Below are 115,343 nucleotides of genomic sequence, written 5' to 3'. Positions count from 1 at the left end.
AATTTTAATTGCACTTCAAATTAATAATTGGAATGAATCACGTAAGAACTCTATTTTTGAAAAAAAAGTAATTTCAGAATTGTCGGTTGATCTAAACCAAGATATTCAAGAAATGAATAATGCTTTTGATTCTATTAATCAAAGCCAAAAGTCATCTTATCTTATAATAGAGTACATGGAAAATAAAACTAAATATCATGACTCTTTAAATAAACATTTTTCACAATCATTAGATCTTTGGTCTTTATCACCTAATAAAATAGCCTTCGAAATGGCTAAGGAAGAAGGAATGTATTTTATATCAAATGATTCGATACGATTTTATGCCTCAAAAGTAAACGGTTATGCATACGATTATATACAAGTTCTAGAAAATAGATTTCAGGATTATAAATCAAATGTAATTTTACCACATATTCAACCCCTTTTTAATTCTTATAATTTTATTTCAATGAAACCTAATAACTATGAAGAATTAAGAAAAGATAAAACTTACTTGAGTATTATAAAATCCATTGTTTCAATGAGAGCTCAATATAAAAGCATGTTAGAATATAGATATAATGAGGTTAGTAAGTTGAATAATATAATTCAAGAAGAAATTGAACAATAAAAATAACGAAAGCACAACAAAGAACTGAGTTAAAAAACAAGTTCTTTTAAGTTAATCTGGACACATAATTTTCATCATAGGGCATCCCTGATTTTGCAATGGCAAATGCTTGTTTTAAAAGTTTGTTGGACACTGCTATCACCTGCCCTACTAGCCATAGCCGAGACGTTAGGCACAATTTAAGATATCGTCTTTACTGAAATAGGTTGACTAAAAATTGATACTAATTAGAGTCACTTATGAAACAACAAAAATTACCATGACGAAAAAGTAGCTTTTATTTTCTTACTCAGAATTGAATTAATTCCTCTCTAAAAAAGAAATAACCACCGCTACGCTTTCACTCGGGCTTTCCTCCATCGGTACATGCCCCACATTTTTTAGAATCACGAGTGTGTCATTCGGCAAATCTTCATGAAAACGATGCGCATTTTCTATTGGAACTAAATAATCTTCAGCTCCCCAAAGTACTAAGGAGGGTTGTTTTATGGACTTGATTTTTCGATAAGCAATAGTATCGTTTTTAGACTTGATTCTGTCAATGAAGGCCTGTCGATTTCCTTCTCTAAGCGTGAGTTCGAAATAACGGGTTACCAGTTCTTCAGTTACTTTACTTTTGTCAGCATATACATTCTCAACACTAGTTTTTACAACCGAATGTGGTGTTATGTATTTAAACGCATGTTTAAGAACGGGCATTCTTGGTATTTTAAAAGCCAAAGGTTCGCTCGTTGGTTTTGTTGGATAACCAGAGGCATCAATCAAAATAAGCTTATGGACCATGGCAGGATGTTGAGTGGCAAAATTCCAAGCAATATTTCCACCTAATGAATTTCCACCGAGCACACATTTTTCAATTCCGAGAGCGGTCAAAAAGTTTTTGATGAAGCGTACATAGTTGTCGATGCTATAATCGCCATTAGGGAAAGGACCCGTTAAACCGTATGCAGGTAAATCCATTCGAATAACGCGATAGTCCTGTTTTAATTTATATGCCCAATCGTTAAAAGTATGGAGGCTTGCTCCAGTGCCATGAAGCAAAACTAAAGGTATGGTATCATTTATACTCCCCTCATCACGAAAGTGGACGTTCATTCCATCTACAGAAACAAATGAAGATGATGATTGTGCATATTTCTCTTTTAAATCTTCTAGTGGCATATCAGAATGCCCATAAAACGCTACAACGATTAAGGTCAATACTATAAGACTTACGAAAACTATTTTGAAGATTTTCTGAATTAACTTCATTTTAAATTGGTTGGTTTTTGGTTCTTTCAATGTATACGATTTATTTAAAACTTTTGACTAAACAACCAAAACTGCCAAATTGCTATTGTACATGCAATAAAAAAATAGCCCAAAAGAAAATAGATATACTTTATATTGAGAACTAGCTTCTTTTGACTTTCGATTACCTTGATTTCAGGATATCCCCAATATTTGGTAATTAAAAAAGAAACTAATATGGCTACTAACATGGCAATGTACTCCCAAATACATAGCTCTCCAAGTACATAACCTGGAAGGTCTGCCTTATAAATTGGGTTAACCACCAAAAGCGCAAACGCTGCCCATAATGTAAATAACAAAATGGAAATCAATACAAGATGAATAATTTTTACGGTCTTCATTTTAGGTTGCAAATACTTTAAGAATTCAAAGTTAAACCATGGAGTATAGTCCACGGTCAAGAAAAAATGCTATTTTTAATAAAAAAATATGCTAATAGGGGAAATTTCGGATAGAACAGGGTTGTCAAGAGATACTATTCGCTTTTATGAAAAGAAAGGACTAATTAAAGTTAGTAGAACCGATTCCGAATGGAATAACTACAAAAACTACAATCAGCAGAATCTTGATAGATTAATTTTAATAAAGAGGGCAAAAGGTTTTGGTTTTACCCTAAACGAAATTTGTGAAATTTTGGAATTGTATGAAATCAATTCAGCAAATTGCGCAACCTTGCTAACAAAAGTGAACAAAAAAATTGATGAAATCGATAATAAAATCAAGCAGTTAGAAGCTCTTAAAAAAACCATCATCGATAAGGTAAATGATGCGAACAATAATTGTCAATCCTCCTATAAAAATGAAAACTGCTCTAGTATTCAAAGGGAATAAAAACTTTGGCTAACAATGGCCCCTATGAAATCAAAGCACCCTTCGGCATGCTACGAATTCATATACCAACCCGATGCGTAGCATTACCCATATCTTTTCTATTGTTTTTTAAAGGTATTCATAGGTCCGCTTCGCTCGTGGCATTCACAACGACGAAAATCAGTACATGTTTTTACATGCAAAGAAAAGTTCTCTGGTACGCTGCTAATCAACTAATTTCAGAATCACTTAACATGCTACGTACGTTTTCTGGGTTATCTTTGAGCAATGCGATATGTACTATGCTTTTTCTGCTTCTTTTTTCTTGTTTCCATCAATGGGCAAGATGATTTTTTGGCAAAACAATATTTTGGCGATGGCGAATTTGAAAAAGCCGTTGTCTTTTACGAGAAACTTGTAAAGAAAAATCCTCGCCGAACCGACTATTCAGAAGGTCTTATTGCCTGTTACCAGCAATTGGAACGTTATGAGGAAGCCGAAAAATTCCTTTTGGGCAAACTACAAGAAGAATTTGTATTCCCCACCTTTTATATTGAATTAGGGTATAATTATACCCTTCAAAACCTCCCCGAAAAAGCTTCGGAATACTATGAAAAAGCGATAAATTCTTTAGAGGAAAACCCAAATTTCGGGTATAGTGTCGGGTATCGTTTTCAACAATATGCACTTTTAGATGAGGCCGTTTCCGCCTACACCAAGGCAATGCGTTTAAAACCAGAATTAAATTACGACTTTCAGTTGGCCAGGATCTATGGGGAAAAAGGTGACATTGAAAAAATGTTTCAATCGTATTTAAAGCTTATTTATGAAGGAAAATCTTCCCGCTCCAACGTACTTAGAAATATAGATGATTTTATTACGGAAGAACCCGACAACACCAACAATGCCCTGCTCAGAAAAACCCTATTGCAAAATGCACAAAAGAACCCCGATATTCTCTGGAACGAACTCTTAAGCTGGCTTTTTGTGCAACAAAAGCAGTACAAAAGCGCCTTTGCCCAAGAGAAAGCCATTTTTAAGCGTACCGATGAAGTTTCGTTCGACCGCCTTAAAAACCTTGGTGAGATTGCAAAAGAGGAAAATGATATTGAAATTGCAAAAACGGTATTCGAGTATATTAAAGAAAAAGCAACGGATCCAGGCGTAAAGCTTAATGCACAACTTAGCCTTATAGATATCGATCTGTTGAACGCTGATGAGAAAAAATTAAATGCTATAGAAAAAGAGTTTGAGTCTTTGATAGAAACCTATGGCTACCAGAGAAAAACACTGCAGCTACAGATAGCCTATGCTAATTTTTTAACATTTAAAAAAGAAAGACCAGAACCCGCCATAGCTATCTTAAAAAAAGGTTTGGAATTACCGCTGAGCCGTTTTGGCAAAGCCTATATAAAAATGGCCTTAGGAGACATTTTGGTTTATGACCAGCGTTTTAATGAAGCTTTAATCTACTTTTCGCAAATACAGAAGAGTCTAAAGAATGATGTTCTTGGGCAAGACGCCCGCTTTAAAGTAGCCCAGACGAGTTTTTATAAGGGTGATTTTGATTGGGCTTTGACCCAATTAAAAGTACTCAGAGGTTCGACCTCACAATTAATCGCAAATGATGCCATGCAGTTAAGCCTATTAATTTCTGATAATTCTTTAGAAGACTCTACGCAGACGGCACTAAAAAAATATGCGCGAGCTGATTTATTGGCCTATCAAAATAAAACACAACAGGCTATTGACAACCTAGAAGATATTCTGCAAAACCATAAGGGTGAAAAAATTGAAGATGAAGCACTTTTAAAACAAGCAGAACTATTAGAATCACAGAAAAAATATGATGCTGCAAGGTTCAATTACCAAAAGATCATAGAATTTTACACCTCGGGGATCCTAGCAGACGATGCCCATTTTCGTTTAGCGCAATTGTATGAAAACAAACTCAATGAACCTGATAAGGCGAAACCACATTACGAGAAAATCATCTACAATTACCAAGACAGCTACTATTTTCCGCAAGCGCGTAAAAATTTTCGAAAGTTAAGAGGAGATTTAATCAATTAATGGTTATTATTGAGCCTATCGGTTGTTGGAAAACAAACCAAGCTCGAAATTGTCATTAAAATCAAGAAAATTTGGAAGAAATCATATACAATGTAACCATTAACATTGAAGAAAGTGTGCATGATGATTGGCTCGTTTGGATAAAAACGAAGCATATTCCTGATATGTTGGCCACCAAAAAGTTTAGTAAGGCCAAAATGTGCAGAGTTCTTGTTGATGAAGATATGGGAGGCATAACCTATTCCGTACAGTATACCTGCAAGAATATGGAAACCTTGCAGGCATACTACAAAGAAGATGCCGATAACATGCGGAGTGAAGGCATGAAACTTTTCCCTAACAAATTTGTGGCCTTTAGAACAGAAATGGAGATTATTACAGAATTGCATTCTTAACGTTCACTACGATTCGGTTGAATTACTATCGTACACTAAAATATACCCATGGCTAAATCGCACAATAAAAAAGGTTCGTTCAAAAAAAATAAGCGTGCTGCCAACGACCATGACAGTAGTGCCGTTAAAGCCAAAAAACATTTAGGGCAACATTTTTTAAAAGACGACAAAATAGCGCAACAGATAGCAGAAACCCTTTCTTTAGACGGTTATTCAAATGTAATCGAGGTAGGCCCAGGTACTGGGGTATTGACCAAGTTCTTATTGATGCGAGGTATTAATTTGGTTGCGATGGACCTAGATTCCGAGTCCATCGTCTATCTTAACCATAGCTTTCCGTTAGAGCATCCTAAAGTAGTACAAAAAAATAGCAGCTTTAAAGTGCTTGAAGCGGACTTTCTCAAATACAATTTAAAAGAACTCTATGGCGATGAGCAATTTGCCATAACAGGAAATTTCCCCTATAATATATCTACCCAAATTGTTTTTAAAATGCTTGAAATGCGGCAACAAGTGCCTGAATTTTCAGGTATGTTCCAAAAAGAAGTCGCACAACGCATCTGTGAAAAAGAGGGTAATAAAACCTATGGTATTCTTTCCGTTTTGGTGCAGGCGTTCTATGATGCAGAATATTTATTTACCGTTCACCCACAAGTCTTTGATCCTCCACCAAAAGTGCAATCAGGCGTTTTAAAACTTACTCGAAAAAAAGATTTTCAACTCGATTGCGATGAAAAACTTTTTTATCAGGTAGTAAAAACTGCTTTTAACCAACGTAGAAAGACCTTACGGAATAGCCTTAAGTCTTTTAATCTCTCTGATAATCTCAAAGAAGATACTATATTTGACCGACGCCCAGAACAGATGGCCGTTAATGATTTTATTTCATTGACCAAGCGAATTGCAAATGACACCGTTTAAACTCACAGATGAACTTTTAGAAGAAATTCAATTACTGATAGAACATCAGAACGATGTCGATCTGCGGGCAAAAATGAAAGAGTTTCATTATGCCGATGTTGCCGAAATTGCCAATGAATTAGAAGTAGAAGAAGCTACTTATCTTATCAAACTTCTCGATAGCGAAAAAACTTCCGACATTCTTACGGAGCTTGATGAAGACGTACGGGAAGCCATATTAAACAATTTATCCCCTAAAGAAATTGCCGGGGAGATTGAGGAACTGGACACAGATGATGCGGCGGATATTGTTGGTGAACTGCCAAAAGAAATCGTTCAAGAGGTAATTTCTGAAATTGAAGATCGTGAGCACGCCAAAGATATTGTTGATCTTCTTAGATACGATGACAATACCGCTGGAGGATTAATGGCAAAAGAATTGGTTAAGGTTAAAGAGAATTGGACCGTTACCACCTGCGTAAAAGAGATGCGGGCCCAAGCAGAAAACGTTACAAGAGTACATTCCATTTATGTGGTTGATGATGATGACAAGCTAAAGGGCAGACTTTCCCTTAAAGATTTGCTCACAACTTCTCCAAAAGCACATATTAAAACGGTTTACATTCCGAAAGTAGATTCTGTTAATGTGAATGAAAAGCCTGAAGAAGTTGCTAAGATTATGTCTAAGTATGATCTAGAGGCAATTCCGGTAATCGATGAGATTGGAAGATTGGTAGGTAGAATTACTATTGACGATATTGTTGATGTCATTAGAGAAGAGGCAGACAAAGACTATCAAATGGCCGCGGGTATCTCACAAGATGTTGAGGCTGATGATAGTATTTGGGAGTTGACCAGAGCGCGACTACCATGGTTGGTATTAGGTCTCTTTGGTGGTGCTGCAGCAGCTGTAATTATGGGAGGTTTTGAAGAAATGTTTAGACAATACACGGTTTTATTTCTGTTTACACCGTTAATCGCGGCTATGGCCGGAAATGTAGGGGTACAATCCAGTGCCATAATTGTGCAAGGTTTGGCCAATGATGATATTAAAGGAAGTATTGGAAGTAGACTCATAAAAGAAATGCTTTTAGCCCTGTTAAACGGTGTTATTTTATCCGCTCTTTTGTTAATTTTTACCTGGTTTTGGAAAGGTGATTTTTACACCGCACTTGCCATATCCGTATCATTGATAGCTGTTATAGTGGTTGCCGGTTTCATTGGTACTTTTACACCCTTATTTTTGCATAAAAGAGGCATAGACCCGGCCATTGCTACTGGGCCTTTTATTACTACAAGCAATGATATTTTTGGAATTCTAATTTATTTTATGATTGCCAAACTAATCTTAGGAATTTAACATATATCGTCATGAAACCTATAAACCTAAAAGAAAAGCATGCATTGTTTTCTAAACAATGGCATCCACATCAAATTGCAACCGTAGACGACATGCAAGTGATACTGGCAAAAATACAGGGCGAATTTGTTTGGCATGCCCATGAAAACGAAGATGAGCTCTTTCAGGTTTTAAAAGGCACACTTTATATGAAATTTCGAGATAGAACCGAAGAAGTTAAAGAAGGTGAAATCATTGTTGTACCAAAAGGTGTTGAACACTGCCCCTCAACCAAAGATGGTGAAGAAGTACAACTGCTATTGTTCGAAAAACAAAATACGGCCCATACCGGCGACATTGCACATGAACTAACGCAAAATCATTATCCTAAAATTTAGAGGTTTGAGCTGCTTATTTAAATAATGCAATGGGTCAACTCAAAAAGTTCAAGGTTCAACTGACAACTGACAACGGATTACTGATTACTGATTACTGATTACTGATTACTGATTACTGATTACTGATTACTGATTACTGAAAATATGAAAATATGAAAATCCTTCACGTAGATACAAATCATCCTTTACTCATTGAGCAATTTGCAGAACTGGGTTTTGAAAATCATGAAGATTACACTTCGAGCAAGGAAGAAGTAGCATCTAAAATCCACCTTTACGATGGCTTGGTCATAAGAAGTAGGTTTACCATTGATGAGGAGTTTTTGAACAAAGCGATAAATCTAAAATTCATAGGGCGAGTTGGTGCAGGGTTAGAAAATATTGCCATCCGTCACGCAAAAGAGAAAGGCGTATTTTTAGCCAACGCGCCAGAAGGTAATCGAAACGCAGTCGGCGAACATGCTTTGGGCATGCTATTATCTTTAATGAACAACCTTATCAAGGCACACAGAGAAGTTAGAAAGGGTAAATGGGATCGCGAAGGAAATCGTGGAGTAGAGCTCGATGGTAAAACCATCGGTATTATTGGTTATGGCAATATGGGAAAAGCCTTCGCCCAAAAATTAAAAGGTTTCGATGTCGAAATACTGTGTTACGACATTAAAGGTGGGGTAGGCGATGAAAATGCAAGACAAGTAGGTATTTTAGAATTACAACAAAAATCAGATGTTATCAGCTTACATGTACCTCAAAACGACTTATCTATCGGTATGGTAAACACCGAATTCATAAATGCGTTTAGCAAATCTTTTTGGCTCATAAATACCGCTAGAGGCAAATGTGTTGTTACCAAAGACCTGGTAGAAGGACTAAAATCAGGAAAAGTTCTCGGGGCAGGTCTTGATGTGCTAGAGTATGAAAAAAAGTCTTTTGAAAACATGTTTACAAAAAGACCCAAGCCCTTTAAATATCTAAGAAAAGCCGCTAATGTTATTTTAACCCCGCATGTTGGCGGATGGACAGTTGAAAGCAAAGTAAAACTGGCACAAACCATTGTCGATAAAATCAAAGCTGAATTTTGCTAAATTTAGCTGTGAAGAAAACCATTCTTTCATTTTCTGGTATTATAATAGCTTTATTGATTCTATTTCAGTTAAGCAAGTATTCTTATGCTACAGGAGACATCTCGATAGAAATCATCATTGCCATCGTGGCATTGGTGTTTTTAGGTATTGGCATCTACCTCAATAAGAAAAGCCTGCATAATACCTATATTCCCACCTTAAAAATAAACACTGACAAATTGGAAGAACTAGGTATTAGTAAAAGAGAGTATGAAGTTTTAGTTGAAATATCCAAGGGGCTTTCCAATAAAGAAATTGGCAATAAACTTTTCGTTAGTGAGAGTACCGTTAAAACACATGTCTCTAGTTTGTTGGTAAAACTAGATGCTAAAAGACGTACTCAAGCCATACAAAAAGCGAAAAAACTACACATTTTACCTTCATAAATGGTAATTTATACTTAAGTACCAGCTATTTAGTACTTTAGTATGACTGCGTGTCTGCGGCCTAATTCTAATTTTGAGCTCGTATTTAAAACTTAGAAATTATGAAAAAAACTGTTTTACGTTTCGGAATTTATGGCGCTATCACCATTTGTCTCTTATTTCTTTTAGGATGGTATATCGGTAAAAATCTTGACTACGGTGGCCAAGAAATTATAGGATATGCCTCAATGGTAATTTCATTAGGCTTTGTCTATTTTGGAATAAAACACTACAGAGACAAAGAAAATGAGGGCACCATTAGTTTTAAAAAAGCATTGATTATTGGTTTGTTAATAAGCCTAATCACCGCCTTGGCATTTGGTGTATTAGATGTTATCTATATTGAATTTTTAAACCCCGATTTTACGACGGATTATTATGCGACGGCTGTAGAAGAAATGCGCAATACCATGTCAGCTGAAGAATTTGAGGTTAAACTGGCTGAGCTTGAATCACAAAAAGAACTATTTTCAAATCCGCTTTTTTCTTTTCTGCTCATGGCTTTTACCGTTTTTATAATAGGGTTTATTATTTCATTGATATCTTCATTAATACTACAACGAAAATAAACAAGAACTATGACTATTGAAGCCAAAACAGTAGATGAGTACATCTCAAAACTACCTGAAGACCGAATAGCGGCAGTTTCTAAATTGCGAGAAACGGTTAAAAGTAATCTCCCAGAAGGGTTTGAAGAATGCATCAACTATAAAATGATCGGGTTTGTTGTACCACATTCTATCTACCCGTCCGGCTATCATTGCGACCCAAAGCTTCCACTCCCCTTTATTAATATTGCTTCACAGAAGAATTTTGTGGCACTTTATCACTCCGGCATTTACGCTGATAGTAAGTTATTGGATTGGTTCGTAGCTGAATATTCAAAACATGTAAAGACAAAATTGGATATGGGCAAAAGCTGCATCAGATTTAAAAAAATGGAACATATTCCTTATGATTTGATAGCTGAACTTTGCCAAAAAATGACAGTTAAAGATTGGATTACACTGTACGAAAAGAATATAAAAGGATAAAAACTTCCATAAAAAGAGTAGCGAAATTAAAATAATAGCATTGTCCCCTTGAGAGGACTTTAGGGGGTGTAATTTAATAACGGAAAAAAATCCTGAAAACACAGAAATAATGAAAAATAGGGTAACTGGTTTAGGTGGGTTTTTCTTTAAAACAAAAGACCCCGATAAAATTAAAGAGTGGTATAAAAATCATCTCGGTTTAAATACCGACCGATATGGTTGCACCTTTTGGTGGAAAGATAAGGAAGGCAACGATTGCTCGACCCAGTGGAGCCCCATGAATGAAGATACCAAGTATTTTAAGCCGAGTGAAAAGCAGTTTATGATGAATTTTAGGGTCGAAAATTTAAAAGAACTTTTGATCGAACTAAAAAAGGAAGGGGTTACCATTGTTGGTGAGGTAGAGGAATATGAGTATGGCAAGTTTGGTTGGATTTTAGATCCTGACGGCAATAAGTTAGAGCTATGGGAACCTGTTGATAAAGCATTTTTATAGGTATTAAATTATTTGCTACTTTTAAACACGTTTAACCAACAAATTAAAATTATGTCAGAAGAAAACAAAGATTTAGGAGATAAGGCCGAAGAAGCTGCAAATGATTTTGCCGAAGGGGCGAAAAAGACTGCAAATGAATTTTCAGAAGGATTAAATAACGCTGTAGGCGGTGGGGAAAACAAAAAAATTCTAGTTGGAATTTTAGCTATAATTGTAGGGTCTCTAGGTGTACATAAGTTCTTATTAGGATACCAAAAAGAAGGATTTATTTTATTAGGAGTTACAATTGCAGCTTATGTTCTTTCTTGTGTAGGTGTTGGCCTATTATTTGTATGGATTCCGGGACTTGTAGGTTTAATAGAAGGAATCATTTATCTGACCAAATCAGACGAAGAATTTTACAATACCTACCAAGTCGGTAAAAAGCCTTGGTTCTAAAAATATAGCCAGAGAATTGTACTCTGGCTTTTTTATTTCAATTTATCATCGTAATATTGCAATATATAAATATATAATGGGTATTACCAAAACGCAAATTTTCAATCAGAACCAGAATCAAATGGCCACTATTTTTAAGGTTTTGGCCAACCCTGCTCGAATTGCCATACTGCAATACATAAGCAAACAAGAGTCTTGTATCTGTAATGATATCGTTGATGAAATAGGTCTGGCACAGCCAACCATCTCACAACATTTAAAAGAATTAAAGAGCATCGATTTAATTAAGGGTGAGATAGAGGGAAAAAAAGTATGCTATTGCATCAACTTAGATACATGGAGTAAAATACAAAGCACCTTAAACACTTTTTTCAATACAACTAAAAGCAATTGCTGTTAAAACAATTTAGTATGAAAACAAACGTATTTTTAGAACTATTAAACAATCATAAAGAGAAATCGCTCCTTTTTGAATACCGGCCTGGTACTTTTGTCGGGGCCAACTACCATATCACCGAAATTAAGAATACCACTATTGACAGTGTAGATTGTGGTGCTGGAGTTGATTTTTGGAAGGAGACCATTGTTCAGCTTTATGAAAGCCCTGAAGAGTTGGATAAAACAGTATTTATGACTGCTGAAAAAGCACTCGCTATTCTTGACAAAGTCGAAAGTATTAAACCAATGGTGAAAGATGCAGAACTCAAAATAGAGTACAGCAATAACAACTTTCATACCGCGCAACTTTTCATAAAAGAGGCTATTTGGAACAACGAAAAGCTTGTTTTTAAACTTGCAGTAGAAAAAACCGATTGCAAGGCCAAAGCAACCTGCGGAATACCTACAGAAAAAGAAGTAGCTACGGAACCTTGTTGTTCGCCAAGTAATGGATGTTGTTGAGACATTTTTTTAAATAGACAACTCCATGGTAATCAGAAGTATGACAATTAGAGATTGGCGAGAAGTGGCCAAGATTTATTTGGAAGGAATTTCGACAGGTTATGCAACCTTTGAAACTAAAGTTCCAGATTTTGATAGTTGGGATAACGGGCATCTTAATGAATGCCGATTAGTAGCTGAAAAAGATCATAAAATTTTAGGCTGGGCAGCCCTGTCACCAGTATCAAGTAGATGTGTGTATGGGGGCGTTGCAGAAGTCAGTGTTTATGTATCAAGTAAATGTAGAGGGCTTGGAGTTGGCAAAACACTCTTGCTAAAACTAATCGAAGAAAGTGAAGCTGCAGGTTATTGGACCATACAGTCCGGTATTTTTCCAGAAAATACGGCCAGTATTAAATTACATGAAACTGTTGGTTTTCGATATATTGGAAAACGTGAGAAAGTTGGAAAAACAAAAGAGGATATATGGAAAGACAATTTGTTATTCGAAAAACGAAGCAAAACCATTGGTATTTGATTAAAAATGAGAGATAAAATGCAAAAGCTGTTCCCTAAAATTGAATCAACGCTACAATCACTGCTTCCAGAAACCATTTCTAATCAAAGAAAAGAGAGTCTTGACCCTTTGGCCAGTTACATAAGGGAGAAAATTAAAACCAAAGCTTCAATTCAGCTTAATTTTATTTGTACCCATAATTCCCGTAGAAGCCACCTTTCGCAAGTTTGGGCACAGGCAATAGCCTATCATTTCGGGATAAAGAACATACATTGTTATTCTGGAGGAACAGAAGCTACTGCACTATACCCTATGGCTGCTGAGGCTTTAAAAAAGTCAGGATTCCATATCCATAAAATTTCTGAAGGTGACAATCCCATATACCGCATAAAGTACACGGAAAATGCCCACCCTGTAATCGGGTTTTCAAAAACCTATGATGATGGTTTTAATCCTAAATCAAATTTCGGAGCTATCTTAACCTGTGATTCCGCCAATGAAGCTTGCCCTATCGTTCAAGGCGCGGATGCACGATTTCCAATAACTTTTGAAGACCCAAAAAAATTTGATAATACACCGCAACAGGAGGAAAAATATTTAGAACGAAGCCTTCAGATTGCGAATGAACTGTATTATGTTTTTAAAAATGTTTTAAGCTAAACATCATAAACCTAATCAATAGCATAATCTAAAGGCAACAGATCACCCGCCCTGTTCTCCCCTATTTTACCACCAAAAAATAGATTTCTGCTTGGGGTATAATTTCCGTATCCATCAATAAAAAAAGGATTTTCTGAAACACGCAAGAAAGATTGATCCGCACCATTAAATGTGATAGCAAGTCTTTCGGCCCTTTGTATAACCTGTGTAAGCCCAGCTATGGGTTTAACACCATACACTTCTTTCGGGTTTACTTGAAATCTCTTTTTAAATATGGCAAAACCTTCTTCAGTTAAAGTTTGACTGGCCAACGACCGCATAAAATGCATACTCGAACCTAAATAGGTGTCCTCTCGATTTTTAAGATGACGTTTTTTTGGTTTTTCCTTATCCAAATCCGTAAAAAACAAAGTACCCGCCATATAGGTAGATTTTGTAATTACGGTATCATTGGTCTGTTCGAAAAAGTCGGCTTCAAAATCTACAAGATTGTACTTAACCTCATAACCTAGGTATCTATTTTTTATTATTATAGGCTTTTTGGCAAATGCATAAAGTCTATTCTCTTCGGCATTATAATATAATCTTATGTCGTCTTCATTTAAAATTTTACATCTAATCCCCGCGCTAGTAATGCCTAGAAATTCTTTTCTAAAAATACGGAGTTTCTTAATCCTACTCCAAGTATCAGGCTGCAGAACTACCTCATCAAGTTCTAAGGGTTTGTCCTTAAGAAAAATAGTGCCGAGTGAGCCTTCTTTTACTTCAGATAAAATAACGGTTTCGTACCCTAAAAAATCAAAAATCAAATTCCCGGTCATCCTTCGTGAAGTACTTAGTTGAAAGTATCCCTGGGCATTGGTAACAGTGCCTATGGTAGATCCATCATAGAAAATTGAAACGCCGAGCAAAGGCTCTTTGGTTTCATTATCGCGTACATAACCAGAAACAGAGAACTGAGAAAACACTGTGCTTAAGCTTAAGAGTAAGTATATCTGAAATACATTTTTCATAAAACTAACCGGCGCTATTGTTCTCTGCATGTTTACGCTCCAATTCAGCCTGAAACTCCTCCATAACCGGTTTTACAGTACTCTCGGGCAAATCGGCAATTTTGATGTACATCAACCCATCAACGGAATTATTGAACAGCGGGTCAACATTAAAAGCGACTACTTTGGCATTTTGCTTTATATACTTTTTAATCAGCACCGGGAGACGCAGACTGCCCGGTTCAACTTCTTCGATCAAACGGTCAAACTTATTAAGGTCGGCCTGAGTTTCGTCAAACACAAATTCTTTATCGGCATCTTTGAGCTTTACCTTAAACTCTTTTTTAGGGTGAATGTATTGGGCTACATAGGGATCCCAATAGTTCGATTTCATAAACTCGATCATCAAAGACTTTGAGAAATTTGAAAACTGATTGCTAATACTTACCCCGCCTATCAAATATTTATGTTCTGGGTAGCGCAAGGTGGTATGTACAATACCCTTCCATAACAAAAACAAGGGCATTGGCTTTTGCTGGTACTCTTTTACGATATAGGCCCTACCCATCTCAATGGATTTTGACATCATTCTAAAGAGTTCTGGCTCAAACCGAAACAGGTCTTGCAAATAAAAACCGTCGATACCATGTGCCTTGAAAATTTGTGCCCCAAGCCCCATACGATAGGCCCCTACAATGGCCTTGTCTTGATCATCCCAAAGAAAAAGGTGATGGTAATATGAATCGAACTTATCTAAATCTATAGCATTGTTGGTACCCTCCCCTATCGCTCTAAAAGTAACTTCACGCTGCCTACCTATTTCTTTTAAAATAAAAGGCATGTCTTGTTCTTGAGCCAAGAAAACCTCGTAATTCTTACTTTGTAGCAAACGGCATTCTTTTTCGCGAAGCTTTTCAATTTCACCTTGAATCACCTCCGTACGAACTGCGGAAGCTATCTTTTTGGGCGCTTTCGGAATTTTTAATGTTGTCGGTACTTTATCCAACAAGCGTTCCTTTTCAAATGCATTGGCCAACAAATAGGTTTTTTTACGTAGCAATTCTGTGAAGTCTTCCAAGGTTTCTTCCTCTTTCTGCATTTTTACAGAAATAGGCTGCCCTATTCTCACTTTTATAGGTCTTCTGCGCTGGGTGGTAACTTCAGATGGCAGCTTAGCTGTTCTAAACACATCACTTATCTTAGAAAGGCGGTAAAACAAACGACTATTTTTCGCATGAAAATAAATAGGCACCACAGGTACCTCAGCTTTTCGAATTAATTTAAGCGCTGCTTCTTCCCAGGGTTTATCAACTACCAATTTACCATCGCGATAGGTAGACACCTCGCCCGCCGGAAAAATACCTAGAGGCTTACCTTCACGAAGATGCATCAGGGCATTTTTGAACCCCGCGATACTACTCTTTGCATCTTTATGGTTTTCAAAAGGGTTTACGGGCAGAATAAACTGTTTCATAGGTTCAATCCTATTCAGCAAAAAGTTGGCGATAATCTTAAAATCTGCCCTCTGTTTAAGCATTAATTGCAATAATAGCACTCCATCGATACCGCCTAGCGGATGGTTGGATATGGTAATGAATGAACCATCTTTAGGCAACCTTTTGAAATCTTCTTCAGGTATTTCAAAATCGATTTCGTAGTGATCAAGAATGGCATCTAAAAAAGCTGAACCCTCAATATGTTTATTGTTATCGTAAAATCGGTTTATCGAGGTAATCTTAGTTGCCGCCATAAGTAACCAGCCCACAAAAGTTCCAAAAACACCATACTTGTCTAGGTTTATGACTTTTGCAACTTCTTTAGCAGATACCAACCCCATGAATACAAAATTTAGGTAATGGTAAATATAGGAAAATACAGGGATCGCGAGCGAATTGCCTTGTTATTTTACAACCAACTGAATGGTTTCTTTGCCGCGTTGCTCTACCAAAACCGTATACCCATTTAAGATTTTTTCGACCGAGTTCTCGTCAAAATGACGAATGGTGTATAGCGATACGCCTTCTTGACAGCTTACCTTAAATTTTTCTTGTAATACCAAAAGTATCTCTTTTAAACCACCAAACTTATTATCAAGACATACCGAAAAACTAATGGCAGAATTTTGAATAAGATCTACTTTTAGTCTGTAATCATGAAATAATTTGAATATTTCGCTCATGTTTTCTTCAACGATAAAAGAAAAATCCAACGAAGATAGTTTGAGCAACACTTGGTTCTTCTTTACAATAAAGCAGGGTACTTCGGGTGAGATTTTCGTTCCCTTCCCAACAGTGGTTCCAGGCTCTTTAGGGTTCACAAACGATTTGACGTGCAGCGGAATTTCTCTACCCTGAAGTGGCTGCAATGTTTTTGGGTGTATTACCGATGCTCCGTAAAAAGCAAGTTCAATAGCCTCTCGATATGATATTTCATTAAGTAATTGTGTTTCATCAAAGTGTCGAGGGTCGGCATTTAGAACACCGGGTACATCTTTCCAAATGGTAACAGATTCGGCCTTTAAACAATAGGCCAAAATAGCAGCGGTATAATCGGAGCCTTCACGGCCCAGGGTAGTTGTGAAATTGTTTTCATCACTCCCTAAAAAACCTTGCGTAATATTTAATTTATTCTTGTTTACCGCAGAGGTCACTTCTTTTTGGGTTCGCTCCCAATTTACTTGTGCATCACGATAGCTATTGTCGGTTTTTATCAAGTCACGCACATCTAACCATTGATTAGCGAGGCCAACTTCATTCAAATAGGCACTTACAATTGTGGTAGAAAGCAATTCGCCGTAGCCTACAACTTGATCATACACAAAAGCATATTTCGGCGATTTGTTCCACATTAAAAAGCCCCTGAATTCTTCAATAAGAGCGTTTACCGTATTATGGATTTGATGATTCTTTATTTCAAAAAGGTAATTGATTATTTTCTTGTGACCATCCCTGACCTCATCTATGGCTTCTTCTAAGCCATTTTTACCATCAAAGTAAGCGTTTACCACTTTTTCCATGGCATTAGTAGTCTTGCCCATAGCTGAAATCACCACAAGCGTATCTTTATGGCCAACTTCTTTTAAGACCTTTACAACATTCTTAACGCTGTCGGCATCTTTTACAGAAGCCCCCCCAAACTTAAAAATCCTCATATATTCTCTATAAATCTTTGCATTCCTGCTTCGTCTAACTGCACCACATCCCAATCACGCATAACATTTGCGCCTTTACTTTCATAAAACTTTATGGCAGGTTCGTTCCAATCTAAAACTTCCCAGCTAATTCTTTTAACGCCAAGCTTGCGGCCATATTTCACCACGGCCTCTAGCAACGCTGTACCCAAACCGCTCCCTCTCATTTTTTCGGTAACTATTAAATCTTCTAAATGTATCACCGGGCCTTTCCAAGTCGAATACCTCGGGTAGACCAAAGCAATTCCCACCAGCTCGTTATCGGTCTCTGCAACAAAACAATGAAACAAGGGCTTGTCTCCAAAACCATCGCGTTGTAAATCGTCACTGGTCACATCAACTGCATGTGCTTCATGCTCAAATTTGGCCAATTCATTAATCAGCCCCATCACCTGTGGCATGTCTTCTTTTACCGAATCTCTGATCGTAAATTTCATAGTTGTTACAAATAAAACAATTAGTTATAATACAAAACAACAATAGTGCGACGAAATCGTTGTAGTATCACAAAATGAGCGATATTTGTTGCCGATAAAAACACAAATCTGTTGATGGAGAAAAAAAATAAAACCCTTGGCGAATTTATCATTGAAAACCAATCAGAATTTCAATACTCTACCGGAGAACTCTCTAAGTTAATCAATGCGATTCGATTAGCGGCCAAGGTTGTCAATCATGAAGTCAACAAGGCGGGTCTAATCGATATTTTAGGCGAGGCCGGAGATACTAATGTACAAGGCGAAGACCAACAAAAGCTTGATGTATTGGCCAATGAAAAGTTTATTCAGGCCCTAAGAAAAAGAGAAATTGTTTGCGGAATAGCCTCTGAAGAAGAAGACGATTTTATTACCATTAACAGTCAAGATGAAAATCATCAGAACAAATATGTTGTTCTAATCGACCCTTTAGATGGTTCTTCAAATATTGATGTCAATGTATCCGTTGGTACCATTTTTTCAATTTATAGAAGGGTTACACCTGTTGGCACCCCTGTAAAACTTGAAGACTTTCTTCAGCCTGGAAAAAACCAGGTTGCGGCGGGTTATGTGGTGTATGGCACCTCTACCATGTTGGTTTATAGCACCGGTCATGGTGTTAATGGGTTTACCTTAAACCCCGCTATTGGAACATTTTACCTTTCGCATCCTAATATGCAATTTCCTGAAACCGGAAAAATCTATTCCGTTAATGAAGGTAACTACGTGCATTTTCTACAGGGTGTGAAAGATTATATTAAATATTGCCAAGAAGAAGATGGTGACCGACCCTATACTTCGAGATACATAGGCTCTCTAGTTTCAGATTTTCATAGAAACATGATCAAAGGAGGTATTTATATGTACCCTAAAAGTAGTGTTACCCAAAACGGAAAGCTTCGACTTTTATATGAATGCAACCCCATGGCTTTTATCGCAGAACAAGCCAATGGCATGGCAATCGGTGGTAAAAATCGGATTTTGGATATTGTACCTACCGAGCTTCATCAGCGCGTTCCTTTCTTTTGTGGAAGCAAAAAGATGGTAGAAAAGCTTCAAGAATTTTTAGACAAGTATCACTAGAAGCTACTTATCCATCAGGTACTGATAATCTTCAAATGCAATTTTACCACAGAAGATATCAAATGATTTTTTTACGATTTCCACGGCTTTGTCTGGCGAATACCCCAAACCTATCGCATAACGCTCAATAAAACGCAATTGATCATCACCTACGGTCTGGTCTGAAAATGCCATTTGAAAGAATTCAAAAAGACGTTTTAGTCTTTTCTCACCACTATGCGGAGTTTCGATAGGATATTTATTATCCTTTTTCATAACCTCTTTATACTCTGCATCGGTGATATCCAATTTAAAGGCGAACTTATCTAAAATCGCTTTTTCTTTTTCGTTGATTTCACCATCAACTGCAGCTAAACTTGCCAGAGTGGCGAAGTGTGCAAGGTTTTTTCTTTTATCTCCGTGCTCGTAAAGATCAATAATGGGCATATGATAATTTTTGTAGCGCAAATATAATTTTAAACTAGAAAAAATACGGCATTTATCCCCAAAAGAAATTTGTAAATTCACTTCGCTATGAATACACCTCTTTTACAATTCACCAATCGCGGTATTTACTGCAAGGCTGCCGATGTTTATCTCGACCCTTGGAAACCGGTGGATAAAGCTATTATATCTCACGGCCATGCAGACCATAGTCGCTGGGGGCATAAATATTACATTACCCATCAGCGTAATGTACCCATTGTAAAACATCGCTTGGGGGAAGTACATATTACCGGAAAAGAATGGGGAGAAACCTTTAGTATTAATGGAGTCAAATTTAGTCTACACCCTGCTGGGCATATTATTGGCTCTTCACAAATACGAGTGGAATATAAAGGTGAAGTTTGGGTCTTTACGGGCGATTATAAATTGGAGGATGATGGCGTCGCGACACCGTATGAAAATATCAAATGCCATACCTTCATTACCGAATGCACTTTTGGCTTACCAGCTTTTCTCTGGACACCTCAAAAAGAAGTCTTTGATAATATCAATAACTGGTGGGCAGAAAATAAGGCCAACGGGCAAACTTCTGTGCTTTTTGGATATTCTTTAGGAAAAGCCCAACGTTTGCTAAAACACTTGGATCCCGACATAGGTAAAATTTATACCCACGGGGCTGTTGAAAATATGACCGAAGTTTTACGGTCTTTGGTAGATTTTCCAAAAACAGAATTAATCACAAGAGATACCAAAAAAGAGGACATAAAAGGAAGTATCGTCATCGCCCCGCCATCTGCACATGGCAGCACTTGGATCCGTAAAATGACCCCTTTTGTTACTGCTTCGGCCAGTGGCTGGATGGCTTTTAGAGGCGCAAGAAGAAGAAGGGCCATTGATAAAGGTTTTGTTTTAAGCGATCATTGTGACTGGCCAGATTTACTGACTGCCATAAAAGACACAGGTGCCGAAAAAATTATCTGTACTCATGGCTATACAGAAATCTTTTCTAAATATTTACAAGAACTAGGTTATGATGCAAGAACCGAGCAAACACAATACGAAGGTGAACTCTCAGAACTAAATACTTCGGAAACCCCAACCCCTAGTGCTTAATGAAAGACTTTGCGCTGCTTATTAAAAAACTTGATAGCACAAATAAGACGACAGTCAAAGTGCAAGCTTTGGCTGACTATTTTACAAAAGCTGAGGACCAAGACAAGGTATGGACCATTGCTATACTTTCACATCGTAGGCCTCCCAGGCCCGTAAAAACTACTTTACTTCGCGAATGGGCGGCAGAACTTGCCAATATTCCGTTGTGGTTATTTGAAGAAAGCTATCATATAGTTGGGGATTTGGCCGAGACCATTGCTTTAGTGGTTCCCGCGGGGGAAAAGTCCTCCAGCAAAAGTCTAACTACCTTTTTAAAGGAAATGATAGCACTAAAACCAAAGACCGAAGTAGAGAAAAAAGCCTACCTCTTTGAAAATTGGAGTCAACTAAATTACTATGAACGTTTTGTTTTTACCAAATTGATTACAGGGGGATTTCGAATTGGAGTTAGTCAAAAATTAATGACCAGAGCACTTTCAAAAGCCACAGAAATAGATGAGGATATACTTGCCTATAAACTTATGGGAAATTGGAATCCGGATAAAATTTCTTTTCAAGATTTGGTTTTAGAAGAAAAGGAAAGTGACTACTTGTCCAAACCCTATCCTTTTTATTTGGCTTATGCCGTTGAGGACGAAGTAACTTCTTTGGGTGATGTGAAAGATTGGTCTATAGAACACAAATGGGATGGTATACGCTGCCAAGTCATTATTAGAAAAGATGAGCTTTTTGTGTGGAGTCGGGGCGAAGAATTGGTTACGGATAAGTACCCGGAATTTCAAAAATTCGTGGGTGTTATTCCCAACGGAACAGTATTGGATGGGGAGTTACTTCCCTATCCAAACGGTGAAATCGGCACTTTTAATGATTTACAAACTCGAATTGGTCGAAAAACCGTTTCTAAAGCTTTATTGACAAAAACACCTGTAATCTTAAAAGCGTATGACCTTTTAGAATGGAAAGGGAAAGATATTCGTAGTCTATCATTTTTAGAAAGAAGAAAGATTCTCGAAAACTTATTTGAAAATACACCAGTAATTTCAGAACGTCATACTGAGCCTGTCGAAGGACAAGTAATTGATAATATACCATTGCTACTATCTCCAAGGCTTGACTTTAATTCTTGGGAGGAAGTTGTCGAAGAACGAACAAAATCTCGTGAAATGCGAAGTGAAGGTCTCATGCTTAAACGTAAAGATTCGCCTTATCAGGTTGGAAGAAAAAAAGGTGACTGGTGGAAATGGAAAGTAGACCCGCTGACCATAGATGCCGTGCTCACTTACGCTATGCGTGGTCATGGTCGTAGAAGCAATTTATTTACAGATTATACTTTTGCACTTTGGCAAGAAAACGAAGAAGGGGAGAAAGAACTGGTCACGTTTGCAAAGGCCTATTCTGGACTTACAGATAAAGAATTCAAAGAAGTTGATGCCTGGATTAAAAAAAATACCTTAGAACGTTTTGGCCCTGTACGCAGCGTGACACCATATCATGTTTTTGAAATTGCTTTTGAAGGTATCGCTTTATCCAAACGTCATAAAAGCGGAGTTGCTACTCGTTTTCCTCGTATTTTAAGATGGCGAAAAGATAAAAAAATAGGGGAAGCGAATAGTTTGGATGATTTAAAGGCACTGATTCCGACCCCGAGTATTCGGGGGAAGGAATCTACCAACAAACAAAGTCAAACACCAAAATAATAAGATAAATCGTAGCAAACAGAAACCTAACTTTAGGAGATTACTTCTCTACGCGCATAATTCATCTATGAAAGGATACTGTTATATATTGACCAATAAGAACAAAACTGTACTATATGTAGGAGCTACAAATGACATCGAACGCCGCGTTAGAGAACATAAAAACGGAAAGCATGCGAAGTCTTTCACCAAAAGATATAATTGCGACCATCTTGTCTATTTTGAAGAATTTGACACTGTAAGTAAGGCCTTCGAACGAGAAAAACAACTAAAAGCCGGAAATCGAAAACGTAAAGAAAGCCTAATCAATTCATCCAATCCTGAATGGAAGGATTTATCTTTAGAATGGGGCTAAATGAAACACAAGATTGGAAACTAAGAATACTTCAACGGATTACTTCACTATGTTCGTAATATGAACAGGCAAGAACTTTTCAATATCGCTCAAGACTGGTTTCAACAACAAGATTGGAAACCTTTTGCGTTTCAAAAAGAAAGTTGGACTGCTTTTTTACAAGGCAAACATGGTCTACTAAATGCCCCAACTGGTAGCGGTAAAACCTATGCACTTTGGTTTCCTATTGTTTTAAATTACATCAAAAACAACCCCGATTATAAAAGCAAACATAAGAAGGGTTTAAAAGCGATTTGGATCACCCCTTTACGGGCACTTTCTCAAGAGATTAAACAATCGGCGGAACGAATAACCCAAGATCTGGAAACCCAAATGACCGTAGGTATCAGAACTGGTGATACCTCAACAAAAGAACGTGCTCGGCAAAAAACCAAAATGCCCGATCTGTTGATTACTACTCCTGAAAGTCTACAACTTTTGCTTTCATCAAAAGGATACGACCAGGTTTTTAAGGATTGTTCAGCCATTGTGGTTGACGAGTGGCATGAACTGCTGGGTACTAAGCGAGGGGTGCAAATGGAACTGGCACTATCACGGCTAAAAACCATTTGTACCGACTTACGAATTTGGGGAATTTCAGCTACCATAGGAAATTTGGAACAGGCAAGACAAGTACTACTTGGGCCAGAAACAACTGCTTATCAAAATTCGGTTTTAATAAAAGCCAAACTGAACAAGAAAATTGCAGTAAAAAGTATCATTCCAAAAGAAATGGAAACCTTTCCCTGGCGCGGACATTTGGGATTACGCTTATTGGAAGATGTTGTTCCCATTATCAATAAAAGCAAAACCACCTTGCTTTTCACCAATACACGAAGCCAATGTGAAATTTGGTTTCAAAAGATATTGGAGAAACATCCAGAATACGCAGGTGAATTTGCCATGCACCACGGGAGTGTTAACAAAGAAACAAGACTTTGGGTAGAGCAAGCCATCCGAAATGAAAGTTTAAAAGCAGTTGTTTGTACCTCAAGTTTAGATTTAGGGGTGGATTTTGCCCCAGTAGAAACAGTAGTGCAAATTGGGGGACCTAAAGGAGTAGCGCGATTTCTGCAACGCGCAGGGCGCAGTGGGCACCAACCCGGCAAGGAAAGTGTCATCCACTTTTTACCTACCCATGCTATGGAACTGATTGAAGCTTCGGCCATGCAACAAGCGGTAAAAAATGCCGCTGTAGAAGATAGAATTCCGTATTTAAACAGTTTTGATGTTTTACTGCAGTATCTAACGACCTTGGCAGTTTCTGATGGGTTTTATCCTGAAGAAATTTTTAAAGAAATCAAACAAACATTTTGCTATCAAGCGGTAACGGAAGACCAATGGCAATGGCTTTTGAACTTCTTGGTCATGGGGAGTCAAAGCCTTAAAACCTATGATGAGTACCAAAAAGTTGAAGTAGAAGCTGACGGCAGATTCAAGGTAACTAATCGTGGTATTGCAATGCGCCATCGCTTTCAAATCGGAACAATTGTAGGTGATGCATCAATTTCAGTTCGCTATCAAAAAGGCGGGTATATTGGTGCTATCGAAGAGTACTTTATTTCTAAATTATCTCCGGGCGATGTATTTACCTTTGCGGGAAGAAATCTGGAATTTATTCGGATTAAAGGCATGCAGGCGCACGTTCGTAATTCTAGCAAGCGTACGAGCAAAGTTCCAAGCTGGATGGGTGGTCGACTAAGTTTCTCGGCCCAAATGTCGGAACTGTTACGACAAGAACTATACACCGCGGAGTTGGAGTTTTCAAAACAATCTAAAGAGATTCAATCGCTACTTCCCATGTTTACTAAACAGCGGGAAGAAAGCTTAGTTCCCAAACCAAATGAGTTTTTAATTGAAACCTTTAAAACCAGGGATGGACACCATCATATTTTTTATCCTTTTGAGGGTCGAGGAGTTCATGAAGCTATGAGCAGTCTGTTGGCTTATCGCATAAGCCTACTTACACCCATAACCTGCTCATTGGCTTACAATGATTATGGTTTTGAATTGTTATCCGATAAGCCGATTGACATTCAAGCTGTTTTAGATAACGATTTATTTACCACCGAATATATGCTTGCTGACCTTCAAAAGAGCCTGAACAGCAACGAGATGGCACGTCGAAAGTTCCGTGATATTGCTGTGATTAGCGGAATGGTTTTTACCGGCTATCCTGATAAAGGAATTAAAATGAAGCATTTGCAAAGTAGCTCGCAATTACTCTTTGATGTTTTTAAAGATTTTGAAGCAGACAACCTGCTCTATCAACAAGCATTTACTGAGACTTTCGAACACCAATTGGAAGAGGGACGTTTACGTTTAGCATTGGAGCGCATCGCTTCGCAAGAAATCGTATGGAAAGAGTGCACAAAACCTACACCCTTTTCTTTTCCTATCATTACGGATAGATTACGTGAAAAGCTATCTAATGAAAAACTGGCTGATAGAATTAAGCGAATGACCAAAATTTTAATGAAATGACCCAAGCCATTCTAATAAAAAACCAGGAGTTCGTACTTCACCCCAATGGAGGTATTTTTTGGGTAGAAAAGTCGATGCTTTTAATAAGTGATGTGCATTTGGGTAAAGTTGCACATTTTAGAAAGTTTGGCGCTGCAGTGCCCCAAAAAGCAATACACAAAAACTTTATTCTGCTGGATGAAATTGTTAACTATTTTAAACCGTTCCAAGTCTGTTTTTTAGGAGATTTATTTCATTCATCTCTAAACAAAGAATGGCGGTTTTTTGAGAATTGGGTCGAAAAAACACCTTCAGAAATTATACTAGTTGCAGGCAATCACGATATTATAGCTCCTGAAAAATTTGAAGACTTGGGCATTAAAATATTTCAGGAACTAGAAATAGAAGGTTTTATATTAACCCATCATCCTGAAGAACGGGATAGTTATTTTAATTTCTGCGGTCATATTCACCCCGCGGTACGTTTACAAGGTTTTGGCAGACAACGTCTAAAATTACCTTGTTTTTTTAAAAAGAAACAGCGGCTTATTTTACCCGCTTTTGGTGAATTTACTGGCACACATGTTTTAGAACCTACAAAAGAGGATGAGGTTTTTGCGATTGCGGAAGATGAGGTTATTAAAATCTAGAGGGTTTACTATAAATTCTCCATAATGCTTAGTTTCACCAAAAATAACAAAGATGAAAAAGACGCTAGCAGTAGCCAACTTGGCTTCGGTAGTATTTGTAATTGCAGTAAACTATATCTCGCAAGCACTTAGACTTAACGACACCACCATTGGGGAAATTAGCAATCGATATGACAATCTGTTCACTCCGGCGAGTTATGCTTTTGCCATTTGGGGTCTCATTTTTCTAGGTTTATTTGCCTATAGTATTTTTCAGGTCAAAAGAGCCTTTTTTGGAAACAAGCCAAGCAACTTCATTGAACAAACCGGTTATTGGTTTATAATAGCCAATGTTCTGAACAGTTGTTGGGTGTTGGCCTTTGTATATGATTATACTGGGCTTTCCGTACTCATAATGCTTGGTATTCTGTTTTCACTTGTAAAAATTATTTTGAACACCAATATGGAACGTTGGGATGCGCCAATTGCGATTATAGCTTTTGTATGGTGGCCTATTTGTATTTATAGTGGATGGATAGCTGTAGCTACCATAGCAAATATTTCCGCTTATTTAACCAAATTAAGTTGGAACGGAGGTTTTTTATCTGGAGAAGGTTGGACCATAACAATGGTCATAGTTGCCACTATTTTAAATCTACTTATGGTTTTGAAACGCAACATGCGAGAGTTTGCTTTAGTCGGAGTTTGGGCACTATTCGCAATTTATATTAGACATAAAACCAACTATGAAACCATAGCAATTACCGCTCTAGTTGCCAGCGCTATTTTATTAATTAGTATTGCAATCCATGGGTTTCTAAACAGAAAAACAAATCCGTTTCAGAAACTATTGGAAAGAAGGTTAGAAAATTAAAAAAAGACATTGTGCCCTCGCTATACTGACCTTATATTTGCAGCAAAGTTTAAAGATTGACCAAATCTTCAATTTTAGCTCTTTTTGAACAGTCTCCTCAACTACGGAAACTGCGGGAAGTCATATCCAAAACTGTCCCTTCGAGTGGAGTCGAGAAGTCTTCAAACCAAAAAATTTCTTTAAAAGGTCTAACTGGTTCTTCGCTTTCCTTCGTAATTTCTGACGCATTCAAAGCTAGCGAAAATCCGTTTTTAATTTTGCTGAATGATAAAGAAGAGGCTGCGTACTATCTTAATGATTTAGAGCAGCTTATTGGCGATACTGACGTGTTGTTTTATCCTGGCAGTTATCGCAGACCTTATCAAATAGAAGAAACTGATAATGCAAACGTTTTACTGCGCGCTGAAGTTTTAAATCGTATCAATTCCAGAAAAAAACCAGCTGTAATTGTCACCTACCCTGATGCGCTTTTTGAAAAAGTGGTCACACGAAAAGAGCTTGACAAAAACACCCTTAAAATAAAACTCGAGGATACGCTATCACTTGAGTTTTTGAATGAAGTACTTTTCGAATATCAATTTAAACGGGTAGATTTTGTTACCGAGCCAGGCGAATTTTCGGTGCGCGGCGGTATTGTAGATGTGTTTTCTTTTTCACATGATGAACCCTACCGCATCGAGTTTTTTGGTGATGAAGTAGAAAGTATTCGAACCTTTGATGTAGAAACCCAACTATCCACAGAAAAAGTAAAACGGATAAGTATCATACCCAATGTTGCCAACAAACTGGTACACGAAAGCCGCGAAAGTTTTCTAAAATACATTTCTCCGAAAACGGTTATTTTTTCTAAAAATCTGGATTTAGTTTACGACCGAATTGATTCCAATTTTGAAAAAGCTACAGATAGTTTTACAAAACTAAGTGAGGAGATCAGGCATGCTGAACCTGAGGAATTATTTTTAAACTCCAATGTTTTTAAAGAGCAGTTAAATGAGTTTAGCTTGGTTGAGTTAAATAGTGGCACAAGTCATGCTGAGCCTGTCGAAGCATCGATGAACAACAAAGGATTACACTTCGACAAGCTCAGTGTGACAAGTAGTATTGTCTTTAACACCAAACCACAACCCTCTTTCAATAAAAAGTTTGATTTACTTATTAAAAACCTAAACGATAATCACGACTCGGGTTATACCAATTATATTTTCTGTGCTACTGATCAGCAAGCCAAGCGTTTCCATGATATTTTCGATTCTGAAAATGAATTGTCATCTCGAGCTGAGTCGAGAGAGGTACATTATAAAACCATTGTATTTCCATTATATCAAGGGTTTGTAGACAACGATTTAAAAATCGTTTGTTATACAGATCATCAAATTTTTGAGCGTTACCATAAATTCCACTTGAAGAATGGGTATGCCAAAAAGCAGGCCATTACACTTAAAGAACTTAACAAACTAGAAATTGGGGACTATGTAACTCACATAGACCATGGTATTGGCAAGTTTGGTGGTTTACAAAAAATAGATGTAGAAGGTAAAAAGCAGGAGGCCATTAAATTGATGTATGGCGAGCGGGATATTCTATACGTTAGTATCCATTCTCTACACAAAATTTCTAAGTTTAATGGTAAAGATGGAGCGCCCCCAAAAATCTACAAACTAGGCTCTGGAGCTTGGAAAAAAGTAAAGGAAAAGACCAAAAGTCGTGTCAAAAAAATTGCTTTTGACCTTATTAAAATTTACGCTAAACGAAGACTAGAAAAAGGCTTTCAATATGCCCCTGATAGTTACTTGCAACATGAATTGGAAGCTTCCTTTATTTATGAGGACACTCCAGACCAGGAAAAATCCACAGCTGATGTAAAAAAGGATATGGAGAGCGAACGCCCCATGGACCGACTTATCTGTGGTGATGTTGGATTTGGAAAAACTGAAGTGGCTATTCGCGCTGCTTTTAAAGCCGTTGATAATGGTAAGCAGGTAGCTATTCTTGTTCCGACAACCATATTGGCTTTTCAGCATGCCCGTACTTTTAAAGAACGATTAAAAGAAATGCCTGTCGAAGTTGATTACCTCAACCGGTTTAGAACGGCTAAAGAAAAACGGGAAACTTTAGAGCGTCTTGCCGAAGGAAAAGTGGATATCATTATTGGCACGCATCAACTGGTCAATAAAAACGTAAAATTCAAAGATTTAGGATTGCTCATCGTGGATGAAGAGCAGAAGTTCGGGGTCGCTGTAAAAGACAAGCTAAAATCCATTAAAGAAAATGTTGATGTATTGACCTTAACCGCAACGCCCATTCCCAGAACCCTACAGTTTAGTTTAATGGCTGCGAGGGATTTATCCGTAATTACGACCCCTCCACCCAACCGCTACCCTATCGAGAGCCGTGTGATTCGATTTAATGAAGAAATCATTCGTGATGCGGTTTCTTACGAGATTCAACGTGGCGGACAGGTGTTTTTTATCCATAATCGCATAGAGAATATTAAAGAGGTAGCAGGTATGATCCAACGTCTCGTGCCAGATGCTAAAGTAGGTATTGGTCATGGTCAAATGGAAGGTAAAAAATTGGAAAACCTAATGCTCTCTTTTATGAACGGGGAGTTTGATGTTCTAGTTTCCACAACTATAGTTGAAAGCGGATTAGATGTCACCAATGCCAACACCATTTTTATACACAATGCCAATAATTTTGGCTTGAGTGATCTGCACCAAATGCGTGGTCGTGTAGGTCGAAGTAATAAAAAGGCCTTCTGTTATTTTATTACGCCCCCATACGAGGTAATGACCACCGATGCGCGCAAACGTATAGAGGCCTTAGAACAGTTTACCGAGCTGGGCAGTGGATTTAATATTGCTATGAAGGATTTGGAAATTCGTGGTGCTGGCGATTTATTAGGTGGTGAGCAAAGCGGATTTATCAACGAAATTGGATTTGAAACCTACCAGAAAATCTTGGCTGAAGCCATCGAAGAACTTAAAGAAAATGAGTTTAAGGAACTCTACGAAGAAGTAGAAGGTGATAAGCCAAAAGTTTTTGTAAAAGAAACGCAACTCGATACCGATTTTGAATTACTCTTCCCAGATGATTACATCAATAATATCACTGAGCGTCTTAATCTATATACGCAGCTGAACGCCATTGAAAATGAAGAAGGGCTTCAAAAATTTGAAGCTGAACTTGTAGACCGTTTTGGTGAACTGCCAACACAAGCGGTGGATTTATTTAACTCTGTTCGTATCAAATGGGCAGCCAATAGTATTGGATTAGAAAAGGTGATTTTAAAGAAGAATAAATTTATTGGTTACTTTTTATCTGACCAGCAATCGCCTTTTTACCAAACGGCTGCCTTTACCAAGGTGTTACAATATGTACAAAGCCACCCACAACAATGCCAGTTAAAAGAAAAACAAACCCGTAATGGGCTACGTTTACTATTGACTTTTGACGGAATTACAGGTATTGAGAAAGCCTTGAAAGTACTCGCTCCATTGAAATAGTTCAGAATTTTTCTAGTTAAAATAAGTGTTGAATATATTTTATGTCACTGACATAATGTAACGAAAAAACTGCCTATAAGGCAGTTTTTTTATTCTTAAGATTACAAGTAACCTTGGTACAATTTTTGCTTTACAAAAACGATTTTCTTTACTCGAAAAAAGTTTGGTTTTTTAAGGTTAGCTAAATTGCGTATTTAGACAGTGCAAATTTAGTTTTTCCTTAGAGCTCTCCAAATTTTTTAACAATTTTTATTAATTTTTTAAAAAACAAGGACATGGGAAAAAACATACATGTAACAAAGTCGAAAAACGGAGAAAAATGGTCCGTGAAGACTGAGAAAAGTAAGAAAGCGTATCGGAATTTTGAAACGCAAAAAGAGGCAATAAATATTGCCAGAAGAGTAGCAATTAATAACAAATCTGAGTTATTAATTCATGGTAGTGATGGGAAAATTAGAGAAAAAAATTCCTACGGTAACGATAAATACCCGCCAAAAGGATGAGAAGAGAAGGTATTTATAATATTTCGATAAATCAGCTTGCTGATTTCTCGAAAGGAAGCGAAGCTAAGAAGCGTAGTATCATTAAACAACAAAAAACACCTAATCCATTAAAAGTTTTTTGGTATCAACTAGCAAAGGCTAGGATAAAAAAAGCTATTGAGAAACAAGGTGATTTAGAACCTGTTTTAAGCGGGATTGAGGAGTTGAAATCTAGAAAGCTAATAAACAAAAGAAAACTTAATGATAGGAGTGTTTCGTTAGAAGCAATGCAAAGATTTATTTCAATGCAATTACCTAAGATTTTCGTAAATAATGAAGTTGAAATTCTTAAAAAGCCGAAGGAAAAATCAGTTTTACTAAATGATGTTGAAGTTATAGTTTCTCCTGATTTAATTTTTAAGGCAAAGATTGATGGTGAAGAAGTTTTAGGTGGTATAAAAATTCACATTTCTAAACATAATCTTTTTGATGGCAAACAGCAAAGCTATGTAGCTAGTGCTGTTCATGAGTATTTGAAATTAGTCGTTTCTAATAGCTCACAAAAAGTTATGCCTGAACTGTGTTTCTCAATAGATATTTTTAAAAGTTCAATAGTGTCTGCTCCATTAAACGTCCAAAATAAAATAAAGGATTTGGAAGTAATATGTGATGAGATTAAGAAAATGTGGACAGCCGCATAATTTATATTAAAGGGTAAAGAAAATAAGAAAACGGGCTATTACTTAGCCCGTTTTTTTATATACAAAACACAATAAGATTATTTTATCATATCTATATCTACTAAAGAATTTGTTCTAATATTAATTCCTATTACTTTTTTAGTTCATTTAATATCTGACTCTGCTTAGCTGTCCGTTGCGGAATGTTATAGGTAGACCAGAAATTAGCGTCATAATCTCCAGCTTGATTTTCTATACTGGCACCAATATCTAGATTTTTTTTAAAAGGATAGATAGCTACATTTTCGGTAATAATATTATTTATAAAAAGTTCTTTTTTAGGGTACTTGGTAAAGAGTACTTTTCCAGATTCTAATCCTTTAAAGATTCGCCAATGGTCTTCTTCCTTTTGGTATTTTAAGTACATTTTGCCTTGGTATTCTTGGTACTCAAAAACTACGTTGTAAAAAACCTGTAAAGCTCCGTTGGTAAATCGTCTGCGCCAAGACCTGTTTTTTATGGCCTGCCTGGTTAATTCCATTCGCACAAAAGCAAAGCTTTTAGCATCAATAAATAAGGTTGCTGTTTGAAAAGGAGCATCAACTCCGCTTATTTTATACACCAACCTATTGTCATAGCTCAAAACTCGCTCTATCTCATATTTCCAGCCTTTTTTACCTAATATTGGCCCGTAATCAAACCGTATAAAATCGTCTTCAACCAAATCTACAAGGGAGTTCTTCCGTTCTTGATTTTTGTTCCATGGATGTTTTTCAGCAATACTATTACTTCTCACGCCCAGCAATTCAATTTGTGGCCTACGTTTAACTTGAGAACCTTGGTATTTAAATTTGGCTGCGCACTCTAAATACTCTACATAATCATCTTCTTCTTTTTGTAAATCCCGAACAAAACCCTCCAAAATATAAGGTTCTGTTGGGTAGTTTGCTTCAATGTTCTTATAAGCACGCTTTACGATATCTTTTGCTGAGAGTACTTTGTCTTTAGAAGCACTTAGTTGCACTTCGTTAAGCTGGTTAATCTGAGGGATTAATCTAATCTGTTCATTATTTAAAAAGGAACTGGGCCGCTTTTCAACGCTACTGTATCCCATAGCCGAAATTACTACCATCTCCGATTTGTTTTTAACCGGAATGTGAAATACAAAATAACCTTCTGTATTGGAGGTTGTTCCTAAAGCAGTATTCTTAAGATATATGGAAGCAAAAGGAATAGGTTCTGAAGTATCATCATCTAATAATTGTCCCTTTACAGTTATTATTTCTTGACCAATAGCAAATACCGATATCAAAAGAAAAAGAAGGCAAAAGGAAACCCTAATAATTTTTATCATAAAATTGAGACGAAATAGGTTTTGTGTTGTTACAAAGAAAAGGATAAATCAAGGCTTCACATACCCATACTTCCCCAAATGTTCTGGCTTGTAGTAATTGTATAATCCCGCCACAGTAGCGGCATCCAATTCTTCTAAGGCTACATCGCCATCGTCTAAAATAGCAGTTTCTGGTAAAATCAAGTGTTCAATTTTACCAATCACCAATCTGGTATCATTACACTTAATGAGCTGTTCTTCTTGAAAAGAAAGTCCGATTTTAATATGGCTTTCTGCTACAAAAGGCGCATGGAAATCTCCATGATAAAACTCCGTTAAGCCAACAGCATTAAACTCCGAAATAGCACGGTCATATTTCGCAGAAGTTTGGTGGGCCTTTTCGTGAATTGCAGTCGTAATTTGATTGATGGTATAAAAACCAATTTCTCTTATGTTCTCATAGGTATGGCGTTCCACGGTGGTCGGTCTTAGAATAAATCCTAAATACGGGGGATTCGCCCCTATATGCATGACACTATTAAAAACTGCCAAGTTTGTTTGACCACTCTTCGATTTTGTACCAATAAGATTAGCCGGTTTAAAACCAGAAACCTTATTGATTAAGTTTGCTCGAAAACGACTGGGCAAGTCCATGATATCTTCAAAGGAAAAAGTCTTATCCATAATAGCAATTTGTACAAAGGTATTGAGAATTAACAATTCTTATCTAGACCCTCTATTCCAATTAGATAGACGAATTGTGTGGCAAATCAGATTCACTAAATCATTACACTTGCTCTTTTACAAGAGTTATCATCTTGTAAAGCAAAACAACCTCTAGAATTACCGCGGGGAAGAACAAAAACAGAGCAACTGGAGAAAGAAAAACAGTTAACAAACAAAAAGACATAAGCAATTCTAATCCACCAGCTGCAAAGGCAATTGTTCGTAATTGCTTGCCCGATTTTAACATTGATATCCCGAATAATATTCCCAAGGCTCCAAAGCCAATAGCTTCAGCCAAGACTACTACTTCAAAATTGAATGAATTATAAAATATAGAAATGATATCATAGGTGTAAAAGCCTAATAGCGCGATGATGATTAAGACCGATGCAATTTTCATTAAATAATTTTTCAAAAGCTTTCCAGAAATAAGAAAACCGTAAATAAAGGTGACATTAAAAACAAGCACTAGCACTTTTATTGCAAAATGCCCCCATCTACCATAAATGAGTTCATCATCATCAAAACGAACGTAATCAGCGATACCCTCAAATACCGCAGTTATTATCAGTAAAATACCGGAAACTAAAGCAACTATTAACAAGGTATGGATTGATTGTGCTTCTTTTGGTGGTATTGCACTTAGTTTTGAGTCTTGAGAGCGGTCTATCTCTAGTAGCGTTTCATAATCGTAATCCAATGCAGACAGAATAGTCTTTATGGTATAACTTCTTGGAGATACTTCTCCACTTTCAATGCGCTGCAGTGTTCTTACGTTGATGTTGCATTGCTCCACTAACTCTTCCTGAGTGAGCCCCTTTTGTTTTCGTAATTCAGAAATTTTTAATCCTAGTTGCGGTTGTTCCATGACATTTGAAATTTAAAACTTGAAGCAATGTTAAGTTCAAGATAAAACATGCCAAAGGAATTTACTTGGATTTGACCCGACATTTATACGGCATTTACTAGAAACACTGGATTAGTCGAGGTTTTTTATTTGACTTCGACTGCGCTTAGAACTACAGTTTAAAATCGCTTTTTATGAAGTAATTCTCCTTCTAGGTCATAATAACGCCAAGTGCCAACTTGTTCGTCTTTGCGAAAACGGCCCGTGATTTTCTTTTCACCGTTGGCGTAGTATTCTTGGTACCTTCCATTTTTGAGACCATCCTTTAAATCAACCTCAAAACGGATAGAACCGTTACTGTATTTCTTTGCAAAAGATTTCGCATTTAAATCGGTTGGATAAATTGGCGATAGGTTAAAAACAGCATCTGTGATTTCATTAATCTTTGAAGTTTGTTTTGTGTTTTTTGGCACTTCTTCAAACTGAGAATTTACTTTTACTTTCTCCACATCTTGATAGTTGACAATCAAGGTACTTTCAAACAAATTATCTTCTGGGGTTAGTTGAAACCCAACTTGCGGAAAGCAAATAATGAAATCTTTATTTTTTCGTAATTGCGTTTTCGTACTTCTATCCGCGATGGCATACATGTTATCATATAAAACAGGAATGTTACTATATACGAATAGACTAGATTCAGCCTCGAATTTTTTGTTGAAGGTTAAAAAATTATCGGAAGAAGCCAAGGTTTCCCTTTCTGCGTAATTGGTAATTATGGTCTTTAGCGTGTTGGGATTATTACTAAAAACTACATAATCTTCTATCTGCGTAAAATAAGGTTTGTCAAATTCTTTAAATCGATTACCCAACAAGATTTTAAAGAATCCTTTTATGGATAGAAAATTGATTTGATGATTTTTAAAAGGTATGGCCTTAAACTTTACCGGTGTTTTCTTTTTAATCTGATTGAGTACAAAGTCTAGGTTTGTTTTTGCTGCAGCACTGTCCGTAGCTTTTAATACCAATGCTAAATCGTTCTTGCCCTTTGAAATATCTGATTGTATTTGAAGTAGGGCAATCTCGTCCCCAATCCAATCCACAAAGTTTTCTTTAACATCAATCTTTAAAAACTTTTCTACTTTTTGAATTCCTGTTTTATAGCTTTCATACTCCTCAGAACTACTTGCTTCTTGTACTAACTCAAAGTTTTTATAGAATTCAGAAAAACTGTCAAAACCATAACTTATATATAAAGCAGTGCGTTTAGGCGCTATTTGGGCAATCGTTCTTTTAGCAGTGCCGGATTTCTGAAGTGCTTCTAAATAGTTTTCATTGGTGAAACTGATATTTGTAAATCCGTTTGCAGTAATCGTACTGTTTTTATCCAAATCAAAACTAAAACCTGAGAATTTAAAATTCTCGCTTACGCGGTTCATCCAATCGCTTTGCTCATTGGAAAACCTTCTATAATAGTCATCTACATAATTATACTGCAAATACAAACGAAACAAATCTTCGTAACCTACTTTTTGGTTTACCTCAATAAAACTTAAATCTCGACCTAACACAGGTTCTTGGTATTGATCAATAGAAGCTTCAACTAAAGTATGGGTGTAAGATGCAATAAGCTGATTTTTTATAAAAGCCATATGCATAGTTTCTTTAGTTTTTCGGTCGTAAATCTCTAGAATCTCATGGTCATGATAATTGCGTTTACTGAGCACATAACCTTCGTTTAAAAGTGTATTTAGATATGTTTTTAGGAGTTTAAGTTTTGCAATTCTTTTTAGATCTAGTACATAAAAAATTCCATAATCCTTTTTGGAAACCATATGGATAGAAATAAACAAAGAACGGCCATCAAAAAATTCAAAAAGCCTGCGCTTGTTATTAAAAATAGTATCTACTTTCTGAATATTTTCTGTAAGCTCTGCGAAATACCCATTTTTTTGAAGATGGTGCCAAGCATCACTTTCACTAATTTTTTTCCAGCTTTCTACAGGCTTTTCAGACTCAATCACAAAAACGGCATCCTTGGGAATAAGGTAAACAGACTGTAAATTGGTTTTGGGCGAGAGTACAAATATGTAAAGTAGATATACTACGTAGAGTGCGAATACACCTAAAAAACCAAAAAGGATTCTTTTTTTAATCATGATTCAGTACAAGTACAAAATCAAAACGTAAAAGACAGTGCTTTAGTTTATTACAAAGTCTTCAAATCTTTTATCGTTTTAAAGGCAACATCTACTTGCTCATCGTTCACTAAAATGGTAAACTCGTTAGTCGTTGAAATTACTTCATAGAGTACAATACCTTCCCAAGCCAAGCGCTGAAAAATAAAGTAGTAAATACCCGGTACGGAAACGTTTTCGGACGGCAGTTTTACCGTAACCGAAGAAAGGTTATCCGCTTTTTGGGTCAAACGCTCATGTTGAAACAAAGTATCTACAGTTTTGTCTAAACTATTGCTGATTACAATATTGATTTCGTTGACCCCACGAGAAGAGGTATAAAAAATATCCTGGTTTTTATGAACTTCCTCAAGCAGTTTCGCCTGTTTCGCCAAAATGGTTTCTGAAGAAAGAAAAGTATAATCACTAAGGTTCGACCTTACCGTTATCTCACCAATATTCTTTAGCACTTTTACGATTTTGTGCGTTGCACGAAACTCTAAATCATCAGAAAGCCGTTTTAAGGCCATCACGATGGCACCATTACGGACATCTTTGCCCAGCTCAGCTTCGATTTCCGGTTTAACAATGCGAGATAAAGAAGTAAGGTTAATAATACCTTGGCCTAAAGCACTTTGCAAGAAAGGCTTTTTCTTGATGTAATTTTCGACTACAGCTGATATCGTTTTCATTTCTAAAACTGATTTAGGAACAAAAATAACATATTGTTACAAATAAAACAAATGGTTAAAAATAATAGAATGCATCCTCCAAGTGTTCCAACTCAAATCGCTTTCCTTTTTTAAGAATGGTTATAATATCAAAACGTACATCAACATCAAGGTTGTTTTCATTAACATAAAAATCGGCGGCGGAAACCAATAATTTTATCTTTTTCTGATTGACTGTTTCCGCAATATTTTCTAAAAAATCCGAACTGCGGGATTTTACCTCAATAATGGCCAAAATACCTTCTTTTTGGGCGATAATATCGACCTCAGCTTTTAAGTATCTGTAGTTTCTATACTTAATTTTATAACCATTTTTGGTAAGAAAATCGACTGCCTTTTGCTCTCCAAGCTTTCCAAATTCGTTATGTTTCCCCATCTCTATTGAAAAATATGAAAATTTAAGTGCATTTCATCGAAAAATTTGGCAGTTAATCGCCAAATCTGCGTTATCGTTGTAAATTTAGTGCTCAATCGAACCACAACCTACCGTTAAGCACATAGTAACCCCATAAACTATGAACCTATTTAACGCCAAATTTTGCTATGGAATATTTCATTAATTGTAATACTTCTAGTTTAGCGCAATATAACACCCCTTTAGATAGAACAAGGGTTGAACATTTGTATCGTAGACTAGGATTTAGTGCGTCTGTACAAACCGTAAACGCTGCTATAGGACAATCGGCAGACGCTTTGGTAGACACACTTATAAATGAAGCTATTAATGTTGCGCCAATACCTGCGCCAGAATGGGCGGATTGGACAAATGCGAATTATCCTGAAGACGATGATTTAAGAAGACAGCTTCGCAGAGCTCAAAAAGAGGAATTTACCACTACCTACGGTAACGCCTTACTTAATAATAATTTAAGGGACAGATTGAGTTTCTTCTGGAGCAATCATTTTGTTACAGAATACGATATCTATGATTGTAATTCCTTCTTATACTACTACGTAAACTGTTTACAACGAAATGCCATTGGTAATTTCAGAACTTTTGTTAGTGAAATCGGTCTAACAAGTGCCATGCTGCGCTATTTAGACGGTGCTTTCAATAGAAGAAATAGACCTAATGAAAACTACGCTCGTGAGCTTTACGAACTATTTACTTTAGGTGAAGGCAATGGTTATACCGAAGACGATATCGTAGAAACTTCAAAAGCCCTTACAGGATACACAGAAAGAGGGGAAATTGGGTGCACACAGATTACCTTTGACCCAGAGGAGTTTAATACGGAAAACAAAACCATTTTTGGTCAAACTGGAAACTGGGGCTATGATGATGTTATAGATATCTTATTCGCCCAAAAAGAGGACTTAATAGCCAACTTCATCTGTATGAAGTTGTATGAATTCTTTGTTCATCCAGATTCGTCTGATGTAAGCAGTAATGCCCCTCAAATAATATCAGGTCTTGCTGCGACATTCATAGCCAATAATTTTGAGTTGGCACCAGTATTGACCCAATTGTTTAAAAGTGAACACTTTTTTGATGAAACCGCTATAGGTGTAATCATTAAGAGTCCTTTCGATCTGTATCTCAATTTTATCAAGGAAACAAATTTCACCTATAATGATGGCCTTGTCATAAATGCAATAGATGCATCTAGAATGATAGGTCAAGAACTTTTTGATCCTGTTGACGTAGCTGGCTGGCAACGCGATAGGCAGTGGATCAATACCAACTATATGATTGGTAGGTGGTTGAGTATGGAAACTTTCGTACAGCTTTTTTACCAAGCAGATACAGAGCAATTCAGAACATTGGGTATTCAAGCTACGGGACCAACCGGAGCTACAGAATCCGACCCGGACGTTGTCGCCAGAGCGATAATTGACAAGTTCTTACCAAAAGGGCTTTTAACAGAAGCTGATTACGCTGTTGCGATTGCAGCATTCAGGGAACCCTACGAAGACAACAATGTCTACGAGACCGGAACGTGGAATATGATGTTAGACGACGCCGATTCGCAAGTCTATCTATTGTTATTACACCTTGTTAAAGAACCTGAATTTCAACTTAAATAAACACCTACAGTTATGTGCGATACACACCACGATAACACCCCATATAAAGGTCTTGAACATGAAGGCCACGACACCGAACACAAAAATTGGAGTCGCCGTTCATTTTTACAAGCCTTAGGAATTGCCGGATCTGGCTCTATGTTCCTCGGCAGTAACATGCTTACAGCCTCTGCTCCTTCACCGCTAACAATGGCGATGGGCGATGCTGAAACAGATAATATTCTAATCTTAATACGTCTTTCTGGCGGTAATGATGGGCTTAGTACCGTTATTCCTATTCAGCAATACGATACTTATGCTAACGCAAGACCAAATATTTATATCCCAGAAAGTAAGGTCTTAAAACTAACGGATGATTTTGGCGTTCCTAGCTATATGAACTCTCTAGAGTCACTTTGGGGCGATGGTCAATTTAAAGCCGTTCACGGCGTTGGTTACCAAGGCCAAAGCCAATCTCATTTTACAGGATCAGATATTTTCGCAAATACTGATTTAACATCTACAGGTTTCTCTGGACTAAACACAGGATGGATGGGCAGACATTTTGAAGAATGCTTCCCCAATTACTTACTAAACCCACCTGCTGCACCGGCAGCTATTCAAATTGGTAATATAGCCAACCTTGTATTTCAAGGAGAAGAGACCAACTATGCCTTCGTAACCAATAATGTAGAACAGCTAGAAAGAATTGCGGACGATGGTGAATATTATAGCTTAGACGAAGCGCTTTTTGATGGCTGTATGTATGGTGATCAGGTGAAATTCTTAAGAGGTGTTTCAAATACCACAGAAAGATATGCGGCACAGATTTATGCAGCTGCGCAAGCAGGGCAAAACCAAGTCGAATACCAAGATAACGGCTTTGCGAGACAATTAGCTTTATTGGCAAGATTAATAAAAGGAAATTTAGGCACTAAGGTTTACATGATTTCAATGGGTGGTTTTGATACCCACGGTAATCAGCCTTTGGCGCATGAGCGTTTAATGACCAATCTTTCCGTTGCGGTAAATAATTTTTATGAAGATTTGGCATTTACCCAACAAGATGAAAAAGTATTAAGTATGACTTTTTCCGAGTTTGGACGAAGAATTTTTGAAAATGGTTCTAACGGAACCGACCATGGAAAGGCTGCCCCCACCCTTTTCTTTGGTTCTGGACTAAATGGTAGTGCTTTTGTAGGCGACCATCCAGACCTTGTTGAAGGTGATGGTAGAGGTAACCTTGACTACACGATGGACTTTAGAAATCTTTACGGAACCGTTCTCGCGGAATGGCTCTGTGTGCCTCGTGAAGCAGTGGAGCGACATTTAGATTTTCAATATACCGCCGTAAATCTAGGGTTTAACTGTAGTGGCGAAACTTTCGAAGACATTGCCATGAGCGATGACCCCCCGACATTACCGGATACACCACCAAGTGATGACCCAGTTGCGGAGGATCCAACCGACCCGGAAGTGGCAAACAGAATTGTACACAAACCCTATTACCCAACAGATAACGCGCCTCATATTTATTTAGAAATGCCTTTTGCAGCCCATGTAGATATTCAATTGTATAATATTATTGGGCAAAACGTTGGTACGGTCTTTAATGAAATGATGCTCGAAGGTTCAGCGGAAATCAACATAAGGGAACGTATGAGAGGTAGCCTTTCTACAGGAAAGTACATCTATCAAATACAAGTTGGTGATGAAAAAATGAGTAAATCTGTAATGATCGTATAAGTTATACTTGCATTTTCCAGAACCCTCGATAGTGTATCCCCACACCCCAATTAGGGCTACATGATTCGAGGGTTTCCTTTTTAATTTTAGTATAGATTACCCCAGTAAAATCAGTATTTTTGAGGCCTAAATTTAATTTAATGTCTCAAGAGTCACCTTCTAGATATACCATTACTGCCGCTTTGCCCTACACCAATGGCCCCATACATATTGGCCATTTAGCCGGTGTTTATGTTCCTGCCGACATTTATGCACGCTATCAAAGACTTCAGGGGAAAGATGTTGCTTTCATTTGTGGCAGTGACGAACATGGTTTTGCCATTCCGATGAAGGCAAAAAAAGAAGGAGTTTCACCACAAGATATCATTGATAAGTATCACGGAATTATCAAAAAGTCTTTTGAAGACTTTGGTATTTCTTTTAACAACTATTCGCGTACTTCCGCGAAGGTGCACCATGAAACTGCATCGGCGTTTTTTGAAAAACTGTACCATCAAGGTGATTTTATTGAAGAAGCAACCGAACAATTATACGATGCGGAAGCCAATCAATTTTTAGCTGATCGTTTTGTAACAGGCACTTGCCCAAAATGTAGTTTTGAAGCCGCTTATGGCGACCAATGCGAAAACTGTGGCTCTTCACTAAATGCCACGGATTTAATAAATCCAAAATCCACCATTTCTGGTGCTGTACCCACCTTAAAAAAGACAAAACACTGGTTTCTTCCCTTAGATAAATACGAAGACTTTTTAAAGAAGTGGATTTTAAAAGACCATAAAAGCGATTGGAAACCCAATGTATATGGGCAATGCAAATCGTGGATAGATGATGGACTAAAACCCCGAGCCGTAACGCGTGATTTAGACTGGGGCATTCCAGTACCTGTCGAGGGTGGTGAAGGAAAGGTCTTATATGTTTGGTTTGATGCACCTATTGGTTACATTTCTTCTACGAAAGAATGGGCAAAAAGAGAGGACAAAGATTGGGAACCGTATTGGAAGGATGAAAACACTAAAATGCTGCATTTTATCGGTAAAGATAATATCGTTTTTCACTGTATTATTTTCCCTAGCATGCTCAAGGCGCATGGTGATTATATTTTGCCGGAAAACGTGCCTGCCAATGAATTCTTGAACTTAGAAGGCAATAAACTATCCACCTCAAAGAATTGGGCGGTTTGGTTACATGAATATTTGGCGGACTTCCCAGATATGCAAGATGTACTTCGTTATACCTTGACCGCCAATGCCCCCGAGACCAAAGACAATGATTTTACTTGGAAAGATTTTCAAGCGAGAAATAACAACGAACTCGTAGCTATTTTTGGAAACTTTATTAATCGTGTTACGGTACTTACACATAAATACTATGATGGGCAAGTGCCGCAACCTTCTGCTTTTAGTGCCATTGACACTGAAACCTTGGAATCTGTGAAAGCCTTTCCAAAAACACTAACAGATTCGTTGGAACGCTATCGTTTTAGGGAGGCTAGCCAAGAACTCTTGAATCTCGCGCGACTTGGCAATAAGTATCTGGCGGATGAGGAGCCTTGGAAATTAATTAAGACCGATGAAGAACGTACTAAAACTGTAATGTATGTAGCGCTGCAAATAGCTGCTGCCCTAGCTGTTTTAAGTGAGCCTTTTTTGCCATTCACCTCAGGCAAATTAAGTTCTATACTCGCAGTCACATCGAGCGGAGTCGAGATGTCTTGGAATGATGTCGCTACAAAAGAAACGTTACTCCCTACTGGTCACATAATTCATAAAAGTGAATTGCTGTTCCGTAAAATAGAGGATAAAGAGATTGAGGCCCAACTAGAAAAATTAGAGGCCACTAAAAAGCAAAATGAACACATGAACAAGGAAGTAGCTCCACAAAAAGCCACAATTACTTTTGATGATTTCACCAAATTGGATATGCGTGTAGGCACTATTCTAGAGGCAGAAAAAATGCCCAAAGCAAATAAATTATTGGTATTAAAAGTAGATACAGGTATCGATACGCGAACCATTGTTTCTGGTATTGCAGAAAGTTTTACACCTGAAGATATTGTAGGGAAACAAGTTACTGTTTTGGTAAACCTAGCACCAAGAAAATTACGCGGTGTAGAAAGCCAGGGCATGATATTGATGACAGAAAATAAAGATGGTAAACTGGTTTTTGTAAATCCAGATGAGGCAGAGGTTGATAATGGCACAAATATTAGTTAAATTGCACACATATTGTCTAGAAATTTTCAAAACTAACCTAACTTTAGAATAGAACTTCGTCAAATGGGATATCCAGAATTGGCTACAACTCCAATTAGAGAGACAATATTCTCTGTTTCTTATAACGAAATAGTTGACGAAAACTGTTTTGATAATTTTTTGAAAATAAAAGAAATTGAAGATAGTTTTGAAGTTAAGCCTTCTATAAATCAAGAATTTAAAATTGACCAAAAAGGTGGTGTTGAAGTCACAAAGAAGAATGGCTTTCATTTAAAATCAAAGAATACTATCCTTCAGCTTAGAAAAGGTTCTTTTTCATTTCATTTTTTAAATGGGTATAAGAAATTTGATGATTTATTGGTAGAATTCCAAAACTATTGGTTTCTATTTGACAAAGTGACTAAAGACAGTCTAATAATTACAAATTATTCGGCTAGGTATATTAACGTGATTGAAACTGATAAGGAAAATCAGCCTACTCATTTAGTTCAACTTTATCCTAAACAAACTATGGATAGAGATATTAAAAATTTTCAAAATTCAATTCAATTTTCATATTCAAATCAACCTGAATATTTAATCAATGCCGTGTCAACCAAATTAGATAAAGGAGGAGTTTTATTAGACATCTCTGTAAGCGGAATCAATACTAAAAAAGAAAGTGTCGACTTAAAAAAAACTTTTGAACCTTTAAGGAATATCAAAAACAAAGTGTTTTTCGACTCTATTACTGCTAGAGCTTTACTAAAATATATGAACTTTAAAAAGGAGGATTAATATGGACTATCATTCATCTATAACTAACAATTTATTTTTAGAACAATCTGAGATTTTTCGTGAAGTTTATGAGAATGCCAAAAAGAACGACACAGAGACCTTTAATCCTGTTAGTATTAATACTATTGACGATTGGTATAACAGTATTTTGACAAAATATGATTTTATAAATCTATTACAGTTACGTGGACTGCATAAATTTTTTAATGAGCTAAAATCTGTTCTTACCCAAATAGACCCTAATAAGCTTGATATTAAAAATGAGGTTGTTGAAGATACAGATTTAATGCTATGGCGTGAGTCTTCATATGGTATTTCAAAATTAGTTTTCGATGAGTTCGGCCAAATCACCTACTTATTTAATGGAAATAATGGTCAAAAAATAAAAGGAGTTTTCGAAGGGGGGATAGATATGGAAAAACTTCTTTACCGATTTATTTCTAAATAAGATTTCTTATTGATTTGGAATGTTCCTTAGAATATATCCCTAAACGTTTACATACAGATAAAAAACCTATCAAAGAAGTTTTTTATTTAGGTGAAGAATTATACTATAGATGTAAATCTGGGGAATGTTCAAAACCTTACGATAAGATATCCCTTTACAATATATCCCATAATAGAAATTTTTGCTCCCCTGATGAATATAAAAGGGATGATGTTTTGTTCAACATATTAGAAGAAGATCAAAGACAAGTTTACGATTTAAATACCACTGTCCTTAAAATTAAAAGTTTAGAAAATAATAATACTTACATTAAGGAAATTATCAGTAAAGACAATGTAAATCTCAAGGCAACAATAACTTTAAAACATCAACCTATTCCATGTATGTATCCACATAGCATATTTGAAGTACGTGTCAATGGAGTTATTGTTAATAATGATAATTACAATAAAATTTTGAACAAAAGGAGTATACCTTATAAAAATTTAAGAAGCGACATTCGACAAGAATTAACTTCAATTATACAAACAGGTAATATTGATTCAAGTAAAAACACTGAGTATATTGATGAGCCTTAATAAATTTAGTACTTGACTCCCATCCCCTACATCCTAAAATACACTCAACTCCCTGAAAAGAGTATTGAAAACACCGTTGCGCTTTTAAATGAAGATTGTACCATCCCCTTTATATCTAGATATAGAAAAGAGCGCACAGGGAATTTGGACGAGGTGCAAATTAGTGAGATTGTAAAATACAAAACACAGTTTGAAGCATTAGAAAAACGAAAGCTTGCCATCATTAAAGCCGTTGAAGAACAAGGTTTATTAACTTCAGAATTAAAATTAAAATTTTCAAACGCCACAGACCTCACAAGTCTAGAAGACCTTTACCTACCCTTTAAAAAAAGCAAGAAAACAAAGGCGGAAACCGCACGTAAAAATGGACTGGAACCATTGGCAAAAATCATCATGAGCCAAAAGTCAGATGAGATAGAATTCATTGCTTCTAGCTATCTAAGTGATACTATTGAAAACGAAGACGATGCCCTGGAGGGTGCGCGACACATTATTGCAGAATGGATCAATGAACGTACCGATATTCGAAATCAACTTCGAAATCAATTGGAACGCCATGCGCTGCTCACTACCAAGGCCATCAAAACGAAAAAAGAAGATACTTCAACTGCGGAAAAAGCGCAAAAATTCCGTGATTATTTTGACTGGAGTGAAGCCTTGAACCGTTGCCCTTCGCATCGATTCTTGGCAATAATGAGAGCCGAAAAAGAAGGTTTTATACGAGTAAAAATTGAGCTTGATGATGAACGTGCACTAGAAAATATAGAACGGCGCATTATTAAATCTAATAATTCGTGTACAGCTCAAATAGAACTTGCAATTGCAGATGCTTACAAACGTTTGCTTTTCCCTTCCTTATCCAACGAACTGCTTAAAAATGCCAAAGAAAAAGCGGATACCGAGGCTATTCAGGTCTTTTCAAAGAACCTAAAACAGCTATTGCTTGGTGCGCCTTTAGGCGAAAAACGTATTCTGGCCATAGACCCGGGTTTTAGAACGGGTTGCAAGGTAGTTTGTTTAGATGCTCAGGGCGATTTAAAACATAACGAGACTATATATCCACACGCACCACAGAACAAAAGCACCGAAGCAATAAAAAAACTGAGCTCTTTGGTAGATGCCCATAAAATTGAAGCGATTGCCATCGGCAACGGAACAGCATCAAGAGAAACGGAACAATTGGTAAAAAGAATTCATTTTAAAAACCCTATCGAGGTTTTTGTGGTCAGTGAAGCGGGAGCCTCAATCTACTCTGCCTCTAAAATCGCACGTGAAGAATTCCCCAATTATGATGTTACCGTACGTGGAGCAGTCTCTATAGGGCGGCGTTTGGCAGACCCGCTGGCAGAATTGGTAAAAATAGATGCTAAATCAATCGGTGTTGGCCAGTATCAACATGATGTAGACCAAAATAAACTACAGACCTCTTTAGATACCGTGGTAGAAAGTTGCGTAAATGCTGTTGGCGTGAATATCAATACCGCAAGTGTTCCGCTTTTAAGTTATGTATCCGGTATTGGTCCAAAATTGGCTGAAAATATTGTTTCTTTTAGAAATGAACATGGCCCTTTTTCTGATAGAAACACCATAAAAAAAGTACCACGTTTGGGCGGTAAAGCTTTTGAGCAAGGAGCAGCTTTTTTACGTATTAAAAATGGAGCCAATCCTTTAGACAACTCTGCAGTCCACCCTGAAAGCTATGCTTTGGTAAAACAAATGGCAAAAGACCAAAAACTGCCTGTTTCAGATTTAATAGGTAACGGAAGCGTGTTAAAAAACATTCCGCTAGAGGAATATTGTACAGACACCGTCGGGCTGCCAACACTAGAGGATATTACCAAAGAATTGGAAAAACCAGGTTTGGATACGCGTGAAAAAGCCAAGGCCTTTACTTTTAATCAAAATATTAAGAACATTACGGACCTAAATGAAGGACAATTGCTTCCTGGAATTGTAAATAACATCACCAATTTTGGGTGTTTTGTTGATGTAGGCATTAAGGAAAGTGGACTAATACATGTTTCTAACCTTGCCGATACTTTTGTAAAAGATGTAAATGATTATGTGCATCTACATCAACAAATTATTGTAAAAGTATTATCGGTAGATATTCCCAGAAAACGCATACAATTGGCGCTGCATAAAAACTAGTGGACGGCACGCTCCAAACGGTCGTTGATGCTAATTCCAAGACCCTCTTCTGGGAAACGTTCTGCGATAATTACATCAAGATGCATTTGATCTAGCTCATGCAAAGCTGAAAACAGATGTTGTGCAGCTTCATCCAAACTTTTTTGTTCTGAAAGTACTTTTACCGTGCAGTTTTCATAATTGGTTTTAAAAAAACTGAGTACCCCAATTTTCAGATGTGCATGCTCCTCAATGGTTTCAGCAACAGTCTCACTAATCATCAATTTTGTACTTGGCGCATAATGCTTTAATAGCATTCCGGGTGCAACAGGGGCTTTTTCTTCTTTGGTCAATAGTTTAACCTGGCCTACACATTCCTTAATCGCTGCAATGGAAATTCCTCCTTTTCGATATACCGTAGGTACACCAGCCTCAAAGCCCACAATGGTTGATTCAAGGCCAACTTCGCATGGCCCACCTTCCAAAATCGCTGGTATTTTGGAGCCAAAATAAGAAGCTACGTGTTGGGAAGAAGTAGAGCTGATTTTAGTAAAGGGATTAGCACTAGGCGCTGCCAAAGGAAAATCAAGACCTTGTAGCAGAGCTCTAGTAACTCGGTGCTTTGGCATACGAATACCCACAGTAGGTTTTCCGGCAGTAATCAAATCGCTAACTCCTTCCTTTTTGGGTAAGATAAGCGTTAAAGGTCCGGGCCAAAAAGTTTTCATTAGGGCTCTTGCAGCTTCAGGCACTTCCTTGACCAAAGCATCCATTTGTGATATATCATGAATGTGAACAATAAGCGGGTTGAACAAAGGCCTCCCCTTCATTTCAAAAATCTTTTTTATAGCCTCTTCTTCATAAATATTTCCCGCCAAACCATAAACCGTTTCGGTCGGTATGGCAACAATCTCATTGTTTCTTAAGAGCTCTTGGCAATAGGCAATATCTTCTGTGATAACACTTTTCATTCCGCAGCAAAGATAATGCAGCCATATGGTTTCATTTGTATGGCATTAGAAAATAAGCCCCACTCTTTTGTTTTGAAGTTTTGAAGCTAGACCTTTGTCCTCAATATGCTCAAAATAGCCTTTCATCCTATTTACAAACACCCCTTACCTGAAGGGCATCGGTTTCCGATGATAAAATATGATCTGCTTCCGCAACAACTACTTTATGAAGGCACTTGTGATGAAGCTAATTTTTTTGAGCCAACTTTTCCTGAAGATGAGCATATTCTAGCAATCCATACAACATCTTATTACGAAAATCTACTAAGCTTAGCAATTAAACCAAGTGCCGCTAGAAAGATTGGGTTTCCGCTTTCTGAAGAACTCGTATCAAGAGAACGTATCATCGCCGATGGAACCCTAAAATGTTGTGAATTTGCCCTCGAAAATGGCATTGCCATGAATATTGCCGGTGGCACACACCACGCCTACACAAATCGTGGTGAAGCATTTTGCATGCTAAATGATCAAGCTATTGGAGCGCGATATCTTCAATCAAAAAAATTAGCTGAAAAAATCTTGATTGTAGATTTGGATGTGCATCAAGGTAACGGCACGGCAGAAATATTTCAAAATGATGCTTCGGTCTACACTTTTTCCATGCACGGGGCGTCGAACTATCCCTTTAAAAAAGAAGTTTCAGATCTAGATATTGCTTTAGAAAAAGGAACGGATGATAAAACCTACCTAACCATTTTAAAGGATACCTTGCCTAAGCTAATTGCTAAAGAACGACCCGATTTTATTTTTTACCTCTGCGGAGTAGATATTTTGGCTTCGGATAAACTAGGCACCTTAGGTATGACCTTAAAAGGTTGTTTTGAGCGTGATCGTTTTGTGCTTCAAACCTGTAAAGACCTCAAAATTCCTGTTCAATGCAGTATGGGCGGTGGGTATTCACCGGATATTAAAGTAATTGTCGATGCACATGCCAATACCTTTCGTTTGGCCCAAGAAATCTTCTTTTAAGACCCGATATTTAGGTTAGCTTAAATCCTTATCTTGTTGGTCAAATCAACCATCATGAAAAAACTAAATCTACTTCTATCACTACCCCTTTTTGCAATAAGCTTCATTGTTTCTGCCCAACCATCAGACAAAGCGAAAGAAATCGCTTCACAAATTGTTAAAGAGGCAAATGAAAATTCACAATTGGAAAATCTTGCCCATGAATTATTGGATGTTATCGGCCCCCGTTTGGTAGGCACACCACAAATGAAGAAAGCGAATGACTGGGCGGTAGCCAAATATAGCGATTGGGGCATTTCGGCCAAAAATGAAGAATGGGGAAAATGGAGAGGATGGGAACGTGGCATCACCCATGTAGATTTGGTGTCTCCAAGAGTGGTCAGTCTCAGTGGAATGCAATTGGCATGGAGCCCCAGTACCGATAAAAAAGGAATTACTTCAGAACTGGTTCTAATTCCTGATGTGGCCGATTCTTTGGCATTTTCAAAATGGCTGCCCAATGTCAAGGGCAAGATAGTTATGGTGTCTATGCATCAGTTGACTGGTAGACCAGACTATAACTGGGAAGAATTTGCTACCGAAGCTTCATTCGAAAAAATGAAAAACGAACGTGACGCCCATACTAAGGCTTGGCGCGAACGTATTCGAAAAACAGGTTATACTTCTAGGACAATAAATGCAGCTCTTGAAAAAGCTGGCGCCATCGGCATTGTGCAATCGAGATGGTCCAGAGCTTTTGGTGCTAATAAAATTTTTAGCGCAAACACCAAAAAAATACCGGTAGTCGACCTTTCTCTTGAGGATTATGGAATGCTCTATCGTATGGTGGAAAATGGTGACAAACCAATAATCAAAGTTGTTGCAGAATCAAAAGAATTGGGTACGGTACCTACTTTTAATACCATCGCAGAAATAAAGGGTAGCGAACTGCCCAATGAATATGTAATTCTATCCGCCCATTTTGATTCTTGGGACGGAGCAACCGGAGCAACCGATAATGGTACTGGCACCATCACCATGATGGAAGCCATGCGAATTCTTAAGAAAGTTTATCCCAACCCCAAACGCACCATTCTTGTTGGTCTTTGGGGAAGCGAAGAACAAGGCCTAAACGGGTCAAGGGCGTTTGTGGAAGACCACCCCGATATTGTCGAAGGTGTACAAGCCCTTTTTAATCAAGATAACGGTACTGGAAGAGTGGTGAGGCTTTCCGGACAAGGTTTCTTGAATGCTTATGATTATTTGGGCAAATGGTTGGAAGCCGTACCAAAAGAAATTACCGATGAAATTGAAACTACCTTTCCTGGAGTACCAGGTGGTGGCGGTTCTGATTACGCCTCTTTTGTAGCGGCCGGCGCTCCAGCATTTTCATTGAGCTCGTTAAGTTGGAGCTATTGGAACTATACCTGGCACACCAACTTGGACACTTATGATAAAATTGTCTTTGATGATGTTAGGAACAATGCTATTCTAACCGCAATTCTTGCTTATATGGCCAGCGAGGCCCCAGAGAAAACATCAAGAACAAAATCGGTACTGCCCTTAAACTCAAGAACTGGAGAACAGCGCACATGGCCTACTCCACGTTCTCCACAACGTGATGGCGGAAAACTGGATTAGCTTATTTAAACTCTTTTCAAATTTTGAATTCGATAAGGCCAAATGCCTTATCTAGCTAACTTGTTTTCGTAACTTTACGTAAAAATAGCACTCATGTTATCAAAGAAATTAGAAAAGGCACTTAACGAACAGATACGAATAGAAGCAGAATCTTCACAAACCTACCTTTCTATGGCATCTTGGGCAGAAGTAAAGGGTCTTGAGGGTGTTGCAGGCTTCATGTACGGGCATTCGGATGAAGAACGTATGCATATGCTAAAATTGGTAAAGTATGTTAACGAACGTGGTGGTCATGCTAAAATATCTGATTTAAAAGAGCCAGAAACAGAGTTTGTCAGCTTGACAAAAATGCTGCAAAAATTATACGAGCATGAAGTTTTTGTTTCGCAAAGTATTAATGAATTGGTTCATGTGACCCTTGAGGAAAAAGACTATGCCACCCATAATTTTCTACAATGGTATGTAGCCGAGCAATTAGAAGAAGAAGCTTTAGCAAGAACTGTACTTGACAAAATAAACTTGATTGGTGATGATAAGGGAGGCCTCTATCTTTTCGACCGAGACATACAACAATTGACAGTTGAAAGTGCTGCCTCGGAAACAATGGGGGAATAATTTTAACACTTAAGCTTATTTAGATTAATTTAAAATAGCATATTTTTGTACCATTCTGTTAGAGAAATGGGCAAAAAGAAAAAGAAATCCGCTAAGAAAAAAGCACAGCTCAAAGAGCTTGTACCCAGCAATTGCAAAACCAAATGCTGCAAAAAGTTCAAAAAGGGAGAAAACAAGCGCTGTAAGCGATGCCCTTGCTATGATTTACTCAAAAAAGTAGCTTAATTATTTATCCTTTACAAAGCTTAGCCCTTCAAGGTAGTCACCACTCGTATAGCGGTCAATGTAAGTAGTTGCATGTTTCAAGAAAAGTGTGCTATGCCCACATTTTAATGAACAGGCTGCCCGATGGTCTTTATAGAATTTTATTTTGTACTTTAAGTAAAACTGATAGGCCAATATATTTTTATCCGCCAAGGCGTTTTCAAAAGATTTTTGGTCTTTCCAAAAATCACGTTCATCCTCCGCGCTTAAAAAAGTATAGCTAAGTTCGTATTTGGCATCTTTTTCGGCCAGTGAAGCGTAAAACGATTCAGTACTCATAAGACGCTTTGTTTGACCTAATACTCCTAAAGGAAGTATCAACAAAGCAAATGCTATGAGTTGTAACTGTTTCACAAAATTGTTTTTTAATAAGACGAACTACATGCCATTAAGTTGCATTGATTTATTTAATTTATTGTTAAAAATTCACCCATAAAAAGAAAGAGGGCAAAATGCCCTCTTTTCTCGATAGTATGTTCTTGAGTTTATTTACCCAACATCAAAAGCTCATTGCATCGTACTTCGGTGATATATCGCTTTTCACCTTCTTTGGTTTCATAAGAACGGTGCGTTAGCTTTCCTTCTACGGCCACCTGTTTTCCTTTAGCCAAGTAGTTTTCCACAATTTCGGCCGTTTTACCCCAAGCAACTATATTGTGCCACTGCACATCTTCCACTTTTTCTCCTTGAGCATTTTTATAGCTTTCACTGGTTGCGATAGAGAATTTGGCCAATTTATTACCATTGTCCATGTTTACAATTTCTGGGTCTTGCCCCAGGTTACCAATCAACTGTACTTTGTTTTTTAATGCGTTCATCTTTCTAATTTTTATGGTTTAACAGTTAATACTATCAAGCCACCTTGACTTGACACTGCAAACCTAAAACAGGCAAGAAAGAAGATTCGGTTTGGAAGCATTTATTTTCGTTTGTAAACGTTTGTAGTCGTTTGTATCAGTGTATAATTCCCTCCACATAGGGAACTATATACAATTCAATCTTATTTAACGATGATTCAACCTAAAGTAATTCTATTTTTCGCTGAACAGGTACATATTTGAATCAGAATTCATCAACCTTAAAAACAAATATATGTCACCAACAGAAGTATTTTCCGTAACTAATCTCGCCGCCATGCCCATGTGGCTTCTTATGATTTTTCTACCCAAGTGGAAAGTCACCCGATTCTTAATCGATTATAAAATAATTCCACTGGCACTGGCCCTAGTCTATGCCATCTATATTTTTATAGCCATCAAAGCAGGGGGTGGAATGGACTTCGGTAGCTTAGCATCGGTCATGCAATTATTTACTGCCGAAAATGCTGTTCTAGCAGGTTGGGTACATTACCTCGCCTTTGACCTTTTGGTGGGCATGTGGATGTTGGACCAAAACAAATCATTAAAAATTCATCAACTCTTAATGGCTCCATGCCTACTGGGCACTTTTATGCTAGGCCCAATAGGATTTTTAGCCTTTATGATCATCAAAACCATTAAAACAAATCAGTCATGAAATATCTCAACCAAATACTCAATCCCGTAAAAAAAGCAAGTCCCATTCTTTATTGGGTGGTCATACTTCATGTCATATTTACGATAATATGTCTACTAGGATTGGCCACAGACGAAAGAACCCTTATGGGCATTAATGTATGGATAAAGCCATTAAAGTTTTCAATCTCTGGAGGCATCTATATTCTTACCCTGGGGTTTTTAACGACACTTTATCCCTATTCAAAAAGAAAGCGTAGTATTATAACAAATGTTGTTGCCATAACCTTATTGTTAGAAATCGGCATTATCATCTACCAAGCGGCAAGAGGTGTACAATCGCACTACAATGTCTCTTCCCCGTTTGACGGAATCTTATTTGCAGCTATGGGAATTTTAATCGCAATAAATGTCTTGATCATGGTATTGTTTATCTTCGATACGATACGATTAAAACTAAATACATCCAAATCAGTTCAATGGGCCATACTATTAGGTTGGATAATTGTAGTGTTCGGCAGTTGGGTTGGTGGTCAAATGATAAGCCAAATGGCACATAATGTAGGTGTTGCTGATGGTGGGGCCGGTCTACCATTGGTAAATTGGAGTACCATTGCCGGTGATTTAAGAGTAGCGCACTTTTTTGGCCTACACGCCATACAGGTAATTCCGTTATTTGCACTGTGGGTCGCTAAAAAATGGAACTTTACGGACAAAAACCAAATTCTAGCGGTTACCATTTTTGGATTACTCTATGCGGGTTGGATAGCGTATACTTTTTATCAAGCCAAAATGGGTATGGCCTTGATTCAATTATAATACAACGAAAATGCTTTTTAACAAAGAGAAAAGAATAAAATACTTAGGCTTCAATGACTTTTGGTTTGCTACTATTGGCATCCTATTTCTAAGTTTTATCACCGATTTTCTTTTTAATAATTCATTTGTTCGTTTTCCCTTTATTGAGGCAGCAATCAATTGGGGCGTATCTTTATTTTTTACCATTTGCGACTGGCTTATTATTAGAAGTGTTATTATTCTCCTCCGAAAAAAATACCCAAACCTTAGTGATGTAGGCAAACGGCTTGTACTATTATTTTTAACTATTGTTAGTACGGTTCTTATTGTAGACTTTATCGGAAATAGAGCCTTGTCGTTCATTTTTGAAGATTTCAACGGTAAAACTTCTTCAAAAGTTCTTGTACCAGTTATAATTATCAGTACTATGACCATGGCCATATATGAGGCCATCTACTATTATGTGCGATTTAAAAAATCTATCATAGAAAAAGAGCAAGCCAAACAGGCAATGGTCCAGGCCGAATTAGACACCTTAAGAAACCAGGCTCAACCACATTTTCTATTCAATACCCTTAATACCTTAAGAGATATTATAGATCAAAATTCTAAAGAAGATGCCAAAGAATTTGTAGACAAAATAGCTAATGTCTATCGGTTTATACTAGAATCAGGCAATGCCAATCTAACCTCTTTACAAGAAGAATTAAAGTTTGCAAAGTCGTACATTCACATACAGTCTGAACGGTTTGGTGAAAACCTTAAAGTAAATTGGAATGTACCGAATACAGCCCTAAAAAGTATGGTCGTACCTATGAGTTTGCAACTTTTACTTGAAAATGCAATAAAACACAATGTAATTTCAAAGGCCAGACCACTTTTAATTAGTGTATCGGCCAACAATGACCATCTCGTAGTTTCCAATAAAATTCAACCAAAATCTACTAAGCTACCCTCAACAAAAGTGGGTTTAAAAAATATTGAAAAACGCTATCATTTAATTTCGGGCAAATCGATTGAAATTAAAAATGATGAAGGTCAATTTCAAATTTCCATTCCGTTATTGCAAATAGCAGATCAAAAGAAATATAATGAAGGTACTCATAATTGAAGATGAAGCTAGAGCGGCAAATCAATTGCAGAACATGCTAAGAACCTGCGATTTTCAATACGAACTATTGAATATTATCGACACTGTAGAAGATTCGGTGCTTTGGTTTCAACAAAACAGCAATCCTGACCTTGTCTTTATGGACATTCAATTAGCTGATGGGTTAAGCTTTGAGATTTTTCAAAAAATTAGTGTTGAGGCGCCAATTATATTTACCACCGCTTTCGACCAGTATGCCATACAGGCATTTAAAGTCAATAGCGTTGACTATCTCTTAAAACCGATTCAAAAAGAAGAATTGGATGCAGCCCTACAAAAGTTTGATAAGACCAATAAACCATTAGCTCCTGAACCTGCTATTTTAAAACAATTACTTCAATCAATGCAGACAATGCATAAAAGAGATGGGCTTTTGGTAAAGGAAGGCAACAGTTTTTTTCAGGTAAAAGTTGCTGAATTTTTATACTTCTACTCTGAAGAAAGTATCACTTTTGGAGTAACCAAGACCAAACGTTTTATCATAAATGAAACTATTGACGAGCTATTCGGTACCCTCGAGACCAATGAATTCTTTAAAATAAACCGTGGTCAACTCGTCTCGAAAAGTGCAATTGAAAAAATAGATCCTTACTTTAATCACCGGGTAAAATTGGCCGTGGCCAACGCAAGAGATCAAGAGTTTATAGTTAGTAGACCAAAAACAAGCGATTTTAAAAATTGGTTGAATAGCTAAAAGCAGGTAAACACCGACCTAATTAAAAAACGGAACAATTCTTGCCGCTCTTTTGTTAAACTATCGTCTTTACTATAAATAACCACTATGTTCCGTAATATTCTATTCTTTGTACTCCTTGGTTTCTTCTTAACCAGCCCGCACGCTCACGCCACTAATAATATGATAAAAAAACCTGAGTCGATACACGTAGCAGACTACTTTGTATATCATGGCATCACTGATATCGTAACAGAAAAAATGAAATCTTTTACTAAAAAATATAACATTGGTTTCAGAAATAAAGGATGTAATATGCTGAATACCACTGCTACCAAAGAGCATAATATGAGGGTTGCAGAAAACCTGAGTAATTATCTGGGCAACACGCAATGGATAGACGAATTGCCCATGAAAATTTTAGGCGTAAATTAATCCATAGATTTATTTAGTAACTTTCCTTTTAAATTAAGGTCATGAAAAAAACTTTTACACTAATCGCATTATTTGCAATATCATCACTTATGTCACAGACAAAAAACTTTCTTGATGTTTCTTATCTAGAGACCTCGGCTAGGGTAGATACTTTGGTAGACCCTGATAAAATCTATTTGAATATTACGATTCAAGAAAAGGATTCAAAAGGAAAAAAATCTGTTGAAGAACAAGAAAATAAAATGGCGCAAAGCCTTAAAAATCTGGGCATAGATATCGATAAGCAATTAACGATTAAAGACCTTGCCAGCAACTATAAAAAATATTTTTTACGCTCTAAAGAAGTGCTGAAAAGCAAACAATATTCTTTATTGGTCTACGACGGATTAACGGCTGGTAAAGTCATGGCAGCCTTAGAAAATTTAGATATCGCCAACACCTATCTCGAAAAAACGGAATATTCTAAAATGGATGAATTGGAACTTACCCTTAAATCAAGAGCCGTAAAAAAGGCAAAACGAAAAGCCGAAGCCCTTACCGAACCTCTTGGTCAAAAAGTAGGTGTTGCCATTCATATCGTTGATAATTCACAGCCGTATTACCCAAGATACAACCAGCCCCAAATGCGAATGAAAGCTATGGTTATGGAAGATGCCTCAACACCGGAACCATTGGATATTGGTTTTGAAAAAATAAAGGTTGAAGCCACCGTAAATGTTAAATTCAGGCTTTTGCAATAGTATTTTTGGTGGATGGATATACATTTTGATTTAGTATCTTTCTAGGTACTAATTTCCAACCAAATGAAAGTACTTCAAATTCCGCTAGTTATATTATTTATAACCGCTCCCCTCTTGGCACAGCAAAAATTACCAACTGTGGTTCAAGATCGATTGGAGCAGCGCATCTTTGATCTAGCCAAATTCGGATTACAAGAAAATGGGGATACGGAACGAGTAGCTTTTAGCGATGCAGACATTGAAGCTCGAAAATGGATTATAGAAACTCTAGAAGCATTAAAACTCAATGTACATATCGATTATGCTGGTAATATCATCGGCAGACGTAAAGGGAAAGACCCTTCTAAAAAATTAATTTCTTTTGGTTCGCATATTGATAGAGTACCAAATGGGGGCAACTATGATGGCTGTGTTGGGTCAATGGCTTCAATAGAAGTCTTAACTGTTTTGCAAGAGCAGAATATTACAACCAATCACCCATTGGAGATTATAATATTTTCTAACGAAGAAGGCGGCGTTATGGGAAGTAGGGCTATTTCTGGGCACTTGACCAAAAGTGCATTTTCTGTTAAAAATTCTACAGGTTATTCAATGGGCGAAGGTATTATGCGTCTTGGTGGTGATACCACAAAATTAGCCCAAGTAATTCGCAAAAAAGAATCTATGGCCACCTTTTTAGAATTGCACATAGAGCAAGGAGGTATTCTAGAGCAAAAACAACTCAATATTGGCATTGTAGAGGGTATTGTAGGTCTAAAATGGTGGGATGTTACCTTTGAAGGTTTCGCAAACCATGCGGGAACAACTCCTATGAATGCAAGGCAAGATGCTTTATTGGCTGCTGCAAAATTTGTTGTTGCCGTAAATGAAGTAGCCAATAGTTTTAATGGTGCACAGGTTGCGACAGTTGGAAGAATAAAAGCTGAACCCGGAGCACCGAACGTAATCTCAGGTAAAGTTATCGCTAGTTTAGAGATAAGGGATCTTTCTTCAGATGTTATCGAAAAAGTATATCAAAGTATTAAAGAAAGAGCTAAAGCCATTGCTCAAGAGTCTAATGTTAAAATAGGTTTTGAACCACTTGATACTACTGCCAAGCCTGCTTTAACAGCTACTTCAATTCAAAAAGAAATAGAAAGTGCTTCAAAAAACCTTAAGCTTAGTTACCATTATATGCCAAGCGGCGCAGGACATGACGCTCAAGATATGGCTACTATAGTACCTACAGGAATGATATTCGTACCTAGCAAAGGTGGCATTAGTCATTCCCCAAAAGAATTTACATCAGCAAAAGATATGGCTAATGGTGCCAATGTGCTTTTACATACAATTTTAGCGCTTGACAAAAAATTAAAATAACCAACAACACGACGAATGAAACATATTTTGCTTCTCTTTTTAGCAGTAATCCTGATTCCAGAATCAACTAATTCACAACGAAGAAAAAAGAACAATGAATCTCCAAAAGTAACCCTAAACGATTCTATGTATTCAGGGCTTAAATGGCGTAATATAGGGCCTTTTCGTGGTGGTCGTAGTGTAACTTCTACAGGGGTCGTGAATCAACCCATGACCTATTATATGGGCACTGTAGGAGGTGGCATTTATAAAACTACTGATGATGGTATCACTTGGAAAAATATTTCCGATGGTCAATTAAATACCGGTACCGTGGGAGCTATTGCAGTTGCAGAAAGCAACCCTAATATTGTAGTTGCAGGTATGGGTGAACATGCAGCTCGAGGGGTAATGACCTCTATGGGAGATGGTGTCTATAAGTCTACGGATGCAGGAAAAACATGGAAGCATATCGGTCTGGATGAGACCAGACATATTTCTGATGTAATCATAGACCCGCATAATCCAGATATCATATTTGTTGCGGCCCAAGGAGCGCAGTACGGCCCTTCTGAACAGCGCGGTATTTATAGGTCTTTGGATGGTGGTGTAAATTGGGAACGGGTACTTTACGTTGATGCTAACACAGGAGCTTCTTCCCTATCTATGGATATGAATAATCCCCTAATTCTGTATGCCGCCATGTGGCAACACAAACGGTATCCGTGGATGATGGAATCTGGGGGTGTTTCCTCGGGAATCTATAAGTCTACCGACGGGGGTACAACTTGGAAGCAACAGAAAGAAGGCTTGCCAAAAGAATTCGGCAAAGCGGGCATCTCGGTTTCTCGGGCAAATTCAGATATCGTTTTTGCTGTTATTGAAGCAGAAGGCGATAAAGGTGGTGTGTATAAAAGTGTTGATGCAGGTAAAAAATGGACTCAGGTAAATAAAGACCGTATCAATATTGCGCGTTCTTGGTACTACATGGAGATTTTTGCCGATCCCCAAAATGAAAATACCGTTTATGTTTTGAATGCTCCGGTGACCAAGTCTATTGACGGTGGAAAATCTTTTAAGCCCCTCTCTACACCGCACGGCGATAATCATCATTTATGGATCAATCCCAATGACAATTCAAAAATGATAAATTCGAACGATGGTGGGGCAAACATCTCGAATAACGGCGGCAAAAGTTGGAGTAGCCAACAAAATCAGGCAACCTCTCAGTTCTACCGAGTTATTACAGATAATTTAGTGCCTTATAATGTTTACGGTGGGCAGCAAGATAATTCGGCTATTGCCATTGCCAGCAGAACAAATGATGCAGGTATTGACTGGAAAGATTGGTATTCTGTCGCGGGTTGTGAAAGTGCTTATTTGGCTTTTGACCCAGATAATCCTGAAGTGGTTTACGGTGGATGTTATCAAGGAATTATTGAAAAATGGGTAAAAGCGTCACGCGAAGGAAAACCTATAAAAGAATATCCAGAACTAGGCTTAGGCAAAGTTCCTAAAGACTTTAAATATCGTTACAACTGGAACGCGCCGATCATTAGTTCACCACATGACCGAAATACAATTTACCACGCTGGCAATGTAGTTTTTAAAACTACGGATGGCGGGCAGCGTTGGGACGTTGTCAGCCCTGATCTAACCCGAAACGAAAAAGATAAACAAGGCCCTGGCGGCGGACCATACACCAATGAAGCTGCAGGTGGAGAAAACTACAATACCCTTATGTATTTGGTAGAATCTCCGCATGAACAGGGTGTACTTTACGCAGGCAGTGATGATGGCCTGCTTCATATTACAAGAGATGGTGGTGCCAATTGGACTAACATTACACCACCGAATATTGGAAATGGCATCATAAATAGTATTGAAGTTTCACCTCATGATCCGGCAACTGCATACATCGCGGTGATGCGATACAAATCGATGGATTTAAAACCATACGCCTTTAAAACTTCGGACTACGGAAAAACTTGGACAAAAATCACGAATGGCATTACTGATAAACATACTTTTATTCGCGTTGTTCGTGAGGATAAAAAGAAAAAAGGGCTATTGTATGCAGGTACAGAAACGGGGCTCTATATTTCTTTGGATGATGGTCAAAATTGGCAAAAATTTCAATTGAATTTACCTGTGTTACCCATCAATGATCTAACTATTCAAGATAATGATTTAGTAGCTGCCACCGCAGGGCGCTCTTTTTGGATATTGGATGATGTCGGAGCGATTCAAAATAGTATGGCTTCTTCGGATAAACTGAGCATCGTACAGCCAAAACCGAGCTATCGTATTTTTGGCGGAAGCCAAGAAAAGCCTGTTCTTGGTTTAGGACAAAACCCAAAATCTGGAGTGACATTTGATTATTACCTACCAAAAAAGTTAGATTCAACTGAGCTAAAATTAGAGGTTTTACATGACGGTAAAATTATACGGAGCTATACCAACCAAAAGGCAAAGAGTTTTAAGTCATGGCCTGGTGGACCTCCAAAACCGGCTGTGCTCCCTTCCAAAAAAGGATATAACCGTTTTACATGGGATTTTAGGACTGAATCCCTACCCAGTGTAGAAAAAGTGTTTGTTTTCGGAAACTCCGCTGGTCATAGAGTTGGCCCGGGCACCTACACACTTAGATTGAGCTCAGAAAATGAGGTCGTTGAAACTTCGGCTATTGTTTTGCCCAATCCATCAGTACAAGGTACGGCAGCAGATTACACCGAGCAGCAACAAGTATTACAAACGATAGACGAAACCGTAAAGAAAATGCATAACTCGGTTAATCAAATGCGCTCCGCAAAGACACAATTAAAGAACTATGAGAAATTACTGAAAGATAACCCGTCAGCTAAGGAACTGCTTGAAAAAGGCAAGGCTTTAGAAAAACGCATTACTTCTTGGGAAGAAAACCTTATTCAACCGAATCAAAAGACATTTCAAGATGTCATTAACTTTAACAATCAACTCAATGCCGACTTATTGCACCTAAAAGGTTTTGTTGACGTTGCTGAGCCTAAAGTCACTAAGGGTGCCAAAGAGCGATTACACGATTTATTGACCGACTGGAATGCGTTTGAGCAAGAAAAAAATACAATAGTCAATACGGAGATGGAGACGTTCAATAGCTTGTTCAAGTCACTGAATTTACCCGCCTTATTGTTAACCGAAGATTAATGAATACGAAATTCATCACTGGAAAAAACTTTAAGAACGAAAAATTCACTACTACTCGTTTACCCCGTGCCGATTACGAGGAATGTGTTTTTGAGGGGTGCCAATTTCAAAATGGCTTTTTGGATAATCAGAATTTTGCTGAATGTGAGTTTATGACTTGCGACCTGAGCAATACAAATATTAAACACAGTATTTTTAACGATGTAACCTTCAGAGATTGTAAACTGATCGGTTTACGATTTGAAGATGTCAACGACTCATTGATATCGCTGCATTTTGAAAATTGTATGCTAGACTTTGCTTCTTTTTTTGGCCTACGTATGAAGCATACGGTTTTTAAAGACTGCAGTCTCGTAGAAACAGATTTTACGGAGACCGACCTAACAGCTTCAACTTTCTCCAACTCTAATTTAAACAGAGCTGTTTTTGAACAAACAATTCTTACCAAAGCAAACTTTACAACCGCCTTTAACTTAGCCTTGAGTCCTGAAAACAATCAGATTAAAAAAGCCATTTTCAGCAAAGAAAGTGCTTTGGGTTTATTGAAAAAATACGATATTGTTATAGAATAAGTCCATTATACGTTCCATTGTTCGTCATTACTAAAAGAACAACATTATGAGAGTTTTACTTTTTCTATTGGTATTAAATTTTGTATCCACTTATGGTCAAAACACACTTCAGTTGCCTGAAGGACAAGAGTCTACAGAAGCTAAAATAACCTTAGTTTCTTGGATGGAAGGACACTGGAAAGGAACGGCTTTTGGCGGAACTACCGAGGAAATCTGGAGTCCAGCGAGTGGTGGTTCTATGATGTTCGTTTTTCGCCACATGTTAGATGACAAGGTTAATTTTTATGAAGTAGGGCATATCCGTGAACTTAATAATAGTCTAATATTCGAGTTAAAACATTTTGATACTAATTTACACGGGTGGGAAGAAAAGGATGAAGTGCAACAATTTAGATTTATTAAAGCAGATAGCAATCGTGTCTATTTTGATGGTTTCACCTTTGAAAATGTGAGCCCAGAAGAGATGAACATCTATGGTTTAATTGGTAATGATGATGGCACTAAAAGCGAGATTGTCTTCAATTACAAAAAATAACGGTACCAATGAAAAAGTGTTTGGAATGCGGAGATGAAATTAAAGGAAGAATAGATAAAAAATTCTGTTCGGACTACTGCCGCAATGCCTACAACAATAAAATTAATAAAGACAGTAAAAATCTCGTGCGCAACATCAATAACAGACTTCGCAAGAACTACCGTATTCTAGACAGTTTTGAATTAAAAGATGGAAAAACGCGAACTACAAAGACAAGGTTACTAGATAAGGGTTTTGATTTTGAATACATCACCAACCTCTACACCACAAAAAAAGGAAGTACCTATTTCTTTGTTTATGATTTAGGGTATCTTCCTTTAGATAATGATTATTATATGCTCGTAAAACGAGAGTAATCTATTTCCAGTTTTGGCCCGTCAATTTAAGTGCCGCCACAACAATATCTTTTCTGCTTATTTGACCAACCAGTATACCATCTTTCATTACAGGCAGTCTTCTTCTATTGTGTTTATCAAATACGCCTGCAGCATCGAAAATACTCATATCATGCGGAATGGTCTGTACGTTTTTAGTCATAAAACGCTCTACACTCTTATCTAAAATAGGCTGGTTAAAGTAGCGGCTCTCAGAAATTTGCTTCATACAATCTGCCTCAGAAATGATTCCCACCAAAAAACCATTATTATCCATTACAGGGCCACCTGAAATATGGTGTTTTGCAAAAGCTTCCATGACCTCCAAAATAGATTGGTCAGGCGAGAACGTGACCAGTTTTGTGGTCATGTAATCCGTTACTAGAATTGCAGCATCATATTCTTTCTTTCCTGTCGTCTTTGCCCTTGCTCCTTGAAAACTCTTGATTGCCATACGCTTTACATTTTTGGTTGATTATTAAAGTTAGTGATTTTTAAGCATTTACATCAATTTTTACGTTCAAATGCATTACAGCTGTTTATTTTTATACTTTTATGGACCAACTAAAAACACCTATGAAACTTACAAGAACACTTGCCCTGCTGCTTCTTGCGCTTGCTGTCTATTATAGTTTTAAATCCTTAATGCCGGCTTATAAAGGCAATGTTACAGTCGATACAGGCTCTTTTTCAACTGAGAATGCCTTAAAGCATGTAAAACAGCTTTCGTTACAACCTCATGCTGTTGGTTTTCCAGCCCATACCAATGCGCTTGCTTATGTTATTGGTGAGCTTAAAAAAATGGGCTTGCAGACTATAACTCAAGAAGGTTATACCGCAGGTGATTGGGGCAATCTAAGCAAGGCCACTAATGTACTGGCCCGAATAGAAGGCTCTGAACAGGGTAAGGCATTGCTATTGATGTCACATTATGATAGCAATCCACATTCATCATTTGGCGCTAGCGATGCCGCTAGCGGTGTCGCCACAGTTTTAGAAGGCCTACGTGCTTTTTTAGAAGAAAATAAGAAACCGAAAAACGATATTATAGTTTTGATCACGGATGCCGAGGAGCTAGGTCTTAACGGTGCCGATTTGTTTGTCAACAAACATCCTTGGGCAAAAGACGTAGGCCTCGTTTTAAATTTTGAAGCTCGTGGTAGTGGAGGGCCTAGTTATATGCTTATCGAAACCAATAGAGGAAATGGTAAGCTTATCAAAGAATTCACAAAAGCGAATCCTAAATATCCGGTTGCCAATTCATTGGCTTATAGTATTTATAAAATGCTGCCAAATGATACTGATTTAACTGTTTTTAGGGAAGATGGGGATATCGACGGCTTTAATTTTGCCTTTATCGATGATCACTACGATTACCATACTGCGCTAGACAATTATGATAGACTTGACAGAAATTCACTTGTGCATCAAGGAAGCTACTTAATGCCACTTTTAAATCATTTTAGTAGTGCAGATTTAAACGATTTAAAGAGTCTTGACGATTACATTTATTTTAATGTTCCTTTCTTTAGATTGGTGTCGTATCCCTTTGAATGGATTTGGCCGATGTTCGCTCTGGCGATGCTGTTATTTAGTGGCCTTCTGGTTTTAGGTTTTAAAAAGAAAAAACTTGATGTAAAATCAATACTAATAGGGTTTTTGCCCTTGCTTCTTGTTTTGGTATTAAATGGTCTTTTCGGTTATTTTAGTTGGCCCTCACTTAAATGGTGGTATCCAGATTATAAAGATATGCTCCATGGCTTTACGTATAACGGGCATACGTATATTTTATGTATGGTCTTTTTGGCCCTTGGGGTATGTTTCTGGATTTACAACCGCTTCAAAAACATCAGCACCCCCAATTTATTGGTAGCACCTATATTTATTTGGCTACTGATTTGTGGCTTGGTTTCGGTTTATCTCAAAGGTGCCAGTTTTTTTATAGTTCCTCTCTTTGGATTATTGGCTGCTTTTATGGTTTATATCAATCAAGAAAAACCCAATGCCTTGTTATTATTGTTCTTGGCTTTACCTGGTATATTTATATACGCTCCATTTATTAAAATGTTCCCCGTTGGTTTGGGTCTAAAAATGATGGCTGCCGCCACTATTTTCACTACGCTTTTATATTTTATTGCAATACCGGTATTTAGGCAAATCAAAGCACCAATACGTTTGACTATTTTCGCATTCTTCTTGTTCGCCTTATTTGGTATTTCTGCGCATCTAGACTCTGGTTTCTCAAAAGAAAACCCAAAACCAAGTAGTTTGTTATATGTCTACGATGCCGACAATAATACCGCAAAATGGGCCACTTATGATAATAGGACTATTGCCTGGAACGGCCAATTTTTCGGTGAAAAGAAAAAACCGGTTTCAAATGAAGATTCCAATATTATAAGCAGTAAGTATAGTACAGGATTTACCTATGTTGCCGAAACTGAACCCAAACCCATTGCCGGGCCAAGAATTGACGTTGTTCATGATTCAATTGTAGGCACAGAACGGATAATCTCACTATGTATTACACCGCAACGCGATGTAAATAGGCTCGAAGTATTTACAAACCCTATTGCTATTACGAAGGCTACTGTGAACAATATTGAACTTTCGGAATATTATTTAGAACATAGGCGATATGGAAAGCTTATTACGCATTACGTCTCCGATAACGACTTTACCGAAATAGAACTACATATTGCAAAAGATGACACTTTAGAACTGACTTTCTTTGAAGCTTCCAATGATTTATTGACCAATAGGCAGTTTTCGGTACCTGAAAGACCAAAAAATAGCATTCCAATGCCTTTTGTTTTGAACGATGCCATTTTGGTCACCAAAACTTTAAAGTTTGAATAAAATCGTTGGGGTCATTGGTTGCGGATGGCTAGGGCTACCACTTGCAAAAGAGCTACTTAATTCTGGCTATAGGTTAAAGGGTACAACGACATCAAAAGCTAAAATGGATACCTTAAAACGAGAAGGGATAGAAGGGTTTCATATAAAGCTCAATGAAGACGGTATTACCGGGCAAATACAAAACTTTTTAGAAGGTCTGCATATACTTATTGTTAATGTTCCGCCAGGGCTAAGAGGCGATAATCCCGAAAATTATGTATCCAAAATGAAGTTTTTGCTAAAAGAAATACAGAAGGTTTCGGTAAAGCATATCGTTTTTGTGAGTAGTACTTCGGTGTACGGCAATGTAGAGGGTGAAATAACGGAAGCTGTTGCCCCAAGACCTATTTCAGAATCTGGCAAACAATTACTACGCAGCGAAAAACTCTTTAGCGAAGCTAAAACCCTCAATACTACTATTATTCGTTTTGGTGGGCTCATTGGTGAAGATAGGCATCCTATTCATCATCTTGCCGGAAAAAGCGGATTGAAAAACGGTGAGGAATTGGTAAATTTAATTCACCGAAAAGATTGTATCCATATCATTAAAACCATCCTTGAAAATAACTATTGGAATTCAGTTTTTAATGGAGTATACCCATTACATCCCCCTAAAAAAGAGTATTATACCAATGAAGCTGAAAAGCGCGGACTACCTAAGCCCACATTTGAAAAATCTTCAATAAAAATAATCAAAAAATGTATTATTAGTAAGAATTTTCTTAATAATAACAATTTTCTGTACACATCAATAATCTCTAAGTTCACTATATAGAATATCTGTTTTCACAACAATTAAGAGCTTTTTAAGTTAATTATACAATTGAATATCAATTACTTACATCCTTAATTTATACCTTTATTGTAGCAAACATAAAAGTATAGCTATGGAAAATTCAAGATTAGGCACTAGGATCTTGATGGAAACAGAAAGGCTGATTTTGAACAGTTGTTCAAAATCAAAGCTTTCAAAGAAATCAAAAGAACTACATTCTGCAATTCTCAGAAAGTATTATAATGCCGCCGATGTAAACATCGATTATGACAGGCAAAGAATAAATATGGACGTTGTTTTGTGCGACAAAAATTACGACCCAAAAAAGGTGAATCTGGTCATTTCTACCATGCCCTTAAGCCTTTCTTTTAAAGATATTTATTTTCTTCTTAAATCGTGTTTAGAGAAAGATGTGAAGAGTCTGGCATTCTACGCCCGGTTATTGCGTGAGTACGCAAATAAAGATGTCACATATATGGCCCTTTAAAAAATCATAGTTGCTAATGAAAAAGATGTCTTAAGGCATCTTTTTTTGTTTTAAACATAGGGTTTTCTTTAACAGCCTATTAGCCAATATTTTTATAGTTTTGCCCCACTATAAAAGAAACAAGATGAAAAAAACTTTGCTGGCCTTAGCATTTTTTACGGTTTTGGCAACTACCGCGCAAACAAAATCAGATTTACAATCACACTACGAAGCATTCTATAAAGAGATGAAATTACAAGGTGATGTCAATGGTGTTATCAATGCATTAACGCATCTAAATGTACTTTCTCCCTCTCAGCAACGCAGAGATACCCTTGCTTTTGTTTATATGAAGAACAATCAGCACCTTCAGGCTTTAAATACTGTAGGTATTGAAAGTGAAGCTAACGATTCTGACTTAGCCGTACAAATTAAGGCAGTTTCCTTAAAGGCATTAAATCAACCACAACGTGCCATTGTACATTTTGAAACGATGTTCAAGCGAAATCCTAGTGCCTATGTGGCCTATGAGCTAGCCGATTTAAAAATACAGGTAGGCGATAGTAAAGGTGCGGCCACCAATATTGAGTATGGTCTGGCAAATGCCAAAGACGATATGAAATATGCTTTCTATGAACGTCAGCAGCCTTATGAGGCTTCTTTAAAAGCCGCTTTTACACATTTAAAGGGTTTGGTACAGTTTAATACCAACAAAGAAGATATCGATGCTGCCATTGTTTATATGGATGAAGCCCTAAAAATTGATCCCAATTTTAACTTGGCAAGCTTAAGCAAACAAGCTTTAGAGTCAAGAAAGCAAGCTCCACCGACAGAAGAATAGTGTTGCATGTTACCTAATAAGAAAGAGGTCCTTGAGCCTCTTTTTTTTACAACTAACTGAATATTAAAGTTTAACATGCTTTTTTACAGTTAAAATCAAACTTATTTTATCTTTAGTTGTACCAAAATCAATTTTATGAAACGAATTTTCACATTTGTCTTACTTCTAGTTATAGCCTCTTCATTGAGTGCGCAAGATTCGAATACAGAAATCGCTGGTGTAAAGGCAGCTTGTTTAGACTATATCAATACATTTTACGAAGCAGATACTACATTGGCCTATCGCAGTGTTCATAAAAGCGTTCGTAAAACAGGCTTTTATTTTAAGGATGATGAAAGTATATATTCCGAACAATTAGAGATGCCATTTGACAAACTGGTCGGGTTGGCAAAAAGATGGAATGCCAGTGGAAATAGAACGGATGAAAATTCTCCTAAAGAAGTAAAAGTCTTCGAAGTTTCCGATAAAACGGCCAGTGCCAAGGTAACCGCGGTTTGGGGAATAGATTACTTGAGTTTAATGAAAGAAAATGGAAAGTGGATGATTGTAAATGTACTTTGGCAATCGCCGCCTAAATTTAGCGTATCACAAACAAAATAAACTATTTTTTCGCCTTTAGTTTTGCCGTAAGGGTGCTATCATTTTCTTTCTTAAGAGCAACGAGTTCAGCAACATTTTCATTGGGTACTGCAATAGACAATACGTAATGCGCAATTTTCCATGTACCATCTACTTTCTGTACTACTCCTGAGCCTCTGCACAGACCCATTTGGGTATCTAAAAGCTCATCGAACCAAGCCGAATTATCGAAATCATGGCTATAAATGTTTCGCTCTACAGCGGTAAAACTCCATGCCCTACCCTTATCAAAATGTGGTTTTGCATACGCTCTAAATTCTTGATTTTGCCAATTTTCGGTCGTATCTGTACCTAAAAACACCCCTTTTGAGGTCATTTTATCAAAATATGCCTCAAAATCAGCATCCGAAGCAGCTTGATGCCAAGAATCCAAAACCTTATCTATCGCTTTCCTTTCATCATCTTGTCCCAGACAAATAGCAGTGCCCAAAAAGAGAAGGGCAATTATTGATTTAATTTTCATCGAGTATGAGTTTGGTATCTAGTTTATTGCTTACAATGATATTAAACTGGTATCTAAAAGCATTTCTTGCCGTTAGCATTTGTTTTACGGGTTCGTTGACATCGGTATTTTCGACCAAGCTCGCTTTGATCTTCAAAAGAAATGTTCTCAATACTTTTTGCCTGCTCTTTATCTGTGTTTTATCAAATTCTTCAGGATATTTAGATTCCCTTAGGTTATTCTCTTTCTCTAACAAATCATCTATTGCCAATACCAAATCTTCGTTATTACCCGCACGATACATAAAATCAAAACTTTTTTGAAATGAGGTAAACTCTGCCCAATCTTTTAAAATTATCATGGCTTCAGCATTGATATCTTGCGTTTTTGGTGTATTCTGAAATGCTGTAAACTCAGACAGATTTGCATCTGCCACTTCAGGTTGGGTTTCTTTTTTACAACTGAATACTATCCCGATAAGGAGAAAATAAATCCACAATTTCTGCATAAAACGAAAGTACAAATTTTAAGATAAGCTATCTTTATGGGCCAATTCAATTAACTTCTTTTTAAATGCAAAAATCCATTTTAATTATAGGTGCTTGTGGCCAAATTGGTACCGAGCTGACTATGGCCTTGCGCGAAAAATATGGGGCAGATTCTGTAATCGCCAGTGATATTAGAGAAGGAAGCGACAGCTTAATGCAATCGGGGCCTTTCGAATTATTAGATGCCACTGATTATGCCGCCATCGAAGATGTGGTAATGCATTACGAAATCGAAGAAGTGTATTTAATGGCCGCTATGTTAAGTGCCACGGCAGAGAAATTCCCCATGCGGGCATGGAACCTGAATATGAATTCTTTGTTCAATATTTTAAATCTGGCCAAAGAAAAGAAAATAACCAAGGTTTTTTGGCCTTCAAGTATTGCTGTTTTCGGACCCAATACACCAAAAGAGCAAACGCCTCAAAACACGCTTATGGAGCCAAGTACTGTTTATGGCATAAGTAAACAATCTGGAGAGCGATGGTGCGAATATTACTTTAAAAAGTTCGGGGTTGATGTGCGAAGCGTACGTTACCCAGGGTTAATTAGCTGGAAAACCCTACCAGGTGGCGGCACCACCGATTATGCCGTTGAAATCTATCACAAAGCTTTGGAAGAAAAAGAATACACTTGTTTTCTGGCGGAAGGAACTAAACTGCCTATGATGTTCATGGATGATGCAATAAGGGCCACCATTTCAATTATGGATGCAGATTCTGATACCCTTAAAATACGATCTTCATATAATTTAGGTGCCATGAGCTTCGGGCCTGAAGAAATTGCTGCCAGTATAAAAAATCACATTCCAGATTTTGAAATGAGTTACGAACCCGATTTTAGGCAGGCCATTGCCGATTCTTGGCCAAGTAGTATAGACGATTCTAAAGCTTCAGAAGACTGGAACTGGAAACCAGAGTTTGATTTAGAAAAAACCACTAAAGAAATGCTGGAGAATTTAGTTAAGAGTAATTAATATCCGATTTACCCCCTGTCTTTTGAAGTAATTTAATTTGGTGAATTTCAATAGCTTTGTCTATGGGCTTCAGCATATCATACATATTTAAGGCTACGACACTGGCTCCGTGCATGGCCTCAACCTCTACCCCAGTCTTATAAAAGGTTTTCACAGTGACTTTTACAATAATATTCAATCCATCAATCTCATAATCTATTCCTGCAAACTCAATAGGTAAAGGGTGGCAGTCGGGCAATAACTCTGGTGTTTTTTTAAGGCCCAAAAATCCCGCAGCCTTGCTCATGGCGAATACATCACCTTTAGGTACCTTATTTTCTTTAATGGTAGTAATAGTATCTTGAGAGCCTACTTTAACAATGGCCTGCGCTACCGCAGTTCGATGGGTGTTTTGTTTTTGCGTGATATCTACCATGTCTATGTATTAACTTTCCATTGATAAGAGTCATCTTCAAACAACTCTTTACCAAATACGGGGACTTCTTTTTTAATTTCTTCGACCACATGATGTAGCGCATCAAATACTTCTTTTCGATGTGGAGAAGAAACAAAAACAAATAGGCAAATTTCACCTACCCCCACTTTACCCAAACTGTGATAAATGTGCATACAAGTAAGGTTGAATTTCGAGAAAGTAGCCTCTCTGATTTCATGAAATTTTATGTTGGCCATTTCTTCATAAGCCGTGTATTCTATTGCCCCTACTTTTTTGCCTTCAATTTCATCTGCACGTACCTGGCCCAAAAAAATGTCATGGGCACCAATAGTGGTTTTGCTCTGATGTTTGGCAATGGAATTTGCTATAAATTCAGGAGTGATAGGCCCATGTACAAATACGTTTTTTACCTTTTTTTCCAAATTTGTAGTATTTGATTTAAAGGTAATGAAGAATTAAATATTATCTGTCCTTTGTTCTGTAAACAAATTTGTGCCCGCTCCAATCAGCGTCAATGGCAGCTACTTTTGTATCTACCAGACCAGAGTCAAGGCCAAATTTCATTACGTTGAACTTGTCTATTTCACTTTGAATTTTAGAACTCTTTTTCGGCCAACTAACCCAAAGAATTCCTGTTTTCTTAAGGTTGTTTTTAGCTAAAACAAAATAGATTTTCAACTCCTCTTGTGTGGTGCAGAAAATATGGGCGAAATCTATGCTCAATTTTTCCTCGGTAGTACTAATTTGAACAGCTGCAGGAAAGGAAGTAAAAAAATCTAAATAATTCTTAGGTGCGTTTAGCACTTGAATACAGAACCCCTCCTTAATTCCCAACTTCTTTGCCAATGGTGTTCCTGAATATCCTTGAGTCTGCATAATCAATAAATTTTATAGCTGAGACATAGAATTGCTTTCTATCAAAAATACTATTTTTACCCTCTTTTTTATGGGCCCCGTAGTTCAATGGATAGAATAGAAGTTTCCTAAACTTTAGATGCAAGTTCGATTCTTGCCGGGGCTACAAAGTAGGCTCGCAAAACATACAGAGTATGTTAAAGCTTCGCTTTTGAATCGAAGCCAGTATTGAGCTCAGTCGAAATAATTCTTGCCGGGGCTACTTTAAACTATTTCTCTCCTTACTAAATTTTACACCTCATCCTAAAATTATCAAAAGCTGAAAATTAACATCTTAGCACTGAATCAAATATGAGGATTCATGTCAACTCAGTGAAATTTTGTGCAGTTCATCGAATATATGGTAGGGTTTATCCGATTTCAGGTGTTTCCAGTAGTAGACCTAAATGCTACTACAATGAGACCTAAATCAACCAGCTGTAAATCAGCACTTTCACTATTCGCAAACCTATTGTTTATCTTATTAATCTCCGTGGGTACCGGCTATGCCCAAACTTATTGGTCCAATCCTTCTTCTTGGCCCAATGGAAAAGTTCCTTCAACTAACGAAAATATTGTCATCCCCAATGGAAAAACCATCATATTGGATACCAGCACTCCTAATCTTGGTAGCTTAATCGTTAATGGAAAACTTATTTTTGAAGATAGCGATGTGACATTGACCGCCAGATGGATAATGGTGCACGGCCTTTTGCAAATAGGAACAAAAGAGAATCCTTTTCAGAGCAAAGCTACTATTATCTTAAATGGACCCGAGGAAGATGTAAATACCATGGGAGGCCGCTTTTTGACCACCATGATGGGCGGTTCTTTAGAGATTCATGGCGCAAGTGCTTCAAAATTGAGTTGGGGCCAATTAGAAGGCAGTCTTGAAGTCGGGGCGACCTCGCTCACATTAAACCTTGAACCAAAGGGATGGCAGATAGGCGATAAAATTGCTATTGCCCCTAGTGGTTACGAACCCTACGAAGCTGAAGAGCTTACCATAACGGGTATTAGTGGAAATTCTATTTCGTTTACACCTGCCTTGCAATATGAGCATTATGGAGAGCTACAAGAATACGAAGGAAAAATTCTTGACGAACGTGCCGAAGTAGCGATGTTGACCAGAAACGTAAGAATTCAAGGGGCAGATGATTCGCCCGAACTTCGCTTTGGCGCACATATCATGGTTATGGTAGACTCAGGACCAATTCATGTTGAAGGGGTTGAATTTACCAAAACAGGTCAACCAGGTAAAGAGGCACGATATAATTTTCATTGGCATCTTGCAGGTGACAGGGAAGGTGATTATATAAAAAACTCTAGTGTTCACCATGGCATGCAAAGAGCGGTCGTACTGCATCAAACAGATAATGTGCTTGTAGAAAATGTCGTTGCTTTTAATATACAAAATCATGCTTTTGTACCTGCAGAAGATGGTAATGAGCTGAACAACACCTTCAAAAACAATCTAGCTATGCTAGTTCGTAGACCAGATAAAGGCTTTTTTGCCTTTCCTAGAGAAGGTAATGGTGGAAGTTCTCAGGGCGAACAAAGGGTAGGTGGTTTTTGGATGCGAAACCCGCATAATAACCTTATTGGCAATCATGTCGCAGGTTCTGAACGTGGTACTGGGTTTTTCTTTGATACTCGTAGTCGAGGCAAAGAATTTAGGGACTACGACTTATTACCCCGAGAAATTATATTTAACGATAATGTTGCCCATTCTTGCTCTGTTCCGGGGCCTTTGGGCAACGAGGGAATTTCCAATACCGCACTCTACGGACAAGTAGGCCACGGTCATGGCTTTTTTATGACAACTTTTCATAATGGGGATTTAATGTGGACCTTTAACAACTTTACGGGCTACAAGAATGCCATGAGCGGGACATGGACAGAGATAACCAATGTCACTCTGGATAATTTCATTTTGGCCGACAATGCTATAGGACTTTTATCTTCCGAATCTTACGTGCAAAACTCCCTCGTTATTGGTAAATCAAAAAATGAGATAGGTGGTAAAAACAGACACTTGAGGCATGGAGACCGAAGGGCAGGATACTATTCCATATCCCAAGGTGGAAGTAAACGACCTAAATTCACCAATGTGACCTTTATAGATATCAATAAAGATGTTGAAGAAGGTAAGGTGGCCGCAGCAGTTGTTGGACACAATGGACATAACGGAAGAAATTTCTTAGAAAAGACAAAAATAGTCGGCAATACAAAGCCGGTTTGGATGAGTACAGGTGGCTCAAAAGGTGATCGTGAGAGTTCCTCATTTTTATTAGATAAAGATGGAAGTTTAACAGGCTATGAACGACCAGTTCTAATTGCACACCCCTACTCCTCATTTGCCAATGATGCCATAGAATATAGAGAAGAATGGCAAGCCTATATTGTCGAAGCAGAGGGTACGATGCAACTCAAAATGAACCGTGTGGGATTTAATTTACCTCAAGAGGTTTCATTGATACGTGATTATGACCAACATAGAATTCCAAAACAACAATGGGCCCATCAGCGTTATTTTAATTTCTTTGGTAAGCAACAATATACCATACTTGGTGAATGGGACTTTAGTGAAGGTCAAAGTCTTGAGCTGAAAAGTGTAATGGATAAGGAGGGGGAATGGACTATTTTTAAACATCCTTTTCCCTATACTGCAATTGAAGTACTCGATAGGGAAGAATTTCGGGTCAGCGAAGTCGAAGATTTGAAGCAACTATACACCCAAGAGAAGACCTCTTACTATTTTAACGCTGATGAAGGAGCCGTGTACGTTAAAATGGTGACCGATGAAACAGGGTATTCGTGGGTAAATCTAATTCCGAAAGGAGAAAAAACGGGTAATAACTATGGCCTGCCAGACAACAGCCCAGACCTTTATTTTAGGGATATCAATGTATACCCAAACCCTTTAACTTCATCGTCCGTACTGCAATATACCCTAAACCAAAAAGAGTTTTTATCTGTTGAAGTCTTTGATATGTTGGGCCGCAAAACCAAGCAATTATTTTTAGGCGAAAGGGATTCGGGTAATCATACCCTATCCTTAGAGAATGTAGTCGTGCAATCTGGAGTTTATATCCTTAACGTGCGGGTTGATGATATTTCAGTACCTATTAAAATAATTAAACCTTAATAGGAGCATTATGATCAAATTATTTCGCTATTTATCTGTTGCTCTTTTAATCACTTTAAATATTCACTTTTTAAAAGCTCAAGGCAAAAGTGAGTTGGTGATACCTAAAGGCAAGATGCTTATTTTAAAGAAGAATCCCTCGCCATTAGAAAAGATTACCGTCCAGGGTGTTTTGCGAGTTGCTGATGTTAAGGATATTGAAATTCAGGTTGCCCAAATTGTAATTGATGGTGGCACCTTTGAAATTGGAACGGAACAAAAAGAAAAAAAATACAAATGTCAGATAACATTTATCCATTCGTCGGGAACTCTTTCATCGGGCTTAAAAGTAATCAATGATGGAAATCTGTTGTTTTATAATCCCCCGGCTATCGCTCCATCAATAGAATATCCAAGCGGAGCTGGTAAAGAAAAACAACTTGCTAAGAACATTGTTATATCAACTGTTAATAAGACTGTCAAAGCTTTGATACGTTTGGAAAAAGCGTCAAAAGTCAATCTATCGGGAGTGCTATTTAAAAACATGGGGGATTCTCTCGAACCAGCCTTTTTATGGAAAGGCAATAAAGAAGCTAAAGCGAGTTTATCAAATTCCGTTTTTGTCAATTCAAAAGGCGATGATCTGGTTTTAGAAAACACCTCGGCTCGTATTGAAAACAATATTTTCATCTCAGCAAACGGAAGCTCCATTATCTGTTCAAAAAATGGAAAGGGATATCAAAATAAGATAGAATCCAATCTACTAATCAACAGTAACAAAAAAGGAGCTTATGCCCTTTTGGCTGGCAATCCCTTTCAGTCTATTCAAAAAAATAAGGTCAAAGTTGCAAATAGCGCCAATGGTATCGCCATAAAAAAGCCTAATCCTACCAAAGACAAAGAATGGTCTACGGTTTCAAAGTTTTTTGTGTTGAGCAATAATAGTATTGAACTTAATGGCTCAACAGACAAAGAACATCAAAATATTGGTTTATTCATTGATGCTTTTAATCATTTGGGTATTTGGAGAACTACACACAATGAGATATTAAATTTCCCTGTTGGAGCAATCATAAAAAGTAAAAACACTGTACTTTCCGAGTATAATTTTAAAGAAAATCTAGTCGGAATTTATCCAGGAGCTGCCTATGTGGAAAATTCAAGATTCATTCATAGCCATCTGAATCCTGAATTAAATTCAAAAGCCATTTGGGCAACCGACTCTTTGGGAAAATCGGCCCCAAAACTTAGTAATATTAAAATCCGTAATTATAAAACCGGTATTTTTTATGAAGGACGAATAGCGCCCGAGAACTATTTTAAGGAAATCGTTTCAGAGAATACCACCACTTTAGGTTTTGGAAATTTAGACCCTGAAAGTATCATTGTTGCCAAGGGTTTTAAAGAAGAAAAAACAGAGAATAAGCCAAGTCAAAGGCCTATGACTCATAAGGTGAACCAAAATCACCATACACACCACACTAAACCAAAAAAGAAAAAAGATTATCTACTTTTTCATCAAGATTCACCTTTACATACAAACAACAGCAAGTCTTTAGTTGAAAATGCAGAAATATATCAATCACCTAGAGATTCGTACGGAACTTTAATTATATCTACCGGTCACGGCCTTCTAGATCCTGTTCATGAACATTCCTATTTTTTTAATACGCTTGACCTAATCAACAACGGTACACAAAAAACAATATCCCTAAAAAAGCCCACGAATAGAACAACTCTTTTTACGGCAGGCAAAAATGTATACGAACTTAAACTGGGTGAAGAAGCAATGAATTTTTTTGATCTAAGCTTTGAATGGGAAAGCACTCCAGGCAATTGGATTGTTTTGAAGGTACCTTATCCACACAAAAAGCCTTTCGCCATGCATTCTTTCGGAAACTTAATTGACCAAAGCTCAAGTACTGAGGAACTCATGGCAACTAAAAGAACGAGTTATTTTATTGACAGTGAAACTATTTATGTGAAGCTTTTCAATACCAAAAATGTGGATGAACTTGTGCTTTATAGTTCTGATGTGCTTACCGAAATTACTTTAGCCGATAAAAGGGTCCCCATCTCCATTAAGACCAACAAAGAAGAAAATGAAGTACTTATCACCTGCAAAACCGTTAAATCGACATCTGCTACTTTAGAATTATTGGATTATTATGGTAATGTAGTGGAGACGCTTTTTGACGGAATTGCTTCAAAACCAGAAATAAAAGGGTCTATTGATCTTGAAAAATTCGACATAACGAACAATGTCTATTTATACTCACTAAAAATTGATGGTAAGACCCATAAAGGCCCAGTGCATACCTACTAAAAGCTAAAGCTATTTAGACATGAGATCATTTTGAAAAATAGGTCCAGTGCCTTTATTGCTCGACTTGATTTCCTTTTCTTCCCCCAATCAATTCTTTGCACTTTATCGAAAAAATAAATTCTTTTCAGGAGTTTTTAACTTTTGATTGTTTTATATAAAAAGAACGACCATGCAAAAAACTATGCTAACAAAAAAGGAGATGATGCAAAGAGACGAACAAATAAAAAAAATGTTCGAATTCCATGATTTTTGTTTAAAAGGAATTGTGGTTTTTAGCGTAATACAATTTTTCGTATTCCTAGTAATTTTTTAGAACTAACCCACTCTTACGAGAACCATACCATATAGATATGAAAAATTACACCACAACAAAAAAATTTAAAGAAATAGAAGCTTTACTGACAAATTTGGGGTTATACCCAAAGAATTCTGACCGAACCTTTGTGCCCGTTGTTCAGCGTTCAAACGATAAAAAGCATTTATTTCGTTTTCACGATTAAGTACGTTCCATACTGAAAAAGCTATTTGCGCCCTGGTTTGTTCACCCCAATTGAACTGATATTGAGTTGAAAAATCCAGGCGTAGGTAGTCTTTTAAACGCTCCGAGTTACTATTCGTAAAATTTAGTTCCCCCTCTACCACCTCATTGTTTACTTCAAGCGCAGTAAATGGTCTACCTGACCGCCAATTTAAGCCAGCTGCCCACAACCAATTGCCTTTTGTAAAATTTGTACCCGCCGTAAAAGCATGACTAATATTAAAATTATTTGCAAAGCTAGTCTCAGGTAATTCCTGAAAAGAATATTGACTATCCAAATAAGCGTAGCTTAGCCAAAAAGCATTCTTTTCAAATTGTTTTCTTATTAAAACATCAGCGCCAAAAGCACTATAAGACCCAAAGGTTCTTTCAAATTCATAGGGTCCTTGAAAACCTTGGCTTTGAGTTGTAATACCATCTACTTCCTTATAAAAGGGTACGAGATTAAAAAGCCAGCCCGCTTTGTTATAACTCATACCTATAGACCCTTGTTTACTTGTAATTACCGGTACGGATTCATTATTTGAAAGTTGCCATCTTCTTTTTTCAACTCCCAAAAAATCATTCTGAAAGTTTATCACCTGTGAAGTACTTTGATGTTTAAACTCACCCAGTGCTTCAACGCTAAGGTTTTCATTAAAACGATGGCTAAAGCTTAAACGAGGTTGCCACAATCCTTTATTAAAATCATAAAGATAATTATAGCGAAGGCCCAAAGTCAATTTGGTATCCAGGTCTTTAGAAGATAATCTTCCTTCACTAAAAACACCGTGTGTCTGTAACAGCTCACCCACCAATCTTATAAATAAAGGGTTATCTATATTATCTAGGTTTGTAACTTTAGTTTCTGTAAAGTCATAGCCACCAATGAAACTCATTTGTTCACTCAAGGCATAATTAGCCATAACCCTGAGCTCGGTTTCAGAGACTTTGTTTTCTTGAATAAAACGCTGATCGGCCTCGATGGCAACATTGTTGGCATCTAACTTATAATCCGTATTGTAAATTGAAACTGTTGTGCCAAATTTTTCTGACCAATCTCTATTATAATTTAAACCAGCGGCAATAGTACTTTGATTTAGATTACTTTCCCTAATCTCTGTCTGCCCATTAAAGGTAGCGGTCTCATTAAACTTAAGACTGTTGTTGGTCTGGATAAAGTTCAACCGTAAACGATTTTTTTGAGTTGGCTGCCAGAGTAGTCTTAATGAAGTATCATAAAAATCGAAATCAATTTCAGATTCATTAATCATTGTCGTATTCTGTTGTATTTCAGTGTCTTGTGAAATACGATCAAAATAACTGGAATAGGTTGGTGTTTGTACAAAACCATTTATGGCTTTTCTAGCCGCTACTTGCATAGAGGCTTTTTCACCTAAAGGAGTATCTACCGATGCATGGGCATCAATGAGGTTGAAACCAATACTCCCTTTAAAATCTTTATTAAGTTTTGTGCTGGTTTTCATAGCAATTGTACCTGAAACGCCATCTGTTTCATAGGTATTGCTCCCATTTTTTTTAAGCTCGACCTTTTGTGTTATGCTAGGATTGAACATCGATATTAACCCGAAAAAATGACCCGACTGATACATTTTAATACCATCCCATGTGATACGGTTTTGGTCATTACTACCTCCTCTGATATTGATGTTCGAAACGGTCTCATCGATACTTTGTATACCCGGAAATGCCTGTACAGATTGTAAAACATCATTATCTACCAACCCTGGCAAGCTGCTAAATCTCTTAAAATCTAATTGGTAAGAACCATTATCCAATTGATCTACTCCTCTTACCAAAAAATCATAGACGACTACCTCAGCCAGTTGTTCTTGATAGGGTGTTAGAAAAAGGGTTTCGCACGCTTCTTGGATTTTAAGTGAGTTCACAGCCAAACGAATAGGTTTATACCCTATATGCTCAATGGTGATAGTATCTTTTGCTTTAAGATTTTTTAATTCGAAAAAACCTTCTTCATTAGAAATAGTGCTATTTGTACCTGTATACAGGGTCACAAAGGGCAGTACTTCATTACTGTCTTTATCTTTTGAGTAACCGCAAAAACGGATGGTCTTTTCCTTAAGGGTGATAATCGTTTTGGAAATAAAGATAAAATCCAGATAAGTATTCGAGCTTATTTTTTCTAGGGCCTTCTCTAAGCTTAAGTTGTTTTTAGGAGCTTCTAAAACAATGTTTTCAACTAAATCGGAAGCATAATTAAATTGCACCCCATAACGCTCTTGTAATTCGTTTAAAATCTCAGAAAGCGCTAGCGTTTTCTCATTAGATTGGGAAATACAGCGGGAATGGTAGAAAAAAGATAACAGTAAAAGACCTGAAAATAATAGCTTCTTACTCACGCATACTAAAACGTATCTCTTTTGGCTTTAGTATTTCGTAATCAAGTTCAAGCGCTTCTCCGATGGCTTTGAGAGCGCTATCTAAATCATTATGTGCAAAACCACCTGTAAATAAAGTTTTGGTATCAACTGTATTACTAGTGACAGAAACACCATATTGCCTTTCTAATTCGGCAAAAACCTCAGACAAAGGCTTACGTTCAAAATAACTTATGTTGTTGGTCCATTTAGGGGTATCATAATTATGTTCACCACTTAGGGCCTTACCTGCCTGAATTCTGAAATTATCACCCTGCTTCAATATTTGGGTATGGCCATTTGCAACAACACGTACTGTACCTTCAAAACAAGCAACTTCAAAAAAATCGCCTCTTTGCTTAACATTGAATTCTGTACCTAATACGCTTATGGTACCTTCTGAAGTGACCACATCAAATTTTGCCCCCTTGGCCACATCAAAAAACGCTTCACCGACTAATTTTACTTCTCTTTTATCTGCCCAATCTTGTTTAGAATAGCTTATCTCGGAAAGTGCATTTAATGTTACAGTAGAAGCATCGGGCAATTCTACGGTAGTTTGTTGGGCAATTTGTGTCTGTATGTTAATAGGTTGTTGGTTCAAAAAGAAATAGTAAAGACCGAATACCACAATAAGAACACTAGCAATCCGCATCAAGGGTCTTAAATAATGTAATTTTCTAACCTTAGTTTCCGGTTGTATAACCTTACTTCTAAAACTATCAAAATCATTGTACTCAGAATGGTCGGCTGCTTTAAAATGTGAAGCATCCTTAACAATACGCTCAAAGAAAGGGGCATTATCCAAGGCATTAAACTCCTTCTTCTCTTCTTCTGAGAGCTGGTTCAATACCCATTTTTGTATTAAATTTTCCTTGTCCATGATTTTGACTCTTTGCCTATATAACAATCGTATCCTTAAATCTCCCGATTATTTTATCTTAAAATTTTCCAATTCTTTTTTTAATTGGTCAAAAGCCGAGTAAATACGGTACTCTACAACCTTTTTGGTAACCCCTAATAAATCGGCAATTTCTTGATGTTTTTTACCCTCTACCTTGTTTAACAGAAAAGCCGTTCGTTGTTCTTCAGACAATTTAGAAAGTACTTCTTGATACTTTTTCAGGTATTGTTCCTTTTCAAGAATAAACTCCGGATTCTCATTGGTGTATTGCTTAGGAGATTCATTTTTATATTTAAGCACTACCTTTTGATGTTTTACCTCGTTAAGCATAAGATTATTGGCAGTAGTAAACAAAAAGCTCTTTGCCTTATCGGAAGTCACTTTGCTGCAATTTTCCCAAAGTTTGGCAAAAGCATCTTGTGCTTTATCTGCCGGATTAAGATTTTCTCCATACCTGTAATAGAGAAAATCCTGAAGGTTTTTTATGTACTTATTATATATGTTTTCAAATAAAGTCTCATTACAAATATTTAAATGCAGGTCTTTTTTCAACAGGTATTCTTTTTTGTTCTATAAAAGTAGAAAAACTTTTCTCAAAAAATTTTCAGGAGTTTTAAACGTTAAGTTGTTTTAGTATTGGTAATACTATTAAAAATAGACCAAAGATGAAAACTGTCAGTAGAATTTTAGTTGCCTTTGTACTTGTTTTGAGTTTATTACAAACCTCATGCAGAAAAGAGGAATTCGAATTTGTGGGTACTCCTCCAGAGGATGGGTTAAGTTCAAATTCTACCGTAGCTAACCTATTGATTAGAACGACCTTAAAAGATGGTTCTATTGATAATATTGTAGATGGCGCAAGTTGTTTTTCTGTTGCATTACCACTTACGGTTATTGCCAATGGCAACACGCTTACTATCACCGATGAAGATGGTTATGACGAAATAGAATTTATATTTGAAGAGCGTGATGATGACGATGATACTCTAGAAATAATTTTTCCTGTTACACTTATTTTTGCTGATTATACCGAAGAAGAAGTAAACAATCAAACAGATTTTGATGCTTTCGTAAGTAGTTGTGGTGGTGAAAACCAAGTCGATGATGATATTGAATGCATAGACCTTATATACCCAGTCGCACTTACCACCTTTAATACCAATAGTGAGCGGTTCAATTCGTTTTCAATAGTAAACGACAAGGTTTTATTCAACTTTATTACCAACTTAGACAAAAACGATGTCGTCGACATAACATTTCCGTTAAACTTACTATTAAGTAATGGAGATGAACTACAAGTTTTTGATCTTCAAGAGTTGGAAAATAGTATTGCCGATGCATCTAATGATTGTGATGAAGATGATGATAACAATTTTGATGATGATGATTGTCAAGGTTGTAGTGAAGATGAAATAAAAGAACTCTTCCTTTCATGTGATGATTGGATAGTAGATAGTTTAAGGCGTGATAATATGTTTTTACAAACACAGTATGAGGACTTATCTTTTCACTTTCAAGAGAATGATATTCTTGTGGTCACATCATCTACGGAAACTTTCACTGGAAATTGGTTCGTGACAGAGGCGGCCGATAATATTATTCAGATAGAAATTGTCGTTCCCGGGCTTGAGGACTTTAATGATGTTTGGGATGTGAATGAGGTTGCCTTAGTCAATAGTCAAGGAAAAGTAAATTTACTTGCTGGCAATGATAGATTGCGTTTTGCAAACAATTGTTCCAATTAATAAACGAATTTCAGCCATAGTTTTAAAAAAACTATGGCTAGTTAAACACCATGCCTTCGAAATGGGTGTTCTTAGGTTCGATTTTAATCCTAACCTAACGCTAAGGGGTATTACCATTACCCAGCCATATAGAAACTTTATTGCGGTAACAAAACGGCAAATCTAAATCTCTTTTAGATCCGTTTTACTTTCCACGGCATTTCATATGTTCTAGACTTTTTGCTTTACATCGACATATTTGAAGGTCATCGAAAAAGTTGACACTTCATCTAAACCCATCAGGAGATAGGTTAAATCAACTGTTTTATAGGTGTAAACTAACAACCCAAATTGCATGAAGACCATTATCATTGATGACTGTAAAATGCAGAACCTAGCCACAAGTATTTTAGTAAAGAATAATCGAAACTTAGACTTTTTAGGTTCTTATACAGATGCTAAAAAAGGTTTGGCAGCAGTTAATAAACTAAAACCAGATGTTTTGATTTTAGATGTTGAAATGCCTGATTTAAATGGCTTCGATGTGCTTCAAAACCTAGAGCATGATTGCCAAGTGATAATGTACTCTACACAAAAACAATACGCTTTTAAGGCAAACCAATTTGATTAGGTCGAAGATTTTTTGACAAAACCTATTAATAAGACCGAACTTAATCACTCGGTATCAAAACTAGTAAGCAATTCTTTATTCAAAAGATATGAAGGAAATTTTGCTAGTTTATGTTTACAAAGAACAGATTTTGTTAGGGCCAGCTAACAATCACAATAGCAAAATAATGATAGAAAAATTAAACCGTTTTCTTAGAAAAAATTTTATCCAAACTATTTCTTGAAAGAGGTTTATCAAAATACCCGTCTATAAGGGCATGTTCTTTTGCGATAGCGCGATCTTTAGAATTTGAAAAGCCAGAAAGTATATAGATTTCTGGAAGTTTTTTTCCTTTAGCAAGGCTTTGAAGATTTTCTATAAACTCCCAACCATTCATATCGCCCATGATTAAATCTAAAAAAACAATGTCAGGAAGTTCTTTGTCTTCGGCAATTAGATAAGAGAGTTTTACCAAGGCCTCTTCGGCATTCGCACAGGTAGAAATAGAAAAATCTCCACTATGTTGCTCAATAACATAACGTGTGGCGAATTGAGACACTAAATCATCATCAATAATACAGATATTACGTTGCATAAGTTCGTATTCGATAATCTGGGGGAGATATCTGTTGACCTACAAAGGTAAAATTATACTTGCTATTGCTAATTAAATACTCGTTTTAAGGTCGCAAAGTATCTTTATGATGTAAAAAACGTCTTTTTTAGGTCAAAAGTATAAACGTACTTAATGAGGTAGTCGATTTTTTAGTAGACCATAAACCAATGTGCCAAGTAATGCCCCAAAAATTACAACAAGAATTGGCAAGAACCCTGCCCCTAATAAGGTGTACATAGGCCCTGGGCAAGCACCAGCAAGCCCCCAACCGAGTCCAAACAACACACCACCTATTGCATATCGAGCAAATGACATTTTCTTATCTACAATGCTAATTTTTTCACCGTAAACCGATTTTACGCCCTTTCGCTTTACCCATTGGGTAAAAATTACGCCAAGAAATAACGCCGAGCCTATAATACCATACATATGAAAGGCCTCAAACCTGAACATCTCATAGATTCTGAACCATGAAGCCGCTTCAGATTTAAACATTACTATTCCGAAAAATATACCTACCAATAAATAACTTAAACTCCGCATAATCTCAAAATATTAAGGGAAAAATAAAATGGACCATAAGCAATCCACCGGTAAAAAAACCAATAACCGCAATTAAAGATGGCAACTGCAGATTGCTCAAGCCAGAGATAGCATGCCCTGAAGTGCATCCGCCCGCATATCTGGCCCCGAAACCTACCAAGAATCCGCCAACCAGTAAGAAGAAGATGGTCTTTGTACTAGAAAACACACCTTCTCCAAACAAGAGTGCGGGCATGTAGGAACTACCACCATCTGTAATTCCTAGTTCTTTTAAAGCTTCAATAGAATCTTGACCAATGGTCACCGCAGCGTCATTTGATAAAAAGTTTATGGCGATATAGCCTCCTAAAACTGCACCTATAGCTACAATCAGATTCCAACGTTGTGCTTTCCAATCAAACCTAAAAAAATCTGCAACTTTACCCGCACCACCTATGGCACATATTGTTCGCAGGTTTGAAGACATGCCGAAACGTTTACCCAAAAGAATCAAAATTGCCATTATCAGGGCAATTAAAGGCCCTGAAACGTACCATGGCCATGGCTGAAGTATTTTATCCATTCTTAAAATTTAAAAAGAAGCTATAGTTATTCCAAAACCCAATCATTATAGCCGCCGGAATAATCGAATATTTTCTTAAATCCCTTTTCTTTTAGTAATTGTGCAGCTCTATTACTTCTACCACCCATTTTGCAATACAGATAAACGGGCTGTTGCTTGTCGAGCTCTTGTACTTGTATAAGAAAAGTATCGCGATTAATTATATTGAAGTTAACAGCATTGGCAATATGTCCAGCGTCATATTCTTCAGAAGTTCTAACATCGATAAGTTGTACTTTTTTACCAGTGATAGCCGTTTTAATCGCCGCTTTATCTACAATTACGATTTCTTGGCCTTCGTTGTTTTGACAAGCAATAAAAACTAATGACAAGAAAAGAAAGGTGAATTTAGAGGTGTTCATTTGAGTTATTTTAATGTGGTCGGACAAACAAAATCGGTTACCGAAATACCAGCTTTTTTTATGGAGGCCATTCCGCCAGCGACATCGATCAAATTATGAATGCCCCTACTTTTTAAGATAGAAGCGGCAATCATACTTCTATATCCTCCTGCACAGTGCACATAAAAAGTTTCTTCTTCAGGAAATTCAGACAAATGATCGTTCAAAAAATCAAGCGGGGTTAAATTGGCAGCATCTACGTGCTCAGCACTATACTCCGATTCTTTTCTTACATCAAAAACAGGAACATCGTTCTTAAGTTTTTCTTTGAAGCTTTCCGCAGAAATGCTTTCGACGGTGTCAATCTCCTTACCTGCTTTTTTCCAAGATTCGATTCCTCCATTCAAGTACCCTAAAGTACCATCAAAACCAACTCTTGACAGTCTGGTAATGGCCTCTTCTTCCGAGCCTTTATCCGTCACTAAAAGCAGCGGTTGTTTTACATCTGCAATCAAGGCACCGACCCAGGGAGCAAAACCTCCTTTTAAACCTATAAAAATGGAACGTGGTATATGGCCTTTCGCAAAATCATTTTGATGGCGCACGTCTAACACAATTGCCCCAGTTTCATTGGCTGCGGTTTCAAAAGCATCAGGTGAAAGTGCTGTAGCTCCTCGTTCGATAACTTCATGAATATCCTCATATCCTTCCTTATTCATCTTAACGTTTAAAGGAAAGTACTGCGGAGGCGGTAAAAGACCATCCGTAACTTCTTTTACGAACTCTTCTTTGGTCATATTGGCCCGCAATGCATAATTCATTTGCTTTTGATTCCCTAAAGTATCTACGGTCTCTTTCATCATATTTTTACCACAGGCGGATCCAGCTCCATGGGCAGGATACACAATGACATCATCGGCAAGGGGCATAATTTTGCTACGCAAGCTATCGAAAAGCATACCGGCCAAATCTTCTTGGGTGATAGTAGCTGCCTTTTGAGCCAAATCGGGCCGACCTACGTCACCTAAAAACAAAGTGTCTCCACTAAAAATAGCATGGTCTCTTCCATTTTCATCTTTCAACAAATAGGTGGTGCTTTCCATAGTATGGCCGGGTGTATGCAAGGTCTTAATGGTGATTTTACCTAGCTTGAATTCTTGATTATCTTCAGCAATTGTCGCCTTAAAAGAAGGATTTGCATTTGGACCATAAATAATGGGCGCTCCGGTTTCTTTGGATAAAGTGACATGGCCACTTACGAAATCTGCATGAAAGTGGGTTTCAAAAATATATTTGATCTTTGCATTGTCTCTTTTTGCACGCTCTAAATAGGGTTTTACCTCTCTAAGCGGGTCTATAATGGCGACTTCTCCTTCACTTTCAATGTAATAGGCCCCTTGCGCCAAACATCCGGTATATATCTGTTCTATATTCATTTTTATCGCTTTCTACACAAATTTATTGAAAGTAAAACTTTTTAATCATGAACTATATCAAATTAGCTTTAATCATCGATACTGTAATGAAACTTTTTCTTGAATTTGTGATTTTCCAATTTTCTTTAAACTATCGGAGTAGGCCTCTGCTGTTCTCACGTAAATATTCTCTTTTCCTATAAACTCTACCAATCCGCTTTTATGAAGGATATCCCTTGTCGGGCCAATGGCCCCAGCAATTTTAAAGGTAATATCGTTCTCCCTAAGTTTTTCTACAATCTTCTTAAGCTGATTTACGGCAGTATTATCAATATAGTTTATGGGTTCGGCATTAAGGATAACATATTTTAGCGTTTCCCCCTTTTTTTCGACCTCATTTAAAAGTGCCCTTTTAAAATAGTACACATTGGCAAAAAACAGTTGTGCATCAAACCTGATCATTAAAATTTCATCATGCACCTCAACATCTTCAGGAAAGCGTTTTAAGTTTTTAAAATACTCCATTCCCTTTATCTTACCCAAGATGGCGATATGCGGTATTGAGGTTCTGTTGACCAAGAGCAGTAATGAAAATAATACCCCAAAAATAATTCCCTGTGAAATGCCGATTAACAACGTCGTCATAAAAGTTACTACAAAAAGGTAAAACTCATCTTTACCTTGACGCCATAGTTGTTTGGGATACTTCAAATCAATAAGACCGTAAACTGCCACCAAAATAATTGCACCTAAAACAGATTTCGGCAAATAATAAAAGAAAGGAGTAAGAAATAACAAGGTAATACCAACTACGACTACGCTGATTAAGGAGGCAATGCCTGTTTTCGCCCCTTCATCAACATTGACCGCTGTTCTTGACAAACCCGCATTGGTCGGAAACGATTGAAATAGAGACCCTACAATATTTGAAGTACCCAATGCTCGTAATTCTTGATTGGCATCGGTATGATATTCGTCACTTTTATCTTCAACGGCCTTTGCAATGGTCATTGCTTCGGCAAAAGCAATAAAAGCCAATGCCATGGCGGTCGGAAAAGCTTTTACGATTAAGTCTATATTAAATTGTGGCAATAAAAAGCCAGGTAAACCCTTGGGAATTTGACCTACAATATGAACATCGGTTTCGTTGACCATAAAAAAGTAAATGCCTATAATGGACAAGACCACCACGACCATTGCAGCCGGTAATTTTCGATGTAATTTTTTCAGTCCCAAAATCACCAAGATGGCTGCTATGCCAATTGCTAAATCATAAAAATTAGTCTCGGAAAGCTGACTAATAATGGCTCGAATCGTTTTTAAGGTGTTGTTGGTATTAATTTCTAGGCCGAAGAAATGTTTTAATTGGCTAATACCAATAACCAATGCCGCGGCAGAAGTAAAACCACCTACAACAGGTCTCGATAAAAAGTTGGATAAAAAGCCCAAACGCATAAAGCCCATTACCAATTGAATCACCCCAACAAAAAATGCCAAGAAAATAGCCATACTGATGTAATCGTCAATATTGGCCAATTTCATTGCCGCCAAACTTGAAGCAACAATTAAGGAATCTAAGGCCACTGGACCTACTGCTAATTTTCGACTAGAGCCCGTAAAAACATAGATTAGGTTTGGTATTAAAGCAGCATAAAGCCCATAAATTGGAGGTAATCCTGCAATTAAGGCATACGCCATTCCTTGCGGAATTAGCATAATACCAACAGTGATGCCAGCAGAAAAGTCTCCTGCCAAATAGGCCTTTTTATACTTTGGCAACCATTCTAATATTGGGAAAAAGCGCTTAAACATCTATACAAAGGTAATCGCTTACTACTATATAAAATTGCTATACTAAAGAACCGTTATTACACAAACATAAATTAATAGAACCCTGAACTAACCAATTTATATTTTTAACTTATCCCCTATTAAAAAGTCCCTCATGATTGAAAGTCTCGTAGAAAACCAAGTCGATTTTTTTAAGACCCAGCAGACAAAAGATGTCAAGTTTCGAAAGCAAGCACTTGTGCGGCTCAAAAAAGAAATCATTGCATTTGAAGATGAAATATGTAATGCTTTATTTAAAGATTTTAAAAAACCTAAGTTCGAAAGTCTAGCAACAGAAACCCAGTTTGTACTTTCTGAGCTGCAATATGTGCTAAACAACATTGCAATTTGGAGCAAACCTCAGAGAACCTCATCGAATTTGGTAAATTTCCCTTCAACTAGCCATATATATTCAGAACCTTATGGCACTGTTTTGATTATTTCGCCTTGGAACTACCCTTTTCTGCTTTCCATGTCTCCTTTGATCGGTGCCATCGCCGCAGGAAACACCGCAGTAGTAAAACCTTCGGAACTCACCCCGAATACCTCAAAAGTTATAGCCAAAATTATAGCCAATACTTTTCGCAAAGAATATGTTACCGTAGTTGAAGGTGGTGTAGCGGTTTCACAAGAGCTTTTAAAACAAAAATGGAATTATATCTTTTTTACCGGTAGTTCAAGAGTTGGTAAAATAGTTTATAAGAGCGCCGCAGAACATCTGACCCCTGTAACCTTAGAGTTAAGTGGTAAAAACCCATGCATTGTTGATAGCTCTGCAAAAGTAAAACTGGCCGCAAAAAGAATTGTTTGGGGCAAGTTTCTAAATGCCGGACAAACTTGTATTGCTTCTGACTATGTTTTGGTACATAAAAAAGTTAAAGACAAGCTTATTTCGGAACTACAGCATAATATTTCAAAAGCTTTTGGAAAAGACATAGCACATTCAAAAGATTTTGCGAGAATTGCCACCATTGAACATTACCAACGCCTAAAAGAAATGCTTGAAGGAGAAAATATACTTTTTGGAGGTGATAGTAATGATGAAGACCGTTTTATTGGTCCTACACTTATAGATTCACCAGGCGATAAAAGTAAGGTAATGGAAGATGAAATTTTTGGCCCTATTCTTCCCATAATATCCTATGAAACAGAGGGAGACATTGAAAAATATATCAGTAGCTATGGCAAGCCTTTAGGTTTGTATATTTTTTCGACAAACAAAAGCTTCCAAAAGAAAATTATCAATAGATACAGTTTTGGTGGTGGGGTCATCAATGATACTGTAATGCAGATTACCAATAAGAGTATTCCCTTTGGTGGGGTTGGCAATTCTGGTATTGGTGGTTATCATGGCAAATACTCCTTTGACCTATTCTCACATAAAAAATCAATTTTGAAGCGTGGTAATTGGTTAGACGTGCCACTACGATATCCGCCATATAACATTCCAATAAACTGGGTAAAAAAAATGAAGCATCTATTTTGATTATTTTAGAGGAGTATTATTCTGTTGATTATTTAAGCATCAACTTATGAAAATGGATTATACATGCAAAGAAGAAAGTTTATAAAAAAGGGAAGTTTACTAACGCTTGCAACCGCCTTAGGTACCGAAATTGTTTTTGGAAAAAATATTCGTGAAGGATACCAGTTATTAGGATTACAAGACCCAGACCCTTTTAAATTGTTCCAAAAAGACCCCCAAATGGTCGTTTTGAACGATAAGCCCTGGAATATGGAAGCACAGGCACATTTATTGGATGATAGGGTAACACCCAATAGGTTCATGTTCATAAGAAACAATGGAAAAATACCCGCGAACATAGATGCAGCCAATTGGAAAATTACCTTTGATGGCGAATCTTTAGAAACTAAAAAAACCTATTCCCTCAAAGAGCTTAAATCAAAATTCAAACAATATACCTATCAACTCACCCTGGAATGCGGTGGTAACGGAAGAAGTGAATTTAATCCGCCGGCAAAAGGCAATCAATGGACCGTGGGCGCTGTTTCATGTGCCACTTGGACCGGAGTTCGTTTGAAGGATGTTTTAGAAGATGTAGGCTATAAAAAAGATGCTGTTTATATTGGTTACCATGCCGCGGATACCCACCTAAGTGGAGACCCAAGTAAAGAGCCAATATCAAGAGGTGTGCCCATGGCAAAAGCGTTACAAGACGAAACCTTACTTGCCTTTAAAATGAATGGGGAAGACATTCCGCTGGCGCATGGGTATCCCTTGCGTCTAATAGCTGGAGGTTGGCCCGCATCCGCATCAGGTAAATGGCTCAATGGCATCAGTATTCGCAATAAAGAACATGATGGTACAAAAATGAAGGGTTCTGCCTACCGTGTCCCCTGTGAAGCGGTCGCCCCCGGCGAAAAAGTAAAAGATGAAGACATGTGCATTATCGAATCAATGCCCGTGAAATCTTTAATTACCTATCCAAAATCTGGAGCTATACTAAAAAATAAGAACAGCTTGACCATTAGAGGCCATGCTTGGGCCGGAGAGCTTCAAGTGAAGACCATGGAATATTCCATAGATTTTGGAAGTAGCTGGCAAACTTGCAGATTAGAAGCACCAAAGAACAGATTGGCATGGCAACATTTTAGTGCAACCATAAGCTTTCCAAAAAAAGGCTATTATGAGGTGTGGGCAAGGGCAACGGATAGCAACAACCTAAAACAACCGATGATTTTACCAGGTTGGAACCCCAAAGGATACTTGAACAACGCTTGCCATAGAATTGCCGTAAAAGTTAGCTAATGGATAGTTCAGAGAGACTTAAAAACAGTTTCAAGCAAATTCGCCATTTAACGGTGGTAATCGTCGTCTTTTTTATGGCAATGGCAGCTGTTCTTCTATATATTATGATAGACCCGAGTTTGTCGTCCTTTAAATCTAATAAAAACGAAATTACAGTTAGCGATTATGAAGTTGTATCGGAAATGGACGAGGCCGATTACGATAAAATAGAAAACGGTATTCATGTTCGTACAGGTTTTGTAGATAGTGATGGGCTCATGCTTGTGGTGAACAATTGCACCAATTGCCATTCCGCTAAATTAGTAACTCAAAATAGAATGTCTAAAGAGCGTTGGTTGGCCACAATTCGATGGATGCAAGAAACCCAAAACCTATGGGATTTAGGTACAAACGAAGAAATCATTGTGAATTATTTGGCCACGAATTATGCCCCCTCCAAAAAAGGAAGACGCCAGAATTTAACTGATATCGAGTGGTATGAGTTGGAGGAATAGTCTTATTCTGGTACTGCTAATTTGTTGTCTTTCATGCAAGAAACAACATACTCCCGCTATTCCTGAAGACCCCCTAAACACTATTCTGACCCAAATTGAAAACTCATCGCTTATAGAAACTGAATTACTTAGTGAAGCGCTAGACCTTACCGGTCTAAAAATAATTGATTTTAGAAGAAAAGAACATTATTCACAAGGTCATATTTCTGGTGCAATTCAACTATGGAGAGATGATATCGAAGATGCCTCATATCCTTATAAAGGAATGATGGCGAAAAAAGAAGACATTGAAAAACTATTTTCAAAATTGGGCATCAGCAACACAGACATCCTTGTACTCTATGATGACAGAGGTTCATGTGATGCGGCCCGCCTTTGGTGGGTTCTCAAAAGTTACGGTTTTAATAATAGTAAGATATTAAATGGAGGGCTGCAAGCATGGTCGGCTTTTGGCGGAAAAACAAGTCAGAAAGCCACTATTCACCAAGAGACCGTTTTTACACTGCCCGCGGTAAGTTCTGAACTTTTGATTTTAAAAAATGAATTATACGAGCTTCTAGCAACTAACGGCTCTCCGCTATTGATAGATACAAGAACTTATGACGAGTATACCGGAAAAAGGCAAAAACTAGGGGCAGCTCGAGCAGGCAGAATTCCTAAAAGCGAATTTTTAGACTGGGCAGAGGCTATTGATTATGACAATACCATGAAGTTTAAACCCATATCTGAACTTGAAAGTTTATATGCTGCATTCGGAATTGGTAAAAACGATACCATCGTTACCTATTGCCACACCGGTGTGCGTTCTGCACATACCACATTTGTTCTTACCGAGTTGTTGGGTTACAAAAACGTCAAAAATTATGACGGCTCTTGGTCAGAATGGAGCTATTATAAAGACTTGTCTTTTGAAAAAGATAGTATTACCGTAACTTTACAATAGCTATGGAAAAATACGTTGACGCCTTTGTAAATGCATTTAACGGTACGGTAAGTTGGACCTGGAAGTCCATACTATTTGAAGTGCCTTGGTATACCAATTATTTTTGGGGCCTAATCGTTATCTCCCTTTTTGTATGGATTTTAGAGATTGTTTTCCCTTGGCGTAAAGCGCAATCCATTTTTAGAAAAGACTTTTGGTTGGATGCCTTTTACATGTTTTTCAACTTCTTCTTATTTGCCATTGCCATAAGCGGTGTCTATAAAATGCTTGGTGTATTATTCAATGATATTGGTATAACCGCCAAAAGTCTAGCGTTGATAGACCCGTCATCATGGCCCGTTTGGGTGCAGTTGGTAGTATTTTTTATAGTATTGGATTTTGTACAATGGTTCACCCACATCTTGCTACATAAATTTCCATTTCTATGGCAATTTCATAAAGTGCACCATAGCGTAAAAGAAATGGGCTTTGCTGCGCACCTTCGTTATCATTGGATGGAAAACATTCTCTATAAGCCACTAAAAACTTTTGGTGTAATGTTACTTGGGGGGTTTGAGCCTGAACAGGCCTACATAGTACACTTTATAGCAATTACCATTGGCCATTTTAATCATTCTAATATAAAGATTACTTGGGGGCCTTTAAAGTATCTGGTAAATAATCCGGTGATGCATTTGTACCATCACTCTTACGAACTTCCGAAAGGTAAATTCGGGGTGAATTTCGGTATTAGTCTCAGCCTTTGGGACTACCTTTTTAAGACCAACTACATTCCCGAAGACGGTGGTAAAATTCTTTTGGGTTTCCCTGGTGATGAAGAACTTCCAAAGAACTTTTTTGGTCAAGTAGTACACGGTTTCGTAAAACAAAGAAAGAATACTCCATAATACGAAGTTATGCTACTAAAATTTGAGCCATCTTTTAAGTACAATCCTTTTTTTTTGAAAATTTCCGTGTTTCTTTTACTGTACCTCTTTTTTACGATCCAGTTATGCGCACAAGCCGATTCTGAATCTGCTTTTTCAGATAAAACAACTTGGCAGCTGTTCAAATACGATATAGGCAATGTATTTAAAGGTGTTGGACACTCTTACACCAGACATCTTCACTGGGAAGGCAAACAATGGGGTACTTTCGGTACTATTGTCGCTGGCACCGGATTGCTGTATGTTTTTGACGAGCAAACATCAGAATTTATAAGACGTCAACAACTAGGTATTCCAAGATTTATTAGAGATTATGGCACAAAATACGGCAGCCCCCAATACAACTATATGTTGACTGGTGGTGTTTACTTAACCGGCCTATTTACAAAAGACGAAAAATTAAGACGAACGGGGGTACTCTTGATAGCTTCGGCATCTTCCGCAGGTTTATTACAGCAGGTAACAAAATCTGTTGTCGGTAGGGCACGACCTGTTAGCAATAAAGGCAAAGATACCTTTGACCCCTTTAATTCTAGTCGAAAGTTTCACTCTTTCCCTTCAGGCCATACCATACTTGCCTTTACCAATGCCTACGCCATCGCCAAACAGTTTAAAAGCCCTTGGCTTAAAGGTGGCATCTATGCTATTGGTCTTGTGCCCGGAGTTTCAAGACTTTGGGATGGAGAGCACTGGCTTTCAGATGTTGCTTTAGGCGTTGCAATAAGCATCTTTACGGTAGAATCAATAGATAGATATCTTGACCGTAAGTATGATGAGAAGTACAATGATCAACAGCAAGAGAAAAAGATAAGTTGGAATTTAAATATTGGTCCAGGGCAGGTTGGTCTTGTCGGACGTTTTTAACTTTATCAAACTCATCATCGTATTTTAAAAACTAATGTTCGAAGACCTCATTGAACTTGATAAACAGCTTTTTATATATTTAAACGGAATGGGAGTACCGTTTTGGGACAGTTTTTGGCTGTACCTATCAAAAACTTTAAGTTTTGTTACTATTCCCATTTTTCTATTTCTAATCTATTATCTGTACTTGAAATTAGGGTTTAAAAAAGCGGTTGTTGCAATTATTACCGTAGGTCTATTACTCTTATGTACGGACCAACTTTCGGTATTTATCAAACAAGGCACACAAAGACTTAGGCCATGCTATGATAATGAAATTCAAGAGCTCATGCGTATGGTAAGAAGCTATTGCGGTGGCAGATACAGCTTCTTTTCGGCGCATGGAGCAAACTCTTTTGCACTTGCGAGTTTCTTCTCTATTCTGTACAAAAAGGAAACGAAAGTATTAGGTTTTGCACTATTGATTTGGGCAACACTGGTCAGTTATAGCCGTATCTATATTGGGGTACATTTTCCTTTAGACGTCATTACCGGCATTGGTGTCGGTATTCTTTTTGGTTGGCTTTTTGCCAGATTATGCATATCGACCCTAGAAAAAATTTAATTTCTGCCTCCTTGCCTTGTTTTAGAATACTTATTGGAGGGAACATCTGGTGGCAAGACCAGCTTGTTTTCATCCTTTGATGTTGTGGTAACTGAAGATTTGGTGCTTACACAACCTGTCAATAAAATACAACAGCATAAAAGTGTTAAAAATTTCATTGTTATAATTTTACTTAAAATTACAAAAAATCACCAAAAAAATAACAATTATATATGCTTGGAGAAAGTAACGATAGCTAAAGAAACTTGAAAAACTACGTTTCACTTTTTAATCTTCATTTAATTGCTCGGATACCCTATCATAGTATTTTTGAGATAACACTTCTGTCCATTCTGTAGGTTTGCCTCCACCATATATGGCCAAATAAGTAACATCATTTTTCTTTGATGAGGAATGCCAATGTTCGGTATCTTTCTCACACTTAATTACATCACCCTCGCGTATTAATTTGGGGGCTTTACCCCTTTCTTGATAATAGCCTATACCTTCAACCACAATTAATATTTGTGGAGTGTCATGTTTATGCCAATTTAAAGTAGAATTGGCTTTAAAAGTTGCTTTGGTGATATTATAATCTAAAGTTTCATCTGCACTAAATAGACGGTTTAGCCAAGCTTCACCGATATAGTGCGTATTGGGTGCTTTTGTGCCTGCTTCTTTATAAGAAATGATTTTGTACTCCGCACTCTGGGTTAGACCGACAAAGGGTAAGATTACAATAATTAAAAATGTGATTCTTTTCATCTCTAAGATTTTTGAAGGTTAAAGTATGAAAAAGCCTGCAATAGGTTCATAATAAGTTTTAACACTCATTATAACTTTGACAAACTCAGCACGACGCTTGGGCTCCCTTCAACTGCGCTCGGGATAAACTTCTCGCCCAGAAATCCCTGAATGCAAAAAACCCTGCCATTTCTGGCAAGGTTTTTTAATTTGCTCCTCCTCTTGGGCTCCCTTCGACTTCGCTCAGGACAGGCTTCTTCCCTGAAAAGTGTAAAAACAAAAAAGAGCCACACTTTCGTGCAGCTCTTTTTTGTTTTTGCTCCTCCTCTTGGGCTCGAACCAAGGACCCTCTGATTAACAGTCAGATGCTCTAACCAACTGAGCTAAGGAGGAATATTACTATTTATATTTTTCTTTGAGCTTTAAAATTATCTCGGGATACTTTTTTAAGTTCTCGATATACTCTTTACTCTTCATATTCTTAATGTGAGTTTCTATTTGTCTGGCCTGTTTTCTTGATTCACATTCGAAAACTATAAAAAGTGACCAGTCGTTTGCAACTGAAGTAAAAGATTTATCAAAATAACCCGTGTTATGCTGAATCAATCTTGATTTTACATCGACCGTTTCTCCTATATAATATTTCCCAAGCTTTTCTGAAAATAAAACATAAATAGAACTCATTTCAAGTTTTAAAAGAACTTTCCGCTCTAACCTCCCGATAGCTATCGGGATGAGCTAAGGAGGAATATTTCACCTTAAGCGGGTGCAAATATAATTTTTTCTTTAAAACACCACAAACAATTATTGCAGGTTTTTAATTAAAAAAATCGTTTTATAATATTCCAGATATCATTACCAAAAATAACGACCATTAATCCCATTAAAATCACGAAACCTATAATTTGCCCTTTCTCTAAAACTTTTTCGCTCGGCGGTCTCCCGCTAATCATTTCATAAAGCAAGAACATCACATGGCCACCGTCTAAAGCCGGTATTGGCAGTATGTTCAAAAAGGCCAACCAAACGGAAAACATAGCCATAAAAGACCAGAAGAAAGTCCAATCCCAAGATTTTGGCATCATTTCAACAATACCTATAGGTCCTTTTACTTGTTTATATGCTTCTGTTTTAGAGTTGAAAATTACTTTGAATTGGCGTATTTGATCTGTTAATACTTTAATAGTTCTTGTAAACCCTGCCGGTATTGCGCCGAAAAAGTCATAAGTATCCGTTTTACGCAAATCTTGGATATCTAACTGAATACCAATTGCACCTTCATTGGGCACCGTTAAATTCAAGTTTTCAACGCGACCTTCTCTGCGCACCGAAATATCAAGATTTTCATTTGCAGAGTTGCCTATCGTATTTCTAAACTCGTCCCAAAAAACAACACTTTTACCATCGACCGAAATAATTTCGTCACCAGCCATAATACCGGCTTTTTTTGCTACCGAAGAATCAGCTACTAAGGCAATAACAGCTTTGGAACGATATACCATAAAATTGCGCCCTTGGGTCTGAAAAACTTCTTTTTTGCCTTCGTCCGTAATTGGAAAAGTTATTTCTTGCCCCTCTCTATCTACCGTAATATCATCACCAAGAATAATATCTAAAATAGCATCGTTAAAACGAGTGGCTTTTTTACCATCTACTTTGAGAATTTTATCCCCTGTACGTAAACCTAATTTTTCACCAATAGAATCTACAACTATACCGTATTTTAAACTATCGGAAGGAATATATGTGTCTCCATTATTAAAAAGTAAAAAAGTATAAATCAACCAAGCCAATAAAAAATTTACGATAACCCCACCAAGCATTATAATAAGGCGCTGCCAAGCTGGCTTGCTGCGAAACTCCCATGGCTTAGGCTCTTCCTTCATTTGGTCGGTGTCCATACTTTCGTCTATCATACCGGCTATTTTAACATAACCCCCTAGTGGCAACCATCCAATACCATACTCTGTTTCTCCTATCTTTTTCTTTAAAAGCGAAAACTTTACATCAAAAAAGAGGTAGAACTTTTCAACTTTGGTCTTAAAATATTTAGCGGGAATAAAGTGACCTAACTCATGTAAAATAACGAGTATGGAAATGATCAAAACGAACATCACAATCTGCGTAAAAAGTCCCATCGGCAAGTTTTGTTTTTATCTAAGCTGACAAAAGTAAACTTTTAGCAAATGTTTGAAAAGGATTACCTATGCTATTAGACGTATTTAAGAGTTTTTTGGGAGCAAATGAGGTTTATTTTACTTGAAAAAGGCACTTTTCAGCCGTACTTTTGCATGGTATGCGAAAATTCTTTGCTAAATACAAGTTCTTCGGAATCGTATTATCGCTCTTATCTATTGTAATTATTTACCTCATTTACAACGCATTAAAACCAAAAGAGCGCCTGCCGATTTATCAACCTTCAATGATAAATCCTGAATTGGTCGACAGCAGCTTGCACTACAAGAAAAAATACCACACCATAGCCGATTTTGAACTAATAAACCAGAACGGCGATACCATAACCCAAAAAGATTATGAAGGAAAAATCTATGTAGCCGATTTCTTCTTTACGACTTGCCCCAGTATTTGCCCTATTATGACAAAGAACATGGGCGCAATACAGGGCAATATTTTAGATGACGATGATATTCTACTGCTTTCGCACTCTGTCACCCCAAAAATCGACTCTGTACCTCAACTTAAAAAATATGCTCTAGAAAAAGGGGTTATAGATACCAAATGGAACTTGGTTACCGGTGATAAAAAGAAAATCTATGAACTAGCCAGAAAATCGTATTTCGCCGTATTAAATGATGGTGATGGCGGTGAGTTTGACATGATACATACCGAAAACTTTATCTTAATTGATAAAGAAGGTAGAATACGAGGCACTTATGATGGTACGAGTTCTGAAGAAGTAGCTAAACTACTTGGTGATATTGAGATTTTAAAAAAATCATATTAAAAGCTAGCTGTTAAAAACCAAAAAACCGCTTTCCCGTGCATAGGAAAAGCGGCTATGTTTATTTAATAGTTAACTGCTAGTTATTACAATCAGAAATGTACGCTTTGGCAATCTTTAGTTGCCCTTCAGCCGTGTTTTCAAATTCACCATTCCCAATTTTTGTTGCTAAATCGTTACAGCTCGCAAAAAATTCTGCACTAGCTTTCTCTGCTTTTTTAACTCCAGGTAGCGTAAAAAAGTAATCTTCCGATACGGTTAAATCCTTATACAAACTAACTTTTTCGGACTGAAAAAGACGTTGCATAAAAACTGTATTGTTCAGGTTAAACCCAGATAAAGCATTATCACTAACCTTGACCAAACTAGTTTTCGGATTAACAGGCTCAAATACCTTATCATCTACAACTATTTCTTTAACCCCTTTACATTTGAATACCTTATTCTTTGATTTTCCCTTTTCGTTAATATAGGTAACCACTGCGCGTTTGGCTTTAGTGTCTCCGTCTAAATCGATCATAGTGCCCGCAGATGGCTCTTCATCAGAAAATCGTATAGATATTTTACCTTCAAATTTTTCGCCCTCGGTAGTTATTACATATCCATCAGCCTTATTGATATTATTATTCTTCGCGGCCATTTTGTTGTTTACATTTTTCATCTTACTATCAACCTCATACGCAGGTGCATATTTACGGTTTGAAGTAGCTCCATTGTACTGCTGGTTAAAGCTTTCCTTGGTTCTTTTTAAAAGCGATTTCGCAGAATTTGTCGCCCATTTTTTATGATCACATTCCACAACCTTATCAAGGTACTTTTGAGCGCTATCAAAATCTTCAGTAAACAACGAAACCTTGTATAAGTTCATCAAAAGGCCCCAAGCTACTTTCTTTTCTGTTTTATCAGACAGATCATAGTTGGCCAATTTTGTATTCCAAAAGTCTACAAAGGGCTGAAATTGGCCCTTATTATTTCTTAAATCATCTAAGGTTTCGGTACTTGAAACTAAAGAACCTAAATCTGCAACCATTTTTCTGGTCTCATCTTCTAGACCGGCAGTCTTCTTATCTTTTATGTAATAAAACTTCTCGCTTTTTAAATTGACCCTTAAATCATATTTATCATACAAATCAGGCAAAATAACCCTTGTTAAATAGGTATCACCTAATCTCTTTTTAAGGTATTCTTGAACTAAATACGGACTTGCTTTAGCTTGATCTTCGCTTAGTAAGGTCAAGTATTTGTCTTGTTCCTTGAAGGTAAAATCAAAAACTTCTGCAACAGGCTTATCATTATCATCTTTACTTGCCAAAACTGGGTAAGAATGGTAATGTACACCTTCTCCTTTTACCATGATCAAAGTGCCCAAAGCAGCTGATTCTTTTGGCAATATGCTTACTGACCAGGTCTCTTTGGCCTTACTTCTCGAAAAGGTAACATCAAGGTCTTTTTCTGAAATACCATTCATCATAACCATTAAATTTGGCACAGAAGTCTCGCCGGAGACCTTTTCAAAATCTTGAAAATTAAGGGCATTCTGAAATTCAGTTTCAGTAAATGGTAATACGGCACCTTCGGTCTGGGCAAATGCGCCCATATAGGTGGTAATGTCTTTTGGTTTTACGTTTTCAGGATAGTTGGGTACGGCAATATCGACCATATCGTTTTTCAACGATTGTGCCGATAAAGACAAACTTCCAATAAGTAAAAGTGCTAATGGTAAAGGTTTTCTTAAATTCATTTTGGGGGTAATAATTAATTAATAGTTTTAATTTTGGTGGTATAATAATTTAGATATTCTGTACTAAGCTCTTGTTTAAAATTACCATCGGTATCGAACATTTTTGATTTATTCTTTTTACGTCTGGTCATTTTTAGCATTTCATCCTTTAGAATTCCGCGAAAGCGCTCTTGTTCAACTTGTTGTTCTGCTTCTTTAAAGTGTTTTTTGGCCAAGCCAAAATATTCTTTTAAGCCATAAAGACTGGCCAAATTCGAACTTACATATAACACAAATGATCTATTATTATTGTAATCGTTAGACTGCTTTAATTCTTCGAATGAAGTTATAAGGTCGTCCAATTCCTTCGTAAAGGCATCACGATTGGTTCTATCTTGATCGAGTTTTTTTATATTATGTAATCGCTCATTGAGTAATTTTAATTTTTCGCCTGAGCTCAGTTTTTTATGCTTTGTGATGCCGTAAAACTTGATGTAGTCTTTTTCAAAAACAAGATCAATATTGTTTTTTGCAAACCTTTGAAAGGTGCTTACCGAGTTTTTTAAGATGATTTCATTTAAGTTAACTGCCAGATTTCTTGCCTTGTTTGTAGCTATTATGTGTATATCTTCTTCAGGTAGTTCAGACACAAAAGTATCTAGTACATCCGCATACTTTACGGTGTCACTTACTACTATTTGGTCTTTATGCTTCACAGAAAGTTTATACTCGTAAGCAGCAATTAGCTCATATGTATTATCTGCGCCAGTGTATTTGTGGTATACCTCAACATCGTCCATAGCAATTGAAAGAAGAAATCCGTTTTCAAAGGGCAGTTTACTTTTTCCATACTTTTTAAACGTATGTAATTTTGGTATGAGGGCACCATTATTTGGATTAAATCCCCCCCATGACACTTTTAAATCATGAAGATTTAGCCTATCACCTCTATAGTCTATTGTAACTATGGACTTATTCGAAACTTCTGCAGATACCCCATAAACCTGACAAGAAACGGGCAAAGGATTTTCAGGATAACTGAATTGATGCAGTTTTTCATAAAAACTGGTCACCTTTTGAGCATCGCAATTTGCAGTGATCGAAAAGATTGTTAGGGCTAAAAGAACACCTCTCATTTAAGCTTGGTTTGGTCGAAGGGCGAAAATCAATATTAGATTTCACCTAGACTAAATTTTGTTGTGAACAACTAAATTATGTAGGTCTTTTGACCTTTACTCAAATTTAAAATGATGCACACGATAATTTTTATTTCAAAAATGAGATTCCACCTATTATTTCATACTTTTGTTAATTATAATCAATCTAAATAAACATAAGTGGCTACGGTTGCAGAACTTAAACATGGGCAGAAAGGGATAATAAAGGAATTTTCTGGTAGTATTCTTCCCATAAAACTATTAGAATTGGGTTGTTTGCCCGGTAATAGTGTTGAACTGGTTCAGGTAGCACCTTTAAAAGACCCCATTTATATTAATGTAAACGGTTCGCACATTGCCATAAGACGTGCTTTGGCATCGCAAATAGAACTCGATATTGTAGACACCCCTGCTCTATGAGTAAAAACATTAATGTTGCCTTAATCGGCAACCCCAATACTGGAAAAACCTCTGTCTTTAATCAACTTACCGGTCTTAACCAAAAGGTTGGTAATTACCCCGGCATCACGGTAGAGAAGAAACAAGGAATCTGCAAACTAGAAAGAGGTATTAAAGCTCACATCTTAGATTTACCAGGCACCTATAGTCTTAACACTACCTCTCTCGATGAGAGTGTTGTGGTAGAACTACTGCTAAACAAGAATGATAAAGATTATCCTGATGTTGCTGTAGTTATTACTGATGTAGAAAACCTAAAACGCAACCTTCTTCTTTTTACACAAATAAAAGACCTAAAAATTCCCTCCATATTGGTTATTAATATGTCGGACAGAATGTCTCGAAAAGGAATTTCTTTGGATATTGAGTTACTTGAACAAAAACTGGACACCAAAATTGCCTTGGTAAGTACTCGAAAAGGTGAAGGTATCGAACGCATTAAAGAACTCATCACCAACTATAGACAGCTATCCGAAAAACCTAATATAGATACGACGGTTATAGCTCCAGATTATTTTGAGCGGTTGAAAAATACTTTCCCCAAAGAAGACTTATATAAATTATGGTTAGTGATTACGCAAGACGTAAACTTTATGCCGCTGGAGAAAAAAAGAATCGAAGATGCCACTGCTTTTTCTACAAAATCTAAAACAGAATTAAAAAAGCTTCAACACAGAGAAACTGTATTACGCTACCAATTTATAAATGGTATTCTAAAAGAAACTTACAAAGTAGATATGCAAGCCGCAAAAGGACTTAGGGCGTCTTTAGATAAGGTTTTGACCCATAGAATTTTTGGCTATCTAATATTCTTGGCAATTCTGTTTTTAATATTTCAAGCAATATTTGATTGGAGCGGTTATCCATCAGATTTTATCGATGAGAAAATGGCAATGGCGGGCGAATGGATCAAGACTAGCCTTCCCCCAGGAATACTAACAAATTTATTGGCGGAAGGAATTTTTGCGGGTATTGCCGGTATACTTGTATTTATACCCCAGATTGCTTTTCTATTCCTTTTTATCGCTTTGTTAGAAGAATCTGGATATATGAGTCGTGTCGTCTTTTTAATGGACAAACTAATGCGACCCTTTGGCTTAAGTGGCAAAAGTGTTGTTCCGTTGATTTCAGGTACCGCATGCGCCATACCGGCCGTAATGGCAACACGAACTATTGAAAACTGGAAAGAACGACTAATTACTATACTGGTAGTACCCTTTACTACTTGTTCGGCTAGATTACCCGTTTACCTCATTTTAATCTCTTTAGTAATTCCTAAAGGATATTTTCTTGGGCTCAGCTATCAAGCCTTGACCCTTATGCTATTGTACATTCTAGGTTTCGGAATGGCTATTTTATCGGCAATGGTCTTGAATAAAATTTTAAAAATCAAAAGCAGGTCTTTGTTTATGGTTGAGATGCCAACCTATCGTCTTCCATTATTCAAAAACGTATTTTATACGGTAGTCGAAAAAACGAAGAGTTTTGTTTTTGGCGCAGGTAAAATTATACTTGCTATTTCCATTATTCTTTGGTTTTTGGGATCTAATGGTTTTTCTGATGAATTTAAAAATGCGGAAAGTATTGTTAAAGAACGTATCAAACTTGAAGGCCTTAATAGTTATAGTCAAAATTATATCGCCAATAATCTAGATACATATCCAGATGCGAAGAATAGAGCTGTAGCCCAAGAGATTGCCAGCTATAAATTAGAGCATTCTTATATTGGCTATGCCGGAAAAGCCATTGAACCTATTGTTAAGCCTTTGGGTTATGACTGGAAAATAGGAATCGCCGTTTTAACCTCTTTCGCGGCAAGGGAAGTATTTGTAGGCACTTTGGCCACCATATATAGTGTAGGTAACGATGAAGAAGAAACCATAAAAAGCAGAATGGCCGCCGAATTGAATAGTACAGGCACCAAACCGCTTTTCAATTTGGCATCGGGCATATCGTTAATGCTTTTTTATGCTTTTGCCATGCAGTGCATGAGTACTTTAGCCATAGTAAAACGTGAGACCAATAGTTGGAAATGGCCACTATATCAACTTATTTTTATGAGTGTATTTGCGTATATTGTAGCATTGGCCGCCTATCAAATTCTAAAATAAGAGACCATGCAAGAAATTTTGGCATATGTGATTTTACTTACTGCAATTGGTTATTTGGTCAAGAAATTTATTTTACCAAAATCATTGTTCGCCTCAACCAAAAAATCTTCAAAGGCCTGTGGCAATGATTCCTGTGGTTGCTCTTCATAACTAGTTTCTAGTTTTTTCAATAGCTAAAATTTATTTTTTTTATCTGATGATGTAACCTTTTGTACTTTTCTGACTATATAAGGTAAGCACCAACAAAACCAACCATTGTTGAAAACAGAAACAGATGAACTATTAATGGCTCAAGTAGCTAAAGGTAACTTAGACTTGCTTAAAGTACTTTTTGACCGGCATCATGTTCACATATTTAATTTTTTATACAAAATGTGCGGTGATAAAATGTTGAGCGAAGACTTAACACAAGATGTTTTTTATAAAGTAATCAAGTATCGTTCATCCTATAAAAATGGAAAGTTTGTATCATGGATTTTCACAATCGCGCGAAATAGCCTAAAAACACATTTCACACGAAACAAAGAAATGCATGATGATTTAGAAACCGTGCGTTATCGATTAGCGGAAAATGAGAATGAAAAGCAAGACGAATACTCGCAATTACAAAGGGCATTGGGTAAACTTGAAAGTTCTGATAGAGAAGTATTGTTAATGCATCGATTTCATGAAATAAAGTATAACGAATTAGCGGAAATTATGGATAGTACCCCAGGTGCTATTAAAACTAAAGTAAGTAGAGCATTGAAGAAATTAAAAACAATCTACTTAGAAAGTATATAAGTTATGGATACAGATCATATTATAGATTTACTGCCGGATTACATAGATGATATGTTGTCAAAAACTCAAAAAAATACGGTTGAAGTACATCTTAAAACCTGTGCTATATGTACCAAAGAATTTGAAGAGTATAAATCGCTTTTTAAAAGGTTTACGAAAGAAAAAATGGTGCAACCATCGCCAAATCTTGGTATAAACTTTCAAAAAATGCTTGCTAATGAAAAAGAGAATGGCGTAAAAGTAGTTGCTATTGACAACGCTAAAAACAAAAATGGCAATTGGTTTTATAGCAGTATAAAAATTGCAGCGAGTATTGCCCTTTTAATTGCCGCTTTTGTTGGCGGCAGGTATTTTCAATCAGAAGCTTCTCAAGAAGATTTGGCTTCTATTGAAAACGAGAGCTTAGAATTAAAGCAGACGACAATGATTTCATTAATGGAAAACCAATCGGCCAGCAAACGTATTCAAGGGGTGCAATTTATTGAAGAGTTCGAAAAACCAGATGAAGCAATTGTAAAAGCATTAGCCAATAGAATGCTTAATGACGAGAACACCAATGTTCGCTTGATCGCTGCAGAGGCACTATCAAAATTTAGCAATTCAGAGTTAGTAAAACTAGCGTTTATAGAAGCTCTAGAGACAGAAAAAGACCCTAGTGTTCAAATTGCGATTATTCAAAATTTAGTGAAAACACAAGAAAAGAAAGCAGTAAAATCTATGCAGAAATTATTAGAACAAGAAGACACCCAACCGTTTATTAAAGAAGAGATAAATCAAATATTATCAGAAATTATATAATAACCTTTGCTGAGCGAAGTCGAAGCATCAAAAAACGAAAATCATGAAATTAATCACTACTATTTTATTTACGTGCTTATTTGTACTAAGTGCGAATGCACAAACAGACTACACCAAATCTTTGAGTGGAGTAGAATGGGTTAAAATTGAAACAAAATCTGGAGTAAGCGTTAAGACACACGACAAGAAGGAACTCTTAATCAAAGTTTCTGGAATGAAAAAAAGGTCTGAAAAAGCCAAGGGATTAAAATTAGTAGGCGCTGGAGGCACAGACAACACCGATGTAGGTTTTTATGTAGTACAAGATGGTAATACTATGTTAGTTAAAAATCTTAGAAGGTCTGAAAGAGCCGAAATCTTTCTGCCCAAAACCCAAAATCTTTCTGTTACCAATTCGTGGAACGGAGATATCTATATTGAAGGTTTTTCCGGTGAGGTAGAAGCCAATGCCAATCTAAATGGCGGATTAAAAATGAAAAACCTTTCAGGCCCGGTAACGGCGTATTCTTTAAACCAAGGCATACAGGTAGGGTTTGATAAAGTTAGCCAAGATGCACCTATTGTAATTCGCACTACTAATGGCGAAATAGATGTAACGCTACCAGAGAGCACCTCGGCAGATTTAGAACTAAGTTCATGGAATGGGGACATCTACACCAATTTCGACTTAAAAAGACCCGATAAAGACGGGCTAAAATCTGTCTCTGGTAAAAATGTAAAGGGAGCAATCAATGGTGGCGGTGTAAACATCAAATTAAAATCTACCAACGGCACCATTTATCTAAGAAAAGAATAACCCATGCTTAGCATGATCAAAATATCAATCAAAAAACGAACAATCATGAAAACATTATCATTTTTAGTATATGGCCTATTATCTGTTACAACCGTCTTTGCTCAAAAAATAATTGAGAAAAACATCCCATATGAAAATCAATCTATTTATTTAGATGTGAAGTTCGCTGAGAATATTGATGTAAAAACTTGGGACAAAACCACGGTATATTTTAAAGCAAGTATCTATACCGAAGATTCTCAGTTTCAAGATTTTTATCGATTAAACGTTGAAGAAAACAATGATATCATTGCCTTCACCTCAGAGGCAGAAGGGGTTTTTAAGGCATATCGCAAAGACTGTTTGGAAAAAAATCCTAGCAAAAAGAGAAACTGCTATAATACTGGCGATTTAACCGAATTTAAATACACCCTGTATGTACCTAAGAATGCTACATTTAAAATTAGTAGTATTAATGGAGACTTAAAATCAGACCTGATTGAAGGCAATTTTACCGCAGATCTCATCAATGGTAACATTGATATTAAAAAGTACACTGGGGCATTAAATTTAAGCACTATTAACGGTGAAATTGATTTAAAGATAACGAACACCTGTTTTGTCGCAGAAACGATACATGGAGATATTTATGCCAACGAAGCGTTAGACATAGTGAGTCAAGATAAACATGTTGGTCGAAAGGTTTGGAGCGAAGATTCCGGCGCTAAAAACAGATTGAAACTAAATACTATAAATGGCAATATGTATTTAAGATAACGAATAGATTTCCAAAGTAAATTAAAAGGCGTGCTTTAAAAGTAGGCCTTTTTTAGTATTCTGAATCTTGAGGTTCCACAAAGGATACTTTTGCCTGTTTAGCTATATATACTGGTGAGGTAACAAAAAGTTTTTTAACCTGACTATCCCAATCTCGAACAACATTAAAATAGCTCGAATTGTTCACTGCCATAATCTCATCACAATCAGGGCAGGTGTGTTTATAGTCTAAGAAGTGGTGCGCAAACTCATGAAAGGCCACTACTTTGGTTATTTCTGGGTCTACTAAAGCGACCCAATTGATCAGTATATTTTCTATTGCGCCATTTTTATCTCTAGTAACCATACCCATAACAGTATTTCCCTCTTCAACCGGCAGGTTATTCGTAATATCAATATTTTTTAGTTGAAATAATTTCTCATGATATTCAATACCATAGGTATCACAGTATTGAAAAAAATCATTCAGTAAGGGTTGAAGGCGACCGTCAATATCTACAGTCTCTTGAGATGTTAAAGTAAAACAGGAAGTGAAAAGACACAGTAAAAACAGTTTAATTTTCATCTTGGTTTTGATTTTGGCGAAAATGGTTCTGTAAGTGTCCTAATGTTGAAACGAAAAATTCTAGCGATTATTTCTAATAACCTGTATTTTAACTTTTTATAAAGAATGGAGTGGTTGAAAAAATCTTTAGAAGGAAATAGCGATTTGAGTGTCTTTGTCAACTCTAAAAGCACACTCTTTAAATGCGGGGGGACCAAAAGTCTTCATTTTAGCCTTAGAGAAGGCCACTTTTTCTTTAGGAATACCCAACCAATTGGTATCTAATTTATCATTACCGTTCTCATCATGAAAAATAGCCAAGGCATACTCGCCTTCTGGCAAGTCTTTTATCGAGATATGGGTGATTCCTTTTTGGGCTAAAATACTATCGCATTTAAAAACTTTGTCAAACTTTAAAAACCCTTCTTTGGTATTATAAACGGCAACACTGATTTTTCCTTTAGAAGAAGGCACCTCATGAACATCTACTGAAATCTGGTTCTGTGACAAGGCTAGCACGGGAAGCAACAAAAACAGAAAGAATAACTTTTTCATACCTAGTTAACTTACAACAACTATGCTAAACTTAATTTTCTACTAAAAAGTATACGCTTAAATAGTAATTTTAGATTTTTCAACTTTACGATAATTCTTATTGCTTTATCATGAAGGCTATAAATAAGACGATGAACAAAAAGAAAAATAACCATTTTAGATACTTTATATCGTCTTCCCTTGGCCATCTATTCACTGCCATTTTTCAACACTTCTTTTAATCTTGTATACACTTGGTCAGTTTCTACACTATCAGAAAAGTTAAGAAACAGTTTTAAAGAATCGTGATGGACTATCCTTATTTTTTGCTGTCGCAAATCATCGACAAAAACATATGCTTTAGATTCGGTTAAAGAGTCTTTAAATACACCCTTTTCTTTTGCTAGCCACGAAAAGCCATTACTACGTTCCATTTCGGGTAATTTTTCTACAAAACCAATACTGTCAATATCGGAAAGTAATATTCTTTGTTTGTATATGCCCGAAACCACCTGAAAGTGGCCATCTTCGAATTTAGACCAATTTTTATAGTGCAAAACAAAGGCTAAAACACAAACTATTAGTGTGAGTACGATAACGATGTTCCAAAACCAGTTTTTATTCTTCTTTTTCATTCTCTTTGTTCTTTCTATACGTATCGAACCAGGCTACCGTATGCGCAATTTTGGTAATAAGATTACTAGGCCTGCTTGCAATACCATGACTAGCCCCTGGTATTTCAACTAAAACGGTTTCAATTTTTCTAAGCTTTAAAGCGTGGTACAATTGTTTGGCTTCGCTTGGTGGCGTTCTTAAATCGTTCATACCTACCATAACCATAGTTGGGGTCTCTATATTGCCAACGAGAGAAAGCGGAGAAAATTTCCAATATCCTTCGAAATTTTCCCACGGTTGCCCAGGGTAACGGGAGTTTGCATAGCCGAAATAATTATCGGCCACCAGGGTTTTACTTATCCAGTTCATTACAGGCTTTGCAACCACAGCGGCTTCAAAACGGTTGTTTTTCCCTATCATCCAAGCAGACATAATACCACCAGCGCTGCCACCTGTAACAAACAATTGATCCTCATGTGCTATCCCCATTTTTATGCAATGGTCCACACCATCCATGGTATCGTCATAGTCTTGACCAGGGTAATTATTGAATAAGAGGTTACCAAATTCTTCCCCATAACTTGTGCTTCCGCGTGCATTGGGATAAAAAACTATATAGCCCTCAGAGGCATATAGCTGCATTTCAATCGAAAAGCGATCACCATAATTTAGAATAGGGCCGCCATGATTTTCTACCATAAATGGGTATTTTTTAGTCGCATCATAATTGGGCGGATATACCACCCAACCTTGTATATCACGACCATCGAAAGACGATTTATACCAAACTTCTTCTACCCTGCCTAAGGTCCTATAATCGAACAAGGCTTTGTTGAGTTTCGTAATCTTTATTGGTGTTTTTTGCTTTGCTTTTAGGATAGCCAACTCTGCGGGATAATCTGGCCGTGAATGTGTATATGCAATTGTTCCATTTTTTGATATGCTATATGAGCCGCTCCCATATGGTCGTCCTAAGGTAGTTCCACCTCTATTATCCGCTAGTTTGGTTACTTTTCCAAAAAGAGAAACATGCCCTATTTTTCCATTGCCTTTATCATCGTAATTAAAATAAAGTCCTTCACTGTTACTGTCCCATTTTATGTCTGAAATAGAGCGATCCAAGGCTTTAGAAATTACCTTTTTATCGCTACCATCCATATTCATAATGTGTACCTTACGTATTTGATACGCTTGCACCTCATCTTCATAACCCAAGTAGGCAATATATTTTCCATCTGGTGATAATTGGGGCTCATAATCTGGCCCGTTTCTATCGGTCAACGCGTTGATATCACCATTTTTCAAATTGACCGAATAAATCTCACTATTTCTAAAACGGTACTCCCAGTCTTCTATCCTATTTGCCGAAAAATAAATTGCAGTCGCATCTTTTGACCATGAAAGTGTGCCTCTATTATGCCAATCTCCTGAAGTAATCTGCCGTGGGGCACCGCCATTGGCAGGTATCGTAAAAATATGATTAAATCCGGGTTTTATGTAACCACGACCATCTGCCTCATGATACACCCTATCTGTAATTCTTGGTGCTTCCGCCCATTTTGCCCCCTTTGGCTTTCTGGGCATTTTTGCCAGCACGGGTGCCGATTGCGGCACGTTCATTGAAAATGCCAACTGCTCTCCATCGGGTGACCAGGTTAAAGAACTGGGTGAAAAAGGCAATTGCGAAATCTTTGCGATTTTACCAGAAGTTACCCAATAGACGTAAATTTCTGAACCTTCATCCGTACTGCTGCTAAACGCAATTCTATCCCCCGACGGTGACCACGAAGGGTTACTTTCCGAAACTTCTCTCGAAGTAAGTTTTTGATGCTGGGTACCGTCGGTTTTTAGCATCCAAAGATTACCCCAGGCTCTATCTTTCATGATATCAAAACCCATTCGGCGATATACTACCCAATCTCCATTGGGTGAAATTTGGGGGTCAGACACATATTGCAAATTAAAAACATCTAAGTACGAAAAATTCGTTTTTTGAGCTTGAGTCAATTGAATTGAAAAGCCTAATAAAAAAAGTATTAGAAATCTGCGCATTGGTCTATTTTTTTGAACTATTTAAAGGTAGCGGAAAGCACCGTTCTAACCAAAATACGTAACTATGATTTAATTCTTGTTAATTTTACCCAATGGTCAGAAACATCCAATTACGAGTCAGTTTAAAAGAAGAAGGACAACTAGGTGGATTAAAAGCTAGGACGGCAAAGTATTTAGGAATTTCGGAAGATGACTTTGAATTTAAAGTACAACGAAAGTCCATTGATGCCCGTAAGCCAACTATCTATTTTAATTACAAGCTAGAGGTTTATATTAACGAACCTGCACCGAAAGAAACAACCCACCATTTCGATTATAAAGATGTTTCCCAAGCAAAACCAATTCACATTATCGGTTTTGGCCCAGCTGGTATGTGGGCAGCACTGCGCTGTTTAGAACTAGGCTATAAACCTATCGTTTTAGAGCGAGGAAAAGATGTTAGAGAACGACGCCGAGACCTTAAAGCAATTAATCAAGACCATGTGGTAAATTCTGATAGCAACTACTGCTTCGGCGAAGGTGGGGCAGGTACTTATTCCGATGGTAAATTGTATACCCGTAGCTTAAAGCGCGGTGATGTTCGCCGTGTTTTTGAGAGTTTGGTTTTTCATGGTGCAACCGAAGAAATTTTGATAGATGCCCACCCCCACATCGGTACCAACAAGCTGCCCAAAATTGTACAGAATATTAGAGAGACCATCATAAAATGCGGTGGCGAAGTGCACTTTAATACCAAAGTGACCGATTTTAACCTATGTGATAATGCCATCAACTCCATTGTTATAAACAATGAGAAAGAATTAGAAACACAACGTGTAATTTTAGCAACGGGTCATTCTGCCCGCGATATTTTTGAGCTATTGCATAAAAAAGACATTGCTCTCAAAGCGAAGTCTTTTGCTATGGGTGTTCGCGTTGAGCATCCGCAGCATATTATAGATTCTATTCAGTATCATTGTAATGGGGAACGCAACGAACTTTTACCAGCAGCGGCTTACAGCTTGGTTCAGCAGGTTAATAATCGTGGGGTATACTCTTTTTGTATGTGTCCGGGAGGATTTATAGTCCCGGCAGCAACAGCGAATGGCGAGGTTGTTGTAAATGGAATGTCACCTTCAAAGCGAAATAATCTTTATGCCAATTCAGGTATCGTAGTTGAAATTAACGTGGATGAAGATTTACCCATCTATGAAAAGTATGGTGTTTTAAAAGGACTGGAATATCAAAAAAACTTAGAGCGATTAGCATTTACCGCCGGAGGAAGATCACAAACAGCCCCTGCGCAACGACTGACCGATTTTGTAGAGGGGAAAACTTCGCAAGATTTGAACCCCACTTCATATCAACCGGGTTTAAATTCGGCGCCCTTGCATTCTTTATTTCCTAAACTGATCGGTGGGCGTTTACGAAAAGGCTTTGCGCAATTTGGTAAAAAAATGAAAGGCTATTACACAGAAGAAGCAAACATCATAGGAGTCGAATCTAGAACCTCATCGCCCATTACCATACCTAGAAATGAAAAATTGGAACATCCGGAAATCAAAGGTCTCTTTCCATGTGGCGAAGGAGGGGGTTATGCCGGAGGAATAGTATCTGCCGCTATGGACGGTGAACGCTGCGCAGAAGCTGCAATCATAGGCTTATAAATTATATTATGGATTTTAAAAACAGAAACGTACTTATAACCGGAGGTTCTCGAGGTATTGGCAAAGCCACTGCATTGGCCTTTGCGGAAAAAGGAGCAAGCGTTGGAATTAACTATAAAAGTAATACTGAAGAAGCAGAAAAAACACTAGCTGAATTATCTGGTGAAGAACATCGTCTTTTCCAATACGATGTCTCTAAAAAAGAAGATACGGAAGCCCTTATAAAAGATTTTGTTGCGCATTACGAGAGAATAGATGTTTTGGTGAACAATGCCGGAATTTCTATTTTTCATGATATTGACGAAGTAGATTTTGACCATTGGACAAATGCATGGGAAGACACTTTTAAAACCAATCTTTTTGCAGTATCAAATATGTGCTATTGGGGCGCAAAAGCCATGATGAAAACTGGTGGGGGCAACATTGTAAATATTTCTTCCCGTGGAGCATTTCGTGGTGAACCAACAAAGCCAGCTTATGGGGCAAGCAAGGCCGCTCTGAATGCCATGAGCCAATCATTGGCCAAAGCTTTGGCTCCACATAAAATTTATATTGGTGTTGTTGCCCCTGGCTTTACAGAGACCGAGATGGCCGCAGTTACCCTTACCCCGGCAGAAAGAGAAAATCTGTTGCGCGAATCTCCCTTTAAACGTATGGCACAACCTAAAGAAGTTGCCCATGCCGTGCTCTTTTTGGCTTCCGAGGGGGCCGCCTATTCCTCAGGGACCATTATTGATGTTAATGGTGCTTCTTATTTAAGAAGTTGAAAAGCAGCTTATTTAAACGGTTTGAGTATCAAACTACTAATTTGATTTTTGAAAACAAGAAAGTTAAAACCCTTTAAAATACTTCTCGATACAAAATTCTTGCAGAATTTCACTCGAAGTGACGTATTTTGCCTTTATGAAAGCAGCAACCGTATCGCAACTGAAAAAAGAATTGCAACATCGAGATACCGATGAACTTTTGCAATTATGTTTACGTTTGGCGCGATTCAAAAAAGAAAACAAGGAGCTCCTGACCTACCTTTTATTTGAATCCGATAGTGAAGAAGGCTATATTGAAACCGTAAAAGCTGAAATTGACGAACAGTTCGAACTCATCAATACCAACAGTTATTTCTATATTAAAAAAAGCGTCCGTAAGATTCTAAGGACCCTTAAAAAATATATTCGATATTCTGGAAATAAAGAAACTGAAGTCGCCTTACTGCTCTATTTCTGTGAGCGGTTAAAAAATTTCAATCCTTCCATTAAAAGAAATACAACACTTATCAATCTATATGATAGGCAATTGGTTTTTATTGCCAAGAAGATTACTTTACTACATGAAGATTTACAATACGATTATGGATTGCTTTTGGAAGAATTAAAACTCTAATGGTTTATGCTTTTCAAAATCTTTTGAAGAAATTTTCTTGCCATTAATAATATCGGTATCCCAATCTTGGGTAATCTTCCAAGCACCATTCACCTTCTTTAGCACAATATGAAACTGCCCATAGCTGTAGTTCGTTACATTATTTCTATCAGTAAACGCTATTCTATAAAAGCCCACCTCATAAGAAGTATGTTCGTTGGTTCTTCGGCTATCGAACCAAAAATCCAATTCAATGGAAACCCCATCTTTTTTGTTCTGCTCAAAGCGCTTTAGGTTAGCCACTTTAAAAGTGTTATCCGTATCGATTCCGTTAGGGGTTGCACGTAACACTTCCGCTGCATAGGTAGCATTTAACACTTCGCCGTCTAAAGTTTCGAATGCATTTTGAAAAGGCTTCCAAACTTCGTTATCAATTTCATTTTGAATAGCTTCAACTTCAGCTTGTGAAAAGCTAAACAAGGAAAAACACAAGAAGCCAAAAAGCATATACTTTTTCATATTTCTTTACTTAATTATCCGCGACTACCCTAGCCCAACATCCAAAGTCATCATTACTATAAAGCCCCCAATAAAGCCCATAACGGCAATATCCGAATGCTTATCTTGTTGTGTTTCCGGTATTACCTCTTCTACCACCACAAAAATCATCGCCCCAGCGGCAAAGGCTAGTGCATATGGTAAAATAGGTTCAAAGGTAATTACCGCCCAAGCCCCAATAACGGCCGCAATTGGTTCAACTATGGCAGAAGCCTGCCCGTACATAAAACTTTTTCTTCTAGATAATCCCTGTCTGCGCAAAGGCATCGCTACCGCGAACCCTTCGGGGAAATTTTGCAACCCTATACCTAAAGCAAGTGCAACCGCACCGCCAATCGTAGCCCCATCAAAACCTGCCGCTACCCCGCCAAAAAGAACACCAACTGCCAAGCCTTCGGGTATATTGTGTAATGTAATTGCCAA

General features: G+C 37.2%; 118 protein-coding genes and 2 tRNA genes (2 of these 120 running past the window's edge). 76 read left to right on the top strand and 44 right to left on the bottom strand.

The window, feature by feature from the left end:
* Positions 1-613, top strand: the 3' portion of a protein-coding gene (locus ACZ1GR_RS11955; protein WP_472609194.1) for a DUF6090 family protein. Its footprint begins 104 nt before the window's first position; 613 of the gene's 717 nt are visible here — the last part of the coding sequence; the start codon falls outside the window, past its left edge; its stop codon occupies positions 611-613.
* 300 nt (positions 614-913) lie between these two features.
* On the opposite strand, the gene ACZ1GR_RS11950 is transcribed toward ACZ1GR_RS11955, so the two are convergent.
* Both ACZ1GR_RS11950 and ACZ1GR_RS11945 read right to left on the bottom strand, forming a co-directional pair.
* Positions 914-1,864: an alpha/beta fold hydrolase gene (locus ACZ1GR_RS11950; RefSeq protein ID WP_472609193.1), complete on the bottom strand. Its 951-nt coding sequence runs from the start codon at positions 1,862-1,864 to the stop codon at positions 914-916.
* Positions 1,865-1,908: 44 nt separating this feature from the next.
* Positions 1,909-2,247, bottom strand: coding sequence for a hypothetical protein (locus ACZ1GR_RS11945; RefSeq protein ID WP_472609192.1), 339 nt, complete (start codon positions 2,245-2,247; stop codon positions 1,909-1,911).
* A gap of 88 nt (positions 2,248-2,335) precedes the next feature.
* Here ACZ1GR_RS11945 and ACZ1GR_RS11940 point away from each other — a divergent pair, with 88 nt between their 5' ends.
* From ACZ1GR_RS11940 to ACZ1GR_RS11865, 16 genes are all read left to right on the top strand, one after another.
* Complete coding sequence (locus ACZ1GR_RS11940) at positions 2,336-2,737, top strand: MerR family DNA-binding protein (protein ID WP_472609191.1); 402 nt, start codon at positions 2,336-2,338, stop codon at positions 2,735-2,737.
* Positions 2,738-3,004: 267 nt separating this feature from the next.
* Positions 3,005-4,789, top strand: a complete 1,785-nt coding sequence (locus tag ACZ1GR_RS11935) for a tetratricopeptide repeat protein (RefSeq protein WP_472609190.1) — start codon at positions 3,005-3,007, stop codon at positions 4,787-4,789.
* A 71-nt stretch (positions 4,790-4,860) separates the two neighbouring features.
* Positions 4,861-5,184, top strand: a complete 324-nt coding sequence (locus ACZ1GR_RS11930; protein ID WP_377768242.1) for a DUF4286 family protein — start codon at positions 4,861-4,863, stop codon at positions 5,182-5,184.
* A 48-nt stretch (positions 5,185-5,232) separates the two neighbouring features.
* Positions 5,233-6,105, top strand: coding sequence for a 16S rRNA (adenine(1518)-N(6)/adenine(1519)-N(6))-dimethyltransferase RsmA (gene rsmA, locus ACZ1GR_RS11925; protein ID WP_377768243.1), 873 nt, complete (start codon positions 5,233-5,235; stop codon positions 6,103-6,105).
* On the top strand, positions 6,092-7,444 hold the full coding sequence (gene mgtE, locus ACZ1GR_RS11920; RefSeq protein WP_472609189.1) for a magnesium transporter: 1,353 nt from the start codon (positions 6,092-6,094) through the stop codon (positions 7,442-7,444). The genes rsmA and mgtE overlap by 14 nt, the downstream gene beginning before the upstream one ends.
* Positions 7,445-7,455: 11 nt before the next feature.
* Positions 7,456-7,821 carry a cupin domain-containing protein gene (locus ACZ1GR_RS11915; RefSeq protein WP_472609188.1) on the top strand — a complete coding sequence of 122 codons (366 nt, stop codon included), beginning with the start codon at positions 7,456-7,458 and terminating at the stop codon, positions 7,819-7,821.
* 152 nt (positions 7,822-7,973) lie between these two features.
* Positions 7,974-8,906, top strand: a complete 933-nt coding sequence (locus ACZ1GR_RS11910) for a 2-hydroxyacid dehydrogenase (RefSeq protein ID WP_472609187.1) — start codon at positions 7,974-7,976, stop codon at positions 8,904-8,906.
* Positions 8,907-8,914: 8 nt separating this feature from the next.
* Positions 8,915-9,331: a response regulator transcription factor gene (locus ACZ1GR_RS11905; RefSeq protein ID WP_472609186.1), complete on the top strand. Its 417-nt coding sequence runs from the start codon at positions 8,915-8,917 to the stop codon at positions 9,329-9,331.
* A 101-nt stretch (positions 9,332-9,432) separates the two neighbouring features.
* A complete protein-coding gene (locus ACZ1GR_RS11900; RefSeq protein WP_377768248.1) occupies positions 9,433-9,939 on the top strand; it encodes a DUF4199 domain-containing protein in 507 nt (168 codons plus the stop codon).
* 9 nt (positions 9,940-9,948) lie between these two features.
* Entirely contained in the window at positions 9,949-10,404 is a 456-nt protein-coding gene (locus tag ACZ1GR_RS11895; protein WP_472609185.1) for a DUF1801 domain-containing protein, read from the top strand.
* A gap of 109 nt (positions 10,405-10,513) precedes the next feature.
* Complete coding sequence (locus ACZ1GR_RS11890) at positions 10,514-10,900, top strand: VOC family protein (RefSeq protein ID WP_472609184.1); 387 nt, start codon at positions 10,514-10,516, stop codon at positions 10,898-10,900.
* 51 nt (positions 10,901-10,951) lie between these two features.
* The gene (locus ACZ1GR_RS11885) at positions 10,952-11,338 is read left to right on the top strand and encodes a TM2 domain-containing protein (RefSeq protein ID WP_377768251.1); all 387 of its coding nucleotides are present in this window, start codon (positions 10,952-10,954) and stop codon (positions 11,336-11,338) included.
* Positions 11,339-11,414: 76 nt separating this feature from the next.
* Complete coding sequence (locus ACZ1GR_RS11880) at positions 11,415-11,738, top strand: ArsR/SmtB family transcription factor (RefSeq protein WP_472609183.1); 324 nt, start codon at positions 11,415-11,417, stop codon at positions 11,736-11,738.
* 11 nt (positions 11,739-11,749) lie between these two features.
* On the top strand, positions 11,750-12,238 hold the full coding sequence (locus ACZ1GR_RS11875; protein ID WP_472609182.1) for a DUF6428 family protein: 489 nt from the start codon (positions 11,750-11,752) through the stop codon (positions 12,236-12,238).
* 25 nt (positions 12,239-12,263) lie between these two features.
* Entirely contained in the window at positions 12,264-12,755 is a 492-nt protein-coding gene (locus ACZ1GR_RS11870) for a GNAT family N-acetyltransferase (protein ID WP_472609181.1), read from the top strand.
* Between the two features lie 18 nt (positions 12,756-12,773).
* Positions 12,774-13,394: a low molecular weight phosphatase family protein gene (locus tag ACZ1GR_RS11865; RefSeq protein ID WP_472609180.1), complete on the top strand. Its 621-nt coding sequence runs from the start codon at positions 12,774-12,776 to the stop codon at positions 13,392-13,394.
* Positions 13,395-13,405: 11 nt separating this feature from the next.
* Here ACZ1GR_RS11865 and ACZ1GR_RS11860 read toward each other — a convergent pair whose 3' ends face one another.
* The 4 genes from ACZ1GR_RS11860 to ACZ1GR_RS11845 all read right to left on the bottom strand — a co-directional run bounded on the left by ACZ1GR_RS11860 (position 13,406) and on the right by ACZ1GR_RS11845 (position 18,013).
* The gene (locus ACZ1GR_RS11860; RefSeq protein ID WP_472609179.1) at positions 13,406-14,437 is read right to left on the bottom strand and encodes a carboxypeptidase-like regulatory domain-containing protein; all 1,032 of its coding nucleotides are present in this window, start codon (positions 14,435-14,437) and stop codon (positions 13,406-13,408) included.
* Positions 14,412-16,223 carry a GNAT family N-acyltransferase gene (locus ACZ1GR_RS11855; protein WP_472609178.1) on the bottom strand — a complete coding sequence of 604 codons (1,812 nt, stop codon included), beginning with the start codon at positions 16,221-16,223 and terminating at the stop codon, positions 14,412-14,414. Before ACZ1GR_RS11855 ends, ACZ1GR_RS11860 begins: the two co-directional genes overlap by 26 nt.
* Positions 16,224-16,286: 63 nt before the next feature.
* A complete protein-coding gene (locus ACZ1GR_RS11850; protein WP_472609177.1) occupies positions 16,287-17,537 on the bottom strand; it encodes an aspartate kinase in 1,251 nt (416 codons plus the stop codon).
* Positions 17,534-18,013 (bottom strand): GNAT family N-acetyltransferase, encoded by a 480-nt coding sequence (locus tag ACZ1GR_RS11845; protein ID WP_472609176.1) that lies wholly within the window; start codon positions 18,011-18,013, stop codon positions 17,534-17,536. Before ACZ1GR_RS11845 ends, ACZ1GR_RS11850 begins: the two co-directional genes overlap by 4 nt.
* A 114-nt stretch (positions 18,014-18,127) precedes the next feature.
* Here ACZ1GR_RS11845 and fbp point away from each other — a divergent pair, with 114 nt between their 5' ends.
* Positions 18,128-19,135: a class 1 fructose-bisphosphatase gene (gene fbp / locus ACZ1GR_RS11840; RefSeq protein WP_377768260.1), complete on the top strand. Its 1,008-nt coding sequence runs from the start codon at positions 18,128-18,130 to the stop codon at positions 19,133-19,135.
* Positions 19,136-19,138: 3 nt separating this feature from the next.
* Here the strand turns inward: fbp and ACZ1GR_RS11835 are convergent, their stop codons facing one another.
* Complete coding sequence (locus ACZ1GR_RS11835) at positions 19,139-19,561, bottom strand: TerB family tellurite resistance protein (protein WP_472609175.1); 423 nt, start codon at positions 19,559-19,561, stop codon at positions 19,139-19,141.
* An 87-nt stretch (positions 19,562-19,648) separates the two neighbouring features.
* On the opposite strand from ACZ1GR_RS11835, the gene ACZ1GR_RS11830 reads away from it, so the two are divergent.
* The 9 genes from ACZ1GR_RS11830 (at position 19,649) to ACZ1GR_RS11790 (ending at position 31,420) form a co-directional block, all read left to right on the top strand.
* Positions 19,649-20,674 (top strand): ligase-associated DNA damage response exonuclease, encoded by a 1,026-nt coding sequence (locus ACZ1GR_RS11830; protein ID WP_472609174.1) that lies wholly within the window; start codon positions 19,649-19,651, stop codon positions 20,672-20,674.
* Positions 20,674-22,371: an ATP-dependent DNA ligase gene (locus ACZ1GR_RS11825; RefSeq protein WP_472609173.1), complete on the top strand. Its 1,698-nt coding sequence runs from the start codon at positions 20,674-20,676 to the stop codon at positions 22,369-22,371. Before ACZ1GR_RS11830 ends, ACZ1GR_RS11825 begins: the two co-directional genes overlap by 1 nt.
* A gap of 67 nt (positions 22,372-22,438) precedes the next feature.
* Positions 22,439-22,726 (top strand): GIY-YIG nuclease family protein, encoded by a 288-nt coding sequence (locus ACZ1GR_RS11820; RefSeq protein WP_472609172.1) that lies wholly within the window; start codon positions 22,439-22,441, stop codon positions 22,724-22,726.
* A gap of 60 nt (positions 22,727-22,786) precedes the next feature.
* Positions 22,787-25,249, top strand: a complete 2,463-nt coding sequence (locus ACZ1GR_RS11815) for a ligase-associated DNA damage response DEXH box helicase (RefSeq protein ID WP_472609171.1) — start codon at positions 22,787-22,789, stop codon at positions 25,247-25,249.
* Positions 25,246-25,878 carry a ligase-associated DNA damage response endonuclease PdeM gene (pdeM, locus tag ACZ1GR_RS11810; RefSeq protein WP_472609170.1) on the top strand — a complete coding sequence of 211 codons (633 nt, stop codon included), beginning with the start codon at positions 25,246-25,248 and terminating at the stop codon, positions 25,876-25,878. The genes ACZ1GR_RS11815 and pdeM overlap by 4 nt, the downstream gene beginning before the upstream one ends.
* A 52-nt stretch (positions 25,879-25,930) precedes the next feature.
* Positions 25,931-26,731, top strand: a complete 801-nt coding sequence (locus ACZ1GR_RS11805; protein ID WP_472609169.1) for a tryptophan-rich sensory protein — start codon at positions 25,931-25,933, stop codon at positions 26,729-26,731.
* Between the two features lie 56 nt (positions 26,732-26,787).
* On the top strand, positions 26,788-30,237 hold the full coding sequence (mfd, locus tag ACZ1GR_RS11800) for a transcription-repair coupling factor (RefSeq protein ID WP_472609168.1): 3,450 nt from the start codon (positions 26,788-26,790) through the stop codon (positions 30,235-30,237).
* 275 nt (positions 30,238-30,512) lie between these two features.
* Complete coding sequence (locus ACZ1GR_RS11795) at positions 30,513-30,740, top strand: DUF2188 domain-containing protein (protein ID WP_472609167.1); 228 nt, start codon at positions 30,513-30,515, stop codon at positions 30,738-30,740.
* Complete coding sequence (locus tag ACZ1GR_RS11790; RefSeq protein WP_472609166.1) at positions 30,737-31,420, top strand: hypothetical protein; 684 nt, start codon at positions 30,737-30,739, stop codon at positions 31,418-31,420. The genes ACZ1GR_RS11795 and ACZ1GR_RS11790 overlap by 4 nt, the downstream gene beginning before the upstream one ends.
* A gap of 130 nt (positions 31,421-31,550) precedes the next feature.
* Here ACZ1GR_RS11790 and ACZ1GR_RS11785 read toward each other — a convergent pair whose 3' ends face one another.
* The 6 genes from ACZ1GR_RS11785 to ACZ1GR_RS11760 all read right to left on the bottom strand — a co-directional run bounded on the left by ACZ1GR_RS11785 (position 31,551) and on the right by ACZ1GR_RS11760 (position 37,586).
* The gene (locus tag ACZ1GR_RS11785) at positions 31,551-32,753 is read right to left on the bottom strand and encodes a carboxypeptidase-like regulatory domain-containing protein (protein ID WP_472609165.1); all 1,203 of its coding nucleotides are present in this window, start codon (positions 32,751-32,753) and stop codon (positions 31,551-31,553) included.
* 48 nt (positions 32,754-32,801) lie between these two features.
* On the bottom strand, positions 32,802-33,416 hold the full coding sequence (locus tag ACZ1GR_RS11780; RefSeq protein WP_472609164.1) for a flavin reductase family protein: 615 nt from the start codon (positions 33,414-33,416) through the stop codon (positions 32,802-32,804).
* A 103-nt stretch (positions 33,417-33,519) separates the two neighbouring features.
* Positions 33,520-34,326, bottom strand: coding sequence for a helix-turn-helix domain-containing protein (locus ACZ1GR_RS11775; protein WP_472609163.1), 807 nt, complete (start codon positions 34,324-34,326; stop codon positions 33,520-33,522).
* A 158-nt stretch (positions 34,327-34,484) separates the two neighbouring features.
* Positions 34,485-36,461, bottom strand: a complete 1,977-nt coding sequence (locus ACZ1GR_RS11770) for a DUF3352 domain-containing protein (protein ID WP_472609162.1) — start codon at positions 36,459-36,461, stop codon at positions 34,485-34,487.
* A 50-nt stretch (positions 36,462-36,511) separates the two neighbouring features.
* Positions 36,512-37,171 (bottom strand): aspartate kinase, encoded by a 660-nt coding sequence (locus ACZ1GR_RS11765; protein WP_377768275.1) that lies wholly within the window; start codon positions 37,169-37,171, stop codon positions 36,512-36,514.
* Between the two features lie 55 nt (positions 37,172-37,226).
* Positions 37,227-37,586, bottom strand: a complete 360-nt coding sequence (locus ACZ1GR_RS11760) for a YraN family protein (RefSeq protein ID WP_472609161.1) — start codon at positions 37,584-37,586, stop codon at positions 37,227-37,229.
* Positions 37,587-37,753: 167 nt separating this feature from the next.
* Here ACZ1GR_RS11760 and ACZ1GR_RS11755 point away from each other — a divergent pair, with 167 nt between their 5' ends.
* The 7 genes from ACZ1GR_RS11755 to ACZ1GR_RS11725 all read left to right on the top strand — a co-directional run bounded on the left by ACZ1GR_RS11755 (position 37,754) and on the right by ACZ1GR_RS11725 (position 47,130).
* Positions 37,754-39,238 carry a DUF1800 domain-containing protein gene (locus ACZ1GR_RS11755; protein ID WP_472609160.1) on the top strand — a complete coding sequence of 495 codons (1,485 nt, stop codon included), beginning with the start codon at positions 37,754-37,756 and terminating at the stop codon, positions 39,236-39,238.
* Positions 39,239-39,250: 12 nt separating this feature from the next.
* Positions 39,251-40,963: a DUF1501 domain-containing protein gene (locus ACZ1GR_RS11750; protein WP_377768278.1), complete on the top strand. Its 1,713-nt coding sequence runs from the start codon at positions 39,251-39,253 to the stop codon at positions 40,961-40,963.
* A gap of 140 nt (positions 40,964-41,103) precedes the next feature.
* A complete protein-coding gene (gene metG / locus ACZ1GR_RS11745) occupies positions 41,104-43,176 on the top strand; it encodes a methionine--tRNA ligase (protein ID WP_472609159.1) in 2,073 nt (690 codons plus the stop codon).
* A gap of 63 nt (positions 43,177-43,239) precedes the next feature.
* Positions 43,240-43,953: a TIGR04255 family protein gene (locus tag ACZ1GR_RS11740; RefSeq protein WP_472609158.1), complete on the top strand. Its 714-nt coding sequence runs from the start codon at positions 43,240-43,242 to the stop codon at positions 43,951-43,953.
* A gap of 1 nt (position 43,954) precedes the next feature.
* Positions 43,955-44,401 carry a hypothetical protein gene (locus ACZ1GR_RS11735; protein ID WP_472609157.1) on the top strand — a complete coding sequence of 149 codons (447 nt, stop codon included), beginning with the start codon at positions 43,955-43,957 and terminating at the stop codon, positions 44,399-44,401.
* Between the two features lie 14 nt (positions 44,402-44,415).
* Complete coding sequence (locus tag ACZ1GR_RS11730; RefSeq protein ID WP_472609156.1) at positions 44,416-44,979, top strand: hypothetical protein; 564 nt, start codon at positions 44,416-44,418, stop codon at positions 44,977-44,979.
* A 12-nt stretch (positions 44,980-44,991) separates the two neighbouring features.
* Positions 44,992-47,130 (top strand): Tex family protein, encoded by a 2,139-nt coding sequence (locus ACZ1GR_RS11725; protein WP_472609155.1) that lies wholly within the window; start codon positions 44,992-44,994, stop codon positions 47,128-47,130.
* Here the strand turns inward: ACZ1GR_RS11725 and ACZ1GR_RS11720 are convergent.
* Positions 47,127-48,080 (bottom strand): L-threonylcarbamoyladenylate synthase, encoded by a 954-nt coding sequence (locus ACZ1GR_RS11720; protein WP_472609154.1) that lies wholly within the window; start codon positions 48,078-48,080, stop codon positions 47,127-47,129. The genes ACZ1GR_RS11725 and ACZ1GR_RS11720 overlap by 4 nt on opposite strands.
* A 105-nt stretch (positions 48,081-48,185) precedes the next feature.
* On the opposite strand from ACZ1GR_RS11720, the gene ACZ1GR_RS11715 reads away from it, so the two are divergent.
* The 3 genes from ACZ1GR_RS11715 to ACZ1GR_RS11705 all read left to right on the top strand — a co-directional run bounded on the left by ACZ1GR_RS11715 (position 48,186) and on the right by ACZ1GR_RS11705 (position 51,323).
* On the top strand, positions 48,186-49,088 hold the full coding sequence (locus ACZ1GR_RS11715) for a histone deacetylase family protein (protein WP_472609153.1): 903 nt from the start codon (positions 48,186-48,188) through the stop codon (positions 49,086-49,088).
* Positions 49,089-49,142: 54 nt separating this feature from the next.
* Entirely contained in the window at positions 49,143-50,708 is a 1,566-nt protein-coding gene (locus ACZ1GR_RS11710; protein ID WP_472609152.1) for a M20/M25/M40 family metallo-hydrolase, read from the top strand.
* A gap of 93 nt (positions 50,709-50,801) precedes the next feature.
* Positions 50,802-51,323, top strand: a complete 522-nt coding sequence (locus tag ACZ1GR_RS11705; protein WP_472609151.1) for a ferritin — start codon at positions 50,802-50,804, stop codon at positions 51,321-51,323.
* A 225-nt stretch (positions 51,324-51,548) separates the two neighbouring features.
* Here the strand turns inward: ACZ1GR_RS11705 and ACZ1GR_RS11700 are convergent, their stop codons facing one another.
* Both ACZ1GR_RS11700 and ACZ1GR_RS11695 read right to left on the bottom strand, forming a co-directional pair.
* Positions 51,549-51,941, bottom strand: a complete 393-nt coding sequence (locus ACZ1GR_RS11700; RefSeq protein WP_472609150.1) for a hypothetical protein — start codon at positions 51,939-51,941, stop codon at positions 51,549-51,551.
* Positions 51,942-52,072: 131 nt separating this feature from the next.
* Positions 52,073-52,405, bottom strand: coding sequence for a single-stranded DNA-binding protein (locus ACZ1GR_RS11695; protein ID WP_472609149.1), 333 nt, complete (start codon positions 52,403-52,405; stop codon positions 52,073-52,075).
* 274 nt (positions 52,406-52,679) lie between these two features.
* On the opposite strand from ACZ1GR_RS11695, the gene ACZ1GR_RS11690 reads away from it, so the two are divergent.
* From ACZ1GR_RS11690 to ACZ1GR_RS11640, 11 genes are all read left to right on the top strand, one after another.
* The gene (locus tag ACZ1GR_RS11690; RefSeq protein WP_472609148.1) at positions 52,680-53,102 is read left to right on the top strand and encodes an ABA4-like family protein; all 423 of its coding nucleotides are present in this window, start codon (positions 52,680-52,682) and stop codon (positions 53,100-53,102) included.
* Complete coding sequence (locus ACZ1GR_RS11685) at positions 53,099-53,899, top strand: hypothetical protein (protein ID WP_472609147.1); 801 nt, start codon at positions 53,099-53,101, stop codon at positions 53,897-53,899. Before ACZ1GR_RS11690 ends, ACZ1GR_RS11685 begins: the two co-directional genes overlap by 4 nt.
* 10 nt (positions 53,900-53,909) lie before the next feature.
* Positions 53,910-54,989 (top strand): sensor histidine kinase, encoded by a 1,080-nt coding sequence (locus ACZ1GR_RS11680; RefSeq protein ID WP_472609146.1) that lies wholly within the window; start codon positions 53,910-53,912, stop codon positions 54,987-54,989.
* Positions 54,970-55,722, top strand: coding sequence for a LytR/AlgR family response regulator transcription factor (locus ACZ1GR_RS11675; RefSeq protein ID WP_472609145.1), 753 nt, complete (start codon positions 54,970-54,972; stop codon positions 55,720-55,722). Before ACZ1GR_RS11680 ends, ACZ1GR_RS11675 begins: the two co-directional genes overlap by 20 nt.
* Positions 55,723-55,884: 162 nt before the next feature.
* Complete coding sequence (locus ACZ1GR_RS11670) at positions 55,885-56,136, top strand: FEKKY domain-containing protein (RefSeq protein WP_472609144.1); 252 nt, start codon at positions 55,885-55,887, stop codon at positions 56,134-56,136.
* Between the two features lie 89 nt (positions 56,137-56,225).
* Positions 56,226-56,876 (top strand): SIMPL domain-containing protein, encoded by a 651-nt coding sequence (locus ACZ1GR_RS11665; protein WP_472609143.1) that lies wholly within the window; start codon positions 56,226-56,228, stop codon positions 56,874-56,876.
* Between the two features lie 63 nt (positions 56,877-56,939).
* Positions 56,940-58,235 carry an allantoate amidohydrolase gene (locus ACZ1GR_RS11660; RefSeq protein WP_472609142.1) on the top strand — a complete coding sequence of 432 codons (1,296 nt, stop codon included), beginning with the start codon at positions 56,940-56,942 and terminating at the stop codon, positions 58,233-58,235.
* 15 nt (positions 58,236-58,250) lie between these two features.
* Complete coding sequence (locus tag ACZ1GR_RS11655; RefSeq protein ID WP_472609141.1) at positions 58,251-61,400, top strand: VPS10 domain-containing protein; 3,150 nt, start codon at positions 58,251-58,253, stop codon at positions 61,398-61,400.
* Positions 61,400-61,972, top strand: coding sequence for a pentapeptide repeat-containing protein (locus tag ACZ1GR_RS11650; protein ID WP_472609140.1), 573 nt, complete (start codon positions 61,400-61,402; stop codon positions 61,970-61,972). The genes ACZ1GR_RS11655 and ACZ1GR_RS11650 overlap by 1 nt, the downstream gene beginning before the upstream one ends.
* A 46-nt stretch (positions 61,973-62,018) precedes the next feature.
* The gene (locus ACZ1GR_RS11645; protein ID WP_472609139.1) at positions 62,019-62,507 is read left to right on the top strand and encodes a DUF6265 family protein; all 489 of its coding nucleotides are present in this window, start codon (positions 62,019-62,021) and stop codon (positions 62,505-62,507) included.
* Between the two features lie 8 nt (positions 62,508-62,515).
* Positions 62,516-62,863: a hypothetical protein gene (locus ACZ1GR_RS11640; protein WP_377768304.1), complete on the top strand. Its 348-nt coding sequence runs from the start codon at positions 62,516-62,518 to the stop codon at positions 62,861-62,863.
* A gap of 1 nt (position 62,864) precedes the next feature.
* On the opposite strand, the gene ACZ1GR_RS11635 is transcribed toward ACZ1GR_RS11640, so the two are convergent.
* Positions 62,865-63,335: a CBS domain-containing protein gene (locus ACZ1GR_RS11635; protein ID WP_472609138.1), complete on the bottom strand. Its 471-nt coding sequence runs from the start codon at positions 63,333-63,335 to the stop codon at positions 62,865-62,867.
* A 122-nt stretch (positions 63,336-63,457) separates the two neighbouring features.
* Here ACZ1GR_RS11635 and ACZ1GR_RS11630 point away from each other — a divergent pair, with 122 nt between their 5' ends.
* The 5 genes from ACZ1GR_RS11630 (at position 63,458) to ACZ1GR_RS11610 (ending at position 68,461) form a co-directional block, all read left to right on the top strand.
* A complete protein-coding gene (locus tag ACZ1GR_RS11630) occupies positions 63,458-65,740 on the top strand; it encodes a M20/M25/M40 family metallo-hydrolase (protein ID WP_472609137.1) in 2,283 nt (760 codons plus the stop codon).
* Entirely contained in the window at positions 65,733-66,554 is an 822-nt protein-coding gene (locus ACZ1GR_RS11625) for an NAD(P)H-binding protein (RefSeq protein WP_472609136.1), read from the top strand. The genes ACZ1GR_RS11630 and ACZ1GR_RS11625 overlap by 8 nt, the downstream gene beginning before the upstream one ends.
* Positions 66,555-66,666: 112 nt before the next feature.
* The gene (locus ACZ1GR_RS11620; RefSeq protein WP_377768308.1) at positions 66,667-67,041 is read left to right on the top strand and encodes a hypothetical protein; all 375 of its coding nucleotides are present in this window, start codon (positions 66,667-66,669) and stop codon (positions 67,039-67,041) included.
* Between the two features lie 124 nt (positions 67,042-67,165).
* Positions 67,166-67,861: a hypothetical protein gene (locus tag ACZ1GR_RS11615; RefSeq protein ID WP_472609135.1), complete on the top strand. Its 696-nt coding sequence runs from the start codon at positions 67,166-67,168 to the stop codon at positions 67,859-67,861.
* 135 nt (positions 67,862-67,996) lie between these two features.
* A complete protein-coding gene (locus tag ACZ1GR_RS11610; protein WP_377768310.1) occupies positions 67,997-68,461 on the top strand; it encodes a nuclear transport factor 2 family protein in 465 nt (154 codons plus the stop codon).
* Between the two features lies 1 nt (position 68,462).
* On the opposite strand, the gene ACZ1GR_RS11605 is transcribed toward ACZ1GR_RS11610, so the two are convergent.
* Positions 68,463-68,963, bottom strand: coding sequence for a nuclear transport factor 2 family protein (locus ACZ1GR_RS11605; RefSeq protein WP_472609134.1), 501 nt, complete (start codon positions 68,961-68,963; stop codon positions 68,463-68,465).
* Positions 68,953-69,450 (bottom strand): hypothetical protein, encoded by a 498-nt coding sequence (locus tag ACZ1GR_RS11600; protein ID WP_472609133.1) that lies wholly within the window; start codon positions 69,448-69,450, stop codon positions 68,953-68,955. The genes ACZ1GR_RS11605 and ACZ1GR_RS11600 overlap by 11 nt, the downstream gene beginning before the upstream one ends.
* A gap of 65 nt (positions 69,451-69,515) precedes the next feature.
* Here ACZ1GR_RS11600 and ACZ1GR_RS11595 point away from each other — a divergent pair, with 65 nt between their 5' ends.
* The gene (locus tag ACZ1GR_RS11595; protein ID WP_472609132.1) at positions 69,516-70,463 is read left to right on the top strand and encodes an NAD-dependent epimerase/dehydratase family protein; all 948 of its coding nucleotides are present in this window, start codon (positions 69,516-69,518) and stop codon (positions 70,461-70,463) included.
* On the opposite strand, the gene moaC is transcribed toward ACZ1GR_RS11595, so the two are convergent.
* Genes moaC through ACZ1GR_RS11580 form a run of 3 tightly spaced genes read right to left on the bottom strand, consistent with a single transcriptional unit; the run spans position 70,450 to position 71,775 of the window.
* Positions 70,450-70,878, bottom strand: coding sequence for a cyclic pyranopterin monophosphate synthase MoaC (moaC, locus tag ACZ1GR_RS11590; RefSeq protein ID WP_472609131.1), 429 nt, complete (start codon positions 70,876-70,878; stop codon positions 70,450-70,452). The two genes, ACZ1GR_RS11595 and moaC, sit on opposite strands and share 14 nt — an antisense overlap.
* Positions 70,879-70,880: 2 nt before the next feature.
* Complete coding sequence (locus ACZ1GR_RS11585) at positions 70,881-71,321, bottom strand: molybdenum cofactor biosynthesis protein MoaE (RefSeq protein ID WP_472609130.1); 441 nt, start codon at positions 71,319-71,321, stop codon at positions 70,881-70,883.
* 40 nt (positions 71,322-71,361) lie between these two features.
* A complete protein-coding gene (locus ACZ1GR_RS11580; RefSeq protein WP_472609129.1) occupies positions 71,362-71,775 on the bottom strand; it encodes a DUF3052 domain-containing protein in 414 nt (137 codons plus the stop codon).
* 73 nt (positions 71,776-71,848) lie between these two features.
* Here ACZ1GR_RS11580 and ACZ1GR_RS11575 point away from each other — a divergent pair.
* The 3 genes from ACZ1GR_RS11575 (at position 71,849) to ACZ1GR_RS11565 (ending at position 77,246) form a co-directional block, all read left to right on the top strand.
* Positions 71,849-71,920 (top strand) — tRNA-Arg (locus ACZ1GR_RS11575).
* Between the two features lie 291 nt (positions 71,921-72,211).
* Positions 72,212-74,941, top strand: a complete 2,730-nt coding sequence (locus ACZ1GR_RS11570) for a G8 domain-containing protein (RefSeq protein WP_472609128.1) — start codon at positions 72,212-72,214, stop codon at positions 74,939-74,941.
* A gap of 10 nt (positions 74,942-74,951) precedes the next feature.
* The gene (locus ACZ1GR_RS11565) at positions 74,952-77,246 is read left to right on the top strand and encodes a G8 domain-containing protein (RefSeq protein WP_472609127.1); all 2,295 of its coding nucleotides are present in this window, start codon (positions 74,952-74,954) and stop codon (positions 77,244-77,246) included.
* Positions 77,247-77,624: 378 nt separating this feature from the next.
* Here the strand turns inward: ACZ1GR_RS11565 and ACZ1GR_RS11560 are convergent, their stop codons facing one another.
* Genes ACZ1GR_RS11560 through ACZ1GR_RS11550 form a run of 3 tightly spaced genes read right to left on the bottom strand, consistent with a single transcriptional unit; the run spans position 77,625 to position 81,618 of the window.
* Positions 77,625-80,144: a carboxypeptidase-like regulatory domain-containing protein gene (locus ACZ1GR_RS11560; protein ID WP_472609126.1), complete on the bottom strand. Its 2,520-nt coding sequence runs from the start codon at positions 80,142-80,144 to the stop codon at positions 77,625-77,627.
* Positions 80,137-81,045: a FecR family protein gene (locus tag ACZ1GR_RS11555; protein WP_472609125.1), complete on the bottom strand. Its 909-nt coding sequence runs from the start codon at positions 81,043-81,045 to the stop codon at positions 80,137-80,139. The genes ACZ1GR_RS11560 and ACZ1GR_RS11555 overlap by 8 nt, the downstream gene beginning before the upstream one ends.
* 48 nt (positions 81,046-81,093) lie before the next feature.
* Positions 81,094-81,618: an RNA polymerase sigma factor gene (locus tag ACZ1GR_RS11550; RefSeq protein WP_472609124.1), complete on the bottom strand. Its 525-nt coding sequence runs from the start codon at positions 81,616-81,618 to the stop codon at positions 81,094-81,096.
* Positions 81,619-81,731: 113 nt separating this feature from the next.
* On the opposite strand from ACZ1GR_RS11550, the gene ACZ1GR_RS11545 reads away from it, so the two are divergent.
* Both ACZ1GR_RS11545 and ACZ1GR_RS11540 read left to right on the top strand, forming a co-directional pair.
* Positions 81,732-82,811 (top strand): hypothetical protein, encoded by a 1,080-nt coding sequence (locus tag ACZ1GR_RS11545; protein WP_472609123.1) that lies wholly within the window; start codon positions 81,732-81,734, stop codon positions 82,809-82,811.
* 334 nt (positions 82,812-83,145) lie between these two features.
* Positions 83,146-83,421: a LytR/AlgR family response regulator transcription factor gene (locus ACZ1GR_RS11540; protein ID WP_472609122.1), complete on the top strand. Its 276-nt coding sequence runs from the start codon at positions 83,146-83,148 to the stop codon at positions 83,419-83,421.
* Positions 83,422-83,599: 178 nt separating this feature from the next.
* On the opposite strand, the gene ACZ1GR_RS11535 is transcribed toward ACZ1GR_RS11540, so the two are convergent.
* The 6 genes from ACZ1GR_RS11535 to ACZ1GR_RS11510 all read right to left on the bottom strand — a co-directional run bounded on the left by ACZ1GR_RS11535 (position 83,600) and on the right by ACZ1GR_RS11510 (position 88,728).
* Positions 83,600-83,995, bottom strand: coding sequence for a response regulator (locus ACZ1GR_RS11535; RefSeq protein WP_472609121.1), 396 nt, complete (start codon positions 83,993-83,995; stop codon positions 83,600-83,602).
* Between the two features lie 150 nt (positions 83,996-84,145).
* Positions 84,146-84,559: a YeeE/YedE family protein gene (locus ACZ1GR_RS11530; protein WP_472609120.1), complete on the bottom strand. Its 414-nt coding sequence runs from the start codon at positions 84,557-84,559 to the stop codon at positions 84,146-84,148.
* Positions 84,560-84,563: 4 nt separating this feature from the next.
* On the bottom strand, positions 84,564-85,121 hold the full coding sequence (locus tag ACZ1GR_RS11525) for a YeeE/YedE family protein (protein WP_472609119.1): 558 nt from the start codon (positions 85,119-85,121) through the stop codon (positions 84,564-84,566).
* A 26-nt stretch (positions 85,122-85,147) separates the two neighbouring features.
* The gene (locus ACZ1GR_RS11520) at positions 85,148-85,522 is read right to left on the bottom strand and encodes a rhodanese-like domain-containing protein (protein ID WP_472609118.1); all 375 of its coding nucleotides are present in this window, start codon (positions 85,520-85,522) and stop codon (positions 85,148-85,150) included.
* A 5-nt stretch (positions 85,523-85,527) separates the two neighbouring features.
* The gene (locus ACZ1GR_RS11515) at positions 85,528-86,937 is read right to left on the bottom strand and encodes an MBL fold metallo-hydrolase (RefSeq protein ID WP_472609117.1); all 1,410 of its coding nucleotides are present in this window, start codon (positions 86,935-86,937) and stop codon (positions 85,528-85,530) included.
* A gap of 72 nt (positions 86,938-87,009) precedes the next feature.
* The gene (locus ACZ1GR_RS11510) at positions 87,010-88,728 is read right to left on the bottom strand and encodes a SulP family inorganic anion transporter (protein WP_472609116.1); all 1,719 of its coding nucleotides are present in this window, start codon (positions 88,726-88,728) and stop codon (positions 87,010-87,012) included.
* 133 nt (positions 88,729-88,861) lie between these two features.
* Here ACZ1GR_RS11510 and ACZ1GR_RS11505 point away from each other — a divergent pair, with 133 nt between their 5' ends.
* From ACZ1GR_RS11505 to ACZ1GR_RS11475, 7 genes are all read left to right on the top strand, one after another.
* Complete coding sequence (locus tag ACZ1GR_RS11505; protein WP_472609115.1) at positions 88,862-90,232, top strand: aldehyde dehydrogenase; 1,371 nt, start codon at positions 88,862-88,864, stop codon at positions 90,230-90,232.
* A 63-nt stretch (positions 90,233-90,295) separates the two neighbouring features.
* Entirely contained in the window at positions 90,296-91,516 is a 1,221-nt protein-coding gene (locus ACZ1GR_RS11500) for a sulfite oxidase (protein ID WP_472609114.1), read from the top strand.
* A complete protein-coding gene (locus ACZ1GR_RS11495; protein WP_472609113.1) occupies positions 91,516-92,010 on the top strand; it encodes a monoheme cytochrome C in 495 nt (164 codons plus the stop codon). The genes ACZ1GR_RS11500 and ACZ1GR_RS11495 overlap by 1 nt, the downstream gene beginning before the upstream one ends.
* Positions 91,994-92,953, top strand: coding sequence for a sulfurtransferase (locus ACZ1GR_RS11490; RefSeq protein WP_472609112.1), 960 nt, complete (start codon positions 91,994-91,996; stop codon positions 92,951-92,953). The genes ACZ1GR_RS11495 and ACZ1GR_RS11490 overlap by 17 nt, the downstream gene beginning before the upstream one ends.
* Before the next feature lie 2 nt (positions 92,954-92,955).
* The gene (locus ACZ1GR_RS11485; protein ID WP_472609111.1) at positions 92,956-93,840 is read left to right on the top strand and encodes a sterol desaturase family protein; all 885 of its coding nucleotides are present in this window, start codon (positions 92,956-92,958) and stop codon (positions 93,838-93,840) included.
* 9 nt (positions 93,841-93,849) lie between these two features.
* Positions 93,850-94,743 (top strand): phosphatase PAP2 family protein, encoded by an 894-nt coding sequence (locus ACZ1GR_RS11480; protein ID WP_472609110.1) that lies wholly within the window; start codon positions 93,850-93,852, stop codon positions 94,741-94,743.
* A 34-nt stretch (positions 94,744-94,777) separates the two neighbouring features.
* Positions 94,778-95,347, top strand: a complete 570-nt coding sequence (locus ACZ1GR_RS11475) for a phosphatase PAP2 family protein (protein WP_472609109.1) — start codon at positions 94,778-94,780, stop codon at positions 95,345-95,347.
* Here ACZ1GR_RS11475 and ACZ1GR_RS11470 read toward each other — a convergent pair.
* From ACZ1GR_RS11470 to rseP, 5 genes are all read right to left on the bottom strand, one after another.
* Positions 95,344-95,505, bottom strand: coding sequence for a hypothetical protein (locus ACZ1GR_RS11470; protein WP_472609108.1), 162 nt, complete (start codon positions 95,503-95,505; stop codon positions 95,344-95,346). The genes ACZ1GR_RS11475 and ACZ1GR_RS11470 overlap by 4 nt on opposite strands.
* Before the next feature lie 109 nt (positions 95,506-95,614).
* Positions 95,615-96,091 (bottom strand): cupin domain-containing protein, encoded by a 477-nt coding sequence (locus tag ACZ1GR_RS11465; RefSeq protein ID WP_472609107.1) that lies wholly within the window; start codon positions 96,089-96,091, stop codon positions 95,615-95,617.
* Positions 96,092-96,389: 298 nt separating this feature from the next.
* A tRNA-Asn gene (locus ACZ1GR_RS11460) sits at positions 96,390-96,463 on the bottom strand.
* A gap of 6 nt (positions 96,464-96,469) precedes the next feature.
* Positions 96,470-96,754 (bottom strand): GIY-YIG nuclease family protein, encoded by a 285-nt coding sequence (locus ACZ1GR_RS11455; RefSeq protein WP_472609106.1) that lies wholly within the window; start codon positions 96,752-96,754, stop codon positions 96,470-96,472.
* A 137-nt stretch (positions 96,755-96,891) separates the two neighbouring features.
* Positions 96,892-98,208: an RIP metalloprotease RseP gene (gene rseP / locus ACZ1GR_RS11450; RefSeq protein ID WP_472609105.1), complete on the bottom strand. Its 1,317-nt coding sequence runs from the start codon at positions 98,206-98,208 to the stop codon at positions 96,892-96,894.
* 158 nt (positions 98,209-98,366) lie between these two features.
* Between rseP and ACZ1GR_RS11445 the strand changes: the two genes are divergently transcribed.
* Positions 98,367-99,035, top strand: a complete 669-nt coding sequence (locus ACZ1GR_RS11445; RefSeq protein WP_472609104.1) for an SCO family protein — start codon at positions 98,367-98,369, stop codon at positions 99,033-99,035.
* 76 nt (positions 99,036-99,111) lie between these two features.
* Here ACZ1GR_RS11445 and ACZ1GR_RS11440 read toward each other — a convergent pair whose 3' ends face one another.
* Together ACZ1GR_RS11440 and ACZ1GR_RS11435 are read right to left on the bottom strand one after the other, a co-directional pair.
* Complete coding sequence (locus tag ACZ1GR_RS11440; protein WP_472609103.1) at positions 99,112-100,773, bottom strand: hypothetical protein; 1,662 nt, start codon at positions 100,771-100,773, stop codon at positions 99,112-99,114.
* Between the two features lie 14 nt (positions 100,774-100,787).
* Positions 100,788-101,888 (bottom strand): hypothetical protein, encoded by a 1,101-nt coding sequence (locus ACZ1GR_RS11435; RefSeq protein ID WP_472609102.1) that lies wholly within the window; start codon positions 101,886-101,888, stop codon positions 100,788-100,790.
* Positions 101,889-102,089: 201 nt separating this feature from the next.
* Here ACZ1GR_RS11435 and ACZ1GR_RS11430 point away from each other — a divergent pair, with 201 nt between their 5' ends.
* The 6 genes from ACZ1GR_RS11430 (at position 102,090) to ACZ1GR_RS11405 (ending at position 107,612) form a co-directional block, all read left to right on the top strand.
* Positions 102,090-102,329, top strand: coding sequence for a FeoA family protein (locus tag ACZ1GR_RS11430; protein WP_377768420.1), 240 nt, complete (start codon positions 102,090-102,092; stop codon positions 102,327-102,329).
* Positions 102,326-104,479: a ferrous iron transport protein B gene (feoB, locus tag ACZ1GR_RS11425; protein WP_472609101.1), complete on the top strand. Its 2,154-nt coding sequence runs from the start codon at positions 102,326-102,328 to the stop codon at positions 104,477-104,479. The genes ACZ1GR_RS11430 and feoB overlap by 4 nt, the downstream gene beginning before the upstream one ends.
* A gap of 258 nt (positions 104,480-104,737) precedes the next feature.
* Positions 104,738-105,262, top strand: a complete 525-nt coding sequence (locus ACZ1GR_RS11420; protein ID WP_472609100.1) for an RNA polymerase sigma factor — start codon at positions 104,738-104,740, stop codon at positions 105,260-105,262.
* 3 nt (positions 105,263-105,265) lie between these two features.
* Positions 105,266-106,060: a zf-HC2 domain-containing protein gene (locus tag ACZ1GR_RS11415; protein WP_472609099.1), complete on the top strand. Its 795-nt coding sequence runs from the start codon at positions 105,266-105,268 to the stop codon at positions 106,058-106,060.
* A gap of 43 nt (positions 106,061-106,103) precedes the next feature.
* Complete coding sequence (locus ACZ1GR_RS11410; RefSeq protein ID WP_377768424.1) at positions 106,104-106,856, top strand: DUF4097 family beta strand repeat-containing protein; 753 nt, start codon at positions 106,104-106,106, stop codon at positions 106,854-106,856.
* 45 nt (positions 106,857-106,901) lie between these two features.
* Entirely contained in the window at positions 106,902-107,612 is a 711-nt protein-coding gene (locus ACZ1GR_RS11405; protein WP_472609098.1) for a DUF4097 family beta strand repeat-containing protein, read from the top strand.
* A 52-nt stretch (positions 107,613-107,664) separates the two neighbouring features.
* On the opposite strand, the gene ACZ1GR_RS11400 is transcribed toward ACZ1GR_RS11405, so the two are convergent.
* The 4 genes from ACZ1GR_RS11400 to ACZ1GR_RS11385 all read right to left on the bottom strand — a co-directional run bounded on the left by ACZ1GR_RS11400 (position 107,665) and on the right by ACZ1GR_RS11385 (position 111,357).
* The gene (locus ACZ1GR_RS11400) at positions 107,665-108,177 is read right to left on the bottom strand and encodes a hypothetical protein (RefSeq protein ID WP_472609097.1); all 513 of its coding nucleotides are present in this window, start codon (positions 108,175-108,177) and stop codon (positions 107,665-107,667) included.
* Positions 108,178-108,303: 126 nt separating this feature from the next.
* Positions 108,304-108,711 carry a DUF2141 domain-containing protein gene (locus tag ACZ1GR_RS11395; RefSeq protein ID WP_472609096.1) on the bottom strand — a complete coding sequence of 136 codons (408 nt, stop codon included), beginning with the start codon at positions 108,709-108,711 and terminating at the stop codon, positions 108,304-108,306.
* Between the two features lie 188 nt (positions 108,712-108,899).
* Positions 108,900-109,325, bottom strand: a complete 426-nt coding sequence (locus tag ACZ1GR_RS11390) for a hypothetical protein (RefSeq protein ID WP_472609095.1) — start codon at positions 109,323-109,325, stop codon at positions 108,900-108,902.
* A complete protein-coding gene (locus tag ACZ1GR_RS11385; RefSeq protein ID WP_472609094.1) occupies positions 109,309-111,357 on the bottom strand; it encodes a S9 family peptidase in 2,049 nt (682 codons plus the stop codon). Before ACZ1GR_RS11385 ends, ACZ1GR_RS11390 begins: the two co-directional genes overlap by 17 nt.
* A gap of 92 nt (positions 111,358-111,449) precedes the next feature.
* On the opposite strand from ACZ1GR_RS11385, the gene ACZ1GR_RS11380 reads away from it, so the two are divergent.
* From ACZ1GR_RS11380 to ACZ1GR_RS11370, 3 genes are all read left to right on the top strand, one after another.
* On the top strand, positions 111,450-113,003 hold the full coding sequence (locus tag ACZ1GR_RS11380) for an NAD(P)/FAD-dependent oxidoreductase (protein ID WP_472609093.1): 1,554 nt from the start codon (positions 111,450-111,452) through the stop codon (positions 113,001-113,003).
* An 8-nt stretch (positions 113,004-113,011) separates the two neighbouring features.
* A complete protein-coding gene (locus tag ACZ1GR_RS11375; RefSeq protein ID WP_472609092.1) occupies positions 113,012-113,770 on the top strand; it encodes an SDR family NAD(P)-dependent oxidoreductase in 759 nt (252 codons plus the stop codon).
* A gap of 136 nt (positions 113,771-113,906) precedes the next feature.
* Positions 113,907-114,383, top strand: coding sequence for a hypothetical protein (locus ACZ1GR_RS11370; protein ID WP_472609091.1), 477 nt, complete (start codon positions 113,907-113,909; stop codon positions 114,381-114,383).
* Here ACZ1GR_RS11370 and ACZ1GR_RS11365 read toward each other — a convergent pair.
* Together ACZ1GR_RS11365 and ACZ1GR_RS11360 are read right to left on the bottom strand one after the other, a co-directional pair.
* The gene (locus ACZ1GR_RS11365; protein WP_472609090.1) at positions 114,372-114,881 is read right to left on the bottom strand and encodes a hypothetical protein; all 510 of its coding nucleotides are present in this window, start codon (positions 114,879-114,881) and stop codon (positions 114,372-114,374) included. The genes ACZ1GR_RS11370 and ACZ1GR_RS11365 overlap by 12 nt on opposite strands.
* A gap of 24 nt (positions 114,882-114,905) precedes the next feature.
* On the bottom strand, positions 114,906-115,343 hold the 3' portion of the coding sequence (locus ACZ1GR_RS11360; RefSeq protein ID WP_472609089.1) for a ZIP family metal transporter. 384 nt of this gene lie beyond the right edge of the window; 438 of the gene's 822 nt are visible here — the last part of the coding sequence; the start codon falls outside the window, past its right edge; it ends in the stop codon at positions 114,906-114,908.

It is taken from the genome of Croceitalea sp. W27, assembly GCF_055693185.1.
The sequence above is the reverse complement of the archived record's forward strand: the minus strand, read 5'-3'. Positions and strand labels throughout refer to the sequence as shown.

What these genes read in the sequence shown, in the direction of transcription:
- ACZ1GR_RS11950 (WP_472609193.1), bottom strand. Translation starts at nt 1,864, where the DNA reads ATGAAGTTAATTCAGAAAATCTTCAAAATAGTTTTCGTAAGTCTTATA.
- ACZ1GR_RS11945 (WP_472609192.1), bottom strand. Translation starts at nt 2,247, where the DNA reads ATGAAGACCGTAAAAATTATTCATCTTGTATTGATTTCCATTTTGTTA.
- ACZ1GR_RS11940 (WP_472609191.1), top strand. Translation starts at nt 2,336, where the DNA reads ATGCTAATAGGGGAAATTTCGGATAGAACAGGGTTGTCAAGAGATACT.
- ACZ1GR_RS11935 (WP_472609190.1), top strand. Translation starts at nt 3,005, where the DNA reads ATGCGATATGTACTATGCTTTTTCTGCTTCTTTTTTCTTGTTTCCATC.
- rsmA (WP_377768243.1), top strand. Translation starts at nt 5,233, where the DNA reads ATGGCTAAATCGCACAATAAAAAAGGTTCGTTCAAAAAAAATAAGCGT.
- mgtE (WP_472609189.1), top strand. Translation starts at nt 6,092, where the DNA reads ATGACACCGTTTAAACTCACAGATGAACTTTTAGAAGAAATTCAATTA.
- ACZ1GR_RS11915 (WP_472609188.1), top strand. Translation starts at nt 7,456, where the DNA reads ATGAAACCTATAAACCTAAAAGAAAAGCATGCATTGTTTTCTAAACAA.
- ACZ1GR_RS11910 (WP_472609187.1), top strand. Translation starts at nt 7,974, where the DNA reads ATGAAAATCCTTCACGTAGATACAAATCATCCTTTACTCATTGAGCAA.
- ACZ1GR_RS11900 (WP_377768248.1), top strand. Translation starts at nt 9,433, where the DNA reads ATGAAAAAAACTGTTTTACGTTTCGGAATTTATGGCGCTATCACCATT.
- ACZ1GR_RS11895 (WP_472609185.1), top strand. Translation starts at nt 9,949, where the DNA reads ATGACTATTGAAGCCAAAACAGTAGATGAGTACATCTCAAAACTACCT.
- ACZ1GR_RS11890 (WP_472609184.1), top strand. Translation starts at nt 10,514, where the DNA reads ATGAAAAATAGGGTAACTGGTTTAGGTGGGTTTTTCTTTAAAACAAAA.
- ACZ1GR_RS11885 (WP_377768251.1), top strand. Translation starts at nt 10,952, where the DNA reads ATGTCAGAAGAAAACAAAGATTTAGGAGATAAGGCCGAAGAAGCTGCA.
- ACZ1GR_RS11880 (WP_472609183.1), top strand. Translation starts at nt 11,415, where the DNA reads ATGGGTATTACCAAAACGCAAATTTTCAATCAGAACCAGAATCAAATG.
- ACZ1GR_RS11875 (WP_472609182.1), top strand. Translation starts at nt 11,750, where the DNA reads ATGAAAACAAACGTATTTTTAGAACTATTAAACAATCATAAAGAGAAA.
- ACZ1GR_RS11870 (WP_472609181.1), top strand. Translation starts at nt 12,264, where the DNA reads ATGGTAATCAGAAGTATGACAATTAGAGATTGGCGAGAAGTGGCCAAG.
- ACZ1GR_RS11865 (WP_472609180.1), top strand. Translation starts at nt 12,774, where the DNA reads ATGCAAAAGCTGTTCCCTAAAATTGAATCAACGCTACAATCACTGCTT.
- ACZ1GR_RS11860 (WP_472609179.1), bottom strand. Translation starts at nt 14,437, where the DNA reads ATGCAGAGAACAATAGCGCCGGTTAGTTTTATGAAAAATGTATTTCAG.
- ACZ1GR_RS11855 (WP_472609178.1), bottom strand. Translation starts at nt 16,223, where the DNA reads ATGGGGTTGGTATCTGCTAAAGAAGTTGCAAAAGTCATAAACCTAGAC.
- ACZ1GR_RS11850 (WP_472609177.1), bottom strand. Translation starts at nt 17,537, where the DNA reads ATGAGGATTTTTAAGTTTGGGGGGGCTTCTGTAAAAGATGCCGACAGC.
- ACZ1GR_RS11845 (WP_472609176.1), bottom strand. Translation starts at nt 18,013, where the DNA reads ATGAAATTTACGATCAGAGATTCGGTAAAAGAAGACATGCCACAGGTG.
- fbp (WP_377768260.1), top strand. Translation starts at nt 18,128, where the DNA reads ATGGAGAAAAAAAATAAAACCCTTGGCGAATTTATCATTGAAAACCAA.
- ACZ1GR_RS11835 (WP_472609175.1), bottom strand. Translation starts at nt 19,561, where the DNA reads ATGCCCATTATTGATCTTTACGAGCACGGAGATAAAAGAAAAAACCTT.
- ACZ1GR_RS11830 (WP_472609174.1), top strand. Translation starts at nt 19,649, where the DNA reads ATGAATACACCTCTTTTACAATTCACCAATCGCGGTATTTACTGCAAG.
- ACZ1GR_RS11825 (WP_472609173.1), top strand. Translation starts at nt 20,674, where the DNA reads ATGAAAGACTTTGCGCTGCTTATTAAAAAACTTGATAGCACAAATAAG.
- ACZ1GR_RS11820 (WP_472609172.1), top strand. Translation starts at nt 22,439, where the DNA reads ATGAAAGGATACTGTTATATATTGACCAATAAGAACAAAACTGTACTA.
- ACZ1GR_RS11815 (WP_472609171.1), top strand. Translation starts at nt 22,787, where the DNA reads ATGAACAGGCAAGAACTTTTCAATATCGCTCAAGACTGGTTTCAACAA.
- pdeM (WP_472609170.1), top strand. Translation starts at nt 25,246, where the DNA reads ATGACCCAAGCCATTCTAATAAAAAACCAGGAGTTCGTACTTCACCCC.
- ACZ1GR_RS11805 (WP_472609169.1), top strand. Translation starts at nt 25,931, where the DNA reads ATGAAAAAGACGCTAGCAGTAGCCAACTTGGCTTCGGTAGTATTTGTA.
- ACZ1GR_RS11795 (WP_472609167.1), top strand. Translation starts at nt 30,513, where the DNA reads ATGGGAAAAAACATACATGTAACAAAGTCGAAAAACGGAGAAAAATGG.
- ACZ1GR_RS11790 (WP_472609166.1), top strand. Translation starts at nt 30,737, where the DNA reads ATGAGAAGAGAAGGTATTTATAATATTTCGATAAATCAGCTTGCTGAT.
- ACZ1GR_RS11785 (WP_472609165.1), bottom strand. Translation starts at nt 32,753, where the DNA reads ATGATAAAAATTATTAGGGTTTCCTTTTGCCTTCTTTTTCTTTTGATA.
- ACZ1GR_RS11780 (WP_472609164.1), bottom strand. Translation starts at nt 33,416, where the DNA reads ATGGATAAGACTTTTTCCTTTGAAGATATCATGGACTTGCCCAGTCGT.
- ACZ1GR_RS11775 (WP_472609163.1), bottom strand. Translation starts at nt 34,326, where the DNA reads ATGGAACAACCGCAACTAGGATTAAAAATTTCTGAATTACGAAAACAA.
- ACZ1GR_RS11770 (WP_472609162.1), bottom strand. Translation starts at nt 36,461, where the DNA reads ATGATTAAAAAAAGAATCCTTTTTGGTTTTTTAGGTGTATTCGCACTC.
- ACZ1GR_RS11765 (WP_377768275.1), bottom strand. Translation starts at nt 37,171, where the DNA reads ATGAAAACGATATCAGCTGTAGTCGAAAATTACATCAAGAAAAAGCCT.
- ACZ1GR_RS11760 (WP_472609161.1), bottom strand. Translation starts at nt 37,586, where the DNA reads ATGGGGAAACATAACGAATTTGGAAAGCTTGGAGAGCAAAAGGCAGTC.
- ACZ1GR_RS11755 (WP_472609160.1), top strand. Translation starts at nt 37,754, where the DNA reads ATGGAATATTTCATTAATTGTAATACTTCTAGTTTAGCGCAATATAAC.
- ACZ1GR_RS11750 (WP_377768278.1), top strand. Translation starts at nt 39,251, where the DNA reads ATGTGCGATACACACCACGATAACACCCCATATAAAGGTCTTGAACAT.
- metG (WP_472609159.1), top strand. Translation starts at nt 41,104, where the DNA reads ATGTCTCAAGAGTCACCTTCTAGATATACCATTACTGCCGCTTTGCCC.
- ACZ1GR_RS11740 (WP_472609158.1), top strand. Translation starts at nt 43,240, where the DNA reads ATGGGATATCCAGAATTGGCTACAACTCCAATTAGAGAGACAATATTC.
- ACZ1GR_RS11735 (WP_472609157.1), top strand. Translation starts at nt 43,955, where the DNA reads ATGGACTATCATTCATCTATAACTAACAATTTATTTTTAGAACAATCT.
- ACZ1GR_RS11720 (WP_472609154.1), bottom strand. Translation starts at nt 48,080, where the DNA reads ATGAAAAGTGTTATCACAGAAGATATTGCCTATTGCCAAGAGCTCTTA.
- ACZ1GR_RS11715 (WP_472609153.1), top strand. Translation starts at nt 48,186, where the DNA reads ATGCTCAAAATAGCCTTTCATCCTATTTACAAACACCCCTTACCTGAA.
- ACZ1GR_RS11710 (WP_472609152.1), top strand. Translation starts at nt 49,143, where the DNA reads ATGAAAAAACTAAATCTACTTCTATCACTACCCCTTTTTGCAATAAGC.
- ACZ1GR_RS11705 (WP_472609151.1), top strand. Translation starts at nt 50,802, where the DNA reads ATGTTATCAAAGAAATTAGAAAAGGCACTTAACGAACAGATACGAATA.
- ACZ1GR_RS11695 (WP_472609149.1), bottom strand. Translation starts at nt 52,405, where the DNA reads ATGAACGCATTAAAAAACAAAGTACAGTTGATTGGTAACCTGGGGCAA.
- ACZ1GR_RS11690 (WP_472609148.1), top strand. Translation starts at nt 52,680, where the DNA reads ATGTCACCAACAGAAGTATTTTCCGTAACTAATCTCGCCGCCATGCCC.
- ACZ1GR_RS11685 (WP_472609147.1), top strand. Translation starts at nt 53,099, where the DNA reads ATGAAATATCTCAACCAAATACTCAATCCCGTAAAAAAAGCAAGTCCC.
- ACZ1GR_RS11680 (WP_472609146.1), top strand. Translation starts at nt 53,910, where the DNA reads ATGCTTTTTAACAAAGAGAAAAGAATAAAATACTTAGGCTTCAATGAC.
- ACZ1GR_RS11675 (WP_472609145.1), top strand. Translation starts at nt 54,970, where the DNA reads ATGAAGGTACTCATAATTGAAGATGAAGCTAGAGCGGCAAATCAATTG.
- ACZ1GR_RS11670 (WP_472609144.1), top strand. Translation starts at nt 55,885, where the DNA reads ATGATAAAAAAACCTGAGTCGATACACGTAGCAGACTACTTTGTATAT.
- ACZ1GR_RS11665 (WP_472609143.1), top strand. Translation starts at nt 56,226, where the DNA reads ATGTCACAGACAAAAAACTTTCTTGATGTTTCTTATCTAGAGACCTCG.
- ACZ1GR_RS11660 (WP_472609142.1), top strand. Translation starts at nt 56,940, where the DNA reads ATGAAAGTACTTCAAATTCCGCTAGTTATATTATTTATAACCGCTCCC.
- ACZ1GR_RS11655 (WP_472609141.1), top strand. Translation starts at nt 58,251, where the DNA reads ATGAAACATATTTTGCTTCTCTTTTTAGCAGTAATCCTGATTCCAGAA.
- ACZ1GR_RS11650 (WP_472609140.1), top strand. Translation starts at nt 61,400, where the DNA reads ATGAATACGAAATTCATCACTGGAAAAAACTTTAAGAACGAAAAATTC.
- ACZ1GR_RS11645 (WP_472609139.1), top strand. Translation starts at nt 62,019, where the DNA reads ATGAGAGTTTTACTTTTTCTATTGGTATTAAATTTTGTATCCACTTAT.
- ACZ1GR_RS11640 (WP_377768304.1), top strand. Translation starts at nt 62,516, where the DNA reads ATGAAAAAGTGTTTGGAATGCGGAGATGAAATTAAAGGAAGAATAGAT.
- ACZ1GR_RS11635 (WP_472609138.1), bottom strand. Translation starts at nt 63,335, where the DNA reads ATGGCAATCAAGAGTTTTCAAGGAGCAAGGGCAAAGACGACAGGAAAG.
- ACZ1GR_RS11630 (WP_472609137.1), top strand. Translation starts at nt 63,458, where the DNA reads ATGAAACTTACAAGAACACTTGCCCTGCTGCTTCTTGCGCTTGCTGTC.
- ACZ1GR_RS11620 (WP_377768308.1), top strand. Translation starts at nt 66,667, where the DNA reads ATGGAAAATTCAAGATTAGGCACTAGGATCTTGATGGAAACAGAAAGG.
- ACZ1GR_RS11615 (WP_472609135.1), top strand. Translation starts at nt 67,166, where the DNA reads ATGAAAAAAACTTTGCTGGCCTTAGCATTTTTTACGGTTTTGGCAACT.
- ACZ1GR_RS11610 (WP_377768310.1), top strand. Translation starts at nt 67,997, where the DNA reads ATGAAACGAATTTTCACATTTGTCTTACTTCTAGTTATAGCCTCTTCA.
- ACZ1GR_RS11605 (WP_472609134.1), bottom strand. Translation starts at nt 68,963, where the DNA reads ATGAAAATTAAATCAATAATTGCCCTTCTCTTTTTGGGCACTGCTATT.
- ACZ1GR_RS11600 (WP_472609133.1), bottom strand. Translation starts at nt 69,450, where the DNA reads ATGCAGAAATTGTGGATTTATTTTCTCCTTATCGGGATAGTATTCAGT.
- ACZ1GR_RS11595 (WP_472609132.1), top strand. Translation starts at nt 69,516, where the DNA reads ATGCAAAAATCCATTTTAATTATAGGTGCTTGTGGCCAAATTGGTACC.
- moaC (WP_472609131.1), bottom strand. Translation starts at nt 70,878, where the DNA reads ATGGTAGATATCACGCAAAAACAAAACACCCATCGAACTGCGGTAGCG.
- ACZ1GR_RS11580 (WP_472609129.1), bottom strand. Translation starts at nt 71,775, where the DNA reads ATGCAGACTCAAGGATATTCAGGAACACCATTGGCAAAGAAGTTGGGA.
- ACZ1GR_RS11570 (WP_472609128.1), top strand. Translation starts at nt 72,212, where the DNA reads ATGAGACCTAAATCAACCAGCTGTAAATCAGCACTTTCACTATTCGCA.
- ACZ1GR_RS11565 (WP_472609127.1), top strand. Translation starts at nt 74,952, where the DNA reads ATGATCAAATTATTTCGCTATTTATCTGTTGCTCTTTTAATCACTTTA.
- ACZ1GR_RS11555 (WP_472609125.1), bottom strand. Translation starts at nt 81,045, where the DNA reads ATGGACAAGGAAAATTTAATACAAAAATGGGTATTGAACCAGCTCTCA.
- ACZ1GR_RS11545 (WP_472609123.1), top strand. Translation starts at nt 81,732, where the DNA reads ATGAAAACTGTCAGTAGAATTTTAGTTGCCTTTGTACTTGTTTTGAGT.
- ACZ1GR_RS11540 (WP_472609122.1), top strand. Translation starts at nt 83,146, where the DNA reads ATGAAGACCATTATCATTGATGACTGTAAAATGCAGAACCTAGCCACA.
- ACZ1GR_RS11535 (WP_472609121.1), bottom strand. Translation starts at nt 83,995, where the DNA reads ATGCAACGTAATATCTGTATTATTGATGATGATTTAGTGTCTCAATTC.
- ACZ1GR_RS11530 (WP_472609120.1), bottom strand. Translation starts at nt 84,559, where the DNA reads ATGCGGAGTTTAAGTTATTTATTGGTAGGTATATTTTTCGGAATAGTA.
- ACZ1GR_RS11525 (WP_472609119.1), bottom strand. Translation starts at nt 85,121, where the DNA reads ATGGATAAAATACTTCAGCCATGGCCATGGTACGTTTCAGGGCCTTTA.
- ACZ1GR_RS11520 (WP_472609118.1), bottom strand. Translation starts at nt 85,522, where the DNA reads ATGAACACCTCTAAATTCACCTTTCTTTTCTTGTCATTAGTTTTTATT.
- ACZ1GR_RS11515 (WP_472609117.1), bottom strand. Translation starts at nt 86,937, where the DNA reads ATGAATATAGAACAGATATATACCGGATGTTTGGCGCAAGGGGCCTAT.
- ACZ1GR_RS11510 (WP_472609116.1), bottom strand. Translation starts at nt 88,728, where the DNA reads ATGTTTAAGCGCTTTTTCCCAATATTAGAATGGTTGCCAAAGTATAAA.
- ACZ1GR_RS11505 (WP_472609115.1), top strand. Translation starts at nt 88,862, where the DNA reads ATGATTGAAAGTCTCGTAGAAAACCAAGTCGATTTTTTTAAGACCCAG.
- ACZ1GR_RS11500 (WP_472609114.1), top strand. Translation starts at nt 90,296, where the DNA reads ATGCAAAGAAGAAAGTTTATAAAAAAGGGAAGTTTACTAACGCTTGCA.
- ACZ1GR_RS11495 (WP_472609113.1), top strand. Translation starts at nt 91,516, where the DNA reads ATGGATAGTTCAGAGAGACTTAAAAACAGTTTCAAGCAAATTCGCCAT.
- ACZ1GR_RS11490 (WP_472609112.1), top strand. Translation starts at nt 91,994, where the DNA reads ATGAGTTGGAGGAATAGTCTTATTCTGGTACTGCTAATTTGTTGTCTT.
- ACZ1GR_RS11485 (WP_472609111.1), top strand. Translation starts at nt 92,956, where the DNA reads ATGGAAAAATACGTTGACGCCTTTGTAAATGCATTTAACGGTACGGTA.
- ACZ1GR_RS11480 (WP_472609110.1), top strand. Translation starts at nt 93,850, where the DNA reads ATGCTACTAAAATTTGAGCCATCTTTTAAGTACAATCCTTTTTTTTTG.
- ACZ1GR_RS11475 (WP_472609109.1), top strand. Translation starts at nt 94,778, where the DNA reads ATGTTCGAAGACCTCATTGAACTTGATAAACAGCTTTTTATATATTTA.
- ACZ1GR_RS11470 (WP_472609108.1), bottom strand. Translation starts at nt 95,505, where the DNA reads ATGAAATTTTTAACACTTTTATGCTGTTGTATTTTATTGACAGGTTGT.
- ACZ1GR_RS11465 (WP_472609107.1), bottom strand. Translation starts at nt 96,091, where the DNA reads ATGAAAAGAATCACATTTTTAATTATTGTAATCTTACCCTTTGTCGGT.
- ACZ1GR_RS11455 (WP_472609106.1), bottom strand. Translation starts at nt 96,754, where the DNA reads ATGAGTTCTATTTATGTTTTATTTTCAGAAAAGCTTGGGAAATATTAT.
- rseP (WP_472609105.1), bottom strand. Translation starts at nt 98,208, where the DNA reads ATGGGACTTTTTACGCAGATTGTGATGTTCGTTTTGATCATTTCCATA.
- ACZ1GR_RS11445 (WP_472609104.1), top strand. Translation starts at nt 98,367, where the DNA reads ATGCGAAAATTCTTTGCTAAATACAAGTTCTTCGGAATCGTATTATCG.
- ACZ1GR_RS11440 (WP_472609103.1), bottom strand. Translation starts at nt 100,773, where the DNA reads ATGAATTTAAGAAAACCTTTACCATTAGCACTTTTACTTATTGGAAGT.
- ACZ1GR_RS11435 (WP_472609102.1), bottom strand. Translation starts at nt 101,888, where the DNA reads ATGAGAGGTGTTCTTTTAGCCCTAACAATCTTTTCGATCACTGCAAAT.
- feoB (WP_472609101.1), top strand. Translation starts at nt 102,326, where the DNA reads ATGAGTAAAAACATTAATGTTGCCTTAATCGGCAACCCCAATACTGGA.
- ACZ1GR_RS11415 (WP_472609099.1), top strand. Translation starts at nt 105,266, where the DNA reads ATGGATACAGATCATATTATAGATTTACTGCCGGATTACATAGATGAT.
- ACZ1GR_RS11410 (WP_377768424.1), top strand. Translation starts at nt 106,104, where the DNA reads ATGAAATTAATCACTACTATTTTATTTACGTGCTTATTTGTACTAAGT.
- ACZ1GR_RS11405 (WP_472609098.1), top strand. Translation starts at nt 106,902, where the DNA reads ATGAAAACATTATCATTTTTAGTATATGGCCTATTATCTGTTACAACC.
- ACZ1GR_RS11400 (WP_472609097.1), bottom strand. Translation starts at nt 108,177, where the DNA reads ATGAAAATTAAACTGTTTTTACTGTGTCTTTTCACTTCCTGTTTTACT.
- ACZ1GR_RS11395 (WP_472609096.1), bottom strand. Translation starts at nt 108,711, where the DNA reads ATGAAAAAGTTATTCTTTCTGTTTTTGTTGCTTCCCGTGCTAGCCTTG.
- ACZ1GR_RS11390 (WP_472609095.1), bottom strand. Translation starts at nt 109,325, where the DNA reads ATGAAAAAGAAGAATAAAAACTGGTTTTGGAACATCGTTATCGTACTC.
- ACZ1GR_RS11385 (WP_472609094.1), bottom strand. Translation starts at nt 111,357, where the DNA reads ATGCGCAGATTTCTAATACTTTTTTTATTAGGCTTTTCAATTCAATTG.
- ACZ1GR_RS11380 (WP_472609093.1), top strand. Translation starts at nt 111,450, where the DNA reads ATGGTCAGAAACATCCAATTACGAGTCAGTTTAAAAGAAGAAGGACAA.
- ACZ1GR_RS11375 (WP_472609092.1), top strand. Translation starts at nt 113,012, where the DNA reads ATGGATTTTAAAAACAGAAACGTACTTATAACCGGAGGTTCTCGAGGT.
- ACZ1GR_RS11370 (WP_472609091.1), top strand. Translation starts at nt 113,907, where the DNA reads ATGAAAGCAGCAACCGTATCGCAACTGAAAAAAGAATTGCAACATCGA.
- ACZ1GR_RS11365 (WP_472609090.1), bottom strand. Translation starts at nt 114,881, where the DNA reads ATGAAAAAGTATATGCTTTTTGGCTTCTTGTGTTTTTCCTTGTTTAGC.